Origin of the sequence: Staphylococcus pasteuri, from assembly GCF_030547725.1 — a bacterium.
GTDB classification, from domain to species: domain Bacteria; phylum Bacillota; class Bacilli; order Staphylococcales; family Staphylococcaceae; genus Staphylococcus; species Staphylococcus pasteuri.
The window spans coordinates 1-112,774 of record NZ_JAUOQO010000002.1; the positions used below are offsets into that span (position 1 = coordinate 1).

The 112,774-nt window shown below is 31.7% G+C and carries 148 protein-coding genes, 1 tRNA gene, 1 other RNA gene and 2 pseudogenes; 35 read left to right on the forward strand and 117 right to left on the reverse strand.

Going from position 1 to position 112,774, the window contains the following annotated elements:
- Positions 1–120: 120 nt before the first annotated feature.
- A complete protein-coding gene (gcvH, locus tag Q4528_RS01915; RefSeq protein WP_017637479.1) occupies positions 121–501 on the reverse strand; it encodes a glycine cleavage system protein GcvH in 381 nt (126 codons plus the stop codon).
- Positions 502–675: 174 nt separating this feature from the next.
- Positions 676–1,029, reverse strand: coding sequence for an arsenate reductase family protein (locus Q4528_RS01920; RefSeq protein WP_017637480.1), 354 nt, complete (start codon positions 1,027–1,029; stop codon positions 676–678).
- Between the two features lie 141 nt (positions 1,030–1,170).
- Here Q4528_RS01920 and Q4528_RS01925 point away from each other — a divergent pair, with 141 nt between their 5' ends.
- Complete coding sequence (locus Q4528_RS01925; protein ID WP_017637481.1) at positions 1,171–1,494, forward strand: thioredoxin family protein; 324 nt, start codon at positions 1,171–1,173, stop codon at positions 1,492–1,494.
- A 108-nt stretch (positions 1,495–1,602) separates the two neighbouring features.
- Here Q4528_RS01925 and Q4528_RS01930 read toward each other — a convergent pair whose 3' ends face one another.
- Positions 1,603–2,142: a nitroreductase family protein gene (locus Q4528_RS01930; protein WP_017637482.1), complete on the reverse strand. Its 540-nt coding sequence runs from the start codon at positions 2,140–2,142 to the stop codon at positions 1,603–1,605.
- A 79-nt stretch (positions 2,143–2,221) separates the two neighbouring features.
- Positions 2,222–2,938, reverse strand: a complete 717-nt coding sequence (aroD, locus tag Q4528_RS01935) for a type I 3-dehydroquinate dehydratase (RefSeq protein WP_017637483.1) — start codon at positions 2,936–2,938, stop codon at positions 2,222–2,224.
- 183 nt (positions 2,939–3,121) lie between these two features.
- Between aroD and Q4528_RS01940 the strand changes: the two genes are divergently transcribed.
- The gene (locus tag Q4528_RS01940; RefSeq protein WP_017637484.1) at positions 3,122–3,544 is read left to right on the forward strand and encodes an organic hydroperoxide resistance protein; all 423 of its coding nucleotides are present in this window, start codon (positions 3,122–3,124) and stop codon (positions 3,542–3,544) included.
- Positions 3,545–3,827: 283 nt separating this feature from the next.
- Positions 3,828–4,319, forward strand: a complete 492-nt coding sequence (locus Q4528_RS01945; protein WP_017637485.1) for a GNAT family N-acetyltransferase — start codon at positions 3,828–3,830, stop codon at positions 4,317–4,319.
- A 159-nt stretch (positions 4,320–4,478) separates the two neighbouring features.
- Here the strand turns inward: Q4528_RS01945 and Q4528_RS01950 are convergent, their stop codons facing one another.
- On the reverse strand, positions 4,479–5,066 hold the full coding sequence (locus tag Q4528_RS01950) for a histidine phosphatase family protein (RefSeq protein WP_017637486.1): 588 nt from the start codon (positions 5,064–5,066) through the stop codon (positions 4,479–4,481).
- Between the two features lie 171 nt (positions 5,067–5,237).
- On the opposite strand from Q4528_RS01950, the gene Q4528_RS01955 reads away from it, so the two are divergent.
- Entirely contained in the window at positions 5,238–5,462 is a 225-nt protein-coding gene (locus tag Q4528_RS01955) for a hypothetical protein (RefSeq protein ID WP_017637487.1), read from the forward strand.
- Here Q4528_RS01955 and Q4528_RS01960 read toward each other — a convergent pair whose 3' ends face one another.
- A complete protein-coding gene (locus Q4528_RS01960; RefSeq protein WP_029055617.1) occupies positions 5,463–5,666 on the reverse strand; it encodes a sterile alpha motif-like domain-containing protein in 204 nt (67 codons plus the stop codon).
- A gap of 298 nt (positions 5,667–5,964) precedes the next feature.
- Here Q4528_RS01960 and tsaA point away from each other — a divergent pair, with 298 nt between their 5' ends.
- From tsaA to lnsA, 3 genes and pseudogenes are all read left to right on the forward strand, one after another.
- Entirely contained in the window at positions 5,965–6,222 is a 258-nt protein-coding gene (gene tsaA, locus Q4528_RS01965; RefSeq protein WP_072291797.1) for a type II toxin-antitoxin system antitoxin TsaA, read from the forward strand.
- An 18-nt stretch (positions 6,223–6,240) separates the two neighbouring features.
- Complete coding sequence (gene tsaT, locus Q4528_RS01970; protein WP_029055618.1) at positions 6,241–6,426, forward strand: type II toxin-antitoxin system toxin TsaT; 186 nt, start codon at positions 6,241–6,243, stop codon at positions 6,424–6,426.
- A 141-nt stretch (positions 6,427–6,567) separates the two neighbouring features.
- A pseudogene (gene lnsA / locus Q4528_RS01975) lies at positions 6,568–7,103 on the forward strand (lipoprotein N-acylation protein LnsA).
- 59 nt (positions 7,104–7,162) lie between these two features.
- Here lnsA and Q4528_RS01980 read toward each other — a convergent pair.
- Positions 7,163–7,396 carry a hypothetical protein gene (locus Q4528_RS01980; protein WP_017637826.1) on the reverse strand — a complete coding sequence of 78 codons (234 nt, stop codon included), beginning with the start codon at positions 7,394–7,396 and terminating at the stop codon, positions 7,163–7,165.
- A 238-nt stretch (positions 7,397–7,634) separates the two neighbouring features.
- On the opposite strand from Q4528_RS01980, the gene Q4528_RS01985 reads away from it, so the two are divergent.
- The 5 genes from Q4528_RS01985 (at position 7,635) to Q4528_RS02005 (ending at position 10,220) form a co-directional block, all read left to right on the forward strand.
- The gene (locus Q4528_RS01985) at positions 7,635–8,384 is read left to right on the forward strand and encodes a poly-gamma-glutamate hydrolase family protein (protein WP_303520349.1); all 750 of its coding nucleotides are present in this window, start codon (positions 7,635–7,637) and stop codon (positions 8,382–8,384) included.
- Between the two features lie 88 nt (positions 8,385–8,472).
- Positions 8,473–8,757: a hypothetical protein gene (locus tag Q4528_RS01990; RefSeq protein WP_046466485.1), complete on the forward strand. Its 285-nt coding sequence runs from the start codon at positions 8,473–8,475 to the stop codon at positions 8,755–8,757.
- 76 nt (positions 8,758–8,833) lie between these two features.
- Entirely contained in the window at positions 8,834–9,049 is a 216-nt protein-coding gene (locus tag Q4528_RS01995; protein WP_017637829.1) for a hypothetical protein, read from the forward strand.
- Between the two features lie 482 nt (positions 9,050–9,531).
- On the forward strand, positions 9,532–9,765 hold the full coding sequence (locus Q4528_RS02000) for a hypothetical protein (protein ID WP_017637830.1): 234 nt from the start codon (positions 9,532–9,534) through the stop codon (positions 9,763–9,765).
- Between the two features lie 221 nt (positions 9,766–9,986).
- Positions 9,987–10,220, forward strand: a complete 234-nt coding sequence (locus Q4528_RS02005; protein ID WP_029056555.1) for a hypothetical protein — start codon at positions 9,987–9,989, stop codon at positions 10,218–10,220.
- Between the two features lie 218 nt (positions 10,221–10,438).
- Here Q4528_RS02005 and Q4528_RS02010 read toward each other — a convergent pair whose 3' ends face one another.
- The 4 genes from Q4528_RS02010 to Q4528_RS02025 all read right to left on the reverse strand — a co-directional run bounded on the left by Q4528_RS02010 (position 10,439) and on the right by Q4528_RS02025 (position 13,777).
- Positions 10,439–10,639 (reverse strand): cold-shock protein, encoded by a 201-nt coding sequence (locus tag Q4528_RS02010; RefSeq protein ID WP_002450876.1) that lies wholly within the window; start codon positions 10,637–10,639, stop codon positions 10,439–10,441.
- Between the two features lie 258 nt (positions 10,640–10,897).
- The gene (locus tag Q4528_RS02015) at positions 10,898–11,650 is read right to left on the reverse strand and encodes an amidohydrolase family protein (protein ID WP_046466484.1); all 753 of its coding nucleotides are present in this window, start codon (positions 11,648–11,650) and stop codon (positions 10,898–10,900) included.
- A 118-nt stretch (positions 11,651–11,768) separates the two neighbouring features.
- Entirely contained in the window at positions 11,769–13,133 is a 1,365-nt protein-coding gene (locus Q4528_RS02020; RefSeq protein WP_303520361.1) for an MFS transporter, read from the reverse strand.
- Between the two features lie 20 nt (positions 13,134–13,153).
- Positions 13,154–13,777: a cysteine hydrolase family protein gene (locus tag Q4528_RS02025; protein WP_335682212.1), complete on the reverse strand. Its 624-nt coding sequence runs from the start codon at positions 13,775–13,777 to the stop codon at positions 13,154–13,156.
- A gap of 273 nt (positions 13,778–14,050) precedes the next feature.
- Between Q4528_RS02025 and Q4528_RS02030 the strand changes: the two are divergent.
- The 4 genes and pseudogenes from Q4528_RS02030 (at position 14,051) to Q4528_RS02045 (ending at position 17,314) form a co-directional block, all read left to right on the forward strand.
- Positions 14,051–15,092, forward strand: a pseudogene (locus tag Q4528_RS02030) (DUF4352 domain-containing protein).
- A 370-nt stretch (positions 15,093–15,462) separates the two neighbouring features.
- Positions 15,463–15,744: a hypothetical protein gene (locus Q4528_RS02035; RefSeq protein ID WP_052728878.1), complete on the forward strand. Its 282-nt coding sequence runs from the start codon at positions 15,463–15,465 to the stop codon at positions 15,742–15,744.
- Between the two features lie 309 nt (positions 15,745–16,053).
- A complete protein-coding gene (locus Q4528_RS02040; protein WP_046466479.1) occupies positions 16,054–16,509 on the forward strand; it encodes a DUF6978 family protein in 456 nt (151 codons plus the stop codon).
- A 13-nt stretch (positions 16,510–16,522) separates the two neighbouring features.
- Positions 16,523–17,314: a DUF1829 domain-containing protein gene (locus Q4528_RS02045; RefSeq protein WP_046466478.1), complete on the forward strand. Its 792-nt coding sequence runs from the start codon at positions 16,523–16,525 to the stop codon at positions 17,312–17,314.
- 41 nt (positions 17,315–17,355) lie between these two features.
- Here Q4528_RS02045 and Q4528_RS02050 read toward each other — a convergent pair whose 3' ends face one another.
- Complete coding sequence (locus tag Q4528_RS02050) at positions 17,356–18,585, reverse strand: Fic family protein (protein WP_303520363.1); 1,230 nt, start codon at positions 18,583–18,585, stop codon at positions 17,356–17,358.
- A 353-nt stretch (positions 18,586–18,938) separates the two neighbouring features.
- On the opposite strand from Q4528_RS02050, the gene Q4528_RS02055 reads away from it, so the two are divergent.
- Positions 18,939–19,778, forward strand: a complete 840-nt coding sequence (locus Q4528_RS02055) for a DegV family protein (protein ID WP_046466476.1) — start codon at positions 18,939–18,941, stop codon at positions 19,776–19,778.
- 342 nt (positions 19,779–20,120) lie between these two features.
- On the opposite strand, the gene Q4528_RS02060 is transcribed toward Q4528_RS02055, so the two are convergent.
- Together Q4528_RS02060 and Q4528_RS02065 are read right to left on the reverse strand one after the other, a co-directional pair.
- Positions 20,121–20,558 carry a GNAT family N-acetyltransferase gene (locus tag Q4528_RS02060; RefSeq protein ID WP_029056549.1) on the reverse strand — a complete coding sequence of 146 codons (438 nt, stop codon included), beginning with the start codon at positions 20,556–20,558 and terminating at the stop codon, positions 20,121–20,123.
- A 19-nt stretch (positions 20,559–20,577) separates the two neighbouring features.
- Positions 20,578–20,748, reverse strand: coding sequence for a VraH family peptide resistance protein (locus tag Q4528_RS02065; protein ID WP_046466475.1), 171 nt, complete (start codon positions 20,746–20,748; stop codon positions 20,578–20,580).
- A gap of 446 nt (positions 20,749–21,194) precedes the next feature.
- Between Q4528_RS02065 and Q4528_RS02070 the strand changes: the two genes are divergently transcribed.
- A complete protein-coding gene (locus tag Q4528_RS02070) occupies positions 21,195–21,794 on the forward strand; it encodes a hypothetical protein (protein WP_046466473.1) in 600 nt (199 codons plus the stop codon).
- A gap of 431 nt (positions 21,795–22,225) precedes the next feature.
- On the opposite strand, the gene fosB is transcribed toward Q4528_RS02070, so the two are convergent.
- A complete protein-coding gene (gene fosB, locus Q4528_RS02075; RefSeq protein ID WP_303520366.1) occupies positions 22,226–22,645 on the reverse strand; it encodes a FosB/FosD family fosfomycin resistance bacillithiol transferase in 420 nt (139 codons plus the stop codon).
- A gap of 30 nt (positions 22,646–22,675) precedes the next feature.
- On the reverse strand, positions 22,676–23,083 hold the full coding sequence (locus tag Q4528_RS02080; protein ID WP_303520367.1) for a YjdF family protein: 408 nt from the start codon (positions 23,081–23,083) through the stop codon (positions 22,676–22,678).
- 680 nt (positions 23,084–23,763) lie between these two features.
- On the opposite strand from Q4528_RS02080, the gene Q4528_RS02085 reads away from it, so the two are divergent.
- Entirely contained in the window at positions 23,764–24,393 is a 630-nt protein-coding gene (locus tag Q4528_RS02085; RefSeq protein ID WP_303520368.1) for a LysE family translocator, read from the forward strand.
- A 954-nt stretch (positions 24,394–25,347) separates the two neighbouring features.
- On the opposite strand, the gene Q4528_RS02090 is transcribed toward Q4528_RS02085, so the two are convergent.
- The 15 genes from Q4528_RS02090 to Q4528_RS02160 form a co-directional block, all read right to left on the reverse strand.
- Entirely contained in the window at positions 25,348–26,019 is a 672-nt protein-coding gene (locus Q4528_RS02090; protein ID WP_303520369.1) for an NYN domain-containing protein, read from the reverse strand.
- A 164-nt stretch (positions 26,020–26,183) separates the two neighbouring features.
- Positions 26,184–26,750, reverse strand: a complete 567-nt coding sequence (locus Q4528_RS02095; RefSeq protein WP_303520370.1) for a terminase small subunit — start codon at positions 26,748–26,750, stop codon at positions 26,184–26,186.
- A 4-nt stretch (positions 26,751–26,754) separates the two neighbouring features.
- Complete coding sequence (locus tag Q4528_RS02100; protein ID WP_107541062.1) at positions 26,755–27,096, reverse strand: helix-turn-helix domain-containing protein; 342 nt, start codon at positions 27,094–27,096, stop codon at positions 26,755–26,757.
- 2 nt (positions 27,097–27,098) lie between these two features.
- Positions 27,099–27,557 carry an encapsidation protein CP3 gene (locus Q4528_RS02105; protein ID WP_145506152.1) on the reverse strand — a complete coding sequence of 153 codons (459 nt, stop codon included), beginning with the start codon at positions 27,555–27,557 and terminating at the stop codon, positions 27,099–27,101.
- 61 nt (positions 27,558–27,618) lie between these two features.
- The gene (locus Q4528_RS02110; protein ID WP_303520373.1) at positions 27,619–28,269 is read right to left on the reverse strand and encodes a hypothetical protein; all 651 of its coding nucleotides are present in this window, start codon (positions 28,267–28,269) and stop codon (positions 27,619–27,621) included.
- Between the two features lie 29 nt (positions 28,270–28,298).
- Positions 28,299–28,640: a pathogenicity island protein gene (locus Q4528_RS02115; RefSeq protein WP_107536192.1), complete on the reverse strand. Its 342-nt coding sequence runs from the start codon at positions 28,638–28,640 to the stop codon at positions 28,299–28,301.
- Between the two features lie 409 nt (positions 28,641–29,049).
- Positions 29,050–29,691 carry a pathogenicity island protein gene (locus tag Q4528_RS02120; protein WP_303520375.1) on the reverse strand — a complete coding sequence of 214 codons (642 nt, stop codon included), beginning with the start codon at positions 29,689–29,691 and terminating at the stop codon, positions 29,050–29,052.
- A 1-nt stretch (position 29,692) separates the two neighbouring features.
- Positions 29,693–30,055: a pathogenicity island protein gene (locus Q4528_RS02125; RefSeq protein ID WP_126510276.1), complete on the reverse strand. Its 363-nt coding sequence runs from the start codon at positions 30,053–30,055 to the stop codon at positions 29,693–29,695.
- A 270-nt stretch (positions 30,056–30,325) separates the two neighbouring features.
- Positions 30,326–31,813, reverse strand: coding sequence for a virulence-associated E family protein (locus Q4528_RS02130; protein WP_303520379.1), 1,488 nt, complete (start codon positions 31,811–31,813; stop codon positions 30,326–30,328).
- Between the two features lie 12 nt (positions 31,814–31,825).
- On the reverse strand, positions 31,826–32,695 hold the full coding sequence (locus tag Q4528_RS02135) for a primase alpha helix C-terminal domain-containing protein (protein ID WP_126510273.1): 870 nt from the start codon (positions 32,693–32,695) through the stop codon (positions 31,826–31,828).
- A 90-nt stretch (positions 32,696–32,785) separates the two neighbouring features.
- Positions 32,786–33,091, reverse strand: coding sequence for a type II toxin-antitoxin system toxin TscT (tscT, locus tag Q4528_RS02140; protein ID WP_207024208.1), 306 nt, complete (start codon positions 33,089–33,091; stop codon positions 32,786–32,788).
- Positions 33,091–33,453 carry a pathogenicity island protein gene (locus Q4528_RS02145; RefSeq protein WP_303520384.1) on the reverse strand — a complete coding sequence of 121 codons (363 nt, stop codon included), beginning with the start codon at positions 33,451–33,453 and terminating at the stop codon, positions 33,091–33,093. Before Q4528_RS02145 ends, tscT begins: the two co-directional genes overlap by 1 nt.
- A gap of 1 nt (position 33,454) precedes the next feature.
- Complete coding sequence (tscA, locus tag Q4528_RS02150) at positions 33,455–33,667, reverse strand: type II toxin-antitoxin system antitoxin TscA (RefSeq protein ID WP_303520386.1); 213 nt, start codon at positions 33,665–33,667, stop codon at positions 33,455–33,457.
- Position 33,668: 1 nt separating this feature from the next.
- Positions 33,669–33,803: a hypothetical protein gene (locus Q4528_RS02155; RefSeq protein WP_303520388.1), complete on the reverse strand. Its 135-nt coding sequence runs from the start codon at positions 33,801–33,803 to the stop codon at positions 33,669–33,671.
- 12 nt (positions 33,804–33,815) lie between these two features.
- On the reverse strand, positions 33,816–34,034 hold the full coding sequence (locus tag Q4528_RS02160; protein WP_234746132.1) for a helix-turn-helix transcriptional regulator: 219 nt from the start codon (positions 34,032–34,034) through the stop codon (positions 33,816–33,818).
- A 187-nt stretch (positions 34,035–34,221) separates the two neighbouring features.
- On the opposite strand from Q4528_RS02160, the gene Q4528_RS02165 reads away from it, so the two are divergent.
- Genes Q4528_RS02165 through Q4528_RS02175 form a run of 3 tightly spaced genes read left to right on the forward strand, consistent with a single transcriptional unit; the run spans position 34,222 to position 36,949 of the window.
- Positions 34,222–35,151, forward strand: a complete 930-nt coding sequence (locus Q4528_RS02165) for a helix-turn-helix domain-containing protein (RefSeq protein ID WP_303520391.1) — start codon at positions 34,222–34,224, stop codon at positions 35,149–35,151.
- The gene (locus Q4528_RS02170; protein ID WP_303520556.1) at positions 35,141–36,250 is read left to right on the forward strand and encodes a site-specific integrase; all 1,110 of its coding nucleotides are present in this window, start codon (positions 35,141–35,143) and stop codon (positions 36,248–36,250) included. The genes Q4528_RS02165 and Q4528_RS02170 overlap by 11 nt, the downstream gene beginning before the upstream one ends.
- Before the next feature lie 12 nt (positions 36,251–36,262).
- Positions 36,263–36,949, forward strand: coding sequence for a hypothetical protein (locus tag Q4528_RS02175; protein ID WP_260223794.1), 687 nt, complete (start codon positions 36,263–36,265; stop codon positions 36,947–36,949).
- A gap of 89 nt (positions 36,950–37,038) precedes the next feature.
- Here Q4528_RS02175 and ssrA read toward each other — a convergent pair.
- The 12 genes from ssrA to Q4528_RS02235 form a co-directional block, all read right to left on the reverse strand.
- Positions 37,039–37,400, reverse strand: a transfer-messenger RNA (tmRNA) gene (gene ssrA, locus Q4528_RS02180).
- 178 nt (positions 37,401–37,578) lie between these two features.
- Entirely contained in the window at positions 37,579–38,043 is a 465-nt protein-coding gene (gene smpB / locus Q4528_RS02185; RefSeq protein WP_017636860.1) for an SsrA-binding protein SmpB, read from the reverse strand.
- Positions 38,044–38,064: 21 nt separating this feature from the next.
- The gene (rnr, locus tag Q4528_RS02190; protein ID WP_046466472.1) at positions 38,065–40,440 is read right to left on the reverse strand and encodes a ribonuclease R; all 2,376 of its coding nucleotides are present in this window, start codon (positions 40,438–40,440) and stop codon (positions 38,065–38,067) included.
- A gap of 34 nt (positions 40,441–40,474) precedes the next feature.
- The gene (locus Q4528_RS02195; protein WP_017636862.1) at positions 40,475–41,215 is read right to left on the reverse strand and encodes an alpha/beta hydrolase; all 741 of its coding nucleotides are present in this window, start codon (positions 41,213–41,215) and stop codon (positions 40,475–40,477) included.
- 173 nt (positions 41,216–41,388) lie between these two features.
- Complete coding sequence (gene secG, locus Q4528_RS02200) at positions 41,389–41,622, reverse strand: preprotein translocase subunit SecG (RefSeq protein ID WP_017636863.1); 234 nt, start codon at positions 41,620–41,622, stop codon at positions 41,389–41,391.
- 68 nt (positions 41,623–41,690) lie between these two features.
- The gene (locus Q4528_RS02205) at positions 41,691–42,149 is read right to left on the reverse strand and encodes a hypothetical protein (RefSeq protein WP_017636864.1); all 459 of its coding nucleotides are present in this window, start codon (positions 42,147–42,149) and stop codon (positions 41,691–41,693) included.
- 217 nt (positions 42,150–42,366) lie between these two features.
- A complete protein-coding gene (eno, locus tag Q4528_RS02210) occupies positions 42,367–43,671 on the reverse strand; it encodes a surface-displayed alpha-enolase (protein WP_017636865.1) in 1,305 nt (434 codons plus the stop codon).
- A gap of 140 nt (positions 43,672–43,811) precedes the next feature.
- Entirely contained in the window at positions 43,812–45,329 is a 1,518-nt protein-coding gene (gpmI, locus tag Q4528_RS02215; protein ID WP_029056543.1) for a 2,3-bisphosphoglycerate-independent phosphoglycerate mutase, read from the reverse strand.
- Positions 45,330–45,331: 2 nt separating this feature from the next.
- The gene (gene tpiA / locus Q4528_RS02220; protein WP_017636867.1) at positions 45,332–46,093 is read right to left on the reverse strand and encodes a triose-phosphate isomerase; all 762 of its coding nucleotides are present in this window, start codon (positions 46,091–46,093) and stop codon (positions 45,332–45,334) included.
- A 104-nt stretch (positions 46,094–46,197) separates the two neighbouring features.
- The gene (locus Q4528_RS02225) at positions 46,198–47,388 is read right to left on the reverse strand and encodes a phosphoglycerate kinase (RefSeq protein WP_029056542.1); all 1,191 of its coding nucleotides are present in this window, start codon (positions 47,386–47,388) and stop codon (positions 46,198–46,200) included.
- A gap of 134 nt (positions 47,389–47,522) precedes the next feature.
- Positions 47,523–48,530 carry a type I glyceraldehyde-3-phosphate dehydrogenase gene (gap, locus tag Q4528_RS02230; RefSeq protein ID WP_017636869.1) on the reverse strand — a complete coding sequence of 336 codons (1,008 nt, stop codon included), beginning with the start codon at positions 48,528–48,530 and terminating at the stop codon, positions 47,523–47,525.
- A gap of 51 nt (positions 48,531–48,581) precedes the next feature.
- Positions 48,582–49,595, reverse strand: coding sequence for a sugar-binding transcriptional regulator (locus Q4528_RS02235; protein WP_029056541.1), 1,014 nt, complete (start codon positions 49,593–49,595; stop codon positions 48,582–48,584).
- A 431-nt stretch (positions 49,596–50,026) separates the two neighbouring features.
- Between Q4528_RS02235 and Q4528_RS02240 the strand changes: the two genes are divergently transcribed.
- A complete protein-coding gene (locus Q4528_RS02240) occupies positions 50,027–50,248 on the forward strand; it encodes a hypothetical protein (RefSeq protein WP_017636871.1) in 222 nt (73 codons plus the stop codon).
- A 107-nt stretch (positions 50,249–50,355) separates the two neighbouring features.
- Here Q4528_RS02240 and Q4528_RS02245 read toward each other — a convergent pair whose 3' ends face one another.
- Positions 50,356–51,042, reverse strand: coding sequence for a DUF4887 domain-containing protein (locus tag Q4528_RS02245; RefSeq protein WP_017636872.1), 687 nt, complete (start codon positions 51,040–51,042; stop codon positions 50,356–50,358).
- Between the two features lie 776 nt (positions 51,043–51,818).
- Between Q4528_RS02245 and Q4528_RS02250 the strand changes: the two genes are divergently transcribed.
- Both Q4528_RS02250 and Q4528_RS02255 read left to right on the forward strand, forming a co-directional pair.
- Entirely contained in the window at positions 51,819–52,718 is a 900-nt protein-coding gene (locus Q4528_RS02250; protein ID WP_046466469.1) for a TIGR01777 family oxidoreductase, read from the forward strand.
- Between the two features lie 16 nt (positions 52,719–52,734).
- Complete coding sequence (locus tag Q4528_RS02255; RefSeq protein ID WP_029056537.1) at positions 52,735–52,953, forward strand: hypothetical protein; 219 nt, start codon at positions 52,735–52,737, stop codon at positions 52,951–52,953.
- A 125-nt stretch (positions 52,954–53,078) separates the two neighbouring features.
- Here the strand turns inward: Q4528_RS02255 and clpP are convergent, their stop codons facing one another.
- On the reverse strand, positions 53,079–53,669 hold the full coding sequence (gene clpP, locus Q4528_RS02260) for an ATP-dependent Clp endopeptidase proteolytic subunit ClpP (RefSeq protein WP_017636876.1): 591 nt from the start codon (positions 53,667–53,669) through the stop codon (positions 53,079–53,081).
- Positions 53,670–53,858: 189 nt separating this feature from the next.
- Between clpP and Q4528_RS02265 the strand changes: the two genes are divergently transcribed.
- Positions 53,859–53,930: transfer RNA gene (locus Q4528_RS02265), tRNA-Arg, on the forward strand.
- 1,290 nt (positions 53,931–55,220) lie between these two features.
- On the opposite strand, the gene Q4528_RS16800 is transcribed toward Q4528_RS02265, so the two are convergent.
- The 54 genes from Q4528_RS16800 to Q4528_RS02540 form a co-directional block, all read right to left on the reverse strand.
- Positions 55,221–56,633, reverse strand: a complete 1,413-nt coding sequence (locus tag Q4528_RS16800) for an N-acetylmuramoyl-L-alanine amidase (RefSeq protein WP_072291796.1) — start codon at positions 56,631–56,633, stop codon at positions 55,221–55,223.
- Positions 56,634–56,644: 11 nt separating this feature from the next.
- Positions 56,645–56,896: a phage holin gene (locus tag Q4528_RS02280; RefSeq protein ID WP_072291795.1), complete on the reverse strand. Its 252-nt coding sequence runs from the start codon at positions 56,894–56,896 to the stop codon at positions 56,645–56,647.
- Positions 56,897–56,946: 50 nt separating this feature from the next.
- Positions 56,947–57,348 (reverse strand): hypothetical protein, encoded by a 402-nt coding sequence (locus tag Q4528_RS02285; RefSeq protein ID WP_072291794.1) that lies wholly within the window; start codon positions 57,346–57,348, stop codon positions 56,947–56,949.
- Positions 57,332–57,751 (reverse strand): hypothetical protein, encoded by a 420-nt coding sequence (locus Q4528_RS02290; protein ID WP_072291793.1) that lies wholly within the window; start codon positions 57,749–57,751, stop codon positions 57,332–57,334. The genes Q4528_RS02285 and Q4528_RS02290 overlap by 17 nt, the downstream gene beginning before the upstream one ends.
- A 10-nt stretch (positions 57,752–57,761) precedes the next feature.
- Positions 57,762–58,043: a hypothetical protein gene (locus Q4528_RS02295; protein ID WP_072291792.1), complete on the reverse strand. Its 282-nt coding sequence runs from the start codon at positions 58,041–58,043 to the stop codon at positions 57,762–57,764.
- Between the two features lie 43 nt (positions 58,044–58,086).
- Positions 58,087–58,239 (reverse strand): hypothetical protein, encoded by a 153-nt coding sequence (locus tag Q4528_RS02300; RefSeq protein WP_096807831.1) that lies wholly within the window; start codon positions 58,237–58,239, stop codon positions 58,087–58,089.
- Positions 58,229–62,119 (reverse strand): phage tail spike protein, encoded by a 3,891-nt coding sequence (locus Q4528_RS02305; protein WP_072291791.1) that lies wholly within the window; start codon positions 62,117–62,119, stop codon positions 58,229–58,231. The genes Q4528_RS02300 and Q4528_RS02305 overlap by 11 nt, the downstream gene beginning before the upstream one ends.
- A 12-nt stretch (positions 62,120–62,131) precedes the next feature.
- Positions 62,132–63,622, reverse strand: coding sequence for a phage distal tail protein (locus tag Q4528_RS02310; RefSeq protein WP_072291790.1), 1,491 nt, complete (start codon positions 63,620–63,622; stop codon positions 62,132–62,134).
- A gap of 3 nt (positions 63,623–63,625) precedes the next feature.
- Positions 63,626–69,463, reverse strand: coding sequence for a peptidoglycan DD-metalloendopeptidase family protein (locus Q4528_RS02315; protein ID WP_303520400.1), 5,838 nt, complete (start codon positions 69,461–69,463; stop codon positions 63,626–63,628).
- Between the two features lie 40 nt (positions 69,464–69,503).
- Entirely contained in the window at positions 69,504–69,743 is a 240-nt protein-coding gene (locus tag Q4528_RS02320) for a UPF0158 family protein (RefSeq protein WP_201454198.1), read from the reverse strand.
- Positions 69,740–70,057 carry a phage tail assembly chaperone G gene (gene gpG / locus Q4528_RS02325; protein ID WP_029056527.1) on the reverse strand — a complete coding sequence of 106 codons (318 nt, stop codon included), beginning with the start codon at positions 70,055–70,057 and terminating at the stop codon, positions 69,740–69,742. Before gpG ends, Q4528_RS02320 begins: the two co-directional genes overlap by 4 nt.
- A 99-nt stretch (positions 70,058–70,156) precedes the next feature.
- Complete coding sequence (locus Q4528_RS02330) at positions 70,157–70,846, reverse strand: major tail protein (protein WP_072291788.1); 690 nt, start codon at positions 70,844–70,846, stop codon at positions 70,157–70,159.
- A gap of 64 nt (positions 70,847–70,910) precedes the next feature.
- On the reverse strand, positions 70,911–71,315 hold the full coding sequence (locus Q4528_RS02335; protein ID WP_072291787.1) for a hypothetical protein: 405 nt from the start codon (positions 71,313–71,315) through the stop codon (positions 70,911–70,913).
- The gene (locus Q4528_RS02340; protein ID WP_072291786.1) at positions 71,316–71,711 is read right to left on the reverse strand and encodes a hypothetical protein; all 396 of its coding nucleotides are present in this window, start codon (positions 71,709–71,711) and stop codon (positions 71,316–71,318) included.
- Entirely contained in the window at positions 71,708–72,061 is a 354-nt protein-coding gene (locus Q4528_RS02345) for a phage head-tail adapter protein (RefSeq protein ID WP_237450951.1), read from the reverse strand. Before Q4528_RS02345 ends, Q4528_RS02340 begins: the two co-directional genes overlap by 4 nt.
- Positions 72,042–72,311 carry a hypothetical protein gene (locus Q4528_RS02350; RefSeq protein ID WP_303520404.1) on the reverse strand — a complete coding sequence of 90 codons (270 nt, stop codon included), beginning with the start codon at positions 72,309–72,311 and terminating at the stop codon, positions 72,042–72,044. The genes Q4528_RS02345 and Q4528_RS02350 overlap by 20 nt, the downstream gene beginning before the upstream one ends.
- Positions 72,312–72,334: 23 nt before the next feature.
- The gene (locus Q4528_RS02355; RefSeq protein WP_177244129.1) at positions 72,335–72,505 is read right to left on the reverse strand and encodes a hypothetical protein; all 171 of its coding nucleotides are present in this window, start codon (positions 72,503–72,505) and stop codon (positions 72,335–72,337) included.
- 12 nt (positions 72,506–72,517) lie between these two features.
- Positions 72,518–73,738 (reverse strand): phage major capsid protein, encoded by a 1,221-nt coding sequence (locus Q4528_RS02360; RefSeq protein WP_072291784.1) that lies wholly within the window; start codon positions 73,736–73,738, stop codon positions 72,518–72,520.
- A gap of 17 nt (positions 73,739–73,755) precedes the next feature.
- Positions 73,756–74,526 (reverse strand): head maturation protease, ClpP-related, encoded by a 771-nt coding sequence (locus tag Q4528_RS02365; protein WP_072291783.1) that lies wholly within the window; start codon positions 74,524–74,526, stop codon positions 73,756–73,758.
- The gene (locus tag Q4528_RS02370; RefSeq protein ID WP_029056521.1) at positions 74,516–75,679 is read right to left on the reverse strand and encodes a phage portal protein; all 1,164 of its coding nucleotides are present in this window, start codon (positions 75,677–75,679) and stop codon (positions 74,516–74,518) included. Before Q4528_RS02370 ends, Q4528_RS02365 begins: the two co-directional genes overlap by 11 nt.
- Positions 75,680–75,690: 11 nt before the next feature.
- Entirely contained in the window at positions 75,691–77,343 is a 1,653-nt protein-coding gene (locus tag Q4528_RS02375) for a terminase TerL endonuclease subunit (protein ID WP_303520408.1), read from the reverse strand.
- Positions 77,340–77,705 carry a hypothetical protein gene (locus Q4528_RS02380; protein ID WP_072291780.1) on the reverse strand — a complete coding sequence of 122 codons (366 nt, stop codon included), beginning with the start codon at positions 77,703–77,705 and terminating at the stop codon, positions 77,340–77,342. Before Q4528_RS02380 ends, Q4528_RS02375 begins: the two co-directional genes overlap by 4 nt.
- Before the next feature lie 137 nt (positions 77,706–77,842).
- Positions 77,843–78,307 (reverse strand): NUMOD4 domain-containing protein, encoded by a 465-nt coding sequence (locus tag Q4528_RS02385; protein WP_029056519.1) that lies wholly within the window; start codon positions 78,305–78,307, stop codon positions 77,843–77,845.
- The gene (locus Q4528_RS02390; protein ID WP_096807833.1) at positions 78,301–78,612 is read right to left on the reverse strand and encodes an HNH endonuclease; all 312 of its coding nucleotides are present in this window, start codon (positions 78,610–78,612) and stop codon (positions 78,301–78,303) included. Before Q4528_RS02390 ends, Q4528_RS02385 begins: the two co-directional genes overlap by 7 nt.
- Before the next feature lie 214 nt (positions 78,613–78,826).
- A complete protein-coding gene (locus Q4528_RS02395) occupies positions 78,827–79,240 on the reverse strand; it encodes a hypothetical protein (protein WP_029056517.1) in 414 nt (137 codons plus the stop codon).
- Positions 79,241–79,348: 108 nt separating this feature from the next.
- Entirely contained in the window at positions 79,349–79,723 is a 375-nt protein-coding gene (locus Q4528_RS02400) for an SA1788 family PVL leukocidin-associated protein (RefSeq protein WP_017636903.1), read from the reverse strand.
- Between the two features lie 85 nt (positions 79,724–79,808).
- Positions 79,809–80,012, reverse strand: coding sequence for a DUF1514 family protein (locus Q4528_RS02405; protein WP_017636904.1), 204 nt, complete (start codon positions 80,010–80,012; stop codon positions 79,809–79,811).
- On the reverse strand, positions 80,012–80,185 hold the full coding sequence (rinB, locus tag Q4528_RS02410) for a transcriptional activator RinB (RefSeq protein WP_141768793.1): 174 nt from the start codon (positions 80,183–80,185) through the stop codon (positions 80,012–80,014). The genes Q4528_RS02405 and rinB overlap by 1 nt, the downstream gene beginning before the upstream one ends.
- A complete protein-coding gene (locus Q4528_RS02415; RefSeq protein ID WP_072291779.1) occupies positions 80,178–80,477 on the reverse strand; it encodes a hypothetical protein in 300 nt (99 codons plus the stop codon). Before Q4528_RS02415 ends, rinB begins: the two co-directional genes overlap by 8 nt.
- Positions 80,470–80,622 (reverse strand): DUF1381 domain-containing protein, encoded by a 153-nt coding sequence (locus Q4528_RS02420; protein ID WP_072291778.1) that lies wholly within the window; start codon positions 80,620–80,622, stop codon positions 80,470–80,472. The genes Q4528_RS02415 and Q4528_RS02420 overlap by 8 nt, the downstream gene beginning before the upstream one ends.
- Positions 80,622–81,023: a DUF7448 domain-containing protein gene (locus Q4528_RS02425; protein ID WP_072291777.1), complete on the reverse strand. Its 402-nt coding sequence runs from the start codon at positions 81,021–81,023 to the stop codon at positions 80,622–80,624. The genes Q4528_RS02420 and Q4528_RS02425 overlap by 1 nt, the downstream gene beginning before the upstream one ends.
- Before the next feature lie 265 nt (positions 81,024–81,288).
- Positions 81,289–81,489, reverse strand: coding sequence for a hypothetical protein (locus Q4528_RS02430; protein WP_072291775.1), 201 nt, complete (start codon positions 81,487–81,489; stop codon positions 81,289–81,291).
- 36 nt (positions 81,490–81,525) lie between these two features.
- Positions 81,526–81,846 (reverse strand): MazG-like family protein, encoded by a 321-nt coding sequence (locus Q4528_RS02435; RefSeq protein ID WP_072291774.1) that lies wholly within the window; start codon positions 81,844–81,846, stop codon positions 81,526–81,528.
- Positions 81,846–82,031: a hypothetical protein gene (locus Q4528_RS02440; RefSeq protein WP_072291773.1), complete on the reverse strand. Its 186-nt coding sequence runs from the start codon at positions 82,029–82,031 to the stop codon at positions 81,846–81,848. The genes Q4528_RS02435 and Q4528_RS02440 overlap by 1 nt, the downstream gene beginning before the upstream one ends.
- Complete coding sequence (locus tag Q4528_RS02445) at positions 82,018–82,302, reverse strand: DUF1024 family protein (RefSeq protein ID WP_072291772.1); 285 nt, start codon at positions 82,300–82,302, stop codon at positions 82,018–82,020. Before Q4528_RS02445 ends, Q4528_RS02440 begins: the two co-directional genes overlap by 14 nt.
- Entirely contained in the window at positions 82,302–82,520 is a 219-nt protein-coding gene (locus tag Q4528_RS02450) for a hypothetical protein (protein WP_096807834.1), read from the reverse strand. The genes Q4528_RS02445 and Q4528_RS02450 overlap by 1 nt, the downstream gene beginning before the upstream one ends.
- Positions 82,521–82,531: 11 nt before the next feature.
- Positions 82,532–82,765: an SAV1978 family virulence-associated passenger protein gene (locus tag Q4528_RS02455; protein ID WP_072291770.1), complete on the reverse strand. Its 234-nt coding sequence runs from the start codon at positions 82,763–82,765 to the stop codon at positions 82,532–82,534.
- Positions 82,762–82,962 carry a hypothetical protein gene (locus Q4528_RS02460; protein WP_072291769.1) on the reverse strand — a complete coding sequence of 67 codons (201 nt, stop codon included), beginning with the start codon at positions 82,960–82,962 and terminating at the stop codon, positions 82,762–82,764. The genes Q4528_RS02455 and Q4528_RS02460 overlap by 4 nt, the downstream gene beginning before the upstream one ends.
- Positions 82,959–83,177: a hypothetical protein gene (locus Q4528_RS02465; protein WP_072291768.1), complete on the reverse strand. Its 219-nt coding sequence runs from the start codon at positions 83,175–83,177 to the stop codon at positions 82,959–82,961. The genes Q4528_RS02460 and Q4528_RS02465 overlap by 4 nt, the downstream gene beginning before the upstream one ends.
- The gene (locus tag Q4528_RS02470; RefSeq protein WP_072291767.1) at positions 83,161–83,616 is read right to left on the reverse strand and encodes a DUF3310 domain-containing protein; all 456 of its coding nucleotides are present in this window, start codon (positions 83,614–83,616) and stop codon (positions 83,161–83,163) included. Before Q4528_RS02470 ends, Q4528_RS02465 begins: the two co-directional genes overlap by 17 nt.
- Before the next feature lie 4 nt (positions 83,617–83,620).
- Positions 83,621–84,019 carry a hypothetical protein gene (locus tag Q4528_RS02475; RefSeq protein ID WP_072291766.1) on the reverse strand — a complete coding sequence of 133 codons (399 nt, stop codon included), beginning with the start codon at positions 84,017–84,019 and terminating at the stop codon, positions 83,621–83,623.
- Between the two features lie 12 nt (positions 84,020–84,031).
- A complete protein-coding gene (locus Q4528_RS02480; RefSeq protein WP_177244128.1) occupies positions 84,032–84,190 on the reverse strand; it encodes a hypothetical protein in 159 nt (52 codons plus the stop codon).
- Complete coding sequence (locus Q4528_RS02485) at positions 84,191–84,598, reverse strand: RusA family crossover junction endodeoxyribonuclease (protein WP_072291765.1); 408 nt, start codon at positions 84,596–84,598, stop codon at positions 84,191–84,193.
- A 9-nt stretch (positions 84,599–84,607) separates the two neighbouring features.
- Positions 84,608–84,835 (reverse strand): DUF3269 family protein, encoded by a 228-nt coding sequence (locus Q4528_RS02490; protein ID WP_072291764.1) that lies wholly within the window; start codon positions 84,833–84,835, stop codon positions 84,608–84,610.
- Positions 84,804–85,034, reverse strand: coding sequence for a hypothetical protein (locus Q4528_RS02495; protein ID WP_072291763.1), 231 nt, complete (start codon positions 85,032–85,034; stop codon positions 84,804–84,806). Before Q4528_RS02495 ends, Q4528_RS02490 begins: the two co-directional genes overlap by 32 nt.
- Positions 85,031–86,266, reverse strand: a complete 1,236-nt coding sequence (locus Q4528_RS02500; protein ID WP_303520413.1) for a DnaB helicase C-terminal domain-containing protein — start codon at positions 86,264–86,266, stop codon at positions 85,031–85,033. The genes Q4528_RS02495 and Q4528_RS02500 overlap by 4 nt, the downstream gene beginning before the upstream one ends.
- A complete protein-coding gene (locus Q4528_RS02505) occupies positions 86,259–86,618 on the reverse strand; it encodes a replicative helicase loader/inhibitor (RefSeq protein WP_232515352.1) in 360 nt (119 codons plus the stop codon). The genes Q4528_RS02500 and Q4528_RS02505 overlap by 8 nt, the downstream gene beginning before the upstream one ends.
- A 9-nt stretch (positions 86,619–86,627) precedes the next feature.
- Positions 86,628–87,293, reverse strand: a complete 666-nt coding sequence (locus Q4528_RS02510; protein ID WP_237450950.1) for a conserved phage C-terminal domain-containing protein — start codon at positions 87,291–87,293, stop codon at positions 86,628–86,630.
- Positions 87,294–87,339: 46 nt separating this feature from the next.
- A complete protein-coding gene (locus Q4528_RS02515; RefSeq protein WP_303520414.1) occupies positions 87,340–88,017 on the reverse strand; it encodes a putative HNHc nuclease in 678 nt (225 codons plus the stop codon).
- 11 nt (positions 88,018–88,028) lie between these two features.
- Entirely contained in the window at positions 88,029–88,442 is a 414-nt protein-coding gene (locus Q4528_RS02520) for a single-stranded DNA-binding protein (protein ID WP_072291906.1), read from the reverse strand.
- The gene (locus tag Q4528_RS02525) at positions 88,435–89,064 is read right to left on the reverse strand and encodes a Sak single strand annealing protein (protein ID WP_072291905.1); all 630 of its coding nucleotides are present in this window, start codon (positions 89,062–89,064) and stop codon (positions 88,435–88,437) included. Before Q4528_RS02525 ends, Q4528_RS02520 begins: the two co-directional genes overlap by 8 nt.
- Positions 89,057–89,284, reverse strand: a complete 228-nt coding sequence (locus Q4528_RS02530) for a DUF2483 family protein (protein WP_072291904.1) — start codon at positions 89,282–89,284, stop codon at positions 89,057–89,059. Before Q4528_RS02530 ends, Q4528_RS02525 begins: the two co-directional genes overlap by 8 nt.
- Positions 89,256–89,483 (reverse strand): hypothetical protein, encoded by a 228-nt coding sequence (locus tag Q4528_RS02535; RefSeq protein WP_072291903.1) that lies wholly within the window; start codon positions 89,481–89,483, stop codon positions 89,256–89,258. The genes Q4528_RS02530 and Q4528_RS02535 overlap by 29 nt, the downstream gene beginning before the upstream one ends.
- Before the next feature lie 82 nt (positions 89,484–89,565).
- Entirely contained in the window at positions 89,566–89,736 is a 171-nt protein-coding gene (locus tag Q4528_RS02540) for a DUF1270 family protein (RefSeq protein WP_177244156.1), read from the reverse strand.
- A gap of 100 nt (positions 89,737–89,836) precedes the next feature.
- On the opposite strand from Q4528_RS02540, the gene Q4528_RS02545 reads away from it, so the two are divergent.
- Complete coding sequence (locus Q4528_RS02545) at positions 89,837–90,316, forward strand: DUF2321 domain-containing protein (RefSeq protein WP_157772506.1); 480 nt, start codon at positions 89,837–89,839, stop codon at positions 90,314–90,316.
- Here Q4528_RS02545 and Q4528_RS02550 read toward each other — a convergent pair.
- A complete protein-coding gene (locus Q4528_RS02550) occupies positions 90,309–90,554 on the reverse strand; it encodes a hypothetical protein (RefSeq protein ID WP_072291901.1) in 246 nt (81 codons plus the stop codon). The two genes, Q4528_RS02545 and Q4528_RS02550, sit on opposite strands and share 8 nt — an antisense overlap.
- A gap of 2 nt (positions 90,555–90,556) precedes the next feature.
- On the reverse strand, positions 90,557–90,874 hold the full coding sequence (locus tag Q4528_RS02555) for a DUF771 domain-containing protein (protein WP_017636932.1): 318 nt from the start codon (positions 90,872–90,874) through the stop codon (positions 90,557–90,559).
- Between the two features lie 58 nt (positions 90,875–90,932).
- Here Q4528_RS02555 and Q4528_RS02560 point away from each other — a divergent pair, with 58 nt between their 5' ends.
- Entirely contained in the window at positions 90,933–91,055 is a 123-nt protein-coding gene (locus Q4528_RS02560) for a hypothetical protein (RefSeq protein WP_017636933.1), read from the forward strand.
- On the opposite strand, the gene Q4528_RS02565 is transcribed toward Q4528_RS02560, so the two are convergent.
- The 4 genes from Q4528_RS02565 to Q4528_RS02580 form a co-directional block, all read right to left on the reverse strand.
- Entirely contained in the window at positions 91,045–91,278 is a 234-nt protein-coding gene (locus Q4528_RS02565) for a hypothetical protein (RefSeq protein ID WP_017636934.1), read from the reverse strand. The genes Q4528_RS02560 and Q4528_RS02565 overlap by 11 nt on opposite strands.
- A gap of 289 nt (positions 91,279–91,567) precedes the next feature.
- Entirely contained in the window at positions 91,568–91,786 is a 219-nt protein-coding gene (tscA, locus tag Q4528_RS02570) for a type II toxin-antitoxin system antitoxin TscA (RefSeq protein WP_017636936.1), read from the reverse strand.
- An 11-nt stretch (positions 91,787–91,797) separates the two neighbouring features.
- Positions 91,798–92,589, reverse strand: a complete 792-nt coding sequence (locus Q4528_RS02575; RefSeq protein ID WP_017636937.1) for a phage antirepressor Ant — start codon at positions 92,587–92,589, stop codon at positions 91,798–91,800.
- Entirely contained in the window at positions 92,589–92,783 is a 195-nt protein-coding gene (locus tag Q4528_RS02580) for a helix-turn-helix domain-containing protein (RefSeq protein WP_009382133.1), read from the reverse strand. The genes Q4528_RS02575 and Q4528_RS02580 overlap by 1 nt, the downstream gene beginning before the upstream one ends.
- Positions 92,784–93,046: 263 nt before the next feature.
- On the opposite strand from Q4528_RS02580, the gene Q4528_RS02585 reads away from it, so the two are divergent.
- The 7 genes from Q4528_RS02585 to Q4528_RS02615 all read left to right on the forward strand — a co-directional run bounded on the left by Q4528_RS02585 (position 93,047) and on the right by Q4528_RS02615 (position 98,227).
- Positions 93,047–93,385: a helix-turn-helix domain-containing protein gene (locus Q4528_RS02585; RefSeq protein ID WP_017636938.1), complete on the forward strand. Its 339-nt coding sequence runs from the start codon at positions 93,047–93,049 to the stop codon at positions 93,383–93,385.
- A 13-nt stretch (positions 93,386–93,398) separates the two neighbouring features.
- Positions 93,399–94,070, forward strand: a complete 672-nt coding sequence (locus tag Q4528_RS02590) for an ImmA/IrrE family metallo-endopeptidase (RefSeq protein WP_303520418.1) — start codon at positions 93,399–93,401, stop codon at positions 94,068–94,070.
- A gap of 760 nt (positions 94,071–94,830) precedes the next feature.
- Positions 94,831–95,232, forward strand: a complete 402-nt coding sequence (locus tag Q4528_RS02595; protein WP_017636942.1) for a sporulation protein — start codon at positions 94,831–94,833, stop codon at positions 95,230–95,232.
- A complete protein-coding gene (locus Q4528_RS02600) occupies positions 95,207–95,692 on the forward strand; it encodes a hypothetical protein (RefSeq protein WP_029056498.1) in 486 nt (161 codons plus the stop codon). Before Q4528_RS02595 ends, Q4528_RS02600 begins: the two co-directional genes overlap by 26 nt.
- 173 nt (positions 95,693–95,865) lie before the next feature.
- On the forward strand, positions 95,866–96,126 hold the full coding sequence (locus Q4528_RS02605) for a transcriptional regulator (RefSeq protein ID WP_017636944.1): 261 nt from the start codon (positions 95,866–95,868) through the stop codon (positions 96,124–96,126).
- Positions 96,127–96,699: 573 nt separating this feature from the next.
- A complete protein-coding gene (locus tag Q4528_RS02610; protein WP_017636946.1) occupies positions 96,700–96,867 on the forward strand; it encodes a hypothetical protein in 168 nt (55 codons plus the stop codon).
- Between the two features lie 322 nt (positions 96,868–97,189).
- Entirely contained in the window at positions 97,190–98,227 is a 1,038-nt protein-coding gene (locus Q4528_RS02615) for a tyrosine-type recombinase/integrase (RefSeq protein WP_017636947.1), read from the forward strand.
- Between the two features lie 134 nt (positions 98,228–98,361).
- Here Q4528_RS02615 and whiA read toward each other — a convergent pair whose 3' ends face one another.
- The 12 genes from whiA to Q4528_RS02675 all read right to left on the reverse strand — a co-directional run bounded on the left by whiA (position 98,362) and on the right by Q4528_RS02675 (position 112,588).
- The gene (whiA, locus tag Q4528_RS02620; RefSeq protein WP_017636948.1) at positions 98,362–99,306 is read right to left on the reverse strand and encodes a DNA-binding protein WhiA; all 945 of its coding nucleotides are present in this window, start codon (positions 99,304–99,306) and stop codon (positions 98,362–98,364) included.
- 152 nt (positions 99,307–99,458) lie between these two features.
- Positions 99,459–100,454, reverse strand: coding sequence for a gluconeogenesis morphogenetic factor MgfK (gene mgfK / locus Q4528_RS02625; RefSeq protein ID WP_046466468.1), 996 nt, complete (start codon positions 100,452–100,454; stop codon positions 99,459–99,461).
- A complete protein-coding gene (gene rapZ / locus Q4528_RS02630) occupies positions 100,451–101,362 on the reverse strand; it encodes an RNase adapter RapZ (RefSeq protein WP_017636950.1) in 912 nt (303 codons plus the stop codon). Before rapZ ends, mgfK begins: the two co-directional genes overlap by 4 nt.
- A 175-nt stretch (positions 101,363–101,537) precedes the next feature.
- A complete protein-coding gene (trxB, locus tag Q4528_RS02635) occupies positions 101,538–102,479 on the reverse strand; it encodes a thioredoxin-disulfide reductase (protein ID WP_029056494.1) in 942 nt (313 codons plus the stop codon).
- 64 nt (positions 102,480–102,543) lie between these two features.
- Entirely contained in the window at positions 102,544–103,983 is a 1,440-nt protein-coding gene (locus Q4528_RS02640; protein WP_303520429.1) for a tetratricopeptide repeat protein, read from the reverse strand.
- Between the two features lie 18 nt (positions 103,984–104,001).
- Positions 104,002–104,484 carry an acyltransferase gene (locus Q4528_RS02645; RefSeq protein ID WP_017638170.1) on the reverse strand — a complete coding sequence of 161 codons (483 nt, stop codon included), beginning with the start codon at positions 104,482–104,484 and terminating at the stop codon, positions 104,002–104,004.
- 7 nt (positions 104,485–104,491) lie between these two features.
- On the reverse strand, positions 104,492–105,328 hold the full coding sequence (lgt, locus tag Q4528_RS02650; RefSeq protein WP_303520431.1) for a prolipoprotein diacylglyceryl transferase: 837 nt from the start codon (positions 105,326–105,328) through the stop codon (positions 104,492–104,494).
- Positions 105,329–105,335: 7 nt separating this feature from the next.
- On the reverse strand, positions 105,336–106,268 hold the full coding sequence (gene hprK / locus Q4528_RS02655; protein ID WP_017638172.1) for an HPr(Ser) kinase/phosphatase: 933 nt from the start codon (positions 106,266–106,268) through the stop codon (positions 105,336–105,338).
- A 272-nt stretch (positions 106,269–106,540) separates the two neighbouring features.
- Positions 106,541–109,381, reverse strand: a complete 2,841-nt coding sequence (gene uvrA / locus Q4528_RS02660) for an excinuclease ABC subunit UvrA (protein WP_303520432.1) — start codon at positions 109,379–109,381, stop codon at positions 106,541–106,543.
- Between the two features lie 7 nt (positions 109,382–109,388).
- Positions 109,389–111,374: an excinuclease ABC subunit UvrB gene (uvrB, locus tag Q4528_RS02665; RefSeq protein WP_029056489.1), complete on the reverse strand. Its 1,986-nt coding sequence runs from the start codon at positions 111,372–111,374 to the stop codon at positions 109,389–109,391.
- 339 nt (positions 111,375–111,713) lie between these two features.
- Entirely contained in the window at positions 111,714–111,941 is a 228-nt protein-coding gene (locus Q4528_RS02670; protein ID WP_017638175.1) for a CsbA family protein, read from the reverse strand.
- A 5-nt stretch (positions 111,942–111,946) separates the two neighbouring features.
- Entirely contained in the window at positions 111,947–112,588 is a 642-nt protein-coding gene (locus Q4528_RS02675) for a YfbR-like 5'-deoxynucleotidase (RefSeq protein WP_017638176.1), read from the reverse strand.
- Positions 112,589–112,774: the final 186 nt, after the last annotated feature.

The following is a 112,774-nucleotide window of genomic DNA, read 5'->3' on the forward strand; positions in this document are numbered from 1 at the left end:
GATTTTTCTTTTTTCGGTTCGCACTAGCTTTTGCTAGTGCATAAGTTCCACTAATCTAATTGAAAATTAGAAGTGGAACTAAAAAAACTCCTTGATACGAGATCGAGGAGTTCATTGTTATTATTCACCAATCATTTCTGAGTATTGGTCTGCTGATAATAATTCATCAAGTTGACTTTCGTCGCTGATTTCAACTTTAACCATCCATGCTTTTTCGTATGGTGATTCATTTACAAATTCAGGACTGTCTTCTAATTCTTCATTTACTTCTAATACTTTACCATTAATTGGAGCGTATAATTCAGATACAGTTTTCACAGATTCAACACTACCGAAAGTGTCGCCTTCATTTAATTCATCATCAGTTTCAGGTAATTCAACGAATACGATATCGCCTAATTCATTTTGTGCATATTCAGTAATACCGATTGTTGCAACGTTTCCTTCAACTTTAACCCATTCATGTTCTTTAGAGTATTTAAATTCGTTTGGTACTGCCACGATAAATCCCCTCCTAATTTTTAAGTACATTTTAATGATGCCATACCCACTATTATCAATCAACTATTATATAAAAATTTTAAACCTTTTAAAATTCGGCTTTAAATATGTAATTAATATTTTTTAGTCTTTGATAATTATGAATGTTCACTTTCTATAAACTTCAAAAAAGTGTTACAACCAAGTGTTTTTATATTCTTCTTCTTTAAAACCTAATGTGATTTTATTTCCAGATATAGCTAATGGACGTTTAACTAACATACCGTCTGATGAAAGTAATTCAAAACGTTCATCATCTGTTAGGTCGTCTAATTTATTTTTTAAATCTAATTCACGGTATTTAGCACCATGTGTATTAAATAATTTTTTAGTATCAACACCTGTTTTTTCAACAATTTCTTTAAACTCGTTTTTTGTAGGTGTATGTTGAACGATATCGATTGGTTCATAACTAACACCATACTCATCTAAGAATTTTGCTGCTTTTTTACAAGTAGTACAATTTGCATATTGATAAAATTTAATCATAGAGTTTTGCCTCCTTTGTCTCTTATCACAAATATATCATGTTATTTTATAAAACGCTCTACTTTTTAAGCTTATTTTTTTATTTAAGAAATTTCATCCGTTATAATAAATTTACTAATTAAATGAAAAGGGGCTTTTGTAATGGAAAGTATTAATACTACAGAACAATTTAATAACACAGTTCAAAATGACAAACCTGTCATCGTTAAATTCGAAGCTGGTTGGTGTCCAGATTGTAAAGCTATGGATATGTGGATTGACCCAATCGTCGAAAAATATAAAGATTATGATTGGTATACAGTTAACCGTGATGAATTAGAAGACGTTACTGCTGAAAATGACGTAATGGGAATTCCAAGTATTTTAGTATTTAAAAATGGTGATAAATTAGCACATTTACATTCAGCTAATGCTAAATCACCAGAACAAGTTGAATCATTTTTAGACGAAACATTTAGCAAATAATATTAAAAGGTCGAGATACAAGTAAAGAAATTTGAGTACCATTCAATGGCTTATTTCTTATTTGTTACCTCGACCTTATTTAATATCTTTCATTTTGTGATTAATTATTTAGTATTCTGAGATAAGATGTCTATTCTTACGTTTGGCTTTTGTCATTGGCTCTTCTAAATCAGTTAAATATAAGAAACCTGCTAAAATTTCATCATCTTCAATGTTTAAAGCTTTTCGTATTTTAGGTTCAAAAATATATGCTGGAGATTTCCAACATGAACCTATACCTGCTTCATATAATAACAACATTAAATTTTGCGCGAATGCGCCAAATGCAAAGTAATTTTCTCTATTTTGACGTTGTCTTGGATCAGCTTTTAAAACTAATACTAACATGCCACCTAGTTTAGTAACTTTATCATAATGATCTGCTCGCTTTTCAGGACTATCTGGAAAAGCAAATCGTGTAATATCTTCGCTCATATTTCCTAATCTATCTTTAGCAACATGGACAACTCTCCATGGTTCTCTCATGCCATGGTTAGGAGCATCTGTAGCTTTTTCAATAGCTTCATATAAAGCTTTATCATCAATTGTCATATCGTGCTTAAACTTTTTAACACTTCTTCTATTCGAGATTGCTTCTTGTAGTTCCAATCCTATCGCTCCCTTTATTATTTCGTTGATAATCTTTATCAATTATAAGACACAATCTACTATTGTTCAAACCTTCTAATCATTTCTCATAAAAGTCAATTTGCTTTTTTAATTCTTCGACATGAATTTGACCAGGTGCTTGGGGTTCACCTAAACATCCATAAGATACTACACCACCAAAAACACCTTGTGCCGTGCGACTAATGACCCCTATTTTAGACATCGAAATTCCAATCACTTTTTGATTTAATGTATTAGCTGATTCATTCATTGCTTCTAATAAATGCAATACATCTTTTATATCATGGGGCATAACTGCTAGCTTTATATAATTCGAGTTAAATTGACTCATTTTATAATAAGTGAATTTCATTTCTTCAAACGTAGGTGTTTCATCAAAATTGTGATGTGATAATACTACTTCTAATCCTTTTTGTTGAGCTAAATTGATTAAATTTAAATAATCATCTTTATTCTTTTGCTCATCCCATTCAATATCTAACATATTATATCCGTCTGTATTAATTAGATGTTCTATCACATTCAGATATTCGGATTCATTCACATTACGTTTACCACCTTGAGAAGCAGATCGAAATGTAATTAAAATTTTAAAATCAAACGTTAACTGATTTAATTCTTCAATGACTTGATTGAGTCTATCTAATTTATCCCACTGATCTACTCTAAGCTCTATAATATCAATACTATCTTGATAGAACTCTATGTCTTTAAATAAATCATCTGCTATCGTGTTTTCAGGTGCAATCGTAACAGCTATATTTACATTTGACATACTATCCCTCTTTCCTGTCTCTATTTAAACTATATACGTGTATATTTTCTTTTATTTTAAACTAAAATATACATTACTACCAATCGCCTTTATTGAATCAATAGCCAAAAAATTATTATGAATGATTGAACTAAAAATTTACGGGTACACTTTATATATATGATTAATTAGGAGGTAATAATTATGGCAGTTCAATATGAAACTAAAGCGACAAACGTAGGTGGACGTAAAGGACACGTTCAAACTGACGATAAAGCAATCAATGTAGATGTATTACCACCACAACAAGCGGACGGAAATGCTACTAATCCTGAACAATTATTCGCAGCAGGATATGCTTCATGTTTTAATGGTGCATTTGATTTAATTTTAAAACAAAACAAAGTTAGAGATGCTGAACCAGAAGTAACTTTAACAGTACGTCTTGAAGATGATCCAGACGCTGAAAGTCCAAAATTAAGCGTAGATATCGATGCTAAAGTGAAAAATGTATTATCTCAAGAAGACGCTGAAAAATATTTACAAGATGCACATGACTTCTGTCCATACTCTAAAGCAACTAGAGGAAACATTGATGTTAAATTAAATGTTGAAGTTGTTGACTAAGTTATAAATACAATATTATATATTTATATGACCCATTCTCTATTGAATGGGTCTCTTTTTTTGTTCACATAATTACCTCATATTTCCGACCTTTAAAATCGAGTTTCTGTTATAATGTATATGAAGAGTTATTATATACATACAATTAAATATATATTTTAACTATTTTTTCAAAAACGTTTTTGCTTATTCTTAAATAATCATTGATTATTTTTATTAAATATTTTAATATGTATTTACCCAGCAACGACACACAATTAATGATTTGAATTAGGAGGTCACTATGAACAACATCCGTTTATTAACTCTAGATGATTTAGAAATTTACAAATCACTATTATCAGGGGAACATCATACTTATTCGTGGGATCGTTATTATTTAGACCACGTTTCTGATGACATTTTGACAAAACTTTTATCTTCCGAATTCCCTTTCATCAATGTATATGGTGCCTTTGAAAATGACGTTCTAGTAGCTACTGCAACCTTAAGTCAAATGAGACAAGTAGGTAAACAACATAAAGCTGTCATCAACAATAACTTTGTTAAAGATAATGATGAAGTGATAAATCGTGAATTAATCAATTATATTATTGAAATTGCTAGCCAGAAAGATTTAGAAACCATTCTCACTTCTGTCACTTCAAATAATATTAGTGCAAAAGTATTCTTCACTTCTCTAGGTTTTGAAAATCTAGGTTTCGAGAAAAATGCTACTAAAATCGGTGAAGATTATTTTGATGAACATTGGTTAACTTATAATTTAAAAAATTAAGTTATTATCATATTTAAGTTAGACAAAAAATGGATTAAGATTACATCCAAAGTAATTTTATATATTTCATTAACATCTGACCTCTAATTCAATTTAACGATAAAGCTAATATAATGATAAAAGCTCAACCTTGTATTTATAGCAAGGTTGAGCTTTCTTTTACATAGGGTCAATTAATTCTATGAAAGTAAATTTCCCTTTGTCGTAACTAAATTTTAGTATATTACAATTTCCAATATTAAATGTACTACCCTCTTCATAGCCTAAGCAGTATCTAATAAATAAACCAATTGTACTTCCATGGCTTACAGCTAGTGTTGTATGACGACTATAATTTTCCATAATATCAGTTAATGTTTCTACCATTCTATTTTCTACATCTTCACGTGATTCTCCCCCAAAAGGTACAACATAATCACCGTAAAGCGTTTTAGGTTGTTTAATTTGTTTAAGTAATTCAATACTTTCGCCTTCAAACAAACCAAAACGCCACTCTTTTAATCCTTTTGAGCGAATATATCTATTTTGATGGTTTGGTACTGCATTTTCTAGAGTATCACACGCTCTTTCTTGAGAAGAAGAAAACAAACTATCAAATTCAATTTGATTATGTTCAAAATATCGAGCTGCAGCTTTTGCTTGTTCTACACCTAATAATGTTAAAGGCGAATCACTAGCGCCCTGAATTTTGCCTTTTAAATTAAAAACTGTTTGTCCGTGTCTCATTAAATATAAAGTTTTTGCCATATTTCCACCTCTATTACTTATATAAAGCTCATAACTAACATTAAATCATTAGACATAGTAATAGTAAATCAACAAATCAATGAAAAATAATATAAACAGATGATTAATATATTGTCTTAGTGGGTATAACTTAACACTAAGTTTACATTTGTTAAAGGAGTGTTAATCAATATGGAATCTCATGATCACAGTTATGTGAATCCGAATAATGTAACACTTGAATGGGAATGCTTTGTTGTAAGTAAAAGCGATATGTTATTAGATGGCGTACCAAATGAGTTAATCAATACTTGGTTAGACAAAGATATTATAAAGCCATTTAGTGTTAAAAATAATGATATTAATTTTAGAACAAAAGATGTATGGTATGCGTTGAATCAACAAAATTGGTACTAACTAAGTTAGTTGATATAAACTAATGGCTCTATTGGCACTTTCAATGAGTTGAGAATCATCATAATTCGATAAAACATAAGTACGAATTACAAACTTATTCTTTTCATTTTTTGGGAATTTATGATCTTTATTGATGTAATTAGCTAAATTTCCAAACGGTGTATCGTCATTTATAAAACCTATTATAAAATCATAAAATGTCATCACAATATTCCCCTCATATTTTATCTTTATTTAAGTTGTAATTAATCTTATCAGAAAACTCGAGATTGTAAATGTGCAAAGTGTAAATTTTGCACATTTTTATTGTATTTTTTTAAATTTATTCACAATTTTATTTACTTATTCAAAAAAATGGGATGTTCGCTTAAAATGTCGTTTCTTTTTATTCACAATTTATAGCTATATACTTCTATTTAATTATTTACCAAGTGATAATAAATGATATGATATACATAAGGATTTTTTTACTAAAGAAGCATTTTCCAGAGGTGAATCACCTATGAAATTATATTTTCTACACGTAATTAATATTTTATTAACGATATTGTTTGTAATTTTTAATATCGTCATTACAAATAACACCAACCTAGATGACACCTTATGGTTAGTGCCCGGATTAATAGTATGTGGTTTGATTATTATTATAAGCTTATTTATAGCTATTTCTAATAAGGATTTATTAAGTGAAATTCTCTTTTTTATTAATATCATTCTTACCCTATATTACATTTATCCAATTTTTTACGATTTTCTTTAAAAGATGGGAGGTTAAAAAATGAGCTTACATTTCACTATTCTTTTTTGGTTATCAATTATATTTTTAATTGCAGGTACAATCGTTCTTGTTACTATGCTTAAAACTAAAAAAGAATCTAAAAAAGAATCTTATCTTGGCTTCACAATTGTATTCTTTATATTTGGTTTAGCCATGTTAATTTATACATTAATATTCGGTTTGTAACACATCACAAATACGTTCAGTTGCTTTAGTAGCTGAACGTTTTATTTTAATACTTATATTTATGCTTCTTACATTATTTAAAGGAGTTTTTGATAATTGCGTAAAATTTTATTATACATATTAATAACTATTATGTTCTTTATGATAAGTACTTGTATATTCCCTCCCAACCATTTAAACGCAGAGTCACAGGAACATACATATTCAGCATCTAATAAAGATTTCCAATTACAACCTGGAGATATCATTATTACGAAAGGACCAGTTTTATATGGTTTTTTTGGTCATTCTAGTATTGCCATTGATCATAATACTGTTTTACAAATTGAAGGACCTGGTGATAAACCAATCACAGAATCATTTGAATCATCAAAACACGATTTGGAGAAGGCCAAGATGACTGGATTAAAATTTATCGCTGCGTAAAACCAGGAGCTGGTAAAAAGGCCGCACAGTGGACAAAAGAAAACTATGAAAATACAGACAATAGATATTTAGTGACTTTAAACTTAAAAAGTAAACGATTTACATACTGTACTAAAATTATCTACCAAGCATATAAGGAAGGCGTAAGCAAAAATGCTGTAAGCGACCATGGATTATATATTATTTCACCTTATGCATTGAAAGATAATTTCACAAATGAATATCGTTTAAAACTTGTCAAAACTTATTAAACGCCCTACTTCATATAAGTCATATTTAATATGAATAGTAAGGCGTTTTTTAAATTTAATTATACTTCTTTAAAATAATTGATGTACTGATCGTTCTTATCTAATAGATCAAGGTAACTAATCGCATTAAACGGAATGATTCTTGTGCTATTTTTCATAGGATAAATAATAACTTCGTGTTCATAATCAACATGGATATCACTTTCTAAAATAATACGTTTATTCCCAAAAATTACCCCTACTGCTTTAAAACCATCGTCATTTAAATATTTTCTTAATAATTCTTTATCCATATTATCACATCCCTTTAATTACATTTTACCAAAGTAATATTAAGGAATTGTTAATTTGTAATATTTAAAGTGATTTTCTACTTTTTTTATTTATACTCACCTTTTCAATCTAACCAAAACTTTTCATTTATTACTTATAATATTTTAAATTAATATACTAAATAAAAGGAAAATGCTTGTTGATAGTATTAATAAATTGATATGATTTATAGATAAAAAACACCTTTTAGGAGAATATATGAAAAAGTCTACAAGTCTGTATACAAAATTATATTATTTTTCACTTCTATTAATTGTTATCGCCATCATCATTGTGGCTTTAATTTTTTATAATACAAGAAAAAATATGAATCAATCAAATGACCGATATAATAATTTTCAAGAACTTAAAACAAATACCAAAGAAAATAAAGATTGGCGTGTTATTACAAAAAATCGTAATCACCATGATATTTTAGTAACAGCAATTCATGGCGGAGGTATTGAACCTGGCACGACTGAACTTGCTCGTCGTATTTCAAATATTGGAAAATATGATTTTTACACTTTTGAAGGTTTACGCTCCAATAACAATGACCAACTTCACATTACATCTACCAATTACGATGAACCAAAGTTGCGTAATATGCTTAAAACAACGAAAAAAACTATTTCAATTCATGGTTTTTCAGGTGACGATCCTATTGTCTTTGTCGGAGGTAAAGATAAAAAAATGTCAAAATCAATTGCTAAATCGCTACGTCGAAAAGGCTTTTCCGTTAAAGAAAGCCCAACAGAAATTGATGCTAAATCATCAAAAAACTTTGTTAATGATAACGAAAGCGACTCAGGGGTGCAGTTGGAACTAACTACGCGATTGAGAAAACAATTTTTTAAAGGACGCCAATTTAATCAAAAAATCCGCTCAAATCCAGATAATTATACGAAAACATTCTATAAATTTGCTAAAGCTGTACAAGAAGGTGTGAAAAATACTCAAAAGTCATAGTTTTGTCAGTAATTACTCTAATAAATTGTTTTGCAATTTAAAAATAAAGGGTAATACATATGTAATGTGAATTAGGGAGGAAAGTAAGATGGACGAATTAACTAAAGAACAAAAATATACCGTTGCTACATTTTACAAATTATATATGGAAAGATCTAATGAAGGTCAATCAGAACAAGAAGCGAATGATTTCAAAGATTCTGTTACTACACAAGATGACTATTTTTGTGATCGTGAGTACGATGACTTTTTAGAAAATTTGAAAGTACTGATTAATAATGATTATATTAACGGTGATATTGAAGATGACAAAGTTAATCATATTAAATTAACTACTAAAGCATTTACAGAAATTGAAAAAAGCTTTGGTTAGAAATGATGAGCAATACCTTAAAACATTCCCCTTATATAGGCATGAATGTATTTAGCGCTTGGGAGGATTATTAATTATGGAAGATTGGAAAATCAATAATCATTCAAATCGTCACTTTGCTATACAACGTAATGCTAATGAAATTTCAATAGTTGAACCACAAAACAATGGAAGTTTTAAAATACTTGCTGAACTAGACATTCAAAATAATAATTCAGAAGTATTCGATGATGATTTATATATTTCTTTTGATGCAAATAATAAAGAATTAAATATCTTTGATAGATTATAACTTTTCAAAACCTTATGCTACTAGAGGGTGTCATTTAAAATACTTGATATAGCGAATTATAAAGTATTTCAGCATTAAATGTTTTAAACTATTATATTTTTCATAACTAAAATTCTTGTTTATTTATTTTTCTTTCAACTATAAAAATAATTTAACTTAAACTTTAATTTTCATTTGCTAATTATCAATATAATAAAGTGGTAAAAAACTTAACTTTGTGGTACTCTAAATTTGTTAAACTTTGTGAGTGTTTAACATTACTTCTTGTTAGCGTCAGCTTAACTTTAATTTTCGTCATTATTAAAGTTAATGTTGGCGCTTTTTTAATATCACCTCTTTTCACTTTCAACAACTTTTCTTTTTAAATTACTTTTACTTATTAATATTAATAAAAATATTCACAATTTTTAAAAAGAAATAGATGTAAAATAACATTTATATGTAGTAAACTTAAGATAATGACATATCTTAGGAGAGATAGAATGAAAAAAGTATTTTGGTTGATCTTATCTAGCTTTTTAGTTTTAGGTGCTTGTAGTCATAGTAGTGACGATTCAAAACAAAATGACAGTAAATCAACGCAAAAAGATTCTAAGAGTAATGACAATAAAACTGTCAAAAAAGTAAAAAATAGTGCTAAAAAGAAAGACAATCCTAAGTCACAAGATGACAAAGGAAATAAAGAACGTGTTGACGGCGACAAAGCCAATAAGTAATTAATAATGATGAACAGCTTAGATGTATCTTACATTTAAGCTGTTTTTTCAAACAGTTAAGCAATATTCAACAAAATTTCGCTCAATTATATTAAACTCTATTTAATATCAAATTTGCAAACTGATAGATAGACAATTGATATTTTGCGTTAACCATGTTGCAACATCTTATTGATAACATTTTTATTTATATACATATCAAATGAAAGGATGTGTGAAACATGAAAAACACAAAATTTAATGAAGAAGAATTAGAAACAATCAAACAATTTTATAATTCAAGAAGACGTTCTGTTTGTTGTTCAAACCCAAAACTAACATTCTTAGAAGATATCGTTCATATTCCAACAGCTGGAAATGAAACAAACGATCTTGAAGGTTTTGCTACTGTTTGTGAGAACTGTGGTCAAACTAAAGTGTTTAATTTAAATGTAATGCAAAACGCAAAATTTTAGTATCAATGTCTATTAGACAGTATTAATTTTTGATAGATTTATGTTTTATATACTATATATTATATTGATATTGCACTTACGGATTCATATTGAATCTGTAGTGCTTTTTTTATGTATAAAATATTTAGAAATCTGTTTCTTATCTATTTCATTTATCAAAATAAACTAAATTTAAGCATAAAAAAAAGCAACCCATTAAGGTTGCTTTGAAAATGTTATTACATTTTTACGACATTAGCTGCTTGTTCTCCACGATCGCCTTCAACGATGTCGAATTCAACTTTTTGTCCTTCTTCTAATGATTTATATCCTTCTTCAGCGATTGCTGAGAAATGTACGAATACGTCGCTTCCATCTTCTCTTTCGATGAAACCAAAACCTTTTTCTGAATTAAACCATTTAACTGTACCGTTATTCATATCGAATACCTCCGCGTGCTTTTGCACATAATATTTGTAACAAATCCATAAATCAAAGGGAGAATATTCTTAATAATAACTCGCAATTAACTTCACGTACTTGATTACTTAAGTACTACTATACGCTATATTTGAGAAAAGTAAACCCTTTTAGCCATATTCTTTCAAATTTATTATAATTAACAAAATAAAATTTTTAACTTTTATTGAAATCACCTTTGAAATAGCTATTAAATGTAATTATCATAAAAATATAGATTAGTTGTCTTGAATTCTATACCACTTCATAGCATTTTTATAAAATATCTTTTCACATTCTGTCTCATCAAAGTGTTGCTCTATTATTTTAATATCGTCTTTAGTAAATCTTTGAGGCGCTCTTGTAGATGGTAAGTCAGTACCAAACATCAAAGCATTAGGATTTAGTTGATATATTTCTTTCAATGTTTTTGCAATGTCTAAATTGCCTCTACTAAACCCTGTAGCTTTAACTCGAACATTTCTATCTACTAATTCTAATAAATCAGATAATCCTTCTTGCGATAAACCTAAATGATCAATAGATACTGCAGGTAATTTTTTAATTGTAGTTGAGATTTCAGGTAAATTTTTCGAATCTATATATAATTCAGTATGCCATCCAACTACTTCATATACTCTTTTAGCCAAATATTCTAGTTTAGATAAATCTTCAGAACCACCACGTTTTACATTGAACCTTAAACCTCTGACGCCACAGTTATTCAACATTATTAATTCATCATCTTTTACAGTATAAGGAAGTTGTGTAACACCTACAAACTTACCATCTAATTTGTCTAGAGCATCAATTAAATAGTTTTGATCATATCCTTGAAATGACCCAGACACAATCGCACCACCTAATATATCTAATTCTTTTACATCTTTTTGATAATCCTCAATACCGTATGATGGTGGTAAGTAACCATTATTTTCTTTTATTTCAAAATCATAGTTGATAATATGCAAATGCGAATCAAACATTTTCATATCAATGTCCCCTTTGTTTAATGATTATTGTTATAAATATTTTCAAATTCATTTTAACTTTTTCTAATGTTAATACCAATATGCAATAGATATAATGTTTTTTTAACATAACTATTGGTTACTTTTCTGATAAAGTTTTACCACCTGTCATTGTTAGCAATAAAATAGCAATAGCTATAATTGTTGCTGCAAAACCAAGTTCATGCACTGCTGTAGTTAAATCAGAACCTTTAAATAATATTCCAATCAGTGTTGAAGAAACAATTGCACCTAAATATCCTGCAGTTCTTAATAAACCAGAAGACATTCCTATCATTGATTTTGGAGTTTGATGATATAGCGCATTTTGATTTGCAAGATTTAATAATCCTTGTGGCAATCCAAATATGGCTGATAAGAAAATTAAATAATAAATTGATGTGTCACTTGAAATCATTTGAAATCCTATCATTGTGATTAAAGCACCAATTGTTCCAATATATAACTTAGTTCTTATATTTAATCGTGGGCCCATTAACTGAGCAGAAAAGATACCCACAATAAACTGTGGTAACATCATCATTCCTGAATGCATGGGTGATAAACCTTTCACCTCTTCTAACCACTGCACATAACCATATAGCACACTGTAAGAAATAAGCATTGATAAAAAAGTACGTAGATACGTATTATTCATCGATATATTATGACTCAAAATTTTCAAATCTATAAATGGTTTAGCCGATTTTAATTCATAAAAAATAAATGCGATTAAACTTATAAACCCAATTAAAAATAAATACCAATATGATGGTTTGGCTTCTATAAAGAAAATCATCCAAGAACTTAAACTTATCGAAAATAATATAATTCCTACAAAATCAACTCGTTTTTTTAATAACTGTAATTTATATTTAGTGGCTGTCTTAGGAAAATATAAATAACCAAAGATAAATGCCAAGATAGACATTGGTAAATTAACTATAAAAATGGATTGCCATCCACCATTAGCGACTAAAATTCCACCTAAAGTCGGTCCTATAACTGCAATAACTTGATTGCTAATAGATAGAATTGTCAATATTTTACTCGGACTATCTTCACCTGTACGTTCAGCTTCATAATTAATTAAATACATTGCTGAAGGGTATCCGGCACATGTCCCAATACCTATTAAAAATCTGGCTAAAATTAATCCATAAAACGACGGTGTCAATAATGCAATCATACTTGCTAATCCAACTAAACTCGTGGCAAATAAAAATAAACCCCTTGGACCAAAAATATCAATTAACTTTCCTATTACCGGTTGACCAATACTTGTAGCCAAATATAAAGACGACACAAGCCAAGCAGTTTGATAGAACGGCACACCAAATGCTTGAGCAATTGGGACAAGCGCTACAGCCAACATTGAAGAATTAATTGGATTTAAAATCGAACCTAAAATCATAGGTGTATATAATTTTTTATTAAAAGTATTGCTAATAGCTTTTTTCGACATAAATGTCACCCTTGACTATTCTATTGTTTTTGCCAGTCTGCAACTGTTAATACATCTCCATATCTAGTTAAAATCTGATTTGTTAAAAATTCGTGCGTCTCAGAGGATCTATCAGCCATTGCATCTTGTAAAAATGTTAGTTTAAAATCTTTATCAAATGCTTCTACTCCTGTTGATAGGACAACGCCGCTTGTGGCTATACCCGTTAAAACTAAGTGATCAATTTGTAAACTTCTTAACAATACTTCTAAATTACTACCAGTAAATGCGCTAATTCGTTGTTTAGTAACTAATAAGTCATCATCATCCATATGAAGCTCATCTATAATTTGAGTCGATTTATCCTTAACTGTCATTGGTTGTCCACTTTCTTTGATTCTACTAAACATCTTGTTATTAGATGAAATTTCCATAAAATTTTTCGAAAAAGCAACTCTTACAAAGATAATGGGTAGTTCCATTTGTCTAGCTGTAGTAATTGCTTCATTTGTTTTATCAATTAAATCTTTTGTATCAGATAATGAGCTAATAATCCCATTTTGCATATCCATCACTAATAACGCTTTATTATCATTCATATTTATACCTACTTCCAATTTAGTTTTTACATTCAAAAATCGTACCATATCAAGGTTCTTATTCATAATGATTGGTTTATCAATAATTCATTGGATAAAGTTTATATTTTTATTTAATGATTATTTATTTAACAATCTTTAACCACAAGAATAAAGTTAAAATCACGCTAAACTATATTTTATTTTTAATTTTTAGTTGTATGACAATTTGTTTTGAAAATAACTTTTATAAATTTCATTTTAATTATCATTATTGATAACATAATATGATTACTCATTAGCCTGGCACCACAGTATTATTAATATATATGTAAATTACATTTAAAGGAGATATGTTTAATGGAAGAAAACTTTAATGAGGAACAACAAAGGGAAACAATGGGAGCAATTTCAAGAATTTCAAAGACAACAAGCCAAACAAGAACAAGCAAAATCTAATCAATCTAATACTAAGAAATGGTGGCTTTGGGGCTGTAGCGGCTGTTTAGTGTTTTTTATCTTATTTATTATTGGCATTATAGCCCTATCCATGATTTTTAATGGTGGTATCAAAGATAATTTCAGAAGTCATTCTAATGGTACTAAAAACTATAAAATCGGAGATACGATCAAAAATGGAGATTTAGAAGTAAAAGTTAAATCTGTTGAAAATACAACATCAGTTGGCCCGTCTATCGCACCTACAAATGCTAAAGACACTTATGTCGTAGCAGACGTTTCTGTAAAAAATAAAGGCAACAAATCATTAACTATCGACACCCAAATGTTTAAACTTAAATCTGGTAATAAATCATTTGATGCCGATGCTACTGGATCTCTATCTGCTAACCAAAGTGATGATGGCAGTGTTACAAACTCATTCTTTTTAGAACAAATTAATCCCGATAGTACTGCAGAAGGAAAAATTGTATTCGATGTTTCTGAAAAAGTAGCAAATACTAAAGATAAAAAATTAGAAATTACATCAAGCTTGTTTAGCGTAAAAAGTATTACTGTAGATTTATCTGATGCTAAAACTTCTAATAAAGATGATGACGAATCAGATAGTGATGATAGTGAATCCTCTACTGACACAAGTTCAAGTGGTTCAACAACACCATCTAATAATGAAAGTACATCTTCTTCAAGTTCAAATGCATCAAATAATTCGAGCCATAGTACTAATAGTAATGGTAATAGTAGTTCAAGTAACAATTCTAGCAATGATTCACAAGCTGAAAAAGCAGACAAATCACCAACTACTACACCAAAAGAAAGTGAACCACAAGAAACGAAGCCAGAAGTAACTAACAATGATAATGCCGCTAAACCAGCTGAAAGTACATCATCAAGTAGCACATCTTCAAATTCATCAAGTGATAGCAGTAATGCAGAAAAATAGAAATTAGATATATATATAATTAATAATTATACGGGAGTTTATACAAATGAAAATCAAATTATTATGAACAATTTTATTATCATCTGCTCTAATATTAACAGCGTGTGGGCAAAATGATGATAATTCTAAAAAGACAGACGATAAAAAGTCAGAAAGTAAATCTGACAAAAAATCCAATGATTCTAAAAAAGATAAAAAATCAGAAGATAAGAAGAAAAAAGAAAAAGAAAATAACAAACAATCTAACGAAGATAATCAACAAACTGCACAAAATAATGGACAAAATACTAATACACAACAAAGTACAGAACAACAAAATCAGCAGAATATAAATAATCAAAAACAAGAAAAGCCTGGAACTGATGCTGGTTTGATTAACCCTAAAGATGTTAGTGACGAATCTCAATCTAATGATGATCAATCAACAACAAAAGATGTTAATTCAGAAATTAATGCTGCACAAACGGAAGATGAATACTATAATGCATTACGCAAAAAATATCATGGCGGTCTTTCATCAGCCGAATTACAAACTAAAACTGCAATCGAAAAAGGGTATTACGATGGCAATAATGCGGATCAAGTTTATCAAAAGATTCAAAATGAAGAACAAAAAATCCAAAACGGCGAGTATGACCAATATAAAAATTAATTAAGTATTATTTCTTAACAACAACTGCATTATTATTTTAATTGCTACTAAATCTATTTTGTTTTCATTTTAGATTTAGTAGTTTTTTTATCCACTTAAGATCCTAACCCTCCCTCTAAATGCACTTTATTTATATTATAACTAGATTTTTCCGCCATACATTTCGAGATTTATAGTTAAAAAAATAATTTTAATTCACCATTCTAAAAGTGTAACTTATACATAAAAAATGTATAATATAATTTATATCTCTTTTATCAATAGCAATAATTTATAGAAGAAATAAATTTTATAATAAGGAGAACAATATTGAACAAATTTGATTTAAACGATTTGGATGACGGACAAGTTAAAGAACTAATAAATGAATTAAAATATACAGACTCTTATATAAATGAAAGTGAATTAAAGACATTAATTGCTACAAAAATTAAACAAAGACAAAAAGTAATAAGTTTTAAATTAGGGGTAAAATACATTGTTATTATAAATAGAGGTAATGTAGAAATTGATAGGTTTTCTATTTCTATAATTTTTGAAGAAACCTACCATACTTTAGTTAGAATTGATATTAGAGGTGGCATTCATTTTAATCCAGATGGATCATCAGCTCCAAATAGCCATATTCATATTTATAATAATGCATATGAGAAAAAAGATAGATTTGCTTATGAAATCAATTTAAAAGATTTTCCAATTCTTAATGATATATACAGTGTTTATAAATCATTTTTAGCTTATAATAATATTAGTGAAACAAAATAAAGGAGGGATAAGTATGACTATATTAGACGCAGAGAAGTTAAAAAATGAATATTTAGATTGGTATAAACAAGAATTAACCTTTTCTAATCTCAGTAAGAATATAGTAAGAATAGACTTTCCCTTTAAAGATAGTTCGTTAGATAATTTAATTATATACGCATTATATAATCAAATTGATGACATTATTACACTAACTGATGATGGATATACAATATTTGGTCTAGAAAATAATGGCATCTTTATAAATCAATCAAAAAAACGTAAGAATATGTTTGAAGAACACCTTGCTGCATATGGTATTAAATTCAATGATAAAACAGGTGAAATTTATATAAAAACTAATTTCGCAAATTTTAATAAATCCAAACATAATCTATTGCAATGTTTAATTTTCATCAATGATATGTATGGTCTTTCAAAACCAAAAGTCCAAAATATATTTTCTGATGATGTAGCTACCAAACTAGATGAACATAATATTTCATATGGTAGAGATTTACCTATTGTGGGTTCAAGCGGTGTAGTTCATAATTTTGATTTTTTTATTAGTGCTAAAAAAAATCAAAAAGAAAAGTTTATTAATGCCATATCAAACCCTAACAATGCGATGATTATAAAATCTAAATTAACAGATGTTATACAAGCTAAAAAAATTAAAAGACAGCGTCCTAATGAATTTATATTCATTTTAAATGATAGAAACAAAGAGATTAATATTCAAAATAAAACTTTTCTTCAAGAAAATGATATTAATACGATTGAATATAGTAACATAGAAAATCAAATAAAGTTACTAACTTTATAAAAATAAGGGTAGATTAATACCCTTATTTTTAGTTAGATTAGTTATCCCCTCATCAAATCACTTATAAATTCATCTTTAACTTCATATACTGTTGGTCTTTGCTTAACTTTATGTAATTTATCTTCATGTTTCTTGATAATACTATCTAATTTCTTTCGTCCAAAAGGCAAGAATTCAACTAATTCTCGAAGACTAATTCTTGTATATTCATTACCAAATACTTTATCTTGGAGCAATATAAACAACACATTTTTTTCATGCTCTTTCAAGTTTAAATTCTCTAGTCTTCCATACAACGTTTCAATCATCGCAATATTTTCTTTAAATTGTTCAATTGCAGTTTTTTGACCCTCAATGATTAAATCCAACATGACATCTATAAAGTAAGTCATTTCTCCTTTATTAAGAAAATGAGAAGTACTAGCAAATGCTTTATCGTATTTATTTTTATTTCTATTCACAGCATAAGAAAAAGTTAATGCAGTAACATGTTCTAAATTATCTTTCAAAAGTTTTGCTATAATATAACGTCCTAATCTTCCATTACCATCATAAAAAGGATGTAAATACTCAAACATAAAATGACTAGCTAATATTTTCAGAAGTACTGGTGCTTCATAGTGACTAATAAAATTTAACATTTTATTTAAAAAATCAACAATTTCATATTCAGAATACTCATTTCTATGTACCCATTTTTCTTTAGAAGTATCACGAACTCCTACACCTTGTTTTCTAAACATTAACCCATCTGGTAAATCTTCATCTGCTATTTCGTTAGATAACAATAAATCATAAGCCTTTCTAAAATCAGATATTTCATTTAATGTAAAATCTTCATCACTAAGTAATAAACTATATTGATAAACTAATCCTCTAAATCTTTTATTACTTTTTAAATTATTATTATTTAACGCATCTGCTAATTCTTTTTTAGTACTCCTTACATTTTCTTTTTCATTTGTACTTTGCATTTCGTTAATTAGTAACTTTTTTAGATATGAAGTTGTAGCGACTATTGGTTGGCTGTTAATCAATTTATTAATTTCACTTGAATTGATCAATATTTTTTCCGCTTTAATAATTATGGTTTTAGTTGGACAAAAAAATAAAGGGAACATCATACATTTAATTTGTGTCTGCTTTCTAATTGGATTTATTTCAATATCTGTGACATAAGTAGTGAAATTATTTAATCGTTGTTGGTACTCTTTTTCAAAGTTTTGTTCATCACTCATGTGAAAAATTGTTTTTAACGTTTTATAAGTCATCTATGAAATCACCTCTTATTCTCCTTTTCTTCCATTTTGGCGTTTAAGCATATTTAATGTGTATTATTATACTATAAAATTATTAAATTAAGAAATTAAAAATAAACTTTATATTTTAGTATTAGTGCTTCTTCTTATTACATAATTCAAAATATCTAGTGATACTATATCTTTGATGTGACGCAAAAATGTTTCATTGAATGTATTAGTGACATAGTGATACGAATAATTTATAGATTATTTTAAATAATGACCATTGCGTTTTACTTAATTTAATTGAATATAATATAACTTTTAGGGTACATAGTATAATAATTAAATAAATTTTGCATTTTTAGGGGGGGGGAGATCATTTGAATAAAATTGCATTTATTACTGACAGTTCATCTGGTATCGGTTTACATGAGTATTCAGATGTCTACGTAGTACCTATGGGAACAAGAATTAATAATAAAGATTATACAGATATGGTTGATATTAGCTCACAAGAATTTTTTGAATTATTAAAGCAATATGAAAATGGCGCAACTACATTTCAACCTACACCACAATCATTTATAGATACTTATCAAAAAGTCATCGATGATGGTTATACTCACGTTATAGCTATTCATGCAACGAGTGCATTAACTGGTGCGTGTGAACAATCAAAATCTGTAAGCCGTGATTTTGATATTGAATCAACTATTATAGATTCTATGACTGGAGATTACCCGCTCCGAAGAATGGTTGAAGAAGGTATCAAAGCCAAAAATAATAATGAAAGTTATCAAGCCATTATTGATAAAGTGAACGATTTACAAAACGCTTCCACTTTAATTTTTTATCCTAAAAATTTAAATCAGGTTAAAAATAGTGGCCGTTTAAGTCGTTCAAAAGCACTTATTGCGGGAATTCTCAACATACAAATTATTATTGAATTTCAAAAAGGAAAAATTGTATTAGCCGATAAATTACGTACTAAAAAGAAAGCCTTTAATTATTTAATTAATAAACTAAAAGATGAAATTACAAGAGATAATCCATCAAAAGTTGGTGTTTCATACACAGGAGAACACGAAACTGCTGATTCAATTATTAATTTTTTAAATGAGAAATTTCCAAATAAAATTATAGAAAAAAATCCATTTATAAATGTTGGAGCAGTTCATACAGGATATGGCACAGTTGCAATAGGATGGATCAATGTATAAAATTTAAAGACACTCTAATAAAGGGTGTCTTTTTTACGTGTTGAGGCATATCGATGATAACAATAACGAAAAGCCCACAACCACATGGGTTGCAGGCTTACAAAGCAGAAAATAGAATTCCAATAAAATATTTATGATTATCTTTTACAATAACTGTTATAACAAAACGTATATACTGTATTGCATAATGTATCCAATTAGATGTTAATTATCGTTCTTTTTCTTAAATAATTTCTTAACATCATCAAATAATGAACTACTACCTAACCAATTTGAAACAGTTTCCATTGTGAAATTTATGATCTTACCTAATAATTCCATATGTTCGTCCTCCATACATATTTAATTAGATAACTTAAGATGTAAAATAGGATAATCTCTACCTTGTCCATCCTGTTCAGATTCATCGTATTTTATAAATCCATTCTTCTTATAAAATTGAATAGCATTTTCATTATCTTTGTTCACATCAACGAATTGTATTTTCTTGTCTTTAATAAGCGTCTGTACAATTTGTGTACCATAACCTTTATTAAAATATTGAGGGTCTATAAATAACATTTCTAAATTTTGATCATTCGTTCCCGAAAAACCTATCAATTCAATGTCATCCCACCACAAATATCCTTCTACATATTTAAAGTAAGTTGGAATTTCATGTTTTAATGCTATTCTATCTTCATCTTTAAGAAAATCATGTGTTTCTATTACTGATCTTTCCCAAATTTCTAAAGCCTTATCATAATCTTTTTCATTTAATTTAGTTTTCTTTAATATCATAATATTCTCCTAAGTTAACTCAATCAAAATCATCAGCCATTAAAAATAAATATGCGATAACACCGATAGGAACTCCTAATATGGGTGTAGTAAATATACTTCCTAAAAATATAAATAAAGCTAAAAATATTATATCTTCAATATTCCACTTTTTGTTTAATAAATAGTTCCATATTTGTTTTAAGCTCATATAATATAGTCCTTTCAAAAAATTCTATTACAGAATAACAAAAGCTATGACTAATAAAATGATAGAGATAATTAACGTTATAGTTCCTATAGGTGAATACTTATTAACCATTTTTTCGTATTCATGATCAGCCGCATTTCTTTTCTTTAGATTTCTAATTTTAATCAAAAGATAAAATGTTTCAAATAGCGAAATAATCAGTAATATAGATAGTAAAATAATCATATAATTCTCCTTTTTTACCTACTATACATATATCATATTTTAATGTTTTGTAAACATAGCAACTAAGTGTAAAAGCAATCATTTTTAAATATACTTTTAATTCTAGATATATTTTTTACAATAACAAAACATTATAGCTATCAATAAACTATAGTTAATATTAATAATTAAAATTTAAATGTATTATTAAATTAAATTGTATATTAAGGAGCCAAATCGAAATGAAATTCAAATTATTAGGAACGGCAATATTATCATCAGCGTTAGTTTTAACTGCATGTGGTCAAAGTGAAGACCATTCTAAAAAGGACGATGACAAAAAATCTGAAAGTAAATCAGATAAGAAATCAAACGATCCAAAGAAAAATAAAGATAAAAAGTCAGAGGAGAATAAAAAGAAAGACAATAACAAGGACAAACAACAATCAAGTAAAGATAATCAGCAAAATGAACAGTCTAATGAACAAAATAACGAACAACAAACACAACAAAACAATACACAGAATAATTCAAATCAGAACAATCAACAAGCTCAACAGCCTCAACAACAAACTGCTCAAAACCAACAAGCAAATACTCAACAAAACAATGGCGCCTTAAATCAAGAACAAATGGAAGCTAATGCCAAAGTTGCTAAACAAAATGGTTATACAGGCATACCAAATGGTGATGTTGGTGGTGTTCCTAGTTCAAATAAACCTTTGAGCGAGCAAGAAATACAAAGTGAAATAGATAAAAAAGCCAACACTGAAGAAGGAGCAGAAGTAATTAGACGTTTAGGAGAACAAGGAATTAAAGTTGAGCCTCCAGGTGCTGAATAGTTAATCAAGAGGAAGTTTATAATAGTTATTAATACAAAAAATGTTATCCTTGGTATCATTACATGAACATTTACTAGATTAACCATATAGTGACAAAGTATATAAACGATGAGTACAATTGTACTCTAGTACTAAAAAAGAAATAATTGAATATTTATAAGTCACTACCTACTTAAATTGGTAGTGTCTTTTTTTGTGTTGTGGCACATCTGTGGCAATAAAAACAAAAAGCCCACAACCACATGGGTTGCAGGCTTAATAATGGAGACGGCGGGAGTTCATTATAGCGTTTATCTATTCGTGTAAGATACGCTATAAACATTGTCATATCAACATTTAAATTGTCTAATCAGTTGTGTGTAAAATGTTAAAATTGAAAAAACAAAAGAAATTTGTGCACTCATAAAAATTGGATACAAACTATTATTTACCTATTCATAAAATTTTATATGAGACTTTTCATCTTTGTAATAATTCATTCTATCTTGCAATGAACCTGTGTGTAATTCTAATTTATGACCGTCTGGGTCAGTGAAATATATTGATTTTTTATCTCTGACATCTCTTGGGCGTCCCTCTAATATATTTACATGGTTTTGTTTTAGCCAGTCATACCATTCATCAAAATCATTCTCCTTGATTGAGAAAGCCATATGAGTATATGAGTAATGAATTTCATTTCTTGGTATTTCACTTTCTTCGTTTAAAGCTAACCACAATCCACCTATAGTAAAGTAAGCTGTTTTGTCGCTTTCAAGTAATATTTTAGCTTTCAGTATATTTTTATAGAATTCAATAGACTTTTTTATATCTGATACAGAATAAGTAACGTGATTTACGGCTTGAATCATATAATAACTCCTATTTATAAATTTAAAATATTAATGTCCTTTATGCTTTTCTTTAGCTTTATTTTTCTTGATTTGCCTTTTTCGCTCTTTAGTGAAATCTTTTTTCGCCTTACTTCTCTTCTTGGATAGTTTTTTATTCAGCTCTTGTTCTTCTTTTATAGCTATTTGAGCTTTAGTAAAATCTTTGGGCATTTTTTGTTCTTTCGCTACCTGTCGTTGCAATCTTTTAGGGTTAACTTTTCTTTTTTTCTTTTTAGTTGTAACGCTTGTTTTAGTTTTTTCGATTATTGATAATAAATAAGTTTCAATAAAATAAAAAATTTCTTCATCATCTGGTTCTGTACCAAAGGTGAATTTTGCAAATTTAGATTTACTCCCTGCTTTGTATTCAACTAAACCAACATAGAATTGTCCGTCGTGAAATACAGATAGCTCCATGCTATCCCTCCTCTTATTTATTCAGAAATGATGGACGACCTGAGGAGGAAGGTTACTGACAGATATTATTTTCTGCATTGGGACTACCAACCCAATTGTGTTTTTACATTTCTACTTATAGTTTAAAATAAATCACAAAAATTTCAATAGAATGATCAACAACTTATTTAGAGTTTAAAGCTTAAAACTCATTTATAGTTAATAATCTATACTAATATAAATTATTTTATTCATATAGTTAATTGGTGATTTCGTATTTCACTACCTCACATTTTACATTAACTTACAGTCTATTACACAAACTCATTCCCCACTGCAACACAGGACGTTTCTCAGCATCTTAAAATGCAAAAAACGCCACTTAATGAGTGACGCTTGAAACGAATTATTTAAATTGTCCGTGTGCTAACTATTTAATTTGCCCTTATCATCAAAATTATGCCCTTTTTTTGCCCTTTCTTAAGCAATATTAAATATAATAATCTAATGCAACTTTTATATTAATCAATTCAAACATTTCGTAATTCTAATTTCAAGTACATTAAAACCTATAAACCTGTTGCAACAATTGACTTTTTTTAAAGGAGTCATGAAAATAAATAACTTCAATATAAATTGTTTTCTTTTTTTAATGTTATAATGTAATATGTATATAATTTATTTTACAAGGGGATGACAACATGTTTGATATTATATCATTTCAAGTTTTCTTACTTACTGCAATTATCATTTGTGTAACTCCGGGTATTGATACTATGTTTATTTTAAGTCGTAGTATTTCTCAGGGACGTAGTGCTGGTGTCTTCTCTGTTTTGGGAGTCTCTTCCGGTTCATTAATACATACAGTATTAGCAGCTGTAGGACTTTCAGCACTGTTAAAAACTTCAGTTTTACTTTTTACCGTTGTTAAAACAATTGGTGCAATATATCTTATTTATTTAGGAATACAGATGCTTATAAATAAAGGAACTCGTTTAGATATTGTAGAAGTCTCTGAAATATCCAATAGAAAATTGTTTACTCAGGGAATGATCACTAATGTAACTAATCCAAAAGTTGCTTTATTTTACATTTCTTTTGTTCCACAATTTATCTCATCGACAAATCATTACGGACCAATTCCATTCATTATTCTTGGAGTTATTTTCACTTTAATTGGCACAATTTGGGATTTAATAACTGTAATTTTTTCAAGTGCTTTAACTTCCAAACTTAGAAATAATAAGTTAGTAGAACCCATTTTAAATAAAATAACAGGTATAATATTTATAATTTTAGGCATTAGCTTATTTAATACTAAAGCTCACTAACAAACCAACATATTATGACTTTCTTAAAAATAAGAAAGTCTTTTTTTCTTTCTAAAATTAAAACCTTAAGATCACCAGTCAAATTATTTATTCAAATTATAATTTCAAGTTCTATTCACTTATCTCATTACTCAATTAAATTAAATCCAAACACTGGTTCTAGCTACTTAAACTCATTTACTCACTGCAACACAGGTCGTTTCTCAGTGCAATTTTAATGTATTTTTTATATCTCTTATTGTTAAGGCATGTTTATATATAAATTCCAATATTGAACAAATCAAATACCCGACCAATGGAATTGATATTATGTTAAATTCGTATACAGCATCCAACTGACTTCCTTTATTGAATCCAACATTTATTATTGCAACTACTAAAGTGGTAAACAGAGTAAGTATTGAATATGTATCTTTAAATAACTTTATGTAACTATCATCACTTTTATTTTTACAGAAAAAATTCCAGTTAACAAAGATTAAAATGATAATGCCTAAGATAAATAATATTGATATATTATTATACCAAAAAAATGGATTATGCAATTTCAGATTAATAGTTAATATTATAGACAGCGGTATATCTAATAACAAAAAGAATAAAATAACAACAAAAGTAAAAGAAAATAATGCTAAAAAGTATATTTCATACTTCTTTTTATTGCATTTTATAACCTTATTTATAATAAATAAATTTATTACCATTAAAGTCAATGGAACAATATTAGTGAAATATATACTTGACTGATAAGCTATTCCATTTACAACTAGTAATGCAAGCAATATTATACTTAAAATACTTACATTTATATTCAAAGCCCTTAAAATAATTAATCACCTTTTCATCTATATATAATATTTATTATACATGTTAACTATATACTTTTACACAAAAAAACCGTACCAATTAAGATACGGTTAAAGTTAAAAAGATCTATATTTAACTAGTATTATTCTAATTAAATTTAAACTTATCATCACAAGTACGTCTACCATCTATATGCAATGAAAGGCTATCTCTAATATCAGAACCTAAAGAATCTAACACAAAATCAATTCCTTCTGTTCTTGCTAATTTAGCAGCAGGCACAAAATCACTATCGCCAGCTATTAAAATAATTTTATCTACTTGTTGTTTAAATGCTAATGAAGCAATGTCTAAACCTATTTTCATATCAACACCTTTTTGTTTCAATGATAAGGTGAAGTCTTTTTCTTCCAAATCGTTTAGCTCAACACTTTCATTCAGTAATTTTTTTGTACTAGAGTATTTTAGATTATATTCAACTGAAGATTCACTTAATTCTCCTAATCTTAATGCAACTTTTCTCTTTTTACTTATTTCTTTGAAAAAATCTTCTGTCCATTTTTTAGTATCACTTTGGGCAAAATTCACATTCCTTTTTAAAAAAGGGTGATAAACTTGTTTATCAATTGGAGGACAATCATAGTAAAAAATTCTATATAATTTATTATGTATTTCTTCTTTAAAATGTGTATCCTTTAAGTGTCTATTACAATATCTATATAATTCATTAGCTCTTTCTTTCGCCGTAACCTTACCATAAACTTTTGCACTTCTTTTTCTATAATACCCACCATCTACTAAAATGGCTACTCTTTCCATTTCATCACTCCTTTATATGACAAAAAAACCCATGATTTCGAAAGCCCCATATGGTGGGGTTCCTACTCTCATGGGTGGATTTACTAAATTATCTATGACTAAATATTATCACTATCAAACTAATTTTTCAATAATTTTCTGCATTTCAAAAAAAATAATATTCTTTACTCCTCAAATCTACCTATATCATCAATATGAAACTCTGCATTTGGATATTGCTTTTCCAATTCTTTTAAATCTCGCTCATTCTCTTCATCGTCTTGACCGATACTATCTATAAATATTGGTGTCGCCACATTCATATCTACTTTATCAGTAAATATACTGTGATACCTACCGAGCAAATCACGAGCTTTCAAACGATCACTTGGCTTAATTGGTACTTCTACTGTTTCCACATGCTCATTGTATACAAGATTCATACGTCCTGTATCTGGGTTGCGCTCAAATGAGCTTTTCTTAACCACAACTTCCTTAGTTTCAGTTTCATCACCAACAGCTGATTTTGTAAGTAAATATAACGTTTCTTTTGCAGTTAAAATTGTATCGTCTATAATCTCATCTTTCTTGCTTTGAATATAGTCTTTTACTTTCTCATTGCGCAGTAGTCTGCTACCTGTTACGTGTGCACTATTTGAGCTATAACCGGCATTTATAGCGCTTTGAGTAACATTAAGTGTCTTCATATACTCATTCACAAAACGCTCTTGTTTAGGCGTTAATTTGTCCATTGAATCACTCCTTATTTTCTATAACTTTATTTAGTAAACCATCAAATAATTGTTGGACTCTGGATTGGGTAATTTCTAGTATTTGAGCTATATCATTAAATGTGCGTCCATTACATAGCAACATAAAAATATTGTATTCTCTAAAATCTGCAATACGATCAACCAGGATATCTAGGTCATTCATAAATATATGTTCATCTGCATTAATTGTTTGATATGAATATTCTTCTACATCATCATTTAACGTAAAGAAATCATTAACTGATACATACTTATAATCATCATCCACATTATTATGGTAGTTTAATATAAAGTCTTTCAGTGTCTCTTTATCACCAACAAACATAATCACACCACCATTGTCTGTTGTGGCTCACTAGCCTTTGTTAAAGGCGTATCATGGCTAATGTTGTATAAATCTACCTGCAAACGTTCAATGAGCTCATGCGTCTTGATACGTCCATGCGATTGCATGTATCTAACCACTTTTTGTTGTTCTTCTTTGGTATAGGTATTGAGCACCTGCTTTAATAAATATAATCGTATTGCTGAATCATCTTTAAAGCGTTTCAAATTAGCTTTTGTTTCACTAATCCAAATCACGAGCTTATCAACTGGATAAGATACAGAAATAATACCCATAATCTGGTCACATGTTGTAATGGAAGTACTTAAATGATACATCTCATCTATATGTGACTGTGCCGTTTTGATTTTAGAATTAATGTATTTAGGATTATATTTTGTTAATAACTCATATTCAGATATCTTTGATTGTTGATATGATTCATTAGTATGTTCCTGCACGATAATACCCCCAATAATATAGAATGAGCCTACCCAATTAAGGATAGGCGCTAGTTAGTTTTTATTTTGTCACACTTTTGATTGCATCAGCATATCGGTCATTAATCGTTTTGAAATCCACTGAACCATATTCATTTTCTGTTACAACCACACCACTGTTATCCATTCCCGTTTGATTAATTACGTTATAGTTATATTCAAGTTGAGCAAATTCATCATTACGCTCTGGATATAGAACATTTTGTTTCAATGTTTCAAAACTCATGGCTACTTTATTTTTTTCACTTTCAGTAAATCGCTTATTGATGACATCTTGGAGTAACTTCAATTCATATACCGTCGTATTAGTAGCATCAGCATTTACAATCATTGCGATAACTTCAGTGTTATCAATTAAATCAATTTTAGCTGATAGATCTTGGCGCTTTAACATTTCTGATTGAGGATTGTTATAATCCTGTTGCGCTTGTTCAGTTAATGTATCTAGTTTATTTTTGATATCTTCCATCTTATTTATAGCAAACTGTTTAAAACTTTCAGTTAACGCCTCAACTTTTGGTTGTTGTTGCTTATCAATGACATCTGGACGATAGCCCTGTCTATACATTGTCTTAGTTTCAGTAAGTAGATCGTCTAAATCTCCTAATAGATTTCTATATTTCCTATCATCAAAGAATACACCCCATGTATTTTGCTTGGTTGTTGTCGTCATACTCTTATACCTCTTTCTTTTCAAATTTTTTATACTTTTATTTCTTCTAACGCTTTTAAGCGTGTCTGTGCGCCTAATACTTGGCGTTTAACACTATAGATAGCTTGTTGCTTATCTTCTTCACTTTTAATGATGTAGTAGCCTCTAGCATCTTTCTTATAGCTATAACCTACTGGATATTGATAGTTAATAATTAAGCTAGTAATAACTTGTGTAAGCCATCTATCATTGGCTTTATTTAGGGGATAACCCAGTTGATTCAATATCTTAGTCTTAGTTACATACTTTTCATTTGAGTTCTGAATAATATCATAAACTCTTAAATATTCGGTTGGTGGTTGAGCTACCTGTTTTTCTATCGTTTTTATCATGTCAAAACCTCTTATATATTAGTATTTGTTGTCCCCTAATTTTCAATGATTCTTACACATGATTTCTTTCGCTCTGAACTTTTTCTCCTTATCTCTATTATACTAAATTTACACTTAAAACGCAAACTTACGTTCTCTATTTTACTGATTTTAATTATTTCTTATCATTCAACTTAAACATTGATATAACAATATTTATAATGACATTCATATACTTTCACAAACTCTCTAATAAGAACAAACGTTCTATTTAAGAGTGTAGTTTTGCCCCTTATGAATTTTTGAATACTTAGCTTTTTTTAGTTTTTAATCAAAGCCTAAATTTGAACTCTGCTATTTTTTCATACCTTCATAAAACCTTTCCTAATTTTATATAGGAGCCACACAACATATATGACCCCTCTTAACACTACTTATTTAAACTATAATAAGTTGCTTTCAATTCACTTAACTTACGCTCTAACGCTTTGTAATCCTCTTGTGTAGCGTTCTCATCTTGCACAAATTCAGTTACCAACTTCAATCCCTCAACTAATTCTGTTGCTGGTTCATTAATCCCTGTTGCTAACTGGTACAACATTTCTATATTACCTATCACATAAGCATTACTAGACTGAATGCCCTCAAGTTCTTCTACGCCAAAATCTTTTTCCATATACTCGAACATATCAGTATTATTACTTTCTGCGAATGTTTCCAATCCATACATAAAATAATCATTATCAAACATAAAACTAGCTATCATATCGCTTATAGTGTCATGTGTACCATCTGGTATTTCATAACCTGCATAATGCCCCTCAATACTTCTTATAAGCCCTTCAGTGTGCTTAGGAGACGCTAATTCAAACGCTTTTCTAACATTACAATCTTTGATGTAGATATGACCGTACAAATTACCTTCCATGACCACATACACCATATCAAACGGATCGTTATATATTTTGAATCCAAACGGTGTCTTTCTACTACTATCCAATAATCCCGTGTAGTATCTTAATAACGTGCCTGCTCTTGTTTCAAACTGATTCGGTATAATTTCAATGTTCATATTAGACGCACTCCATTTCTTTCTTACAAATATTAAATGCAACAGGCAACCAATGATCTGTTTTAATATATTTAGACTTCACTATTGGTAAGTCCAACCCTTTACCATCAACTAGATAAATAATTGGTGGACAAATATCCATCTCAATTAATCCATCTCGTTTAAGTTCGGCAATTATATTAAACGCTTCTTGGTTCCATCCAATCCAAAACACTATATTTGGATGTTGGCCACTTGTATATGCCCCATCACCTTTATAATTAAAGTTATTTTCTTCAAATACATTTTCTATTTCTACAAAAGTAGTTCCATCGTGTGTTTCTATATATTCTAAAATTTTTGATTTTAATTCATTCTTATTCATTTTATTCCTCCTAAAATTGTATAGGTGTCCTAACGTCCTATTATTAGTAAGTTGCAGGACGCATTTAGTACACTTGTTATTGCTATTCTCCCAATGTATTAAGGTTCTTTGTCCCGTTGTCCCACCGGTTTAGGTCTACACTTATATATTTTTTGAGTTCTTGGTATATATATTTTATAAAACTTTAACTTAAAGTTAGCAGGACACAGGGACACTTGTAGCATGGCACTTACTGTCACAATAGCTTGAATGTGTCCTACAACTGTCCCATTATTGTCCCGTTGTCCCTTTATTGTTATTTTCATTTTTTAAATCTCGATAATAAGAGGACAAATCAATGTGAAAACCATATTGTCTACCTATACCTTCACCGAATCTATACCGCGACTTACTTTGCCCACAATATCTTGTGTTTCTTAATGCTTTATCAATCTTTCTTAAATGATGTTGTTGTGGTTGGTCATCTCGTTTCATCATCACTTTCCAAATTTCCATACTACATACTTTGTCACGCCATACATAAGCACCTGGTTTTGTGTTTGGTAACTCAATTAATTTTCCATCACCATATAATTTAATGTAATCTTGGTCTATAACATCGTGAGCAGATATTCTTTTTTCTTCTAATGTTCTATACCAATAGTCAGATGAAATAGGACGCTCAAGAAATTCTTCAATTTCACCGACTAAAGCATCTTTTTCAGAATGTTCTTCTTGTACTTTCAATGCAGTTTCGCTAGCTTCTTTATCTAATAACAATGCTTTATCCGTTGGATCATCATCAAAATAAACTTTAGCTTCAGCAAACATTTGTTGAACAATGTCTTGTGTTAAATCGTCAAACGGACTTTTAGTTGCTTTATTTTTATCTGTCGTAATAGGAAAGAAACGACGGTTACCTGTTTGGTCTTTTAGAAATTCATAATTATTTGTAGTCCCTATAAACACACATTGGCGTGGATGTCGCTCAATACGTTTACCGTATGAAGCTCTATAAATATCTACAATCGCACTAATGAAACTTTTAATATCTTCAATAGTAGACTTTTGAAATGCTGCGAGCTCTTCTATCTCACACAACCAGGAACCTTGTATTTTTTTATAGGACTCATCACCTTTAAATGTTTTTAAACTTTGGTTATACCAATGACCACCTAACTTACTTACTGTCGTAGACTTGCCATCACCTTGCCCGCCATATAAAATAATCATGGAATCGTATTTGATACCAGGATGATAAATTCTAGCAACCGCACCCATCATCCATTTTTTAGTCACTTCACGATTATAGTGATTATCTTCTGCACCTAAATAATCAATAAATAATGTTTCGATTCGCTTATTGCCGTCCCATGTTTTAGATTCAATCATGGACTTAATAGGATGAAATTTATTATGATAAGCTTCTTTTTCAATGACACTATCCATAATGTCACGACTAAATTGCACATTATAATATCTATCTATATGAGAAATGACATGAGTTGTATCAATATCAGCCCAATAATAATTATTGTCATCTTTGGTACGCCAATATGGTAGACGTTTTAGTTTAGTAATTTTTTCAAAGGAATCGTATTGTACTAACTCTTTTAAACTCTCATCATTTTCCATTATTAACTCTGCGTTTGCAGTGGTCTTTTTAAGGGCTTGTGTTGTGGCTGATCGTCTTAATTTACTGCGCCAATCATCACTATTGGCCAAACAATTATTTTCATCAATCAACTCAAATACTTCTTCTTTGGTTACATCTTCCAAATAAAAACCTCCTTACTTATTCTTACTATCTTTCTTCAAAATGCTTTTGAATGTACGATTAACTTCCTTTTGTTCAATTGGTGGCCTGCAGGTCATCGCCCATGCACTTACCAATCCGTAAACAAGATTAGCGTCCACATAACGACGTAATAGGTACCCTGTTAAAGAAGCCAATGTTTGGTTGCGTTCACCTTCACCTACACCAAATGCAATTTCGCGCCAATATGAACTATTACGTTTATGAAAATGATTTGAATAATCCACAGTTATTGGCGCATTTTTAACAACCATCTTGTTTAACTCTTCTTTTTTTATTGCTGGCGCATCGTTATATTTAAAGATGTAAAATGAATCGTTGGATTTCTTTACTGGTAACGCCATCGCTCTACTAGGTTGAAAGCTCCCCTCATCTACCCTATGACCTATCTTGCTTACTAACACTTTTGTATACTTACGGTAATCATCTGCATTGACACGCTCATTTAATGGCACATACAAGCGTATTCTAGGGCTTTCTGTTTGATGATTAAACGTAGTATGCCAAAACCATGCAACGCCTTTTAAAGTGTCTGTAATTGCATCATGCAGTGGTCTCAAATTGGGTATATCATCATAATCCAACACTAGGACATCACGATAAATCACATTGTCATTGTTACGGTATTTCTGATATTCATTTCCATTCTCGTCAGTACCATCGTTCATATCACCATATACAGCGACACCACGAGCATATTTGTCAGTATTATTTTGTGGTATGGATAACCTATTAATTAACTCACTCCATTTGGGTTGCGAAAAATTTTTAAATGAACGAGAATCTAGATTGTTATACCAAACCACTGATACTTGGGTATCATGTTCTAGCTTAATTTTGTTCAATTTCTTCACCTCTAATGAAACAACAGAGCAATGATGTTATAATAAAAATGTGTAATTTCTTAATTACTCTGTTGTTAGATTATTAATTTTCTATGCGTTATCTGATTCTGTCGGCAAACTTACATCAGATGACGCTTTTTCTATTTCATGAAACTTTTCAAGAATTTCATCAAACTGTTGTAAATAAAGACGTAGTAGGTCAATCATCTGATCATCATGAATACGTCTTTCATGATAAGAAATCCCTTCTCTGATTAACTCATCTTTATTTAATATATGACTTGTTTTATAAGGATAATATTCATCCAAATGCCAACCATGATTATCCTTTAAATCTTCAAATCTATCTTTCAATACTTCCAAATCACTAAATAAATTTCTAATTTCCATTTTCATTATTCTATGTCCTCCAACTTCCCAATAAAACTCGTCATTTCTTCGATTGCTAGTTTTAATTCTTCAACATCATCTTTAGTAATAAAATAGCGAATATTAGAATCTTCATAATTAATAGGAAAGTCGATCAAAATATTTGAAGATTTTACAAACTCTTTATAATTTCTGTAATCATCTAATACTTTTGTAATTTCACTTTTACTTAAATTTGGATATTCATTTTTTATAATTGATACATCTCTGTTATGACGTTTTAGTAATAATTTAGATATTTTTCTATTTTGCTTTTTATTATTCACTATGTGTTCATAATTCAATTTATTTTCAATATTTTTGTATTCCTGTTTAGTTAATTTATTCATCTTATTCATTCTCCTCATTGATATTAAAATTTTTCTCTAACTCTTGGACTGCCCATTTCATTATTAATTCAAGGTGTTTCTCTCGACTAATTTCTGAAACTACTTCTTGACCATCTTTAAATTCAGTATGCTCATAAGTTTCAAATTGATTATAAACGCTTGTTTTAAGTTGATACGCAATGTGTTTTAATACTTCAAGTTGTTCTTGTTCCATTTTACTCAACCTCCAAAAATAGTCCGTATGCTGTTGCTAAAATAAAAATTCCGAATGCTATAAAAATATCTGCAACTAATGCCACCGATAAAGTTATAAACGAAATCGTTCCAATGTACGTAAGATAGTTTTTCACTTCATTACCTCCTTATGAATTTACTTTGATTGATGAACTGAATAATTCATCGATTGGAATATCATACATTTCTGAAAGAATTTGGCACTCATTTAAATTAAAAATTGCTTTGCCACTTTCCTTTAACTGGTAACGTTGTGGACTTATACCAAGTTTGCTAGCCACTTTCTTTTGAGTATCTCCATGCTCTTTTCTAGTGATGTATAACATTGGATATGCTAATTTTGTCATCTTCTTCCTCCTTAGAACTTTTTAGAACTTAATTTCAAAAATTATATAAGTTCTTTTTTTGAACTTTTTAGAACTTACAAATTGATGTTATCACGAAATTAATATTATAGCAACAAAAACATTGAACTTTTTAGAACTTTACTTTAAAATTAGCATTAATAACTTTACTTTATAAGGAGATAATTTTATGTATGATAAAAAAGCAATCGGTCAAAGAATTAAAAATATCCGATTAAAACACGGTCAAACTCAGGAAGAATTTGGCAAAGTTTTTTCTGCAAGTAAAGGAAATGTTGCTACATGGGAAAAAGGCTTATCTTTACCCAATAAAGAAAGATTAAGTATGATAAGTAAATACGGCGACATTAATGTAACGCAACTGTTATACAATTCAAATGACGATAACTCAGAATTAGAAGAAAAAATTTTTAATGATATGCTAAAAAAATATCCTAAAGAAAGCCATATAGGTAAAGCTTTACGTTTTCCAGATTATCAAAAAAGAAAAGAATTAATGCAAGCAGGTATAAATCGAACTTTATCAGTTCCTTTATTAAAAAATAAATTTCATACTCCCGAATTAATACTTGAAAGTTCAACATATTTATTCATTACAGATGAATTTCTCAATTATTATATAAACAATTATAAATCAAATAGTAATATATTAAAATTTTTAGAACGTGGTTTAGAAGATTTACAAAGTACAGTCTATGATTATGACTTCCTTGACTTCCATTATGAATTACAAAATATTTTCAATGATATAACTTTACTTTTTTCTAGCAGAGATAAAAGTGTAGATATAAGTTTGTTGAATTATCTTGAAACATTACTAGATAAAACAATAAATGAAATTAAAGAATTACAAATAAAATATCCCGATAATAAAAAAAGCGAAGAAATAATAGCAATTGCTATACCTAATAAACAACCTAAATTCAAATCAGAATATTCTTTTGATATTGATATTGGTAAAACTAAAGATGAAAAAATAGATAAAATCAATGATGAATTATCAACTATTATTAAAAATCTTATAAAAAATGAACCATCTTTAAAGAGTTATTTAAAAGAAAATTCTTCAGAAAATATAGGTGATTACGATAGAACATAACTTAAACCTATCCCACAACATATATAAAGACGCTAAACGTGGTACTTACTATTTTCGTATCACATACTATGACAAGACAAATACACGTAAGTACATAACACGCAAAGGCTTTGCACAACGTAAGGACGCAGTAAAGCAATGCAATAAGATGATGGATGAGCTTGAGGGTATTGGAGAAGAAATTAAAAAACTCCCTTTCGATAAGCTAGTAGACGAATATATAGATTGGTATTCTGCACGTCGTAAGTCATCTAGTGTAAAAGCATTAAAGACACATACAAATAACCATTTGATACCTTATTTTAAGTCTATGGACGTGTTCAATATGACTACACAAGATGTTATGAAGTTTCAGAATAAGAAGTTAAAAGAGGGACATTCTGGAGATTACTTAAAGAAGATGCATGTATATTTAGTATCGTTACTAAACCATGCCATGAAATTTTATGATCTTAAGCAAAATGTAGCATCTCTTGTAGGCAATTTTGAAATAGAATCACAGAAACGTTTAAATTATTGGACACTAGAACAATTCAACCAATTCTATGATGCATTAGCTACACAGCAACAAAAGTTATTCTTCAAGCTACTGTTTTACTCTGGAGCACGTAAGGGAGAAATTAGAGCCCTCACATGGCGTGATATTAACTACGATGATGATTTCATACATATAAACAAAACAGACTATCACGGTGAAGTGACAGCCCCTAAAACAAAAGCAGCCATACGTGATATATACTTGCCTGCTCATATGATGAATGACATAAAAGAATATTTAAAATGGTACAAAGAAACCAACATATTTAAAGATGATTACGTATTATTCGGTACATTCTTCAAAGCTTACAGTGAATCAACTATAGATCGTTGGTTTACCACTGCATTAAAAACATTAGATAAACAACTACCAGACGGTCAGACATTCCCTAGAATTGTAATTCATGAGTTAAGACATAGCCATGCATCTATGCTAGTCAATCATGGTGCAAGTATCATGGTAATAGCTCAAAGACTAGGACATGCTGATAGCAATGAAGTTTATAATAGATACGGACATTTGTACCCTAGTACACAAAAAGAAATAGTTAAATACTTGTAAGGAGTTGTATAAATGAACGAGTTAGGTCAAACAATTATTGAGAATTACAATACATTTGCACCCAAAAATATGGTTTTAGAGTGGTTAAAAATTATATTAACTCCTTTATCTACTTTAATAATTGGCATTTTTACTATAGCTTTTACTATTAAAAATTTAAGAAAATCACTTTTAGATAATTTAGACGATAAATCTGAATGGAGAAAAAAGCTATTAGAATTAGCAGGAAAAGGAGAAATTAGAAAAGAAGATGTACATACTTTAAGGTCATTTGTAAGATTTAAAAAACATGATATTGATGATAAAAAAGAGCTGTCAAAATTCCAAAAAACAACAAACATGATTATAAATTACTGTGAATTTCTAAATCAAAAATATTATTCGGAAGATATTAACTTCAATAACACACCAACCGATAAAGAACAAGAAATGGTAAGAATTTTTGCAAGATATTTATTGGCTGACCATTGGGAAGTTTTACAATTATCAAATGCAGAACAGTACAAATACAATTGCAAAAAAGGTTATCCAAATGATAAATATAATTTCATACAAAAGTTTAATATAATAATTATAAATATCCTTTTCTGTAAAAGTATAGATAACAAGGTACAGTCTTGGATAGAAAAAGAATGTGAATTATATAAATTCACCGAATATAGATATAAAGAAATCATACCACCTAAACCACCTAATTAAGGTGGTTTTTTTATGTACTGTGCACTATCTGTGCACTTTTTGTGCACTCAAAAACAAAAAGCCCACAACCACATGGGTTGCAGGCTATATAATGGAGACGGCGGGATTTGAACCCGCGTCCAGAGATCCTGATACAAATTTTTCTACGTGTGTAGTTTATCATTGAGTTTCGCATAATGAGAGGTGATAAACAACCAACATTATGCTAGTTTGATTAAGTTTCATCTAAACAGACTTCAAACGGCAGTGTTTAGCATATCCTATTAAGGTTGAATCGCGTTAACAGCACATAGGAAATGCTGTTAGGCGATGCAGAGTGCTATTACGCAGCTACTGCGAAATTATTGTTTGATTTGCCAGTTATTATAAACTGAGTGTGTTAGTGACGGAGACAACCCTCCGACACGCTTAATAAGCTCTGGGGACCCCTGTCGAATCCATAAACGTCCCCGTAATAAAAAGTGTACTTTGTAGAATTTAAACTCATCCTTCAGTCCATAACATCTCGACCTCAAACAACATCAAGTCATTCAAGTCGCGAACCAAATTTATGAACTAAAATCAATGCGCTTTTCTAACAAAGCACTTATTAATATATCAAATGTAGCCCGTGTAAGCAATAGTATTGCTTAATAACGGGCTTTTACAGCTCGATCCATATCACGTTTAACTGCTTTTTCTTTTAAAGCTTGTCGTTTGTCATATTTTTTCTTACCGCGAGCAATGCCTAGTAATACTTTACATTGACCATGCTTCAAATATAATTTTAACGGAATGATAGAATAACCAATTTCACGTGTACGGTCACCTAATTTTAAAATTTCACGCTTATGCAATAGCAACTTACGAGAACGTAATGGATCATGATTGAAACGGTTACCTTCTTCATAAGGTGCAATATGCATATTATTTAAATAGATTTCGCCACGTTTAACTTGAGCATAACTATCTTTTAAATTAGCACTACCTCTACGTATAGATTTAATTTCTGTACCTTGTAACACTATACCCGCTTCAATCGTATCTTCAATATTATAATCATGTCTTGCTTTGCGATTTTCAGCTAGTGTGCCCGGTGATTTTTTCTTAGCCATTCTGTCTCACCTCTTTGCTGCTTATTTTTTCTTTTTACGTGATTTTTTCTTTACACTTTTGTCTTTGTAAAATGGTTTATGCTTTGTATTTCCTTTTTTATCTTGTTGACGCGCATTTTTACCTTTACGTTGTTTACGTTTATTCTTACCGTTACCTTTATCATCAGTTTTTGATTTATCTAATGATTTACCACGTGTCTTCGCTTGGATTGTTTTACCACGTGCTGGTCTTTGACTTCTATCATTTTTAGGTAATGGCATACCAACGATTTGGAAATCAATCATGCGTTCATCTACATCAACATGAGTGACTTTTACTTTAACAGCATCACCAATACGGAATACTTTAGCTTGACGTTCACCAATTAAAGCCATTTGTCGTTCATCAAAACGATAATAATCATCTGTCATATTAGACATATGAACCATACCTTCAATCGTGTTTGGTAATTCTACAAACATGCCGAAGTTAGCTACTGAACTAATGATACCCTCAAATTCTTCACCAATATGTTGTACCATGTATTCAGATTTTTTCAGATCATCTGTATCACGTTCTGCTTCGATAGCACGACGTTCACGTTGAGACGTATGCTCTGCAAGTTCTGGAAGTTTATCTTCCCATTTGCGTTGTTCTTTCTTATCCATTGAATGTTCAATTAGATACTTACGAATTAAACGGTGAACAGTTAAATCCGGATAACGACGAATTGGTGATGTGAAATGAGTATAGTACTCTGCTGATAAACCAAAGTGACCTAAGTTCACATCATCATAATGTGCTTGTTGCATAGAACGAAGCATCATTGTAGAAATAACCATTTGTTCTGGACGACCTTCAACTTCTTCTTGAATACTTTGAAGCGTTGTTGGATGGATGTCTTCTCCAGTACCTTTAATCATAATGCCAAAGTTCGTAATAAAGTCAAAGAACTGTCTTAATCGGTCTGATTTAGGTTGTTCATGGACACGATATATAAATGGTACTTCCAACTTGTTAAAGTGCTCAGCAACTGTTTCATTAGCTGCTAACATGAATGATTCTATTAGTCGTTCACCTTCACCACGTTCACGAATTTGAACGTCAGTTGGAATACCTTCATTATTAACTAAAACTTTGGCTTCGCTAATATCAAAGTCTATTTCTCCACGACGTCTACGCATATTTACTAAACGGTTAGATAAATCTTGAGCTAAATCTAACATTTCAGTAATTTCACTGTACTGACGACGTACATCTGGATTTTGATCAGTGATGATTTGATTGACCGCATCATAAGTCATTCTGTAATTAGAATGGATAACACTGTCGAAAATTTCATGATTGACTACTTCACCACGAGCGTTGATTTCCATACGACAACTTAGCGTTAAACGATCAACTTCTGGATTTAAAGAACAAATACCGTTACTTAATCTATGCGGTATCATTGGAATGACTCTGTCTACTAAGTACACACTTGTTGCTCTGTCATATGCTTCTTTATCTAATGCAGAATCTTCCGTCACATAATAACTGACATCTGCAATACTTACAGTAAGTTCAGTATTACCGTTTTTTAACTTTTTAACACTGATAGCATCGTCTAAATCTTTAGCATCTGCACCATCAATTGTAATAGTTAATTCATCTCTTAAATCATGACGACCTTCTATTTCTGAAGGTTTAATTTCTTCTGGAACATTTTCAGCTTCTTTAAGTACATTGTCAGGAAATTCTATTTCTATACCATGTTGATAAATGATTGATAGAATATCTACACCTGGATCATTTTTATGACCTAAGATAGCTGAAATATGTCCTTCTGGATTATCTGTACCATCTGCATATTTTGTAATTTGGACTAATACTTTATGTCCATCTACTGCTCCTAAACTTTGACCTTTAGGAATAAAAATATCTTGCATGATACGTTTATCATCTGGAATCACAAAACCAAAATGTTTCGCTTCACTATAAGTTCCTACGACTTGAGTGACAGAATGTTTTTCAATAGATTTTACTTCACCTTCTGTTTTACCTTTAAAGTCGCCTCTACCTTTATGAACTTCTACGATAACTGTATCGCCATCTAATGCTCTATTAATTTTTGTTGGTGGAATAAAGATGTCATCTACACCTTCTTCTTCCGGTCTAAGAAAAGCAAATCCTTTTTTATTCTGGCTTAATGTTCCTCTTACCAATTTTGAATTTGTTTTATTAGATTGCTTTCTTTGATATCTATCTGTCTTAGTACGTTCTATTAAACCAGTTTGCTCTAGTTCAACAAGCACCTTTATTAAATCTCTGAATGAGTCGGCACTATTTAAACCTAATGCATCTTGAAAATCTGATACTGACATGGGTTCATAATCAGGTTGTTTAATCATTTCTTCGATGGATTGTTTTAAATTCATTATGCCCCTCCTTTCTATCTATCTTGTTTATTTTTTATTCTGACCAATCTAATGATTCTAAAAAATCGTATATATCTTCAAAGACTTGTTCTTTTTCTTTATCAATCGTAATCACATGTCCTGAATTCGCATACCATTTGATATCTTTATCATCAGATTCTACAGTTTCATATATATAATTTGCTGACTGAGGATCAATCATTTTATCTTGTTCTGCTTGGACAACAAATATTGGGTCCATCACTTCATCAACTTGATTTTTGACACCTTTCATCGTAGCACTTAATTCTTCAAGTGTTTCTGTAGGATGAAAATGTTCCATTTCATAATCAATCGTTGCTTGGTCTTTACCCTCATATTTCTTAAAATTTCTAGCGTATTCTAAAAATCCTTCATAAATCGTGCTTGATGATTTATCATCCATTGGCGCACACATTGTTATAATACCCTTAACATCTCTGTTTAAGCTTAATTTTAATGCAAAAACACCACCTAATGATAAACCAGCAACTGCTATTTCGTCATATCCTTGGTCTACTAAATATTCATATCCATCTAAAACATCTTTAAACCATACATAAGGACTCGATTTCAAAATTTCTTCTGGTGGCGCAGCATGTCCTTCATATTGTGGCGCATAAGACGTATAGCCTTTTTTCTGTAAGAAACGACCTAATTGTCTTACATCTGAAGAATTACCAGTAAAACCATGTAATAACAATACTGCACGTTTACCTTCTTCAAAAAAGAAAGGCTTAGGTAGTTTGATTTGCATAATGTTCATCCCTCTTCCAAAAATTTATAAGATTTATTTAAATATGAGTTTTAAATTACATTAAGTATTATTTTGAACTCTAAGTGTATTATTTGAACTTCATTGCTTTTTATATCATTTATTTTGCAAGTTTAATTATAAATAAAAAAGCCCGACATGAACATCGTCGGACCTTATATACCAAGATAACTTATGCCAATCATAAGTAAAAAGAATATTACAGATAAAATTATTGTTAATCTATGCAAGAATAAATCGACGCCACGTTGTTTTTGTTTACCAAATAACTGTTCTGCGCCGCCACTGATAGCACCTGAAAGTCCATTACTTTTTCCTTCTTGGAGTAATACAACAGTCACTAATGCAATACAATCTATTATTAATAACACGATGAAAAATGTATGCATAAAAATTGTCCTCCATTCATTATATACGAAACGAATTATAACACATCTTCGTATTAATTATCAATCTTCTATCGATTGAATGTACTTTTGCGTTTAATTGAAACGATTAACATATAAGCAGCTAAAATAAGTGATCCAATTACTACAATTAAAATTGGAAATGCAGCAATGACATTTTTAGCTTCTAATATACCTTGTACGACCATATATAGGTTAACAAGAGTGAAAAATGCATTAGAAATATAAACAGCAAACATAAACCACCATAAGTAAGGATGGCGATTCCAATAAGCAATAACGCCTGCTAAGTATGCTAATAAATACATAATACCATCAAATCTAAAACTATTTAATACTTGATTCACAGAGTGTGTTGTTGTCTTCTGACCTGCTAATGATAATAGTGATTTTACAGTCGTTGTATCTAACACGAAAAAGTTATGAATGATTAACAGGATAAAAAATATAAGTGAACTGATAGCAATTACATTACCTGTAACAACTTCTCGTCTCGTAGTTTCAGCCATTTTAGTTCTCCTTTTGAAATTGAATACTTCTATTATTATACCAGTTTCAATGTATAAGTTAAATCATGCTAATTTAAATGACATTCTAATATTAAATGTATTTTTAAATATAAAAAACCCGTTACAGCCTCAACTCTGTAACGGGTTATCATCTAGGATGCGCTTCCTAGATATTTAGCGTGAACTTTATTGCGTGAACTCAACATTTAAGTCAAACTTATTTGTCTAAATTGTAGAATGATTTGATTCCATCAAATTTAGCTGTTTCATATAATTCATCTTCAATACGTAATAATTGATTGTATTTAGCAATACGGTCAGTTCTTGATAATGAACCAGTTTTGATTTGACCAGCATTAGTTGCTACAGCAATATCAGAGATTGTAGTATCTTCTGTTTCACCTGAACGGTGAGAAACTACTGCAGTGTAACCAGCTTTTTGAGCCATTTCGATAGCATCAAATGTTTCAGTTAATGTACCGATTTGGTTAACTTTAATTAAGATTGAGTTACCGATACCTTGTTCGATACCTTTATTTAGAATTTCAGTGTTAGTTACGAATAAATCGTCACCTACTAATTGTACTTTATCGCCGATACGATCTGTAAGTTGTTTCCAACCGTCCCAGTCGTTTTCGTCCATACCATCTTCAATTGTGATGATTGGATATTTGTTAATTAATTGTTCTAAGTAGTCAACTTGTTCAGCTGCACTACGTTTAGCACCATGTTCACCTTCGAATTTAGTGTAGTCATATACGCCATCTTCGTAGAATTCTGATGAAGCACAGTCAAATCCTAAGAATACTTCTTCGCCTGGTTTATATCCAGCAGCTTCAATAGCTTGAATGATAGTTTCTACAGCATCTTCTGTACCTTCAAATTTAGGAGCGAAACCACCTTCGTCACCTACTGCAGTTTCTAATCCACGTTTACTTAAAATTGATTTTAAGTTGTGGAAGATTTCAGCGCCCCAACGTAATGATTCTTTAAATGATTCAGCACCTACTGGTAAAATCATGAATTCTTGGAATGCGATTGGTGCATCTGAGTGTGAACCACCATTAACGATGTTCATCATAGGTACTGGTAATTGTTTACCATTAAATCCGCCTAAATATTTGTATAAAGGTTGACCTAATAAGTCAGCAGCTGCTCTAGCTACAGCGATTGATACACCTAAAATAGCGTTAGCACCTAATTTACCTTTATTTGAAGTACCGTCTAATTGAATCATCATTTTGTCGATAGATACTTGATCTAATACTGAAAATTCACCTTCAACGATTTCTGGTGCGATAATTTCATTTACGTTTTCAACAGCTTTAGTAACACCTTTACCTAAGTAACGTGATTTATCACCGTCACGTAATTCTACTGCTTCGTGTTCACCTGTAGAAGCACCTGATGGTACTAATGCACGGCCGAAAGCACCACTTTCAGTTAATACTTCTACCTCAACTGTTGGGTTACCACGTGAGTCTAAGACTTCGCGAGCGTAAACATCTGTAATAATTGGCATGTTTAATTTCTCCTTTAAATATATGATTTAAAGCTATTATAGCTTTATTTATTTGATTAATAAAATAATAATACATGTCGTTAATGAAAAGTTAACAAATAAGGAGTGTTTGCCCCTTATTTGTAACAACTTTCCTAACATTAATGATTAATTAAAGATTCTCCAGTCATATCTTCTGGTTGTTGAACATTTAATAAATCTAATAATGTTGGAGCTAAATCTCCTAAACGTCCTGTTTCTCTTAATGTTACGCCTTCTTTAGTAACAATAACTGGAACTGGGTTAGTTGTATGAGTTGTCATAGGTTGATCATCATCTGTTAGGACTTGGTCAGAGTTGCCATGGTCTGCAGTGATAATCGCATGACCACCCATATCGATAATTTTATCTACAACTTCACCTAAACATTCGTCAACTGCTTCAATCGCTTTGATTGTTGGTTCTAACATACCACTGTGACCAACCATATCAGGATTAGCAAAGTTTAATAAGATTAAATCTAAATCACCTTTGTCTAATTCTTCTAATAAAGCATCTTTGACTTCATATGCACTCATTTCTGGTTTCAAGTCATAAGTTGCAACTTTAGGTGAATCAATTAGTCGTCTACGTTCACCTTCGAATTCAGCATTACGACCCCCACTCATGAAATAAGTAACATGTGGGAATTTTTCAGTTTCAGCTATACGTAATTGTTTAAGATTATTATCTTGAGCTACTTCACCGATAGTATTTTTAAGGTCTACTTTTTCAAATACAACTTCTGCATCAACGTCATCATTGTATTTTGTGAATGTAGCATAGAATAAATCATTCACACGTTCTACTTTGAAACCTTCGAATGCTTTATTAGTGAATATTTCAGATAGTTGAGCTGCTCTATCAGGACGGAAGTTATAGAAAATAACTGCATCTCCGTCATTAACACCTTCATTTTGTCCTTCAACGATAAATGGCTCAACAAATTCGTCAGTTAAGTCTTTAGCATAGTTCGCTTCTACACCTTCTTTAGCTGTAGAGAACGTTGGACCTTCAAAATTACGAATGGCATTATAAGCTTTTTGCTCACGATCCCAACGTTTGTCACGGTCCATTGCATAATAACGACCTGAAACAGAAGCGAATTGACCAACACCTAACTCTTTAAATTTAGCTTCAGCGTCTTCGATATATTTAATTGCAGATTTTTGATCAACGTCACGTCCATCTAAAAATGCATGTACATATACTTTTTCAAGACCTTGTTTTTTAGCTAATTCTAAAATAGCGAACAAGTGTTGATAATGACTGTGAACACCGCCATCAGAAAGTAAACCAAAAACATGTAATGCTGAGTTATTATCTTTAACATGTTTAACTGCGTTGTTTAACACATCATTTTCAAAGAAATCTCCATCTTCGATTGATTTGTTAATACGAGTTAAACTTTGATAAACAACACGTCCAGCACCGATGTTCATATGACCTACTTCTGAGTTACCCATTTGGCCTTCAGGAAGACCTACATCTAAACCACTAGCTTCGATTTGTGTAGTTGGATATTTACTATAATAACGATCGAAATTAGGTTTATTAGCTAATTTCACAGCGTTACCGTGTTCACTTTCACGATTTGCAAAACCATCTAAAATGATTAGGGCAGTTGGTTGTTTTGCCATAATTATTTTGCACCTTCTAACAATTGTTCAAAATCTTCTACTTTTAATGAAGCGCCGCCTACTAATGCGCCATCGATGTCTGATTGAGCCATGTATTCTTTAATGTTGTTAGGTTTAACACTACCACCATATTGAATACGAGTTGCATCAGCTACATCTTGACTTGAAACGTCTGCAAGTGTTTTACGTACGTGTGCACACATTTCATTAGCATCTTCAGATGTAGATGATTTTCCTGTACCGATAGCCCAAATTGGTTCATATGCGATAACAACTTGTTTAAGTTGTTCGTCTGATAAACCTTCAACAGCTTTCTTAACTTGGTTACCTACAACTTCATTTGCTTTTCCACTTTCACGTTCTTCATCTGATTCACCAACACAAATGATTGGTGTCATACCATGATTGAAGATAGCATGTGCTTTTTTGTTAACTTCTTCGTCAGTTTCGTGGAATAAATCACGACGTTCAGAGTGTCCGATAACAACATATTTTACGCCTAAATCAGCTAATGCTACAGGAGATGTTTCACCTGTGAAAGCACCATTATCTTCAAAATATGCATTTTGAGCACCGATTTGTAAGCCTTTAGCTTTACCATCTTTCACTGCTGTAATTAATGCGTCTAATTGGATTGTTGGTGCACAAATTACTGATTCAACTTCTTTTGGATCAGGTAATGTTGATAATTCGTTAACGAAATCTTTAGCTTCTTGAACTGTTTTGTTCATTTTCCAGTTACCTGCGATAATTGGTGTTCTCATTCATTACACTCCTTAATAATTTAATGTTTATTAAAATTCTTAAAATGTCTTTCGTGTTTTATTTTCCCAAATATATTCGAGAAAAACACAGAGTTACATTTATATTATTTATCATTGATTGCTTTAATACCTGGTAATTCTTTACCTTCTAGGTATTCTAATGATGCACCGCCACCTGTAGAGATGTGAGAGAAGTCATCTTCGAATCCAAGTGAGATTGCTGCAGCTGCAGAATCACCACCACCGATAATTGTTACAGCATCTTGTAAGTTAGCGATTGATTTACATACACCAATAGTACCTTTAGCAAAATTACTAAATTCGAATACACCCATAGGTCCATTCCATACTACTGTATGCGCACCTTGTAATTCTTTGTTGAATAATTCAACTGTTTTAGGACCAATATCCATTGATTCTTGATCTTTTGGAATTTCATCAATTGATACTTCAGTAATTTCTGCATCATTTGAAAATTCTTTAGCTACTTTAGCATCAATAGGTAATACGATTTGGTCTCCATTGCTTTCTAATAATTCTTTAGCAAAGTCAATTTTATCTTCTTCTAATAGAGATAAACCAATTTCTTTACCTTGTGCTTTAAGGAAAGTATAAGCCATTCCACCACCGATAAGAATTTTATCAGCAATATTTAATAAGTTTTTGATTACACCAATTTTATCAGATACTTTAGCACCACCAAGGATTGCTACTACTGGTTTGTGTGGATCATTAACTACGCCACCGATGAATTTAATTTCTTTTTCCATTAAGAAACCTGCTGCAGTTTCTAAATGAGTAGAAATACCTACGTTAGAAGCATGTTCACGGTGAGCAGTACCGAAAGCATCATTGACAAATACGTCACCTAATGAAGCCCAATATTTACCTAATTCTGGGTCATTTTTAGATTCTTTTTTACCATCTAAATCTTCAAAACGAGTGTTTTGTACTAATAAAACATCGCCAGCTTTTAAATCTTTAATTGAAGATTCTAATTTTTCTCCACGAGTTTCAGGTACGAATACTACGTCTTTGTTTAATTTTTTAGATAAATCATCAGCAACAGGTTTTAAAGTTAATGATTCTTTGTCGCTTTCTTCTTTCACTTTACCTAAGTGTGAAAATAATACTACTTTACCACCTTGTTCGATGATGTATTTGATTGTTGGTAATGCTTGAACAATACGGTTGTCGTTTGTAATTTCACCATCTTTTAAAGGTACGTTAAAGTCAGCACGAACTAATACCGTTTTGTCTTTAAGTTCTAAATCAGAAACTATTTTTTTAGCCATTTTCATTTCCTCCTTTAATTAGGAAAACATATATTAAAAAATAAGCGGAGAAGCGTTTGTGCTCCCCGCTTACTCATAAGCTTTATTATAAATTTTAACAGTTAAGAGCACTAGTTAAATTAACTATGCTTTAATTATTTAGATAACTCAGCTAATTTGTTTAAAGTACGTACTAATTGAGAAGTGTAAGACATTTCATTGTCATACCAAGCAGCTACTTTAACTAATTGACGATCGCCAACTGACATTACACGAGTTTGAGTTGCATCGAATAATGAACCGTAAGTCATACCTACAACGTCAGAAGAAACGATTTCATCTTCAGTGTAACCGAATGATTCGTCAGAAGCTTGTTTCATAGCTTTGTTAACGTCTTCTACTGATACGTCTTTTTCTAATACTACTGTTAATTCAGTTAATGAACCAGTTGCAACTGGAACACGTTGTGCACCACCGTCTAATTTTCCGTCGATTTCAGGAATAACTTTACCGATTGCTTTTGCAGCACCAGTTGAGTTAGGGATGATGTTTTCTGCTGCAGCACGAGCACGACGTTTGTCGCCTTTTCTGTGTGGAGCATCTTGAGTATTTTGGTCACCAGTGTATGCGTGGATAGTTGTCATTAAACCTTCGACTAAACCAAATTCATCATTTAATACTTTAGCTACTGGAGCTAATGAGTTTGTAGTACATGAAGCACCAGAAACTACTGTTTCAGAACCGTCTAATTCTTGGTGGTTAGTGTTGTAAACGATTGTTTTTAAATCGCCTGTAGCTGGAGCTGAGATTAATACTTTTTTAGCACCTGCGTCAACGTGAGCTTGTGCTTTATCTTTATCAGTATAGAAACCAGTACATTCTAATACTACGTCGATATCTAAGTCTTTCCAAGGTAATTTGCTTGCATCTGGTTCGTCGAATGATTTAACTTCTTTACCGTTAACGCGGAATCCACCGTCGATAACTTCTACTTCACCAGTGAAACGTCCTTGCATAGTATCATATTTTAATAAATGAGCTAACATATCGTCATCAGTTAAGTCGTTTACTGCTACTACTTCTAAACCTTCAACGTCTTGAATTCTTCTAAATGCTAAACGACCAATTCTTCCAAAACCATTAATTGCTACTTTTACTGCCATTATAATGGCCTCCTTTAAAATGATATTTAAAAAGCTTTGAACTTTTTATTCCTAATTTAATATTACTTTCGCCGCAGCTTCGTCAGTGATTAACACTGTATTCTCAGGTGCAATTGAAAGATAAGCTTTAATTGCTTCTCCTTTAGATTGACCACCTGCTACTGCAAATATAAAGTCTTTGGACTCAAGATCTTCTAATTGTAATCCAATCGTTTTCACTTTATGAACTACATTGCCTTGAGCATCAAAATAATATCCAAATGCTTCACCTACGGCGTGGTGATGTTGAAGTTTTTCTATCACATCTGTATGTGATTGTCGTCGATACGCCATCTTCAGCGCATCACCGATACCGTGTATGGTTACATTTGCTTGTTTTATTTTATCGAGTGTGTGACTAACTGAAGGTTCTAACATTAATGTATTATATGTAGATTCGCTTACGTTATCTGGTACATACAATGTTGTGTAGTAACCACCTGCTTGTTGCGCCATGCTTGATGCGATAGTGTTTGCTTGATAAACCATGTTCTCACCAAGTCCGCCTCTAGCAGGTACAAAGAATACATTAAATGGTAATAAATGAATGGATTCACTTACATAAGCCATTGTAGAACCACCTGTTACAGAAACAATTGCATCTTCATACAATATGCTTTCTAATAACTGACCAGCTTGTCTCCCCATTTCTCTCTTAACTGTTTGTTTCTCGTCAGAATCACCAGGGACAACATGTACTTCTTTTATGTTGTACTTTTCTTTAATAGCTATTGCCATTTTATGGTCATCTGAATAGTGGTTGAAGTAGTCATTCAATTGTTTGATTACTTCTTTACCCTTTTCAGTGATTTCCATACCTGTTGATTTAACATTGATTAGTTCTTGTTTTTTTAATAAATCTGTTTCAGAACGTAGAACTCTTTCCGTCAAATCCATATGTTCACTTAAGCTGCGTCGTCCAACTGGCTCATTTTGAGAAATAGTAGTTAAGATTGAAAAACGACGATACATCTTTTCGACCAAATCTGGAATAAGTTGTTGTTGAGTTTCGATCAAATCTTTCACTACTCGTTCCTCCTCAATATATTTCTAAAGGATGAGTCAATTTTGTTGAATCATAGAGGGTTGACGTTTAAAGTCCCACGTGGGACAAAATCTAACCTCTTTACAATTGCAATAGTACTATTATGCAAATTAAAATGCAAGTAAATCCGCTCAAAATTTTCCAAATATTGTGTAAAGCGATTTCATTCGTTGTACCTACAGTTACGTGAATTTAATCACTTGGTTACAATAATTTATCTTTTTTTGAAAGTTTGTTATGTCATTCAGTGAATTTACTTTAATAAACAATATATTTATAATATTACCCTTTATATTGTGTACTAACCATTCGGTGATATTCTACGATATTCGACATTCATTTCTATTTCTAACACTTTAATTTATAATCTAATTAAATCAATTTCTAAACTAGGAAGAAGGCTTGTTCCATAATGAACAATAATGAAGAAAATAATGTTGAGGTCATCGACCCAACTGACCCTCGTTATAAAGATGAAGAACATTTTCATCAAAATATACAAGATGACTCTAAAAAAAGATATCAAACATATTCATATGGATGTACACACACAGGTTGTGGTTGCACAATGGGTTGTGGTACTTTAATGTTTATTTCTTTCATTATTACAATGATAATTTATTGGCTATTTTAATAAGTTTGGTAATTTTCATAATAGAATTTGTTAATAGAAAAAAACCGATTAAGTCATAGAGTTGTTTACATATAGTAAATGCTCTACATACTTAATCGGCTTTTTATTTAATCGTCTGATTCACTTTTAGATGAACTGCTTTGACTTTGTGAACTTTGAGAATTACTAGATTGTTGTGTGTTACTACGTTGCGTATTATTGCTTGAATTATTACTCTGTGATGATTGTTGTGTGCTAGGTTTAGCTTGAGTACTTTGTTTCTCCTGAGTACTTGGCTTTTCTTGGGTACTTGGTTTTTCCTGAGTACTTGGCTTTTCTTCAGTACTTTGTTTCTCTTGCGTACTTGGCTTCTCTTCTGTACTTTGTTTTTCTTGTGTGCTTTGTTTTTCTTTTGTTTTATTATCTACTTTTGATTTTTGTTGCGTTTTTTGCTGTTGCGTTCTTTGTTGAGTTGAAGGTTGTTGTGTTGTTTGTTGACGTGTATTTTGTTGAGTTTGCTGAGTTTGTTGAGTCTGTTGTTGAGTATTTTGATTTTCTTTAGACTTATCGTCAGAAGATTTTTCTTTTTTATCTTTATCGTCTTTGTCTTTTTTGTCTTTTTTGTCTTTCTGCTCTTGCTTTGTCTCGTTATTAAGGCGCTCATTTGCTTTTTTAGAATGATCTACAAATGAAAATATAGCAAATGCTAGTCCAAATAATAGTAATAAAACAATAATAATACTTATTATTTTAGCGATTCCGCTCATACCTTTTTTGCCTCGATTTTCATAATCATTAAAATCTTGCTTTGACATATTCTCCCTCACTTTAAACATGGAATATTCTATAATATTAAATAAATCTTTATCTTAAGTTGATGAATTGATTCAATCGTTAAAAACATAAGTTAAAATGTTCATTAAGTTTAGCAAATAAATTTATACTTAAACTTATCTTACTTATGATAACATCATAATGAATAAGAAACATCAATTTTAACCATTTTAATATAAATTTAATAAGAACGGTTTGTGATAATAATGAAGAAAATACTTGATGATTCACTGGAATTTGATAAAGAAGAAAAACAAAAAATAACATTAAAAAAGATGCTCATATCAAATGATAATAATCAAAATCATGTTCCTAAACTACGTGAAAGCTTTTTTTATATCATTATCCTGTTGCTATTATTTAGCTTTATATGGATTTTTAATTAGTAATTTCAAAATGTCTTTTTATATTGCATAATATATTTTTCGTTTTTAAGTTAATTTCTGTAAAAAGATGTAATTATCATTTAGAATAGGATTGAAGGTAAAAAAGACCCATACGCTGCTCGCATGGGCCACTACTAAAGGGAGTCAAAATTTACCTTCGCTAGTATATTATGGGGTATACTCATACTAATTAAGAGATGTTTAATTAATTTCCGAAGGTACAAATTTATTATAACTTAACACAAAAATTTTTAAATACGATTATAAAAAAGTCTTTGACATATTGTTGGCTAAAAAATGGATAAATTTTGAATAACTAGAATCACTACTAAGTAATTTATGAATTACAATTTTCAAGTTGAGGTGAAATAATGAAAAATTATTTAATAACTGGTGGAACGGGTATGGTTGGTTCGCATTTAGTAAACGAAATTAAAAAGTCAAATGCCCATATAACAATTTTAACTAGACATGATGAACAATCTAATGATACTAAGGTTTCTTATGTAAATTGGGCTAAAGAAGGTTGGGAAAATAACGTTCCAGATATAGATATTGTCATTAACTTAGCAGGCGCTACACTTAATAAACGATGGACTGAAGATTATAAACAGACTTTGATGTTAAGTAGAATTCAATCTACTCAAGCACTAGTTGATTTGTTTAAAGAAAGAACACATAAACCAGAAGTATTATTTAACGCGAGTGCAATGGGTTATTACCCTCCTGACTATCATCATAGTTATACTGAATTATTTAAAACGCTACCTTTCGACTTTTTATCAGATATCGTCTATCAATGGGAAAGATTTGCTCAACAATTTGAATCCTTTGGAACTAGAGTTGTATTAGGTCGATTTGGTATGATTTTATCTAATGATGGTGGCGCACTTCAAACTATGAAATTACCCTATCAATTCTATGTAGGCGGTAAACTTGGTTCTGGATATCAATGGTATTCCTGGATTCATATCGATGATTTAACACGTGCTATTCTATTTACTATTGGTAATGAAAAAGCATATGGACCATTTAATTTAACTGCCCCTATTCCTGAACGTCAAAATCTATTTGGCTATACATTAGGTCGAGCTATGCACAAACCTCATGAAACATGGGTGCCAAGTTTTGCTATGAGATTAGTTTTAGGTGAAATGTCAACTGTAGTATTAGATACACAAAAGGTATTACCAAATAAACTACAAGCACTAGGTTTTAATTTCATGTATAATAATCTTAAAAGTGCACTTGATGATTTAGTTAATAAATAAGATAAGAGGTACATCTATGAAGAACTCTCAAAACAATCGATTAACATACATTTTACTCATTATAGCAGGCGTTATTTGTTTAATTAACGGCGTACTTGCGTTTGACCATTCGATTATTATGATATCACTCTCTTTACTTTTTATGATTATAGGTATAGGTGTTTTATATTTTTCAATTCGTGGATTGAAAAATGAAATAAAGAAACCCAACAACAAAGCACGTTATAATAAATAAAAATGACACTCAATCAAAGTCGCACTTTGATTGAGTATTTTTTAATTAAAAAAGGTGTCAGAACAATTGAATTTGTCCTGACACCTTTTAGAATATCATTTGTTAAAAAGTTATTGTGTAATGAATTATTGTTTACCTTCTGGTTCCATTACTTCATCAACTAAACCATATTCTTTAGCTTCTTCTGCAGTTAAGAAGTTATCACGATCTGTATCTTGTTGAATTTTTTCAATAGATTGACCAGTTCTTTCAGCTAAAATACGGTTTAATTTTTCACGTGTTTTTAAGATATGGTTAGCAGCGATTTCAATTTCAGTTGCTTGACCTTGTGCGCCACCTAATGGTTGGTGAATCATTACTTCAGCGTTAGGTAAAGCAAAACGTTTACCTTTAGCACCTGCAGCTAATAGGAATGAACCCATTGATGCAGCCATACCAATACAAATAGTTTGTACATCTGGTTTGATGTGTTGGATTGTATCATAAATCGCAAAACCAGCTGTTACACTACCACCTGGTGAATTGATATATAAGTAAATATCTTTCTCTGAGTCTTGTGCTTGTAAGAATAATAATTGTGACACGATAGAGTTTGCTACATTATCATCAATTTGTGATCCTAACATAATAATTCGGTCTTTTAATAAACGTGAATAAATATCATACGCACGTTCACCGCGGTTTGTTGTTTCAATAACTGTAGGAATTAAATTCATTTATATTTCCTCCTTGTAATAACTGTTAATCCTAATTTTAAACTAAAAGTCAAAAATGGTCAAAAATAAAGCTCTTTAGCTTAACTTGTTCATTGACGTTAAGTTAAATACTTTTGTACACTAGAAATAACTATTTTTGATTGTACTTATTTTAATTGATTTAGTACAGAAATAAGCTTTATATCTTTACCCCTCGTAGTGTAATGGATAACACATAAGATTCCGGTTCTTAGAATAGGGGTTCGATTCCCTTCGAGGGGGCTAATAACGAAAAATTAAACACTTTTTGAAAATAAGAATCCTATAATGACGGGGTTCTTATTATTTTGTCGTCTAATAAGACACTATATAAAACAGATTTTTAGGGACTTTTCAGGGACCCAAGTTCCAAATAAAAAAACCACACCCAAAAAGGGTATGGTTAAAATAAATTAAACAGAAGATCTATTGTGAGAGATGGAGTATTGAAGCTCCAAAAATAATTATAACATATTGAGAATAAAAAAACATTTATAATTTAACTAGAAATAGAATATAGTAATCTAAAATTAATACATATAATTGAATATAAAAAAAGAGCAGTCCCTTGGACTGCATCTTTAAACGAACAGAATTTTATGAGAACACTTTAAAGTCGAACACTACAATTACATTGGAATGTTCAAATATTAATATACACGATATTTTTACTTTTGACAATACATTATAAAAATACTGTTTTTGGTAATTAATTCGCAAAATAAAATACTCGCACCTTAAAGGCTACGAGTATTTCGTAAATTTTGCATTACTAAAATGCATGGAAAATAACACTCAGTGACATGCTTGAGTTTTACAAAGGGATTATCGTAAGGCTAAGTTCTTTGCATGTAAAAAAATAATAACATAAAAAAAGAGATAATTAAAACAATTATCTCTTTAATGCAAAGTATATGAGGTTATACATGCACATTATATAATACAACAATTAATAATATAATGCAAAAAAACAACACGAAGTATATTAGTTGGTTGTTTATACAGTTATATATCTAAAGAAAATACTATTCCAATATATCACACAATATTTTTTATGTACACATTAAATTTATGTATAAAAAATAAGGCGGTCTATTGACCACCTTAAATGCAAATTGAAATAATCCCTACACTCATTATAGCTTATTTTTGAATAAGTACAATAAAAAAGGTAGCCTTTCGGGCTACCCAGCATAAAGAAAAGATAATAATCGTTTAAAATGGTGATTTTATGCGTGTGGATAATTGGGGAATTATACCACAAATTAAATGTATCACTTATTTAACATTAAAGAAACCCTAAATGTTTTTTGATTGTCATTTTTTCGATTACATTCATAAAAAAACCACGCTCATAAAGAACGTGGCTAGTAGAATATAGTACCGTCTGTGTGTGACGTTATCGTTAAGTGTATTATAACATAAAAAATAGGGCAGTCGCTAGGACTACCCTTGATTGAAAGAAAAAGTGCGTATTTTTATTGGAGTTCTTTGTGATTATATTAATCAAAACTCTTCGTTTATGTTAACATATTATTTCCACTTAATGGAACCCCAATACTTCTCATTTTTAATTTTTTCTTGTTTGTCTGTTATTTTACATAACGCACAATAGAAGTATCCTGAAGATGGATTAGTAGGATATTTGAATTTTGCCCACCAATAGCCATCTTTTTTTGTAATACTAACGAAGTCTACCCATTGATTAGATAACAACCAATCTGAACTTGGTACGACAGAACCTTTCAAGCTTGGACTACGTCTTACTTTGATTGTTGTATTAGTAGTAAATCTACCTTTCCAATTCCATGTGATCTGTTTTTCTTTCTTTTTCTCTTTCGATTTCTTGAGTAATTTAGATTCTGTTTTCTTGTTGCTAAATTTAGGACGTATAAACCACATTTGCGTGTCATATTCGTGTTTACGAAGTGTGACCGTTTCCCAACCGGTTCCATTATTGATTGGTCCACTTGTCCAACCGCCGCCAAAATAGTTTTGTTCAAGTACAACGATGTAGTCGAGTGTTGCCTCAACGACCCAAGCAACATGACCCCAACCATTGCCCATTTGATCTCCCCAAACGACTAAATCGCCTGGTTTAGCTAAAAAGCTAGGTGTATTTTTGAATACTGTAGCCTCATTTTTAAACTTATCTTTATTATAAGTATTAAAAGGAATGTCTTTCGCTCCATTACCTTTAAGTCCATGACCAAATAACTTATCCCAACCTACGTTTGCGTAATCGAAACATTGAAAAGCTGCGTACAAGTCATAATCGTATTGCTTACCTTCTGTAGATTTTAACCATTTTACGAATTCATCACGTGTAAATGATGTCGCACCTTTTTCTACTTTCACTGGTGCAGCTTTGACTTTTACGTTTTGTTTGTAGTATTTAGCTATTAATTTATCGAGATTTGATGTATTTCTGCCATAACCAGACGCTTCTAATGCATTTCCTGGGTCTTGTTTATCTGCTTGAATATCTTGATGTCCTGGCATTCTAGTTTTGTAATCAATATGCCAATACTCTGCAAGATATGCTAATACTCTAGCACCATTGTCTAACGCTTTTCTACTACGTTCTCTATCACTGAAATAACATATTTCAACACCTATCGCTACATCGTTAGCGTCTTTGTTGTACCAAATGTTATCTGTAGGCGCGTCATAAAGCACGTGCCAAGCTTTCTCTGTCGTCGGTATACAAATGATACATTCTTTATCATCAACGAATATATGCGCGCTAGCTACACTGTTCCAAGGTATATTATAAGTATTCTCATAATAAGTCACATTCGATTGCGCAGTTGTGTTGATATTACCTGTATCATGCGCAACGATGAACTGAGGTTTACCACCGTCCATTGTTTCACCATAACGTCGTGTACCTTTAGTTAATAATTGGTATCTTACTTTAACGCCTTTCCAATTCTCTGTAGCCATTAATAACACTCCTATTTTAAATTATTTTCTTTTAAGTATTCTTCTTGTGCTTTTGAATGCGAGTGAATCACATACGTATTTTTATAGACACCGTATACCGCAATTACAAAAGGCACTATTGACGTAGCGAAATTTTGCCATGCGTCTAACTTTTCGGGCATTAAAAAAGGAACTTCTATACCACTCGCTTTTAATGCAAGGTATAAAGCACCTAACATACCACCAAATAAGCCAATATATTGTTTTAATTTATCTGAAGTCATTTGATTATCTCCTTTTGAGTAAAATAAAAAGCCGACGTAACACGCCTACTTTACTTAAATAATATAGGTGCTAACCCAACTGCTGCAGTGAGTAAACTAAACACACCACCTACAATTGCAGTTGCTATACCTACATTAAATGTTTGCTTTTTACTTATAATTTGACCAAAGTTTTCTAATTGATCGTCATGACCTTTAACTTTGTATTTTAGTTCGTTAAACTCTGTACCAAAAGTACTTATTGTATCGCTAATTTTTTCTAAATGACTTTCTTGTTTTTTCTGTGATTCATAGGTTTGTTGCTGTATTAAGGTTTGCTTATCCACTTTATTATTCAAACTATTAATTGCCTCAGTTTGTTTCCTATCATTCTCATTAATACGTTCATAAATTTTACCTGTATTACGCTCCCACTCGTGACGCAACACATATTTTTCATCGTTTTCGGACAACGCCAATCACTCCAAGCATAGCAATCATAATGTTAAGCACTGCAAGTGTGGAAAATTGCAGTGGTGTCAGCCAATTAATAGCGTGGAATATACTTGCTGATGTCATTAAAAAGTAAAACAAACCATTTCCTGCACCGCCAATCAAAATTAAATAATTGAATGTATTATTAATTTGATGCTTAGGTAAGAAAAAAGGAGCGATAATTAGCATTAAGCTAAAAACCATACCTAAAATGCCCCATATCCATATAGGCATAATATCGTGAAGCGCTATATAGAATTGTGAGTCATCTAGTACGTCTTCTTGTTCTTTTGTCCAAAAGAAACCTCTTTCGAACATGAGTAGTCCAACACCCATATAAAGAATAACTTTATGGATATAATCAAAGTATGTTTTTTTCATAAATTCACTCCTATTCTGTGTCAGTATAACTAATGTCAACAACTTGTTTAGCTACTTTAATAGTCAACAATTCTTTTGCTATACCAAATTCATAATTTAGTTCATTCAAACTGTTTAGACGTTGAGCGAGCTTTTCTGCTTTCTCTTGTTCGTCAATCTTATATGCTGCAGATGTGTTAGTGCTTGGGAAGAATTGCCCACGATAATCAATACTGAGTGCATTTTCTACACCTTCACTGTCTACTTGTACCAAAATATAATTTTCTTTTTTGTTTACTACTTCATTTGCCATAACTGATTCCTCCTAAATTTGTGTATAAAAATAGTGCTAAGGATTACTCTTCCTCAGCACTTTGTTTTGGTTGGTTTTGTTCTTGTATGATTGCTTTAAGCATTGCGTTTTCTTTAGTTAGATTTGCAATTTCCTGTGTAAGATAATTAATTGTAAGTTGTGGATTAGCTTGTAATCCTTGATTGTTATTTTCCATTGATTTGTTCCTCCAAGTTTTGTACTTTTTCATTTAATTGTTGTATAGCTTTTATTGAATAAGATAGCATTTCATTAGTATTCACGCCATTTCCTATAACAAATTCCTCAGGCGTATTATAGCCGTCGCCTATAATAGGACCATGATGAGTTGTTTTATCTAAATCTTCCTTATATTTATAACTATATAAATCGAGATTATTCACAAGAATACTTAATGCATCGAAATTCCAATATTCTATGTCTTCTTTATATTCAACTCTTGACGCTTTTATAAAGTCACTTGCTTCAATAGGTCTGTACCCAATATTGCCTCCGTTATATAACAAGTTATTTGTTACTCTTAATTTATCAGTCGAAACACCAATATAGAGATTACCACTTAACGTTCTGATTGACCCCGCACGTATCTCGTTTGCAGCAAGTCCTTGATAATTTGGGTTGCCATTGTTATAACCTGAACGATCAGTTATACGTAATTCTCCACCATTATTTACCAAGCCATATAAATTTGTGCCTTTAGCCCACCAATCGCCTAAGAAATTACGAGCATAAAAGTCACCAGTACCGATATTACCGTCTTTGTCAGTTGCATATACATAGTTAGATTTTGGTGACTTATCAAAACGTATACCTGAACCAAAATCATAAGGGCTGTTGTTCGTACCAGTAATTAAACCATACGATAAAACCCCATCAGTATCGGCTCCAGTATCATTGTTTTTAACCCAAAATCTAAATTCATTTGTACCAGTTCTATTGTCTTTCATCGGTCTGATATAGACTGAGCTTGTTTGACTTTCTATGTTAACAGTTAAGTTTGAATCTAAAATAACACGACTGTTATCACTCGCTAATGCAACTGCACCGTATGTTGAATGTAATGTCACACCACGAGACGTTTCATTGTATCGTTGCGAATGGAACTCTAAAGTACCAGCTGTTTCATCTCCTGCACCTGCAAGCATAGTAGAAAGGCCTTTTTCCGTTAAATACAAGTTATAGCCTGTCGTGGTATTAGATACTTGTATAGTACCTTTATTCATACCTAATTTCAGTTTTGCAGTATCTGTGATGTTTGCCCACGTACGAGTGAATGAGCCATAAGATAATATAGAAGTATTACGAATATCTATATATTCAGAGTTGTTTCCACCTCGAATACCTAAATTATTTACATTGATATCTAATCCTTCTTTAGATAGGTTTAATCGGTTTACAACTTCATCTTTACCAACTTTATTATTTAAAGTTTGAGTAACCACATTAAAGTCTTTGTTAACTGTGATATCTACTCTATCGCCTTTTAACTTAATACCATCTTTACCAATATTCATTAACTGGATTGCACCATTTTCGTCATAAGTAAATGTCATACCAGTAGCAACATTGTTCGTGAAGTCAGATATGACTTTAGATAAAGTTTTCTTACTAGAGTTAAATTCTTCTTTAGTTGCGCGTTGTTGTATATCTTTACCGTTTTGACTGATAGAAGTATTCATATTGGTAAGTTTGGTATCTGTTTCTTCCGGTGCTATATCATAATCAGTTGGAATAGTACCTTTTTCAAATTTAATTTTTGCATTTCTGATATCATCTAACGTCATATCTGTGTTATCAGAATATCTGAATAACATTTTAATTTTCTCTACACCAGTATCGAAATTGTAATTTAATGTGTCCGATAGCGTTGAAAAACCACTACTTTTAATTAATGCATTATTCACATCATACTGATAAATAGACATCTGTAGCGTTTTATTAGCTATAGGTTTGTTGATTTTCATAATATAATTATCAAGCGCTGTTACTGGTATATAATTAATATTTCTTATTCTTGTTGTGGATGACCCAGCAGGCGCACCTGTAGATGAAACATAAGTACCAAATTCTAAATTGTCATTTGCTAAATAGTTTCTTCCACCTACTTTTAAATTACGATACTCACTCAAACTCACTTTATCACTTATCTGATTACTCAACTGTTTACGTTCAGAATCTGCACTATCCAACCGTGTTACAATACCATTCTTATCCGTTTGGTAATCAACACTTTTAACGTAAGACTTTAATTGTTCTGCCGTGTCATCGTGTGAGGCTTGTACGGCTTTTGCTATAACATCAGGTGTACCAATCATATTGTTATTACTATCTACCGTTAAACCAAACTTACTTGCCACTTTATTCAATGCATCATTAAATTTCTGATCAGTATATTGTGATTGAAGTAATTGCAATCGTTTATCTGCAGAAATCTTCGCATTTTGTAACGCTTTATATAAATCTTGTAACTTTTGTCTATACGTTCCAAATTGGACTTGTATATCAATTAAAGCTCCAATTGTGGCAGTATCAGACGTTATTGCATTTAAGCCAGTTTGAATACTTTGGAATATATTATCTACATTATTTAATTCAGTTTGTAGTTTCTCTTTTAAATCTGTATCGACTAAATATTCACTGTTTAAAACCGAGTATGTTTCGTCCATTAACTTACTATGTTGTATAGCTAAATTTTCAAATGCATTTTTAATGCTATCGTATAATGCTTTTTCTCTTGTTACACCACCGATTTTTTCTACATCATCAACGGTTTCATTTAACCATTCACCATTCCAATATCTTCTTAATACCGCAACATTAGGATTGCTTGTATCGTACCAAAGCATGTCATTAACTGGATTATCTGGTGGCGTATCTTGCTTAAAAATTTTACGTTCATAATATTCTAATTGACCTGACACAACATCATTCACAATAGTATTGATATTCGATACATTGTCATTCAACTTTTTGCTTATATCAGCAAGTTTTTTATTGAATATATCTCTTAAGTTATTTTCTTCATATTCGACTACGTTACCAAATTTATAGCTACTTTCCTCTGTGAGTAAATCATAATCAACACCAATGACTTCTGCCTCTATATAAAGTGGTGGTCTGAAATCTCTATCCTTAATACGTACTGTGTCATGTAGCGAAACGACCATTTCTGGATAATATCGATGAATATCTGTTGAAGTAATATCATAACTGATTGCCGATTTATTACGTTTATTCAGTTCTGTTTTAGCGAGTGTGGTTAAACGCTCATCAGTCATATTACTATCGTCTGATTCAGGCTCATACACACTCCATAGATAACGCCCAGGCAATCCAAACTGTGCCTGAGCGTCGTCATCTGTAAGTATTTTTTCTAGTCTTTGTCCAGTGTCGTTTTCAGGACCAATCGCATATAATGCAGTCCGTACTTCTGACATATCAACGGTACGCGTCATACCTGTTAAGTCTTTACCTTTAGTAATCTCTTTACCTTTAAATAAGCTAACGGGTTTCTTAAGTGTTACATATCTATGCTCAACTGTATGTGAGCCAAGTTCTATTGAATAATCTGCTACCATATTATACGTTGTGCATAACATGTTGATAACTTCATACGGCGTTGAATAAGATGTCCATGATGTTGTTCTCATACCACCATGTTCAGTGTCATCTGACATTTCCCAACCAGTATTACGTAGCGTTTCATTTAAGGCTTGATACGTGCTATACGAACTATATTTCCCAGGTTTAATTGGACGTGATTTATCGATATCTTCTAAATATGATGCATTACTTTCTACATCAGTCGTTCCGTCAAAGTTATCCACAACATGAGAAATAATAAACTCACGATAAATACCATTATTATCTTGTGCAATCAATCGATTACGTTCACGTAAATTTTCGGCACGATCATTCAACATTGTGAAATCAAACGTTTCTGATTTTTCTTCGGCGTTAGTACTCATCACTGCATTTAATAACACGCCATCATCACGACTAATATAATCTATAATTTTGTCGTTAAAATCTAAAATATGGATACCTGTATGTTTCAATTCGTCACCTCCTTATAAATATCTATCTTGCCAATAAACGGTAGTATCAAAAGTTTTTTCTGGATAGATGATACATTCGTTATAACCACTATTGATATTAAAAAAATCACTACCAAACGTTTTTAAATCAAGTGATGGATCTTCATTAATCGTCACAGTTTTATCTTGTGTATTAATGTTAATCACATCACCTTTTTTAATTATCATGTCACGTGCTTTAGGCGGTTTAGGTAATTTCTCATGAGTGTAACTACCTAAAATATATGTTGGCATATGATAATTCGTACCGTTTTTTGCAGTATAAACACTTACGGCCGCGATAGGACGTTGATAAAATTTACCACTGTCTTCCCATTGTTTTTCATTTACATCAACTGGAATAACACGTTTAGGGTATTCGAGCTCTTTATATTTCCATGTTTTGATTTTAAAGGTTGTACCTACACGTTCTAATCGCATGTATATAACGATGTCATCCCATTTATAAAACATAGGAGAGTTCGTATATTCGTATATCTTTTTCTGTTGACCTAACTGGTCAAATAATGTAATTACAATACTACCAATCGCTTGGCTTGCTCTAGCATTTCGGTAGCCGATACTTGCAATTAGGCGATTATCTGTATCGTATAAGTATTGAGCAAAATGTGTAGAACCTTTATTTTTTTGATTCACATGAATTTTACAAGTGGAAACAAAATCTTGTGCAGACTTACCAAAACTATGCTTATACTCTGCGCCATTCCAACCTGATGTAGCCGTAATTGTTTCTTGTTTCAACATAAACGAATCATTCGAACTGCTTAACATCATTCCACCACCAGTTGTCCCACCAGTATAACCATCTATATTAGTGCTTGCTGTTTGCTTAGTCCAACCCGTAAAAGCACGCATTTCGTTATCCCAAAGCGTTGGCGTGTAATCTTCTACTGTTTTATCTAAGTCATCATCGCCAATCATGAAATAATCTTCATCGTTTTTAGTGATCATATAATAACTAGCATTCTGTAATGCAGTAGCTTGTACAATAACTGGACTATCTGCTGTACCTGTACTAACCACACTAACTTGGTCTGAGATAGCCGTGTTCTTTGTACCTTCAACTGCATATTTGTAAGGGTCTGCTAATACAACGTTAATCTTGAATGACCAAAAACCAATACGGTCTTTGTCTAATTCGATGGGTCCTTCTATATATGCATTCCAATACCAATCTTGAGATGTGAACTGTAACTTAACTGGGTCATCATAATTGAAAAATCGTACGACTTCATTTAATACATCGTCTAACTTTTTCATACCGCCATGTGATAAATAATCATTACGTATGATAAGAGGTAATTCAAAACGATATTCTTTTAAATTTCTACTTTTTACAATGCTTCCTGGTCTCCCAGCTATTTCTTCACTTTCAATAGCAAAATTAAAAGAGGGTATTTCAAACCCTCTTTCGACAATCAACCATGGAAGTGTTTTATCATTTACTTTTATTGTATCAAGCATTATCTAACCTCCCACTGGTTTAAAATTTGCTTTTCTTGATTTCTGTCTTTCGTATTTATCTATACCTTTAAAAATTTGTTTTTCGTTTGCAAACTGATCAATGACAGGTTCAAAATCTTTATCTGCAATGTCTTGATTGCTACGTGCAAGTTGCATCAATAGTGAAATCTGTTGTTGTTGTCCCTCAATCATCTTAAGCAACAATTCAGTATCGTTGTTATTAGTTGATACACTCTTACCACTGAATGCACTAGGACGTTTATTACCTTTTGATTTAGAACCTTGAATGTCTTTAGCAGCAAGTGCTAGTAATTTCATAGCGTCAGTACGACGGTTTGGATCAGTTGGTATTACCCACTCTGGGTATCCACCTTCTGCGATGTTGTACCAACCGGAATTTTTGATTAAGCCTCCTGTAGCAAATCTACGATGTCCACTAGGCCCCCAACCTGAACGTCCATAAGGTAAATCTCTACGCCAATTTGAGTTATTGAAGAATGCTAATAATTGATCGTAACCATTTTTAATATTTTTATGACCTCTTACTGCATAACTTCTGAATGTACTAGGCACATATTGAAGTAATCCTTGTGCAGGTGTACCACGTAAGTTGTTTATATCACCAATATTACCTTGAGTAACACCTGCATTACCATTTGACTCACGTTGAATTTGAGCGATGATACCATTCAATTCTCTTCCTGAAAGGTTTACTTTCATGCGTTTAGCGGCACGTCGAATATCACCTCTCCATTTGGAAGCAGCCTTATTTTGACCTCCACCGCCACCACCATTATGTTTTTTCAACCAACTTGTAGGGTCAAATGCTACACCGTTTCGTTGCATTTCATAGTGTAAATGAAGTCCAGTGGAACTACCTGCACCTGCTCCATCTTCGCCAGGATTACCACCAGAAATACCCAAATAGGTACCTGGTCGCACTTTTTTAGTTCCATTAAACGCTAGTTTATGTAGATGTCCATAAATAGATTTTAAACTACCGTTCGTTATTTCTACGTGGTTTCCAAAACCACCACTCCAACCTCTAAAGGTTTTAGCTGTACCTGACATCGTTGAGTAGACTTTGTCATGTTTATAGTTAATATCTAAACCGTGATGCGGTCGAGGGAATGGATACCCAGCTTTTGCGGCTTCAGCAGCAGTTCTTGCAAATCCAAAGTTGATACCTTTGGATAAGTCAATGTAACCACCGTCGCCCCCACCACTATCTTCTAGCCATTCTCCAATTTTTTTAGTAGCAGCTTCTTTAAGTTTTTTAAACATACCAGTCATCATATTGTATGGTAGTTCGGCGGCCTTACTTATACCGAAACTATCCTTACTAATACCAAAACCTTGAAGGACTTTATTAAGTAATTTCCCTGGATGTTCTATGTAGTCCAACACATCACCAACAGATTTTTTAAGCCAGTCTTTACCTTTACCTGCAGTTTCTAGTGTTTTATCTACAATAGCTTTTCCGCTTTTAACAACCTTACCTGTGATCGCACTGGCTTGTTTACCAACGTTTCCTGCAGTTTTTTTAGCATTTCCTATAACATCACCAACTACATTTTCTCCATGCTTATGTTTTTTAGGTTTTTTACCTCCACCAAGCAAATTGAAACCTGTACCATTTGCAAAACGTGGTAATGTCCCAGTGGAGAATTGATGATTATTTTTTAATAGAGAGTGTGTCTGTTTACCATTTAATACTGAACTACCTTTAGGTAAATAAGTTGTAGTATCTCGATTAGGTGTGATTGCAGTTTTCCCGTTAGGATAGCGAATCATTTCATGACGGAAACCACCTGGACCATTTCCTCGACCTTTATCTCCAACTGTAGCAAGAGTATCTCTGTTTATTTTGCCGTTAGTTACAACATTTTGTGTATGAGTTGAAGTCGTACCAGTGTGAAGTTTAATCGATGGTATTTTAGGCATACTTAATTTTTTACCTACCCAGTTAACACCACTGATCAATTTATTTAATCCACCTTTTACTCCGCTGACCATACCGCCAATATGACCTTTGATTCTACCAATCAATGTTTTTAATCCACTGGCCATATTTCTGAATGTATTTCTAACACTGCTCCATAAACTTTTTGCAAGACCAGTAACAGAGTTTTTTATACCTTTCCATTTAGAAATCGTATCACTTTTCACTCTACTGAATGTGCTACTTGTACCGCTTTTTAAACGGTTCCATGTATTTTTTACGCCACTCCAAAGATTTTTAGCGTAATTCACCACAGAATTTTTGATATTTTTCCAAGTCTTAGTAAGCCAGCCACGTAGTTTACCAAAGATTGCTTTAGTGATATTCCATGTTGATGTAAAGTTGCGTTTAACTCCGTTATATAAACTTTTAGCAAAACTAACCACTTTGTTTTTAATATAACTCCATACTTTAACAGAGAAATTTTTAATATTATTAAATACACGTTTCACAAAGTTCCATGTACCTGTAAACGCACGTTTTACACCATTATAAAGGCCTTTAGCTAAAGCAATAACCTTATTCTTAATATAAGTCCATACTTTGACTGTAAAGTTTCGAATACCAGTAAATATCTTTTTAACTATACCTGATAAACTTGTGAAAGCTCTTTTTACACCTGCACCTAAAGCTTTTGCTAATGCAACGACTTTATTCTTAATGTAATTCCACGCTGCTATAATCCAACTTCTTAAAGCGCCAATGATTTTACGAACACCATTTGAAAGTGCTCTAATTGCTCCAATCACACTGTTTTTTATAGCATTCCATACACGTATAGAAACGCTTTTTATAACGTTCCAAGCGCTTGTAACAAATGCTTTTAAACCACCAATAATGGCTTTTGCTCCTGCAATGAAAGCACGAATGATAGCCAATACACTGTTCTTAATAGAGTTCCATATTGCTATTGAAACAGTTTTAATTGCATTCCATACCGCAGTAATTACGGCTTTCCACATTGCAAAGGACGCTTTCATCATAGTGAACCAAACTCTAATAATCGCCATTACACCATTTTTTATGGCATTCCAAATAGCAATTGATACATACTTAATACCGTTCCACACTGCAGTGATGACTGTCTTCCACATACCGAAATAAATTTTAACGGCAGTAAGCCAACCTTGAATTATTAACATGACCGCAGTCTTGATACCAGTCCATGCGAGAATTGCGCCCATTTTAATAGCATTCCATACTGCAGTGATAACTAGTTTTAATGATTGAATTGGATGTAGTACGGCTATTTTAATAGCATTCCATGCTAATGTGGCTGATGTTTTCATTAATCCCCATATAACCATCGATGCCGTTTTAATTCCATTCCAAATACCGATGATGTAAGGTTTAAGGAATCCAAACACAGATATAGCAGTATTTTTTATGGCATTCCAAGCAGAGATAACGAAATTACGAAAAGTTTCATTGTTTTTCCATAGATATATAATACCTGCGACTAAAGCACTAATAGCAGTAATAACTATACCGATTGGACCTGTCATAAACCTAATAGCTAGACCCAAACCTCGAGTAGTTAATGCTGCCATTTTTGTAGCAATAGAATATTTACCTGTCATTATGGTTGCTAACGAAGTGTTTCTAGCATTTAATATTTGTGCTAATGCAAGAGCTCGTGTAACACCTGTCCAAATAGCCATCGAAGTTTTAGTTACATTTACTATAGCATTATATGCACCTGTTACCAACGATGCGCCACCAACTACTGTTCTATATACTCCCCACATTGGTAGAATTGCAGCTAATGCACCACCGACGGCTGTTAAGACACCTGTCATTAGTCCCATTGTATTGTTAGCCGTAGCACCTTTAGCGATAAACCCTGTCAATGCAGTAGTTATTCTTAACATTACTGCGCCAACTGGTGCCATACCTTTAATTAATCCTACAATAATAGATCCAATATTTTTAAGCAATTGCCAAACAACTGGACCATTCGACTCTAAGTATTTTAAGAAGTTTTTAAAACCTTCTGTGTTTTTTAAGTTCGCCGCCCAATCTTTAAACGATTGTGTCACACCTTGCATGCCTACTAGCACATTATGTGAATGACCACTAAAAGCACTAAATAAACTGATAATTCCACTAAACACATTACCAAAAATTTGACCAACAATTGGCAAGTTCGTTTTAGTGTATTGAATGAATTGAGCTATACCTTTATCTGTACTTGTGCTATTTGCCCAAGCATTAAATTTATTAGCTAGACTTTCAATACCTTTACCTGTCCATGTAAATAATGGTCCAAACTGTGTAAACATGTGGGTGATACCATCTCCCACTTTCATTGCTGCATTTAATAAGTTTTGGAATATCGGCGGACCTATATTATTAATGAGTTTGAATGCATTGTTTGCATTATTAGATGAGTTAACCCAATCACGCATTCTAGCAGATGCTTGAGCTATTTGACTTGTGGTTTTTGAAATGAATGGTGTAAGTCTTGTTAACGCAATCTTAGCGATATTAATACCATTAGCCATAGTATTAAAGATATCTGCTTGATTAGCTTGCACTAAACCTTTCCATTGATTTTGCAAACTATTTAAAACTGACTGGTAATTTCTAACTTCTGCAGTTGCTCTCAATTCACCATCTTCAAGCATTTTCAACGCAGTTGTAGCTTGGCCACTAAATGCAGTTATTGCACCTAGCGCAACACCATAAGCACAACCAAGCCCAATAGCACCACCTGCAGCAGCAGTTGCAGCGCCACCAATACCAGACAACGCACTTACGGCACTTCCCGCTATTGGAATGATGGTACTAATATTTGATATTAAACCACCAAAGCCTATACCATTCACAACATAACCGACGTTTCTAAAGCTATTACCTATTTTATTTATTTTAGCGTTTACTTCTTCCCAACGTTGACTCATAGCTGTTAATGCAGGTCCCATGCCAAAGAATTTCGTTTGTTCTCTATGAAATTCTCGCATTTCTGATGTAGTTTCATCTATTCTATTTTGTAGAACATTGTAAGCCATTGCTTGTTGATAAACTTCTTTTTCAGCTCTGTCTAATTTCACGGGTAGTTGACCAACTTCACGATTTAAACTAGCGTAAGATCGTTCTGCTGCGTTAGCTTCTTTCTTAGCTGTATCCATTGCAGATTTTGCACTTGCCATCGCTTGTTGATTTGCTTTACTAAAATTTTGTAATTCATTCTTAGCGTTGGCCGTTGCTATTTTAGACTCATTTAAATCATGTTTAGCACTATCTACAGATTTTGAAAGACTTACATATTGTGTTTTAGCTTTAGTTAACTGATTGCCTAATGCCGTTAGCTCTTGTTTGCTTGCTTTACCTGACTTACTTAATTCATTGAATTCATTTTGCAAATTGTCGACAGAACTTTTAGCATTTTTCATTTTGGCACTTAATGCTGTAACAGTATTTTGCATTTCTTTCTGTGATACTTGAGCAGACTGAACATTTGCTTTATGTTCTTTCAACTCATTGTTCAACTTGTCATAAGAATCAGCTAAGGTCTCATAACTTTTTTTAGCTTTTTGAGCGTTACGTGCTGATTCTTCAAGCTTATCTGACATGGTTTCTTGTGCACGTCTTAACTGATCTAACTTCTTCTGTGCTTGTTCACTCGCTCTACCTTGTTGAGTAAGTGTTTTGTTAAGTCCTTCAATTTCAGTTTCGTATTTTTCTACTGATTTTTCGGCTTTATCGAAACTTGAAAGGTTCTTTTTCATTTCTGCATCAGTAGTTTGTAACTTACGCTTTAAATTGGCCATACCGCGATCAATATCTGATGTATCTAGGCCTAAATCAATCGTAAAACCTTTAATTTCATCTGCCATTCAACTCACTCTCCTTTCTTTAGAAATAAAAAAAGAGAGCCTAGCTTGAAGCTCTAGGGTCTTTACCTGTTATAGCTCCAATTAGGCTCTCGTTTTTACCAACTTTCTTCGTTTTAGATTTCTTCTTATTATTCATAATGCGAAGTAACTGATAAATATCTGTGTTGTCAATCTCAGGCATTTTCCAACCATTTTCCATCAACTCTTTATAAAGCGTATCAAGATATTCTGATTGTTTTTCATAAGTGAAATCTTCGGGCTTTAAACGAGAGTCATCTATTTCGTTGTCTTTCCCTCGTCACCTAAGATACCGCCTAATTGTTCCATTGCAACCGTGATAACTTCACGTGCATCAATTCCATCTTCAAACTCTTCTGCAGTGAATTGACCATCATATAAGTCATTTGCAATAAAGCTATATAATTTGTCTAGTAAGTTATCGTCAAATTCGCCGCCATCTTGTTCTAATTTTTGGAATTCTTTACCTAAATTGAAACCTTTACGTGCAACACTACCTTTAATAAATGCAGGTGCATGATATTTTTTCACTTCTCCATTTTCATCGTATAATTCAATAAATTTTTTAACTGCCATAATTTATATTCTCCTTTTCATCGGGTTTTCTTTTAGACCGAATAATTAGTTTTTATTTTTGTATACAAAAATAGACGACCGAAGTCGTCTATAAATCAATTATGCTGTTGGTTCAGTTGCTTCTGCATCTGTAGTAGATTCACTTGCAGTACTATCAGAAAATGTTGATGTACTTAAAGGTTCAGCTGTTGTTTGAACCGTATCAAACGTTTTACCGAAGATTGAATTGAAAATCGTGTCACGACCTTCAGTTTTGCCTTGGTCATCGTAAGCCATAACCACTGCTAACTCTTCATCGAATCCATCAACTTTACGTTCCATGAATTGACCTTCGATTTCATCTGAACCGAATTCAACACCATCTTCTTTAGTTTGTCCTTCTTTGTTTGGTCGTGTGAATACACCTTTTGATAATCCAAACCACTCTTGAGAGCCATCTTCCATTGTACGTGGGATAGCTACGGCTGTATAAGTAATACCAGTTGATTTACCAAAGCCATAAACTGATTTATTTGTTTCGTGTTCAATTAATCCTAATAAGTCTTTTTGAACATCAATTGGTAACTTATGGAAAGTTAAAGATAATTGTGTTTCACCTGCTGATTTTGCAATTTCAGCAACCTTGTTAGAACCATAAGCTTTTTCTAATTCTTCACCAAATTCAATAGAAAGCTCTTGAACATAATCAACTTCTTTAATACCTGAAGTTTTAACTGTTCCATCACTTTCTTCTTGTAATACTGCATAGTACATTTTTCCTAAACCTGTAGCGGCATTATATCTACCCATTTAAATATCCTCCTTAAATTTTTGCATTAAAATAGCCCTTCGTTTCTCACGAAAGGCTAATCAATTAAATATTTTTATCTATATGTCTTAAACCATCTATCGTATAAGGATTTCCACGGTAGCGTCGTGCATCCATATACAGTTTTAAATCTGTGTCATATTCATCAGTTTCATCCACTTGTTTAAATCCTATTGACCATAAGGTTTGACGGATCTCTTCTTGTAGAAGTTTAACCACATCATAATTAGGACCACGAACATCAATTTGATATAGATATTCGGTTGTTAAATTATTATCACTTGCGTAGGTTTCGGGTTGTGGGGAGACAAGAGGGTCAATCAATATATAATGATTCGACCTATCTGCCGTCTCGTCATATGTGTAAGCTCGAATTCGACCTGTACAATGTTGAGCAATTGTTGCGTTGTTCAATAGATATTTTTTTAAAGTTTTCAACATATCAAACATTTACAAGTCTCCTTCCAATGATTGCTTTATAATTTCTCTGAATGGTCGTTCAGTCATAAACATTGTTCTAGCAATTGCACCTTTACCTCTTGGGTTTGGGTTTTTAATTGTTCCCCATTCGTTTAAATGTATAATCGCATAGCGGTTCATTGAACCATGCCAGTGAACTTTAACCATTCTTGTTTTCCCGTGAACATAATAAGGGTCAGTAACTGAAACTTCATGAATACTTGCTCCTGTATCACGGAACACTTCAAAATTCGCTTTCAACACATTTACAAAGTATTTAGAGCCTTTGTTCAATGCTTTATCTTGAGCTTTAAGCATTTGGGCTTCTCCGTACTTTTCGCCAATCTGCCTAAGCATTTGGTGAACACCTTTAACGTCTACGCTCATTCTGAAATCTTCCCAATAATCTTAATGTTCCTATGGTTATCTGTATCATCAAAGACTTGTTGAATATTGTATTTTTTATTCCTATATTGCGGTAGTTGAATTTCAAAATACATATCATCAGTAATTTCTATATTAATAGGATGATACGTAACCATAGTTAAACTAGCTTGATTGTTCGTCATGTCCAAATCTTTCTTTGATGGTTGATAAACATTAGCAAAACACTTAAAAACGACCTCTTCCACAGTTTCACCAGGAAAAAAGTCGTCTGTCGGTGTTGCTTTATAAAATGCAACTGGCGTTCTCATGTCGCCACCAGTCACAAATTCATTACGTTGTAGTGCCATCATCTGACACCTCCATGTTCATGATTTGGAATTGAACAATACTAGATAAAAAATTATTGTGGAATTCCTCTAGTTTATCGTTGAATACATATCTTGTACGTTCATAAACTAATTCACGACCTAATGAGCATTGTTCCATATCGAAGTCCCCACATTTTGCTTTAATATCTTCATAAGACATCCCTAAATCGTTTTTAATACGATCATCTTCGATATCATAAAAAATTCTATTACGATTTTTGAATTCTTCCACATGCGTATCAGTAATCATTTAAATCACTTCGATTCTCTAACTCGTTCTAAGAAAGGTCCTTTAAAACCATTCGCAGACAAAGTTTTTTCAACTTCATCTGCACGTTTCACTGTCATTTCTACTTTGTCTCCTGCTTTAAGAGACTTTGCTAATTGCTTATCGTTGTAGTTTTTTAACACTTTATAATTGGCCATTATATACACCTCCTATGCTGTCGGCTCAGTTGCTGCAGCGTCAGTTGATGTAGGCGCGCCGAATGAACTGAAATCAACATCATATACAAATGAAGTTTTGTTATCATCGGGTTCTGCATATAAGAACTGTTTCGCCGTATACAAGTCCATATCTTCTAATGCTAATGTTTGGTCGAACTCACGAACGATTACTTCACTACCAGCATAGAAGTTATAACGTGTTTTATCGAATGCTACTGCTTTACCTTGAGGTACAAATTCAGATTGCTCGAACGTCACGTTAAATGGTACCGGACTTACAAATTGGCCATTGTGTAATTGCATGAATGCAATACCAGTGTAGATATAGTCTGCAGGGTTTAACGCAATAACAACGTTATTTAATACGCTAGCACCTTTAGAACGTTTAACATTACCGTCTTTATCATAGTATTCTTTAATTGATAAGTTTTTGATAATGTTACCAATTTCTTTAATTGATGTTTCTGCATCAGCTAATGTTAATGTTCCTGCAGAAGTTTTTTCTGATACCGCACCGTTTGTACGATTAATTTCATTCATTAATCCTACTGGTTGGTTTTTAGCAGCACCTAAACCTTGAATAGCAGTTTTTTCAATTGCTACTGCGAAAGCTTCTTTGATTTGTGCACGTACATAACGGTCAACCCATTGCACACCTGCATCTTTTAAATCTTTTGGTACTACAACAAATGCAGTTGCTTTACCTAATGTAACGTCTTGTTCAAAGAATGAAGCCTCTAGTTGACCTTTAATTTCTGAGAACACTGGACCCCAAACAACTTGACCTTCTGGCACTGAACGAATCACACGTGCACGTAATCCAGCACGTTGAATTGTGATATGTTTCAATAATGGGTGTTCAGTTTCAATATCTTCAAAGATACGATCAACAACTGTTTCAGGTAATAATTCTCCATCTTTCCAGTTAGTATCAGTATTTACATGGTCTTCTGAAACTAATGCGTTGTAGAATTTCTTTTCTTCGTTAGTTAAACGGTTAACATTACGCGCATTTAATACTGCGTTGTCACCTTGTTCTTGTTTCATGTCTTTACGAATAGCGTTTGCTAATTCTTCAGAATAAGCATTCATATATTCTGTGTATTTTTCTTTCACTTCTTCATCAGAAGCTTTAGAACTCATATTCGAAAACTCTTTTAATAATTGTTGAGAGTTTTGAAACTCTTCTCGATTTTCTAAGTCAATTGCCATAATTAAATTCTCCTTTATTATTTAATATTCATATTGAATAAACGTGCAAAACTGTTTTCTGCAGGTTTACTTTCCGTTTGTTTATTCGGTTCGTCTGAACCTTTGTCATTACCTTTTTTAACTTCAGCTAAAATTTCTTCTAATTTGTCCATTACATCTTCAACAGTGATATCATTTGTTTCTTTTGGTTGTTGATTAGGATCTTCGTTATGGTATCTAGCCATGAATTTGTCACCTCCCAAGATTGTTGATGTGGTTGCAGCTGCAACTCTTGAGTTCTCAGTAATATTGTCGATTAAACCTAATTTTTTAGCCTCTTTAGCAGTTAGCCATGTTTCTTCATCCATATAGTCTTGAAGAATCGCATGGTCTATGTCAGGGTTTTTATCGACATAACTGTTAAATACAACACTGTTAATGCGTTCTAAATCTTCCGCTTGCTTTTTAAAACTTCTTGAATCACCTTCACCAATCGTCCAAGCATTATGTACCATTAACATGGCGTTACCCGGCATATTAATGGTGTCGCCTGCCATTGCAATCACAGAAGCAATACTTGCAGCAAGGCCATCAACATTAACTGTGATGTGAGCATCAAAACGTTTTAACATGTTGTAAATCGTTACACCACTGAAAACATCGCCACCATTACTATTAATATTCACAATGACTTCATCAACATCTCCCATAGCTTTTAATTGATCACGCACATATTGTGGACTAATTGTCATACCTTCAATTGTTGCGCTATCAATCAATCCGTAGATGTCGATTTCGTTATTCGCCATTTATATCACCTCCTTCATTACCTGTAGATTCTTCATCTACAGTTTGATAGTTTTTAGTGATAATAAACTTCTGCATATCTTCACTTCCGATAGGCTCAAAACCTGTAAGCACTCGAATTTCATCTCTATTGAAAGAACCACTTGCAATGAGTTTGTCTACTGCTTCACTCACTTCAAGTGGTCCTTTTTGGTCGATACTTATAGCTTTAATTCTTTTACCTTCTTTATATCCTCGTTCGCTAAACAATTTAGCATTCAATTCATCGGTTATTTTTTCAATAATCGGTTTGATACAGAACTTCATATAATTATCAGTCATTGCTTCTATATCTGCCGTATCTCCATTAATCAATCCAACTGGTATTCCTAAGTTTCTAGCAACATAACTTAGTAACTGGTTAGGTACTTTAGCCATATCATCGATTTGTGATGTGTTTTTTGTATTACTAGATGTATGTTCTTCATACTTATAACCTTTTTGAACTGGAACAATAGCTATGTCATTATTTTCAAATGCTTTATATGCATTATTAATAAATCTCTGCATGTCCTCATTGCTTGCATTGGTTAATGGTGTATTAGCCTCCATTCCTAAGGTAGCTCTAATTTGGTTACTCATTAAATTAGACTTAATCATTCGACCAAAGATATCACCATAATCATTAAACAAGCCATATAACATATTTGTAATTGCTTCATTGTTGTATTCAAGGTATATCACTTCACTCATTCTAAATGAACGTTCAAACTCGAACTCACGTACTATGACGTGGTCAAATATATCATCATAGAGTGCGTATTCCTCTCTCACAAAGTCATCTGCAATAACTAAATCCTTTGAATCAGTAACAACAATTAACACTTCATTATCATAAATCAACTTTCGTATTACCTTTTGCCAAAATGTTGCAGCACTTTCATCAGTATTTGGCCTAACATTCAATTTATAGTGCGTTGTCGAAGATGTATCTTTACTTTCACTATCAATAATTTCAAATTTAGTTTGACTAATTGTTCTAGCTATATGATTTATACACGTATCTAATGCCCACTTTTTTATGTAAGCTTTGTGTGACGTCTCATGTAACAATTCAAAATCATAACTAAATTCGATTGCTTCATTCCTGCCCATAATTCTGTCGAATATACTCAAAATCCCACCTCCTAAAAGCTAATATCTGCCATGATAAACGGTTGATCATACTCTAATATCTCATCTGCACGATAAAGTGCGTGTAACATGGCATGGAAACCATCAGTTTTACGTCTAACTTCATCTTTTTTGATGTATTTCTTACTACCATCTGGCTGCATTTTGACTGCCACATTGTTTGTGAACCATCTCATCAATGGATTGTCCCCAAAGGTAATTTGTTTCTTAGCAAACATGGTGTCAATTCTAGGTGCGAGCAAACCATGTATAGCAGTTGGATTTTTAATCACTTCTAATGGAATCCCTGCCTCTTCAAATGGTCGTCTAACAATATCTGTTCTGAAGTTATCTGATATGACTTTCGTTAAATTGTATTTACTTTGTTGTTGTAAAAACCAATTAACAATGTATGAAATATCAATGACGTCATCATCAACGATTGTTAATAAACCATCATCTGCCCATTGCTCAATCGGAGGCTCAAGATGTATTGTTTCTAAAAATTCACGTCTGATAAACGAATGTGTTAACCAGTAATACTCGTCATTATCTCTAAACAATAAGCCCACACTGGCAAAATCTCGAACTAACGCGTAGTCGAGACCTCCAATGCAGGCTTTATTTTCGAGATTAGGTAAAGGTTTATTCGTAGCTTTGATTTCTTCCCATGGCGCAACAACTTTTTCTTCATCGACTTCAGGTAAGTTCATACGTTTTGTCATGAATTCTGGTTTATTTGAGCGATTGATATGCAAAACATTATATTCTTCTTTAATTTTTCTTTTTAAATTCTTTGCATATCCTGTTAATGGTGGGTGTAGCATTGGGTTAGCTTTTTCCCACATCGTTTCATCATCAACTTCTTTAGGATCATCAAGTTTACAATAAAATGGGAAAATCCTATCTTCTGTATTCTTGCCTTCCAACACTTCTAAGATTCTATCTTTCATGTCATCCATAAAGCCTTCACGGACAAAACCGTCAGTTGAAATGTAAAACGTTCTGTCATGCAGCACTTTTCCTAAACCACCACGTTTGACGTTTACCATATCCGCTGTTTCATAAATAGCAATTTCATCAAAGATTACACAACCTTCACGACCACCATCTTTAGTTTTAGTATTAGAAGTGTTATATCTAATAATTGAACCAGTAGAACGGTTTTTAATTTCCGTTTTACTTACTTCATAAGGTGCTTTAGGTCGTTCTCCTGTTTTATTGCGCTTATTTTCTAATAAAACGTCGTATATCTCATTGAATGATGTTTTTGCTTGTTCTTCGCTGTTCGCAACTATTGAAATATCGTATTTTTTAATACCATGTATTGGTGTAGTAAAGAAATCACTTATTGCACTTATAAAACCATTCTTACCTGCACCTCTGCCCATAAATAAAGCGAATTCTGTGAAGTATGGGGTATCTAACTCTTCATCCATTAACAATAAAAAAGCAATGATGAATTTCTGAAACGGTTGTACTGGAAAGTACCATTTATTGATAAATTTGATACACTTATCTATCTTTTCATCATCAAAGTAGATATTATCTTTCACTAAAACATGATTTTCTAAATAGTTAATCAGATCAATACGTTCTTGATTTAAAATGATTTTACCGTCACACCATTGTTGAATGTATTCATCTACATATTTGTTACGAATCATACATAATCATCTACTGGTTCATCAGTTTCAACTGGTTTAGCATCTTTAGGTAATAAATCGGTTAATTGTTTCATCACACGTTGATAAGATTGGTCACGTGTATTGTACAAACGAGCAATTGGTCGTTCACGCTCATAGGCAGGTACATTTTGAGATTGTTGGAACATGTCGTATTCGCCATTCTCTTGAATATCTTCCCACATATAGTTCAACATCACTCGCATACGTGCTGCTTGAATGATAAGACCTTGAACTACATTCTGTTTTTCTTGTGGGATATCTTTGAAGATGGCATGTAACCTTTTTTCTTCTTTATCGACTAACTTTTCACGTTCTTTGCGTTGTTTTGCAGTTAATTGCATTTAATTCACTCCTTTCTATTTTATTGGGCGGGGTTAGGGTTACATATGAAAGAATTATGAAAACTTGCAAAATCGAGCCCTCACGCCGTTCTCCCTGAAATAAAATTTTGTTCATTTGTTTTAATGGGGGGCGGTAATTATACATGTTCTAAATAATCTTTATAAGTTCTTTTAGTTCTTATTTGATATAAAGTACTTCTTGAAATATTAAATCGATTACAAACTTCTTTTATATTTTTATTACTTCGATAATAGTTGTAAATATTAATAACTTTTTCTTTTGATAAAGGTCTGAAATTAATATTTTCCTTCAAAGCATGATTATTATTTTCTTCACCTGTAACCCACTCTAAGTTTTCTACATTGTTGTTAAATTTATTTCCATCAATATGATTAACTTCTTCTTTATTTAGTGGATTATCAATAAAATAAAGAGCAACGAGTCTGTGAACTCGATGCCCTTTTCCATTGAAAGAAACTCTTTTATATCTACCATCATGTATCCATTGTGCCAATATTCTATTGGTATGTTTGTTACGAACGTTACCTTTACTTGATACTTGGTAATTTGTTTCGCCTACATCCTTCCACACTTCTACCATCTTTCATCTCTCCATTTAATTTCTTTTGGTTTGAATTGATTTCCACCATATTGAAATCGTTGATGTCTTTTGTTGTGACAAGCTCGGCACAACGTTCTTAAATTATCAGGTTCCAATTTCAAATCCGGCCTATCCTGTAACTCTTCTATGTGATCTATTTCAAGCTTATCTGTCGTTACTCTACCTTCTTCACGACACCAAGTGCATTCGTAATTATCGCGCTTTAAAACTTGTTGTCTAACATCTTCCCAAGATTTACTATTGTAGAATCGTTTACGTTCTTTGTATTCATTGTAATCTTCCATAGTTAAACCTCTTATATAACAAAGAAAGACACACCACTATGTGATGTGCCTCATGTATTCGTATCGTATGACTCTAGTATAATGTTATTGATATGACTAATGCACACATGGTTCGATTGGTTCGATGTGTTCGATTGGTTCGATTAATCATATGTGGTACGCACTTTTAGTGTACCTCTTAATCATATAAGGATACTACCTTTTGTACGACCCTTTAATCATAGTAACCTTGTTGTGCATCCATGTATACATTGACTATCTCATTAACACATCCATAGAATGTAGACTTGCTCTTTATCTCCATGAGTTCCATGATAGTCTTATGCTTGATACCTATCTTAATCAATTGTAGTATGTGATAGTTCATATCATCTGTTACATATTCCTCGTACTTATCAATGAACTGTAGCTTGTTGAGTAGCTTTACATTACGTCGATAATCTCTATTCCTATCTAACACTTTGACTAATACCTTATCACCTGTACCACCTTTAGCTTTAGGCATTACTGCTTCTATACCATACTGTGCAGTAGATGTACTATCTGCATCATATACCTGTGCTTCAATAATATTACGCATCCACTTATAATTGTCTATCATGTTTCTTACTTCGTCACGTGTATACATCTACTACCTCCGTTACCTACATTTAGTACCAGGTACTAATAATAGTATAAATTATAAAGGTACTAGAGTAAATTAGTACCTTTACCTTAAATATATATATAATTAATTTTAAACTCTTTGCATTCTTCCATAGCAATCCTTTTTCAGTTTGACAAAAGAATTGTTATCCATTTGACTTTGTACATACTCTGAACGCCCATGTAATTGTCTTACTTTATATAGCCATGGTTTCTTTAGAGTATTTCGTGTGTCGTTACTTTTATCATTTTTATTAGCAATTTCTAAATTTTTTAAAGATTTATACTCAGCATATTGAGTACGGCTCATACCTTTAGGTACGTTAAACACTTCTTCTTCAGTCCAATTATCCCTTATTCTGTTACTAACAATACCATGATCTAAAGCATTATCTTGCATCTTTTGTAGTTCCAAGTTAGTTAGCTCTCTTTTTTCATTTTTAACTTTAATGGTAGTCTTTAACATTTAAAACATCTCCAGATTGTTTGTATAGTGTTTTTCATTTTATATCAAATCATAGTATTGAGCTACCCTACTTTTTAAAAAATTATTAATTTTTATTAAACTTGTTAGCTACCTTTTCCATTTCCTCTTGTAACTCTCTAATCCCTTCTTCACCATTATCTTTAACAAAACGAGTAAATAAGTATACGTTAGTGTATCTCAAACCGTTGTTTTCATTACGTAACATACCATTATTTCCAACAAGGAATAATATAATAACTGCAAGTATGATTGATATGATTATCCACATTAGTTACTCACCTCATCGTTTAAATGGATATGATCATGTTGGTTAAAGTCTTGTGGTGGTTTATCAACTTCATCTTCTCTATATCTGTAATGTTCAATTACTGCATTAGTCAAATACTTACCTAGCTCATACATTGCTAATGTGAATAATAGTTTTAGAATGTGTTTAATCATTGTTTGCCTCCAATAAATTTATAATTCGATCTAGCTTTTTAGCGTTATTATCAGTCTTGTTGAAAACTCTATTTAATTTGGCGTCAATTTGAAAGTTATTGTTTTCATCAGCGTCTAACGTTCCTAATTCTGCTAATGCTAACACTGAATTTTCATCAGTCATTCCATATTTTCTAAATATATCCAACATTGCTTTTGTTTGAGGATTACTCTCATACATCTTTTTATTGAAGTTAAATAACATATCATTTTTGAATAAATCTTCTAAATCTTTGTTTGGATCATTACTCATTGTCTGCCTCCTCATATTTTTTCAACGCCTCTTCCTTACTCTCTGCCTCAACCACCGTAAATGTTTGATTATCTCTCGACTGTGTAACGTGGTTGTGTTTGCGTCCTGTTGAATCTGTGAATGTTGTGATTAAATATTGTGTCATTAATGTTCTACCACTGGATAATGAACGTCTTTAATTTTTAATGAGCAAACACTGTAATAAAAGTCACCATTACCTGCATCCGCATAACATTCACCTTGTGCAATCGGATTTTGATTATGATACAGAACTACAGTAGCAAGACTTTCACTTTCTTCATATGGATAATCCTCAAATTGAGGACGTGTAATTTCGTCTTCTATTTTCACGTTAGTAATAACTGCGTCTAGCTTTACATTCGTCCATGTTCCCCCAGCTTGTGCACAGCAGTCTTGTTCACTTTCAACTATTTCAATTACTGTTCCATCATCTAGCGTTAATGTTTCATCGGTCCAAGCAGTTACTTTTTTATATAATATTTGTTCTTTTATTTCTTCAAAGTTTTTGTAATTAATACCGTACATTCCCACTCACTCCTTACTAACCATTTTAATTTTCTCTATAAAAATAAATGCTAATATCACAATATAGGCAGAAGTCATATGATATTTTTCTGCAAACGCAACAGTAATCAAAAGAATGATAAACATTATTAGTTTATATATATTCAATTTGAAATCATTCTTTTTATCAGTTTCCAAATACTTATCGAATACAAAACTGAAAATCCCATATGACAATCCTCCCAAAACTATAATGAATATATGATTCACTTCCCCAGCACCTCGCTTAATCTTTCTTCTTAAATTTCAAAGTCACTACATCTCTAAAATGTTCATTTCGTGTATGTGTTTCCGAAAGTTTATATTTAGTAACCATTTCAATAACTTCATAATCTATAAGATTCAAATGAGAAATGTGTATATTAGTTTCATCTTTGCCCTCAAATAATCTTCTCAATATTTTGATTGTTGGGTGTTCAAAATTCACTTCCCCAGCACCTCCCGAATTTTAGTCAGAATATCTTTATCTTTCGATGTCTTCTGATTTGATGAAGCTCCCGTCTTTTGACATGACTCCTGTTCTGTCTTTAATCTCTCCATAAGCTTGTTCTAAACACTCCCGTAACGTCATATTATTTTGTTGTGCCAATATCACTAAAGTAACAACAACGTCTCCTATACCGTCTCTAAGAGCGTCTGTGTTGTCTCTGCATAGTGCAGCAGCAACCTCACCCATTTCTTCGCTTGATTTAGCATACTGTGTAAAGCTATTACCTTTATCAAGTCCTTTATCGATACTCCATTGTTCTACTGCTTTTACTAATTGATCTAATTGATTAGTCATTAATTTTCCTCCTGGTATTTAATTAAAATGTATGATCGTTCTCTATTGTTTGCGTTCTCAAAATGATTAACTGAATAACCTAACACTTGTGTATTTGGATATTTCAATAGGTGATGTTCTAATTGTTCTGTTGCTGGTCTGTTATCGTCGTCATCAAAATCTCTGAACTCTTTAATTTTCCACATCACTACCACGCTCCAATATCAAAATTTCTCTTTCAATTTCTTTATATTCTTTTAATAGAATTTCGATATTTTCTATTTGTTTAGTATCTAACGTGTATCGTTGTCTCACTTTTAATACACTTATTTTTTCTGCTATGAAATTTAAAATTGTTTCATAATTACTTACCTTCTCATAAACCTTGCTTATCTCACTCAACAACTCATCTGTATCATTGCCATTAAATGCCCCTGCACTAATAACAGCTTGTTCAATCTGTTCACGGTTAGTCATCACTCTTCACGCTCCATAAAGATGTTATTGTTCAATTCCATTCCGACATCAACCTTTTTACTGCCTTTACCGAATTCTTTTTTTAAATCTTCCTCTACACTCTTACAGTAGTTGTCCCATGCCTTTGCTTTTTTCTCTGCTTCTCCAATACGCTCACGCAACGTCTTAATATCCTCTAACATTGCGTCGTAGCTTTCTTGTGATAATGTTACTGGCATTCCACTCACTCCTAAAATAAAATTAATTGCTTATCTTTTTCCAAACTTAATCCGTACTGCTTAATGTGCTCGTTAAACTCCTGCTCACTGTTAAACGTCAACTTGATACCTGACCACTTCGTCTTGTGATGACCGTGTAGGTAATACACACCATTCACTATGTGCATATGCGCCACTCTTTTATCATCTTGATACAAGTAACGTTTAGTGCCAAAGTATTGATTGAGGAATGCTTTTTTACTCATCTCATACACTCCCTATTACTTTTGATGTGTTCTCCTTTTACTTTCATTGTGACTTTGCTTCCAACCACCTTAACCACAAAACCTTGCACGCCTTTCTTACGTAACTCACTTTGTATCTGAGTTGGTGTCTTACCTGCAGTATCGTATTTATAACGTTGGTTGATCGTTGAGGATAGTTCTAATGTGTTAGTTGTCATTGTGCTGCCTCTCTTTCGACTTCTTCGATAGGTACCTTAACTGCTATTGTGTAGCCACCCTTTTCGTCAGCTCGCTTAACATATCTATCTAACGCAAGACGATTAATACTTTCAGGTTGTACCTTTAAAAATTTTGCGCACTCTTCACGTGTTCCGTGTGTTAACATTTCATCGTCGTGATATATGACAAAATCGTATCTAGCTTTGTTCGGCATCGTTTTTCTCTAACTTTTCTATTAATCTACCTGCATAGTCATACGCTTTTTTGATATCTTCTTTTTCATTGTCTTTTCTGCCACTACGCACAGGGTATTTAATCATATTGCCCTTCATATAGCCTTTGAATTCTTCAAATGAAAGTTGTTGATATAAGAATTCGATCACGTCTATCCCGTCACTACCTTGATAATGTTTCGGTGTACGATTAGATACATCTATTGATTCATCTAACTTCTGTGTAAATGGTAAGTCCACAACAACAAAATCGTCATTATCAGTTAGTCTGTAGGTTTGTCCATTATGCATAATCAAGTCGGTGAAATCCTCACCAGTCACTAAATTTTTGCAACGTTGAGTATACTTACCATATTGCGACTGTCCATTATATCCTATGAACTGCACCCAATCGTTAGACTTTAAGTCTTTAATTTTCATATCTCTATCCCCTTTGCACTCTGCCGTAGCAGTCTGTTTTAATTTTCGCGGTTAAATTCTTTGCAACTAGATTCTCAAAATACTTACTACGCACTCTATGTTTATCTAACAAAGCTTTTCGTTCCATATCTTTCTGACGCGCTTTTACTTTTCTTCGTTGTTCGGTTAACATGTCTTGTTCATGCTGCGCTTTATATTTATTCGCTAATGCTTTCTCTCTGTTATATTCATCTCTAGTCATTCCTAACGCTGCGTCAACGGCGTCTTCCAAATTCCAACCTAACGCTATTCTTGAGCGAACGTTTTTTCTTTCTAATTTGTTGGTTTCCATTTTTTTCAAATGTCTTTCGTTTATTTCATAAACTCTACCGTCAACTATCATCTTGTCTGGTTTCTTGTTCATTTACTCCACCCTCTAAAATTCTTGTATAGATACATCAGTTATTCTGTGATAGTCCTGAAAAATGTCTGTCGGACTATCTTGAATATCTTTGATTAATTGTTCTCTGTTATTTGTTTCTTCTTGTATAATCACTTTGATTGTGACTTCTGCATTTACTGTTTCTTCTGGCATTTAATCCACTTCCTTTATGACCATGACGATTTTCGATTCTTCGCCATACATCTTAAAACTATCTATATGCACAACTTGGTTATCATCGTTCCAAATATGCTCATTTGCAGCGTCCAATACTGTTTTGATCAAGTTATCTACATCTGGTTTAGTTCTCTTATATGTGCCTATCGCGATTAACTTTTGTTTCTTAGACCAGCTTTTAGGTGGCTCAAAGTAAAAGTACAATGACACTTTCAACTTCTTATCTGTTAATAGTTTTGGCATTTGCTCCTGTATATACGTCTTATGCTTTGTATATGACGTTGGCATGTATGTTTGAACAAATCTGCCTGTATTACGAAAGCGTGGACGTGGCGAACCGATAGGTTTCTTGTATGTCTCGTTAAATTTAATTTCTATTTCCATGTGCCACCTCTATAAAAATTCAAATAAGTTTGCTTGTAGTCCTAATTCTTTTTCGTATTTAAGGTCATGCACGCCCTTAAAACGTTTTAGCTCACTATCTGTCATAATTTTCTTGTCGTCGCTAAAATGAGCGCCTGTAAGCGAGTAAACCTCATTTACATCATCTTCATACTTGATGACCTTAATGTCTTCTGTGCCATCTTCTCTATATAGGTAATACCTTTCGATAATTCCCATCTTTATCCCTCCATTTTGTCTCATTCATGATTAGCTCCTGGACGTCTTCATATTCATCAAACGGGGATATTGTTCCATTTCCTAGCAATCTTTTGACTGCCCAGCCCGATTCGATAATTGTTTTAGCTATGAATGGGTCGTTTTGATAATCTTCTCGGTACATAACGCCTAGTAATTTTTGATATTCAACTACTTTCATGTGAAAAACCTCTGCGTTTTCTTGTAGTATTCAAATTCAATTACACCGGTTTCACCGTCTTTATTTTTAGCGATGTTACATTCAACAATGGATTTACCCGAAATATCTTCATCATCTCGGTTGTAATAATCATCACGGTATAACAACATAGCTAAACTTGCGTCTGCCTCAATACCGCCTGCCTCTTTCATGTCTGAAAGCATTGGTCGTTTGTCGTTTCTCGTTTCTACACCACGACTTAACTGAGATAACAAGACAATGATTGCACCAGTTTCGTTAGCTATTATCTTTAAATCGCGTGAAATTTTCTCGATACCGTTACGACGATCTAACTTGCTATCCGTTTGCATGAGTTGTAGGTAATCGATGAATATAACTTGTTGCACATCTTTATTTTTCATCGCTTGTTTACGTACATCGTGTGTCGTGATATTGCTTTTGTCGTGAATATCTATATCAAGTTTGAGTATTTTATCTGTTGCAGTAGTCAATCGTGTTAACTCATCGGGGTCAAGGTCTTTAATCTCCTTGATACGAGTTAACTCGATACCAGTTTCAGTCGATAACATACGTTTTAATACAGACACGCCAGTTGTTTCTAAACTAAAGAATGACGTTTTATATCCTTGAGACGCTATATTAAGCAACATATTAAGCGCAAAACCTGTTTTTCCTACTGACGGTCTCGCAGCAACTACAATCAACTGTGTAGGCTCTAAACCACCTATTTTGTAGTCCATTAACTTGTAACCTGTGTTGATTTGTTGTTTAGGTTCTTCGCTATATAGTTCTTCGACAAAATGGTCTACAATTTTCTTTGTTCCACTATCATCAGTAGCACTAATCAAACTGACCTTTTGTAGTTTGTTAAGCATCTCATCGAAGTTGTGCATGCTTGGTTCAGAATTGAATTCTTCTAGTACATTTTGTGTTTGATCTATTTGATAAAGGTTTAATAAATCTTGCTGATATCTTTCAAAAAATCCGTAACCTATAAATTTTGAGTTATATAATTTTGATATTGTCTCGAAATCAAGAAACGATTTATCTTTGGTAGTCTTTAGATAAATTTCGTTGTGGTCGACCTTGCCTACATCAAACACATACTCTATAAATGACTTCATACCATGATGAGTGAACATTTCAGGTTTAACTCGTAACTTTTCTACAAGTTCTGGTTTTTGAAGTAAGCTAGCGACGATGGTACTTTCAATTTCTTGTCGTTCATTCATCGTTACTCACCTCAAACTCATTCAACTTCTTTCTGAAGTCATCCAGTATCTTTTTACGACGTGCTACATATTCCGGGTCATTCTTCATTCTCCAACGATGTTTCGCAGTCTTTTCATCAACTGGTTCTTCTTTAACTGTCTTAGGTTGTTTTTTTAATATATGTGGTAATTTAGGAGGATACGTATTACCATCTTTGATGTAACGTTTAGCCATTTGTAACGACGGTTCATAATCTCCGTCTTCTACTAGAAAATTAATCCATGTTTTAGCTTTACTTTCACTTTTGTTAAACCCCATATCATATACATCTTCTAATAGTTTCAATATGGCCGCTGCCTCTTTTGTAGTCATTGGCAATTGCTATCCCTCCTTTATTAATTTGTCTAAAAAGTTTTCTTCGTCTTCTTTTTGTTTAATGGTTTGGTTCAAGTATTTATCAAAGTTACTTTTTCTAAATAACGTTGATGGCTGTAAATAATCTTTCATAGAATCAACATTGATCCATTCACTTACTTTGTTATCTATCACTTTTAAGAAATCTTCTTTTGAGTATCCCTCATTAAATCTAGCTTTGATTAGTTCTTGATTTGCTTTAGCTCTAAAATTAAATTTCTTGCCTGTATATCTATTTAGATATTCAATAATCTCTTTGTATGTGAAGTGGTCGACTCTATTATTGTTATTCTTAATACTGTTATTCTTAATACTGTTATTCTTAGTACCTACGTTTTCTACCGGTAAGTTTCTTTCCGGTAAGTTTTGTACCGGTACAAAATGACTTGATACGGAATTGTGGTTAATGGTATATATATTCTTACTAAAACCGTTGTCTGTTCTTTCTCTATCAACAAAAAGATATCCGTTATCTTCTAACTGCTTTCTATATTTTTGAAATCGTTTTTCACTTATTTTAAGTTCGTGGCATATTAGACTAACGCTAGGAAATGCTGTTTCATTAGATCCAGCATACGATGATAAATAGCTATATAATGCCTTCGCCTCTATATCAAGGTTTGTATCTTTCATAACGTTTTTAAAAACTAAACCGTATCCGGTCAGATTGCTTTTTAATTTATTTGCCATTCTTTTCTCCTTTCAACATTCGGTTGAGCTTTTCGTCCACATCGACCCAACTGTCATGTAATTTGTATTTCTCGTTGAAACTGTCTATACCTATTTGATGCTGTTCTCTGTGGTGACTTGGGCATAGCGCTAATACTTGATTGCCTATATGATTAATCTTGCGTCTGTTACGTCCTCGTCCTACTGCGTGATAATGTACAAGTTCAGCATTTGATTTTTGGCATATCACACAATGTCTATTCACTGTCGACCAATAAAGATAAGATCTATCATTCTTAAGTAAGTCGCTCGTTTTATAGCTAAGAGGTATATCGTTATAAAACATCCAGTCCAACGTTACTTCTATAACTTGGCTTGCTTGTGTACGTGTGCAATCACTTAATGAAATACCCTTATCGTAGCCATAAAGGACACAAACGTAATCCATGAACAAATACCTCATATAGTCTCTAGGTTGTCCTGTGTGAGCCTCTATATCGTTACAGAGTGCAAATATCTTTCTGCGTTGTTTATCTGTGATTTTGAACGGGTCTACGACCTGCACATCAACTTCTACTTCTAAACCGTTATCGAGTAGTAATGTTTCTTTGTTTCCTAGCTCCACACCCTCGATGACAACGGTTGTCGTGCCGTCATCTTGAGTGATGTAATTTTTAATTTGAGCCATCCAATCAGTCCTTAAAACGGTAACGGATCATTAGAGATATCTGCACCATTACCAAAAGGATTATTACCACTTTGAGCTTGACCATTTTGTTGTTGTGGTTGGTTATTAGATTGGTTATTACCTTTGCTATCCATGAATTCTATTCTGTTAGCATTTACTCTTACTACTGAACGGTTATTGCCCTCTTTGTCAGTGAAACGATCTTGTTTGAGCGTTCCCTCAACTCCAATTTTGCTACCTTTACCACAATAGTTATTGAGTAGTTCAGCAGTTCTGCCAAACGCTACTACATCGAAAAATGAAGTGTCATCTTTCTTAAATGGATTATCTACTGCCATTGAAAAGTTAGTGACTTGTGTTTGTCCTGCTTGTTTAAGTTCCAAATCTTTTGTTATCCGTCCTGTGATTACTACAATGTTAGTCATTTGAATTCTCCTCTTTATCTAATTGTTTTAGTCCTGCCTCTAATTTTTGATGTGCTATTGCAATTTCTTTTTGATTTACTTTGTTTATGTTACTAATGCCTAGCCAACGCATTGTTTTATCAAGTGTTGCGTCTCTACCTTTTTCTTGTGATAAGGTTACAAATTGATTAATTTTATCCTCTAACTCAGTAATTGCATTGTCGCTTGCACTTGGTACTTCTTCACCGTTATAGATATAAAGACCTAATCCGTGAAGTGCTGCAGCTTTCACGAAACAACGCTTTTGAGCTTTGTTTATATCAAATGTTGTTGCGTTACCTTTAGGTAGTGACTTATTTTTGAAGTCCAATACTGGTAACCACTCTGTTTCAGTCTGACCTTTAACAGTCACTGACACTTGTACAAAATAACCCTCTGGTGTAGCTAAATATGGTACAAAATAGTTTTCTAAAGGTATATCTGGGTGTGGGAATTCATGTGTTTTAACTGTGTAATTGCTATCTATTTTCTTTAATTCTTGATGTGCATAAGACCACGCAAGATAAGTTAAACCGTTTTTCTTTTCTACATGATCGTTTACATCCTTACTGTTTAATTGATTGAATAATGTTTGTTCAGTCATACTCAACCTCCTCATATTCAGTTGTTTCTTTAACGATTTTCTTAATAGCTTTGTGTTTAGTCATGTCAATTACTGTGTTATCCATACCATCGAAGTCTTTAGCGTCTCGTCTATTAGTTGAGTATTTGATATCTGGAAAGTTTTCACTAGGGCGATTAGTAATATATAGTTCGTCGTCAATGTCTTTACGTTTAATGAGATAAGTCACTGTCTCTTTCATCTGCACACTCCCCGTTCGAAATTTGAAACATTCTTTTATAAATTTCTCCTAAATCTTTATACATATTGATTTCAGATTGCATAATTCGTCGTTGACGCTCTAATTCTTCATCACGTTCAGCTAGTTGAGATTTAAGTCGCCATTCGTTTTGCCATGCAATTTTGAGTAGCCTTAATAGTTTTTCTTCCGTTTTATTCATAGTTGACTACCTCCGTTTATTTTGATTTAATTAAGTTGTATATTTTGTAAATCTTGCGTTTTTGACTGTTTGCTAATTGCCGTTAGCATTCAGTCTTTTTTATTTGAAAAAACTCATATTCGAAAAACACAAATGCAGCGATACTGATTAACATTACGATTCCTAATGCAGTTGTGAAGTAGATACCTGCAAATGTGAGTGCTAGTGAAAATGTGAACCATGTGAGTAATGCGATTAAGAATGATTTATTCATTGGTAGTCCTCCTTTATCTGTATACTTGTATATCTCTTTTACAATTAAGTTTTGCTCCATATTTTCGTGCTATAATCCTTTTATCTAATGTGAAAGGATGGTGAGAAATGTGAGTGGTTATTATAAAAACGCTACAATTTGTTTAAATGGTCATGTTGCATCTTCAATCGACTCTAATTACAGAAAATTTTGCAAAGAATGCGGTCAACCTACTGTATCAACCTGCCAACACTGCGATACCAATATTCAAGGTAATTACTATATTTCTGGATTTTTTGGTGGAACTGATTATGAATTACCGTATTATTGTCATAATTGTGGTTCGGCATACCCTTGGACTGAAAAGCTATTAGAAAATGCTATAGAATTAGTTTCTTTAGATGATGATTTGCCTGTTGAACATAAGAAAATCATTAAAAATGCAATCCCTGATTTGATAATCGAATCATCTACAACGCCTGTAGCACAGGCAAAGTACAAAAAATATGTTTCAAATGCTGCTGACTACGTTCAAGAAGGTCTTAAGAATCTTCTAGTAGATGTGGTTAGTGAATCTGTTAAAAAATCTATTTTTAATTAAATTCATATCTACAGAACGGACAAAATTTTGCTGTTTTCAATGTGTGTCGATTACATTTAGGACATAGTTTTGCGGTTCTTTCTGACAGTCCGAAATTTGTCACCGATACTTCAGTTTGACCATTGCCATAGCCCTTAGAAAATTTATATTTGTGAATTTTTTCTCCCTTAGCATTCCTAACTTCCTCTACCAAAAGTGCTGTTAGGAGTGCTATTTTAATGAGTTGTAGTTTGTTCATATTTATCTCCCCTTTCTGTGTATTTCTTCGAAATGTTCATCAATGAATTTATTCATCTTTCTTGCGTTGAATCTCCAACGATTTAAACTTTCATCTGGATAATGTGCGATTCCTTGTTGTTTAAGTAATTTTTCAAATTTAGGATTGAATAATAATCTGTCTTTGATAGTGTCATCAGATGACATTTTCAATTTGCGTTTTAACTCTTTTAAGTCCCAAACTGGATCAAGTGAGTAATTTAACAATTCATCATATTCATCTTTTGCGATGAGTACATGTGTGTCGGGAATTGGGACGGTTACGCTAAGTGTTTGCGTCATCTTAGGTGCTCCTTTCGTGTATAATGTTGTTATCCCTTTGTGAAGGGAGGTGTTGCCTATGGCTAAGGATCATATGACCATCGAGACATCTTGTCCTAATTGTGGTAAACGTATGAAAATTACAACCAAGAAGAAACACAATAAATGTCCAAGATGTAAACTTGATTTTGTTAGAAAGTAGTCTCGAATGGTATACCTTCATCAATTAATTCATCAATCGTGTTTTTAGATTTTTCTAATTCTCTAATAGCTTTGTTTATTTTTAATTTTTTAATTTCTAAATCTTTTCCGTTAATGTTTAATTGATGAATAAGTTTAGGTCTTTTTCTATCAAGCACCTTTTTAGTAACTATTGCAGTAGTTGCTATTAAGAGTGCTTTTTTGATTAGATTTAAATATTTCATTCCATTTCCTCCTTTAAATTGTTTGTTCGATTGTTTGGTATAATCACCGTTGGTAGAAAAGCTTTCTGGAAAACGACTTTTAAAGTCTTAATCCCTTCTATAACAGGAGTATTTGGAATGCTTCTAGCACTATTAAAATTATTAGTAAGTAATTAAAGAAGTTTAGTTTTCTGTTAATATCAACTATTTCCCAACCAGTAATCTTGATGTGGTTGTCACTACATCGAGATTTTTTATTTTCTTCTCGCATTCCATTCACTCCTTTAAGTTGTTTGTTCGATTGTGGGTATTAATCATTTTTGGGTTCTGGTAATAGTTCGAAGTGTTTTTCTAATTCTTGTGCTGCCCAACGCATTACTTCTTCTAAGTGTTGTTCTCTGCTTACTTCTATTGTTTCTATCTTGCCTGCTTCTTCTATAGTGTGTTCGTATGTTTCTGATTCATCGTTACTATCCATTTGTAAGTAATAATGAACAATCGTAAGTATGTTTCTTTGTTCTGGTGTCATCATGATTCCTCCTATATTTCAATCGCAGATGGTCTAACATCTTTGATGAATTGAATTATTAGGTCTACGTCTTTACGTTTGATGTGGTTGTTAGGTGCGTTACCTTTCATACCAAGATTTTTTTTAGACTTAACTAATAATTTAGATTTAACTTTTCCTAATTGATGACGATACTCTTCTTTAGCTTTCCTGTTTGCTAATGCTTGTTCATATACATCTCCGATTAGGAATTCATCTATCGTTACTTGAATACCAGCTTTACCTAGAATTTGTTCAGCTTTAGACTTGATAGCAAATTTGATAGCGTCAATGTCTTGTGGCGTTACATATTCGCCTTCGAATTTTTCGTTTAATTCTTCTAATTTCTGATTACTTACTTTTCCTGTTGAAATTAAGTAATCGAGTTTGTCACTAACTAATTGTTCAATAAGTTGGTTCATATCATCTAATGAAGTAATTCCGTATGCACTCGCTAACTCATTATGTTGTCTTTCTACTTTGATGAAGTAACCTCTGATTTTTCTTCCAATTTCACTACGTTGTATCATTGAAATTTCTTTCGCCATGTCTAGTGTCATGATGTGGTCGAGTTGTTCATAAGTACGTAGTCTTTTTTGACTTTGTACTTTTACACTTTGAATGATATAGTCGATATTTTCTTCAAAACCGTATGCAATCATCCGTTCCATCCATTTATCATATTGAGTTCCGATTTCTAATCCTTTGTGTAATTCACGACCACTTACTGCAACTGTTCCATCTTCATTACGTTTTAAATTGAATAGCTGTTGAATTTCATTCATTAACTTTTCACCTCTTCTTTGATTTCTAAGATTTTCGCAATTCGTTTCTTTTGTTCAAATGCATCTCTACGTCCACGTAAGATATCTGATAAGTAAGCACTTGAAATACCTAACATATCTGCTAGTTGCTTATTCGTGATGTTACGTTTAAGTAATTCCATTCTTACTTTCATGCCGAATTCTGTTGTTGCCATGATTACACCTCCATTAACTTTTTTACTAAGCATATAAATTATCCATTGAATTAAAATAACTTTTGTGCTAATATTTAAGCATAGCTTAATAAACCTATAACAACGCAATTAAGCACTGTTAAATCGGTTGCTGTCACTCGTTCCCTAACGAATATTTGTTATTTGTTTAATGGCTAAATTTAAAGCTTAAATACAGTATAATAACTTATATGCTATTTGTAAAACTAAAATAACAAATAAGTTAACTGTGATAGGAGAATTTTATGAATTTAGTACAAAGAATACGCAACTTATGTAACTCACAAAGCTTGACTTTTGCTGAATTAGAGAGGATTTTAGGTTTTTCTAACGGACAAATAAGAAGATGGAAAAAAACTAAACCAGGAATTGATAAAATTCAAAAAGTAGCCGACTACTTCGACGTATCTGTTGACTACTTATTAGGAAGAGAAAAAGATGAATACGCTGGCGAGCAAGAAGATGAAGAAATTCGTATTATGCATCGTGGCGTAAAAAACATGACTAAAGAAGATAGAGAAAAAGCATTAAAAATGTTTGAAACTTTCTTCGATAATTGGGACGAATACACTAAAGACAAATAAAGGGGATTTTATTTTGCATTTTGTATATCAAAATTCATTTTTAAAAGCAGCACGAGCTGTAAGTGCATTAATTGAAACTAATTATATAGATAGATTCCCTTTACCTATTAAAGAAATAATAGAGAATGATAGTAATGTGGAATTATTTACGTTTGAAGATTTTTGTAATATGACTGGATACACTTTAAATGAATTACAAACATACGGTGGTTTTGATGAGGCTTTTCATATTAAAAAGGGAAATAAATTCGCCATTATTTATAACGACAATATATATAATAGAAGATTACGTTTTACTCTAGCTCATGAATATGGTCACTATATCATGGAACATGATGGTATGAGCTACGAGAAAACACCTATATTCCAAGATTCTCAACGTACTCATTTAGAGGAATATGAAGCTAACTCGTTTGCCTCATGCCTCCTATTCCCTCTTAATGTTAGATACAAATATCGTAATGTATTGAGTGTAGGTGATGCGGCAGATCTATTCAAAATTAGTTATCAAGCTGCAAAAGTTGCATTAGATATCTTTGATGAACACATGGACAGTGGATTAGAATATCATATTTCAATGTTTGAACATAGGCACATGGAAACTTATATGTCATTTCTTGAAGAAATGTTAGGAGAGCAGTTGGCAGAATATAATCACATAATGAGAACTGAATACGGTTATTAAAACTCACTACGGTAATTACTCTATTACGTTTGAGCCGTTGAAAGTGTACAAATTGCATAGAGTTGATTAACTCTGTCCTACTGACGCTATAATATAAATTTATAAAGGAGAAATATAATGAAAATAATTAATTATCAAGTTAAACTGAGGAAAATTTTTTATACCGTGAGAACTAACAGAGGTAATGTTTTTAGGAAGTCACGTCCTAAAAAGGAAAGTATTATAAAAACACGCAGAAAATTACAAAAATACGCCAGAGAAATTGATAAAAAAAGACAGTAAGTCCAAAGGAGGCGTAGATGATGACATTCGTTATTGAATGCCTATTAATTTTACTAATTGTAAATGTTATTTTGTTAATCATCAATATTTATAAACTTATAAAAGCGAACGAACAAATTTCTAAAAAAGCTTATACCATGTGGACGGTATTAACTATAGTTTTTATCTCTATTATCGTGATAATACTATATAATTTTATTTTTTTATAATTATATAATTCACATTTAGTTACTGCATATGATCAAGATGAAATAAACTTAATCTAAGGGGATGAATACATTGATCTATGTGATTATCGGTTTGTTTTTAATTAGTATTTTTTTATTTATTTTCAGTTTCTTTTTATCGCAGACGGAAGGGCTTACCTATAAAAGGACTTGCAGGACTATAGCCTTAGCTTTTTTGTTATTAGGTTTCTTTTCTTTCATAGGTCACTTGGTTATTTTATTATCTGAATAGATTTAAAGGAGGAAATATCATGTTCGAAAATTTATTAACTTCTATAGGTATTAATTCTCTTAAAGTAGACACTTTAGTCAAATCTGAATACATTTCACCTAACGATTCATTGTCAGGAATAATAAACTTATATGGTGGAAATACAACTCAAATTGTTAATAAAATTGAACTATCTTTAATAGAAAGGTATGACAACCCTGATGAACGCAGTCAGATACCTGTATTAGAAAACGAATTAGAAACCCTTATTTTACACAAAAACATAAATATTAATAAAGAGGAACAAAGAAGTGAAGAATTTAAATTCAATCTTCCTGAAGTTAGTTTTAAAAGAAATCAAGATTATTTAATTTTAAAAACACGAGTATACATTGCAAATTCTGTAGATGCTTACGATGAAGATAAGATATTTTTTAAATAAAGGTGATAATAAGAAGTCTGAAAGCAAATCAAACAAGAAACCTAATGATTCAAAGAAAGATAAAAAAGCAGATAGCAAAGAAAAATCAAACGACACTTTTAGCGACGATAAACAACAAGCTAGTTCAGATGATAGTTATAATGATACTGCTAACAATGAATCTGAAAGCACATCTAAAAACGACAATGGCAAAGCACAAGACAACAACGGTAATAATGAACGCACAGAAGGTAAACAAGCTCAAGTAACACAACAAAATAATCAGCAACAAAGTAACAACAATCAAAATCCACAAAACAATAAAGGTTATATGACACAAGCTGAAATTGATGAATGGAATAGAGCAAAACCTACTACGCATAACGAGTCACAAATGGAACAAGTGCCACAAAACCATTCTGGTGGTCACCCATCAGCGTTTGGTAAAAGTGATGTTCCAGTGGGTACACAAAAAAACTGATTCAAATGGAGATACTTATATAGACGCAACAGGCAAATAATTTATTGGGTACTTAGTACCCTTTTATTTTACTCTATTACGTTTGAGCCGTTAAGAGTATATGAACTACATCAAATTGATTAACAGCGTCCTAGCGGCGCTTTAATATAAATATAATAAAGGAGAAATATAAGATGAACACTTTATATAATTTACGTAAAAAGAATAATTTAGAAATCGATGAATTAACAAACAAACTCAATAAAATTTACGGTACTGATTATGAACCACATCATTTATGGGAGTGGGAAAATCATCAAAAAGACCCTAAAATGAAGGACGCACTAATTCTTGCTGATTTCTTTAATTCTTCATACGAAGAATTCTTAGATAGTAAAATGAGACAAAGATACAAAGAATTATATGATGTTGAAATAAGAGGGATTAATAAGTAAAGATAATGTAATGCTTCCAAAGGAAGTTGAGGGATGGAGAAAGAAAACTTGAAAGAGCGTTTATTACTTAAATGTCAAGAAGCATTTATCATGGGGATAGATAACATTAAAAAAGCAAATAAAAAAAAGATAACCCCAGGGTCATAGGAATTCTCAGCTTACGCCTACCCCCATTCGGGGACCCAGAGCTAATCCTTCTCGAGTTATCTTAAATATATTATAAGTTACATTGATTACTATTTCAAGAATAAATAACCGGGTAGTTCACCTACCCCTATTATTTATTCTGTATCTAGTGATGGTTTTATATATAAACAAAAGTAATTCAGTATAGCAGTATAGTTTCGAGGTGTAGAAATGACTCTAGTTATAAATTGGCTTTTTATTTTATGTGGTATATGTATACTATTATTTGTATACAATGCATATATGTTTCTTAAAATAAAAATGGGAATTTTAAAAAGAACTTACGCTATATGGACTATATTATATGCATTGTGCATCTTTATTATTGCAATTATGCTTTATGACTTTTTGTACTAAATTAAGATTCTATTGGTAAGGAGACTAATTTTGAAAATTTTAAATTGTAAAATAAAATTAAGTGAAGTAATTTATGAAGTACAAACAAATAAAAATAAATATTTTAAATACGCTTTACCTAAAAATATTTCTAATTATAAAGTACGAAAAGTGCTTAAAAATGTCGAAAGTAAATTAGATCATAACTCAAATAATTGATACATTAAAGAGATGTAAATCACAACAACGACAAAATCAACAACAGCTAATATTTCTTATGTGAGAAAGGACTATTTCTTATTATGTTTTATTTCCTTTTTAGTACTATAATCATAATCGTTATGTTGTTTTTACATTCTTTTTATCTAATTCTACGTATTCAAGAAAAGAAAATGACAATAAAAGGGTATTTAATATACATATTAATTTATTTTGTAATTCTAATAATATTATTACTTATTTTTAAAGGTTTAATTTGAGAATATTTTAAAAGGGTAATATACTTACCCTTATTATTTTTACCTTTTTGAGGAGAGATAGTATGCAAACACGACGTTATGATGGTGAAAAGTGGCAATATGAGTTTAAATATGAAGGTAAACGATATCGCAAAAAAGGTTTTAGGACAAAACGAGAGGCAAATTCTGCAGGAATGGATAAACTTAATGAGTTGCGAAATGGCTTTAATACAGACCACAATATTACATTAAAAGCATACTTTGAGAACTGGATTAAAACATATAAACAACCAGTTGTTAATGAAAACACTTATCGTCATTATCGTTTTACTTTAAAGCATATTCAGGATCATAAAATTGGTAACACGGAATTATCAAAAATTAACAAACAAGTCTATCAAAAGTTTATAAATGACTTTTCTAAAGAACACGCTAAAGAAACGATAAGAAAAACAAACGGTGCTATTCGTTCTGCTTTAGAAGACGCAGTTTATGATGGGTTAATACACAAAAATCCAACTTACAAAGTGAATTATAAAGCTGGCAATCCGACTAAGCCAGAAAAAGAAAAATATATATCTTTAAACGATTATGAAAAGTTAAAAGCATATTTAAAAACTATAAATAGTAGATCAGCATTAGCTTTATTTATCATGATTTGTACTGGTTGTCGAATCAGCGGTGTTAGATATATGAAATTAGAATATATAAACCAGTTGAAAAATCAAATATATATTAACGAACATAAAACAGATACTTCTCCTAGATATGTAAGTGTAGCCAAATCAGATATGAAACATATTTTAGATATGATAAATAATTTAATCATCAGTTATGATGGTTACATTTTTAAAGATACTGGTAGTATTATTACTGTGAATGCAATAAACAAAACATTAAAAAAAGCATGTGAAGTAAATGAAATACCTATCATTACATCACATGCTATTAGACATACACATTGTTCATATTTATTAGCCAAAGGTATTTCTATTTACTATATTTCAAAACGGTTAGGTCATAAAAATATAGCAATTACTACATCTGTTTACTCACATTTATTAGAAGAAAAATACAGTGAAGAAGAAACAAAAACGACTAATATTTTAGAAAAGATGTAGTTTAGGGACTCTGTAGGGACTTCAAATGCTTTAATCACCATAGTTATAGCATTTATAAATCTCCTTCGAGGGGGCTAAAATAAGCAACTATTATATATTTACAAAAAAGAATCCCACGTTAATGGGGTTCTTTTTTACAATTCTATTTTCTCACCATTTCGAATTTTGTCAGCTAATTCATTTAATTTTCTTAAACGATGGTTCATACCTGATTTTGATATGGGGCCAGTTGATATCATTTCCCCTAATTCCTTTAAGGAAATTTCTTGGTGCTCAACTCTTAACTTGGCAACCTCTCTTAATCGATCTGGTAAATTATCTAAACCTATTTCTTGATCTATTAATTGAATGCTTTCAACCTGTTTCATTGCAGCGCTTACTGTTTTATTTAAATTTGCTGTTTCACAATTCACTAATCGGTTTACTGAATTTCTCATATCACGGACGATTCTTACATCTTCAAATTTCAACAGTGCTTGGTAGCCACCAATTAAACTAAGGAAGTCGGAAATTTTTTCTGCTTCTTTTAAATAAACAATGCTACCTTTTTTACGCTCAAGATGTTTCGCATTTAATTCGTAACTATTCATCAACTTCGTTAAACCTTCAGAATGATTTTCAAATTGAGAAAATATTTCTAAATGGTATGATGACGTTTCTGGGTTATTGACTGATCCACCCGCTAAAAATGCGCCACGTAAATAACTACGTCTCATTTCATCGTCTTGAATCATATCTGGATCTATTTCATGTGTAAATACACCGTTTTTTAATATACCTAGCTCATCAAGAATTTCTCTTGCTCGCATTTTTGTACGACAAATATAAATATTATTTTTCTTTAATTTCATTTTTTTACGTACTAATATTTCTACTTCTACATTAAAAATACGTTTGATTAGGGAATATATCCTTCTTGCGGTAGTTGCATTCTCAGTTTGAACATTAATCACAAACTGTTGATTGGATAGACTTAATGCCCCATTCATACGAATTAATGCACTGAGCTCTGCTTTTGCATTAGCTTCATCTACATCTATACGAGTTAATTCATTTTTCATATCTGATGCAAAGCTCATAGAACATTCATTCCTTTCTAACATTGCCCTTTTGATTTATGTGATAATAACTACATTTTTTAATTTTATTTCAAAATGGATTAAATGTCTCATCTCAATTTTTTATCTTTCAATAAAAAATCAAGTTTCATCTGTATCCAATAACTAAAATATTATTTACGATTATCATTTGGATCAAATTGAATTGTACTAATAAGATCTAATGCTTTTTCATAAATTAATGTTGATAACACTTTTGTATTATGTCTTACAAAATGTTCATCAGATATTTCGACTAGATTTGAAGCCGTAATGACTTCTATTCCATCTTGCTTTAATTCTTCAACATTTACATCAACAGGATCAGAATTTTTCTCTTTATATTTTCTTAAAACATTCTCATTGAATTGATCGGTACAGCAAATAACATAATCTACAAATGATTGACCTGTTTGGCGATGCAATGCATTAATATGTTCTTTCACGGTATAGCCGTCTGTTTCACCAGGTTGAGTCATAACATTAGCTACATATAATTTAGGTGCAGATGAATTAATTAAGGCTTTAGAAATCCCTTTGACACAAAGATTAGAAATAACACTCGTGTATAGTGATCCAGGACCTAATACAATCAAGTCAGCTTCTTCTAACGCTTCAACCGCTTCTTCCATAGGTTCTACATCATCTGGCTCTAAAAAGACTTTTTCTATTTTTTCTTGTTTCTTCGGAATTTTTGATTCGCCATATACGATTTCACCATTTTCCATAATAGCATTTAACTGAACGCTTGTATTGGTAGATGGAATTACTTTACCTTTAATATTTAAAACTTTACTTAGTTCTCTAATAGCATGTCCAAAGTCATTAGTAATATTTGTCATCCCCGCAATTAATAAATTTCCTAAAGAATGACCACTAATTTGATTTTCTTCAAATCTATATTGGAATAATTGAGTTAGTACAGACTCCGAGTCGCTCAGTGCAGCAATCACATTTCTTATATCCCCAGGTGCTGGAATATCCATTTCATTACGAATTTTACCCGTACTTCCACCATCATCAGCAACAGTAACTATGGCAGTAATATCTATAGGAAACTCTCTTAGACCCCTTGCCAATACAGATAAACCAGTCCCTCCGCCAATTAAAACTACTTTCATTCTTCTCATTGTTGTTCTCCACTTTCAATATGTGCATCTCTATGATGAACATATACTTTATAATCGAAAACGTCGTTAAGATATTCTCCTAAACGTTTAGTTAATGCTACTGAGCGATGTTGACCTCCAGTACAGCCAATTGCTATGACTAACTGTGACTTGCCTTCTTTTTTATAACCAGGAATCATAAATTTCAATAAGTCAGTTAATTTATCAAAGAAGATTTCGGTTTCTTTCCATTTCATAACGTACGTATAAACTTCTTCATCCATGCCTGTTAATGGACGTAGTTCTTCAACATAGTATGGGTTTGGTAAAAATCGAACATCAAATACTAAATCTGCATCCATTTGTATACCGTGTTTAAAACCAAAGCTAGTGACGTTTATTGTAAATGTTTCAAAGTTTTCATCTTCATAGTAATTAACTACTCTAGCTTTTAATTCTTTAGGTTTAAGTTGACTTGTGTCTATGACATAATTTGCAATACTTCTAATTCTTGAAAGATGTTGACGTTCTTCATTAATAGCATCAATAAGTGAACGTTGTCCCTTTTCATTTAAAGGATGTGCTCTTCTAGATTCTTTATATCTTGAAATTAATTTTTCAGTTGTTGCTTCTAAAAACATGACGTCTACAATAACGTCATTTCTACTTTTAATTAAATCAATTTCCTTAACCAATGATTTAAACAGTTCTTTACCTCTTAAGTCTATTGCAATAGCCACTTTTTGTAATGATGGATTACCTTGTTCCATCAATTCAACAAATTTAGGTAATAGTACGGGTGGTAAGTTATCTACACAAAAATAACCTATATCTTCTAGACTTTGAATCACTAAAGATTTTCCTGCACCAGATAATCCAGTGACAACAAGTAATTCACTTTTCCCAATTTCTTTTTCAGAATTTACCATTTTATCGGTTCACCGCCAGTTCAGTTGATATTCATATATTAATAGGTTCATCATACCACACTCATTTTCACAAAGGAATGTAATCAATACTTATAAAAAAGCTAGAACAACAAATGGATTATCATTGTTATAATCCTCCTATTGCTCTAGCTTTATTTCTTGTTATAAACGATATTTAAGCTTCTAATTTATCTTTAATACTTTCAATATAATCAGCCGCACTTTGTGCCGCAATACTACCATCACCTGTTGCTGTTACAATTTGACGTAAACCTTTATCTCTTACGTCGCCTGCAGCATAGATACCAGGTACATCTGTACTCATATCAGCTTGAGTTACAATATAACCATTTTCATTTGTAATACCTAAATCAGTGAATGGTGCAGTTAATGGTTTCATACCAATATAAATAAATACGCCATCTGCATCGTATGTTACTTCTGAACCATCTTTAGTTGACTCTAAAGTTACTGATCCTACTTTGCCATCTTTGTCATTTATTGTTTTTAATGTATGGCTCCAAATAAAATCAACTTTATCATTTTTAAATGCACGATCTTGTAAAATACTTTGTGCGCGTAATTCGTCTCTTCTGTGGACAATCGTCACTTTATCAGCAAATTTTGTTAAGAATGTACCTTCTTCAACTGCTGAGTCACCACCGCCGATAACAAATAAACGTTTATTTTTGAAGAATGCACCATCACATACTGCACAATAACTTACGCCACGTCCGCCTAATTCTTGTTCACCTGGTACGCCTATTTTTTTATATTCAGCACCAGTTGAAATAATAACTGCATGTGCAGTAATTTCTTTGTTTCCTAAATTAACTACTTTATAGTCGCCTTTATCTTCTATTGATTTAATATCACCATATTGATAAGTAGCGCCAAATTTTTTCGCATGTTCAAACATTTTTGTAGATAAATCTGGTCCAGTAATCATTTCAAATCCTGGAAAGTTTTCTACCTCTTCTGTATTTGCCATTTGGCCACCTGGCATACCACGTTCAATCATAACAGTGTTTAAATTTGCACGTGATGCATAAACTGCAGCCGTCATACCAGCAGGGCCTGCACCTATAATTGCTACATCAAAATCTACTTCAGTCATTTACTTGCCCTCCTACTTAATAATCATTAAACGCATTATATATCAAAATAAGTATTTCATAAATTTATATGCTCAGAATATAAGTTATCGTTTTATCAAGTTTATAATTACTAATATCAAACCATTCTTTTATTTGCTTTTTAGTCAATTTTTGGTTGGTATGTTGATAATACAAATATAAGAACGCACCTAAATATCTATCTAATTCTGTTAAATCAGCTTGATCTGCAATAATTGATTCAGCTTGATCTATCCATTGAACAAATAAAGATGTATCATTTCTAAATTCATCAAATTGATATAATTTGACCATGCCACGATGTATGAAATCTAATTTATTTAGTGTCAAACCTTGAACTAAGTATGTTAAATATAGTTTCTCATAATCATTCATCGTTTCTAATACGGCCCAAATTTCTTCTGTAATCATTATTTCTTTACCATTCAATTGATTCAACAAGAATATACCATATAATCTATAATGACTATCGTCGTCCATTAATAAAGGTAAAATACGTTGATCAAATACATGTTTACTTTCTTCAATTACCCATGGTGGAAAACCTACATCAACTTTAGAAATTTGTAATAACTTGTTCCAAAATTGAATACTTTCATCTTTATTTCCTAGGTAATAATAATTGTAGCTTAAGGCATTAAACATTTGAATAGAAGCAAATTTCCCTTTTTTATATAAAGGAAGCAATAATTTTTGAGAAGCATGATATTGTTTCAAATAACTTAAGACAATACCTAATTTAAAACTTTCATCGTCATTCATTGGCATGACTTTGTTTAAAATATTTAAGTAACGCTTATATTTATCCATATCATTTGTATTGTAAAGTAGTAACGTATAATGACACAGTGCATGAACATCTGAATTATCTTCATTTAGTAACTCTTCAAACATGTCCTTTGCTATATCATATTCGCCTAAATATAAATAACACATCGCTAATAAATTTTTTATCACTCGATGATTTTGAATATCTTCATCTTGATTTAAAATATAAGTTCTCGCTTCTTCTAAACGTCCCTGTGAAAATAAAAATTGAAATAATAGTTGTACTGCAAATAGTTGTGCTTCGATTTCTATTTGATGTTCGTTTGAATACGACACATCGAATGTTTGTTCAAGCTCATCTCGGAAATCTTGATCATCTGTAATTAATACATAATTAATACCAAACAAGAATGCCTTGTTTGGTTCATTTAATTCAATGTTTAACTGACTCAACTCATAAAAACTATCTGCCTTACGTCTATCATTTATAATATTTTCATAAAATACCTTTTCAGCTTGGCTTCCAAAACCTAGTTTTAGTAAACATTGAGCATAGTTTAATTGAATATCAAAATCCTCAGGTGACAATTCTAGCACTTTACCGTAATAATCGACTGCTTTTTTATAATCTTGTTGCTTCCACTTCTGATTAGCCATTTTACGATAAAACGGTTCATCAAAAGCCATTGAAATAATTTTATTGTTTTTATCTGCCAAAGATTGTCACCTCCATCTTTAATTTATTTTTATAGGATTACCAATCGCATATGCGCAATCTGGCACATCTTTTGAGACAACTGTTCCTGCACCAATGGTGACATGACTTCCAATAGTTACTCCAGGAAGTATTGTCACATTAGCACCTATTAATGTATTATGACCTATTTGAACTTTACCATATTTAAATTCATCCACTAAAATTTCGTGCGTTAATATTGTAGTATTATAACCAATCACACTATTGTTGCCAACAGTTATTAATTCGGGATAAAACAAATCTGGTACTACTTTATATGCGAATACAGTTTGTTTGCCAATATTCATTTTTAAATACTTACGATAGATAACATTTTTTAATTTTAAATTTGGCATTACTCGACAAATTTCAATTATTAATGTTTGTTTAAACACTTTTGGAAAACGTATTAGTCGATATATTTGCCATAATGGATTAATCGATGATTTTTGATATCTATCATGTGTTTGGAGTTTTCTCATTGAAAATCTACACCTTTTGCTTTGGCCAACTTAATGGACCAGCATTTTTATAAACAGGTGGTTGAAATTTATATCGTCTATAAATAATTAAAATAATACTAATAATGATAAGTATAACCGATACTAATTGTGCCACTCTTATATGACTTGTCAACATCAAGCTGTCTGTTCTAAGTCCTTCAACAAAGAAACGACCTATTGAATACCAAATTAGATATAAGAAGAATGTTTCTCCTAGTTTCAAATGCTTTCTAATCGAAATTAATAAGATAAATCCTAACACATCCCATACTGATTCGTATAAAAATGTTGGATGATAATAATGACCATCAATATACATATTATTAATAATAAATCGAGGTATATGAAGTTGTTCCAAGAATGTTTTAGATACTATACCGCCGTGTGCTTCATGGTTCATGAAATTGCCCCATCGTCCAATACCTTGAGCTAAAATAATACTCGGTGCGACAATGTCTCCAATTTGGAATGGGTTTATATTTTTTAATTTACATACGATAACTCCTGTAATAAAGCCACCTATTAATCCTCCATGGATAGCTATACCGCCATGCCATATTTTAGGTATTTCTCCTGGATTTTGCATGTAATATGGCCATTGGAATATTACAAAATATATACGAGCTACAATAAAACCAAATATGGCACAATAAAAGATAACATCTACTAATGTGTCTTTATGTAGACCAACTCTCTTCAAAGCTTCTTGTGCTACAAAATACCCTATTAAGATACCACAAGCAATTATAATTCCATACCATCGTATTTGTAATGGACCTAGGTGAAATGCGACAGGATCAATATAACTCAAAGTTAAATCCATAAACTAATTACTCCTCACTTTTATGACTGTTACGAACAATTTCATCATTAAGTCGTTCGCTAAATTCTTCTGCTGTATTTATTCCCATAATATTTAAACGATAGTTCATAGCAGCAACTTCAATAATAACTGCAACGTTTCGTCCAGGTCTTACAGGAATTGTTTTTTTCGTGATTTCAGTATCTAAAATACGTAAAGTCTCTTCGTTTAAGCCGACTCTATCGTATAACTTTTCTTTATCCCAGTTTTCTAAATTAATATTTAAACGGATTTGTTTTTCAGTTAAAATTGAGCCCGCCCCAAATAATGTCATCACATTAATGATTCCTAAACCACGTATTTCTAATAAATGTTCTATTAATTTTGGTGGTTTACCTATTAATTCATCTTTAGTAATTTCTCTTATCTCAACATTGTCATCAGCAACTAATCTATGTCCTCTTTTAACTAATTCTAATGCTGTTTCACTTTTACCGATACCAGAGTCACCAGTTATGAGAACACCTACACCATAAACATCAACTAGTACGCCATGTAATGATGTTGTTTTTGCTAGTTCATGTTCTAAAAATGTAGTTAATCTACTCATTAAACTTGTCGTTGCATCTTTAGCAACAATAAGTGGTGTATTTAATTCTTTTGCTGATTCAACTAATTCTTCAGGAGGCTCTAATCCTCTTGTTACTATAATTGCAGGTGTATCTGGTCGACATAATTTTCTCATTCTTCCTTGACGTTCATCATCTGGAAGTAAATTATAAAATGATAACTCAGTCGTACCTAATAATTGTATTCTGTCTGAAGCGTAATGTGAGAAGTAACCAGCCATTTCTAAACCAGGTCTAGAGATATCTGTGTTTTTAATTGGTTTATTTAATCCTTCTTCCCCAGCTATTAATTCTAATTTTAATAATTCAACTAATCTTTCAGTTGTTAACATGTGTTCACCTCTATTTGAAATGTTACTACAATTTCGCTTTCTTTAATCATATCAAAAATCAAACTACTTTCTATATCAAAAAGTTACGCTTATTTAATATTTAGAAAATACGCTCTATAAATTAAGCCTTATTGAATACTTTATTATGTATATTGTTTTTGAAAAATGTGTATTCTTTTTAATTTGGATGATAAATATCTACATTTAAAAAAGATGATTCCAGTATACTCTGAAATCACCTTAATATAAATTATAACATCATTCTTTTATGATTAATCTTTATTTCTATCTCTTTCTAATACAGTTTTTAAATATTGTCCTGTATAAGAGTTTTCTACATTCGCAATGTCTTCAGGCGTACCAGTAGCAACGATCGTTCCACCACCATCGCCACCTTCTGGGCCTAAATCAATAATATGATCTGCAGTTTTAATGACATCTAAGTTATGTTCAATAATCACAACAGTATCACCATTTTCAACAAGACGATTTAATACCTTTAATAATCTGCTAATATCATCTACATGTAAACCAGTTGTTGGTTCGTCTAAAATGTAAATGGAACGTCCTGTAGAGCGTTTATGCAATTCTGATGCGAGTTTAACACGTTGTGCTTCCCCACCAGATAAAGTTGTTGCTTGCTGTCCTAATGTGACATATCCTAAACCAACATCTACTAATGTCTGTAGTTTACGTTTAATCTTAGGTATATTTTCAAAGAAATGAGTTGCATCTTCAGCAGTCATTTCTAAAACATCAGCAATATTTTTACCTTTATATGTGACTTCAAGTGTTTCTCTATTATATCGTTTACCGTCACATACCTCACAAGGAACATAAACATCTGGTAAGAAATGCATTTCTATTTTAATAATACCGTCGCCTTTACAAGCTTCACAACGTCCGCCTTTAACATTAAAACTAAAACGACCTTTTTGATAGCCACGTATTTTAGCTTCATTGGTTTGAGCAAAAACATCTCTTATATCATCAAACACGCCTGTATAAGTTGCTGGATTTGAACGTGGTGTTCTACCAATCGGTGATTGATCAATATCGATGATTTTATCTAATTGATCTATGCCTTTAATAGAATCATATTCTCCAGGTTTCACTTTAGATTTATTAATTTTTTGTGCTAGAGATTTATATAACATTTCATTGACTAATGAACTTTTACCTGAACCTGATACACCTGTCACTACAGTCATTACTGATAGAGGGAAATCAACATCTACATTTTTTAAGTTATTGCTTTTAGCACCTTTAATACTAATTTTCTTTTTCGTAACTTCCCGACGATATTCAGGTACATCAATTTTCTTCTTACCACTTAAATATTGTCCAGTTAATGAGTTTTTATCTTTCATCACTTGTTTTGGTGTACCTTGTGCAACAATTTCACCACCGTGACTACCAGCACCTGGACCTACATCCACTAAATAATCTGCAGAACGCATCGTATCATCATCATGTTCTACAACAATCAATGTATTGCCTAAATCCCGCATTTCTTTAAGTGTGTTAATTAGACGATCATTATCACGCTGATGTAAACCTATTGAAGGTTCGTCTAAAACATAAAGTACACCTGTTAAACGAGACCCAATTTGTGTTGCTAATCGAATTCGTTGTGCTTCACCACCAGATAATGTTCCAGAAGCACGGTTTAATGTAAGGTATTCAAGCCCAACATTATTTAAGAAAGCTAGACGTGAAATAATTTCCTTAAGAATTTGATTTGCTATTGCTTGGTCTTGTTCTGATAGTTCAATGTTTTGATAATATTTCAATGCTTCTTTAATCGAATCTTGAACAACTTCGCCTATATTATATCCACCAACATAAACAGACAATGCTTCTTTACTTAAACGCTTGCCATGACAAGTCTCACAAGGTAACTCGGTCATGTATCTACTCATCATTTCACGAGTATATTCTGATGGTGATTCATGATATCGACGATCAATATTATTAAGAACACCTTCAAAGACCATTTTTCTTTTACGTTTGCCACCACCAAATCGTTGGTTAAAGGTAAACTCTATTTCTTTATCGCCTGAGCCATGCATTAATATATTTTTCTGTCTGTCGGTAAGTTTTTTATAAGGTTTATCCATATTAATTTTATAAACTTCACAGACACGTTTTAGTAAAGTTGGATAAAAATCTGAACTTGTTGGCTCCCAAGGTTCAATGGCACCTTCGTTTAGTGTTTTGTTTGGGTCAGGTATAACTAAATCCATATCGACTGTTAATCTTTGACCTAACCCATCACAAGTAGGACAAGCACCAAATGGGCTGTTAAAACTAAACATTCGTGGTTCTAATTCGCCAATTGAGAATCCACAAATAGGACATGCATGATTTTCAGAGAACTTTAGGTCTTCTCCATCAATTACATCAACTGTTAAACTTCCTTCAGATAATTCAAGTGCTGTTTCTATAGAATCTGCTAGTCTTGTTTCAATTCCTTCTTTAATTACTAGTCTATCAACAACAACTTCTATAGTATGGTTTTTGTTTTTATCTAAATCTGGCACTTCATTAACATCAACAATTTCTCCGTCTACTCGTAAACGTACATAACCTTTTTTGCCAATATCTTCGATTAGCTTTTCATGACTTCCTTTACGATGTGAAACCACAGGAGCTAACAATTGAATTTTTGTTCGCGTTTCTAATTCTAATATTCTATCTACCATTTGTTGAACAGTCTGTGACTCTATTTCAATATTATGGTTTGGACAATAAGGTTTACCCACTCGAGCATATAATAATCTGATATAATCGTAAATTTCAGTTACGGTTGCAACTGTAGATCGTGGGTTCTTACTTGTTGTCTTTTGATCAATGGAAATAGCCGGTGATAATCCTTCAATAGTATCTACATCTGGTTTATCCATTTGACCTAAAAATTGTCGTGCGTATGCACTTAATGATTCTACATATCTTCTTTGGCCTTCTGCATAAATAGTGTCAAAGGCTAATGAAGACTTACCTGAACCTGAAATACCTGTCATTACAATTAATTTGTCTTTAGGTAATTCAATATCGACACCTTTTAAATTATGCGCTCTTGCACCTTTCACTACTATGGATGGTTCTCTCATTTAATTGTCACCCTTCTGATTTTAATTCAAATAACATATCTCTCAGTTCTGTTGCTTTTTCAAAGTCCAAATCTTTAGCTGCTTTTTTCATTTCTTTTTCTATATTTTCTATCGTTTTTTGTCGTTCTTTTTTAGTCATTTTCTTAGGTAGTTCAGTTTGTTTATTTTCATTTGTTTCGTCATTTTCAACAGTAGCACTAATAACGTCATGAATTTTCTTATTAATTGTTTTAGGCGTAATACCATATTTTTCGTTATGCGCTGTTTGTATTTCACGACGTCTTTGTGTTTCATCAATGGCGTATCTCATTGAATCTGTAATTTTATCAGCATACATAATTACTTCGCCTCGATCATTACGTGCTGCTCGTCCAATTGTTTGAATTAATGAGCGATTAGAACGTAAAAATCCTTCTTTATCCGCGTCTAAAATGACTACTAAAGAAACTTCAGGAATATCTATACCCTCTCTTAGTAAATTAATACCAACGATGGCATCATATGTACCCATTCTTAAATCTCGAATAATTTCTATTCTTTCAAGCGTTTTAATTTCTGAATGAAGATAATTTACTTTAATACCCGCTTCTTTCATATAGGTAGTTAAGTCCTCACTCATTTTTTTCGTCAACGTTGTAACAAGTACTCTTTCATTCTTATCAATTCTATCTTGAATTTCACTTAACAAATCATCAATTTGGTTTTCTGTTGGACGTACATCAATTTTCGGATCTAGTAATCCTGTAGGTCTAATAATTTGTTCGACCATTTCATCAGTATGTTCTAGTTCGTATGGTCCTGGCGTTGCTGATACATATACTAATTGATTTGTTTTTTCTTCAAATTCTTCAAATTTTAGTGGTCTGTTATCTAAAGCACTTGGCAATCTGAAACCATGATCAACTAAAACTTGTTTACGCGCTCTGTCACCATTATACATCCCTCTAACCTGAGGCAATGTTACGTGAGATTCATCGATCATAATTAACCAATCATCACCAAAGTAATCTAATAATGTATAAGGTGTAGAACCTAATGGTCGTAATGTTAAATGAACTGAATAGTTTTCGATACCTGAACAGAAGCCCATTTCCCGCATCATTTCTAAATCATAATTTGTACGTTGTTCTAATCTTTGGGCTTCAAGTAATTTATTTTCATCTCTTAATTCTTTTAATCGTTCTTCCAATTCTTTTTCAATACGTTCGATTGCTACTTTCATTTTTTCTTCACGAGTAACGAAGTGAGATGCTGGGAATATAGCAAAATGCTCACGTTCTCTAATAACTTCGCCAGTTAAATAGTTAACCTCTCTAATTCGATCTACTTCATCTCCGAAAAATTCCACTCGAATACACATTTCTTCTCTAGATGCTGGGAAAATTTCTACCACATCACCGCGGACTCTAAATGTACCCCTTTGGAAATCTATATCATTTCTAGTATATTGTACATCTACTAATTTTCTTAGTAATTCGCTGCGTTCCATTTCCATACCAACGCGGACGCTAACAACTAAATCTTTATATTCTTCTGGGTTACCTAAACCATAAATACAACTTACACTAGCAATGATGATAACATCGTCTCTCTCAAACAATGCACTTGTCGCAGAGTGTCTTAATTGATCAATTTCATCATTAATAGAAGCATCTTTTTCTATAAAAGTATCCGTAGATGGTACATATGCTTCAGGTTGATAGTAATCATAATAACTAACGAAATATTCCACTCTATTTTCAGGGAAAAATTCTTTGAATTCACTATATAATTGGCCAGCTAATGTTTTGTTATGTGCGATTATCAATGTAGGTTTACCAACTTGTTGAATCACATTACTCATTGTAAATGTTTTACCCGTACCAGTTGCACCAAGTAATGTTTGATGTCTTTTACCTTCTTCAACACCCTTTACAATTTTCTTTATAGCTTCAGGTTGGTCACCTTGTGGATCAAACTCTGAATTTAATTTGAATGGATAATGTTCGACCATTACGACATACGCCTCCTAAGTTGTTTGCATCTAAAATCTATTACTTATTATTAATTGAGTATCTTTGAAAGAGTGTTACTCCTACTATACGAATTTATTAATCTATTTCCCTTATTATTTATTAGTCATGCATCAGTCTGTTCTTATAAGTATACATGGGATTATTTATTCATAATTTATTATCTATTTTAACAAATTTTCACCACGAAATACAAACATTTGTTCGCTAAAATTTTTATATTATATGATAAACAAAAAACAAACATAGTTAACGAACTATGCTTGCTTTCTAAACTAATATTTATTTATCATGATGGTTAATTCAGTGTATTGTTTCTGTTATTCTTCTCTTTTGTGAAATTCTAATTGATCTATGATTAAATATCCGGCTAGCAATGATACAACATCTATAAAGATAATCCATTCATTGTGGAAAAAACCTTTATAAATTGACGTAGCTATTAATATTAAAGTTACGGAAGTACCAATCCATTTATTTTTAGTAACTACACTAAAGAGAACGATTAATATACAAGGAAAAAATGCAGCACATGCATACCAAATCATTTATTTCACCTGTTTCTTTTATTAAGTATTGTCATTGTCGTTTCACGTAATTCAGTTCTTGGGATAAAGTTTTCAGTTAACATTTCAGGAATTACATTATCAATAAAATCTTGAACAGAAGCTAAATGATCGAATTGCATAATCGTTTCTAAACTCATTTCATATATTTCGAAAAATAATGGTTCGGGATTACGTTTTTGTATTTCTCCAAACGTTTCATAAAGTAAATCAATTTTATCTGCTACAGCTAGTATTTGACCTTCTATAGAGTCATCTTTACCTTCTTGTAGTCTCAACCTATAAATATCACGATATTGAGAAGGAATTTCCTCCTCGATAAAGTTCTCTACCATTTCTTCTTCAACTTGAGAAAAAAGCATTTTCAACTCTCTACTAGCATATTTTACAGGGGTCTTGATATCTCCAGTAAACACTTCTGCAAAATCATGGTTCAAAGCTTTTTCATACAAACTTTTCCAGTCAATGACATTACCATTATATTCTTCTACAGTACCTAAATATTGTGCTATTTTAGTTACTTTAAATGAATGCGCAGCTACGTTATGTTCAAAATATTTAAATTTGCCAGGCAACCTAATAAGCTTTTCCAAATCAGATAATCTTTTATAATATTGATGAATGCCCATTGTGTGATGCCTCCTTTATATTTAATCATAGATGAAGACTTATTTTTTATTATACCAATCATCGTTATGATTAAAAGTAATATCCTAATATCGTTTTCAAAACCTTCACTTAGTACACAAAATATTGATAAAAAATGAGCAGCAATACAATAATTTTAAATCATTGTATTACTGCTATTTTAATCC

Bases quoted from the DNA above. Each gene is read 5' to 3' on its own strand.
- Q4528_RS01920 (WP_017637480.1), bottom strand. From the start codon at position 1,029: ATGATTAAATTTTATCAATATGCAAATTGTACTACTTGTAAAAAAGCA.
- Q4528_RS01925 (WP_017637481.1), top strand. From the start codon at position 1,171: ATGGAAAGTATTAATACTACAGAACAATTTAATAACACAGTTCAAAAT.
- aroD (WP_017637483.1), bottom strand. From the start codon at position 2,938: ATGTCAAATGTAAATATAGCTGTTACGATTGCACCTGAAAACACGATA.
- Q4528_RS01940 (WP_017637484.1), top strand. From the start codon at position 3,122: ATGGCAGTTCAATATGAAACTAAAGCGACAAACGTAGGTGGACGTAAA.
- Q4528_RS01945 (WP_017637485.1), top strand. From the start codon at position 3,828: ATGAACAACATCCGTTTATTAACTCTAGATGATTTAGAAATTTACAAA.
- Q4528_RS01950 (WP_017637486.1), bottom strand. From the start codon at position 5,066: ATGGCAAAAACTTTATATTTAATGAGACACGGACAAACAGTTTTTAAT.
- Q4528_RS01955 (WP_017637487.1), top strand. From the start codon at position 5,238: ATGGAATCTCATGATCACAGTTATGTGAATCCGAATAATGTAACACTT.
- Q4528_RS01960 (WP_029055617.1), bottom strand. From the start codon at position 5,666: ATGACATTTTATGATTTTATAATAGGTTTTATAAATGACGATACACCG.
- tsaA (WP_072291797.1), top strand. From the start codon at position 5,965: ATGAAATTATATTTTCTACACGTAATTAATATTTTATTAACGATATTG.
- tsaT (WP_029055618.1), top strand. From the start codon at position 6,241: ATGAGCTTACATTTCACTATTCTTTTTTGGTTATCAATTATATTTTTA.
- Q4528_RS01980 (WP_017637826.1), bottom strand. From the start codon at position 7,396: ATGGATAAAGAATTATTAAGAAAATATTTAAATGACGATGGTTTTAAA.
- Q4528_RS01985 (WP_303520349.1), top strand. From the start codon at position 7,635: ATGAAAAAGTCTACAAGTCTGTATACAAAATTATATTATTTTTCACTT.
- Q4528_RS01990 (WP_046466485.1), top strand. From the start codon at position 8,473: ATGGACGAATTAACTAAAGAACAAAAATATACCGTTGCTACATTTTAC.
- Q4528_RS01995 (WP_017637829.1), top strand. From the start codon at position 8,834: ATGGAAGATTGGAAAATCAATAATCATTCAAATCGTCACTTTGCTATA.
- Q4528_RS02000 (WP_017637830.1), top strand. From the start codon at position 9,532: ATGAAAAAAGTATTTTGGTTGATCTTATCTAGCTTTTTAGTTTTAGGT.
- Q4528_RS02005 (WP_029056555.1), top strand. From the start codon at position 9,987: ATGAAAAACACAAAATTTAATGAAGAAGAATTAGAAACAATCAAACAA.
- Q4528_RS02010 (WP_002450876.1), bottom strand. From the start codon at position 10,639: ATGAATAACGGTACAGTTAAATGGTTTAATTCAGAAAAAGGTTTTGGT.
- Q4528_RS02015 (WP_046466484.1), bottom strand. From the start codon at position 11,650: ATGAAAATGTTTGATTCGCATTTGCATATTATCAACTATGATTTTGAA.
- Q4528_RS02020 (WP_303520361.1), bottom strand. From the start codon at position 13,133: ATGTCGAAAAAAGCTATTAGCAATACTTTTAATAAAAAATTATATACA.
- Q4528_RS02025 (WP_335682212.1), bottom strand. From the start codon at position 13,777: ATGAATAAGAACCTTGATATGGTACGATTTTTGAATGTAAAAACTAAA.
- Q4528_RS02045 (WP_046466478.1), top strand. From the start codon at position 16,523: ATGACTATATTAGACGCAGAGAAGTTAAAAAATGAATATTTAGATTGG.
- Q4528_RS02050 (WP_303520363.1), bottom strand. From the start codon at position 18,585: ATGACTTATAAAACGTTAAAAACAATTTTTCACATGAGTGATGAACAA.
- Q4528_RS02060 (WP_029056549.1), bottom strand. From the start codon at position 20,558: ATGATATTAAAGAAAACTAAATTAAATGAAAAAGATTATGATAAGGCT.
- Q4528_RS02065 (WP_046466475.1), bottom strand. From the start codon at position 20,748: ATGAGCTTAAAACAAATATGGAACTATTTATTAAACAAAAAGTGGAAT.
- Q4528_RS02070 (WP_046466473.1), top strand. From the start codon at position 21,195: ATGAAATTCAAATTATTAGGAACGGCAATATTATCATCAGCGTTAGTT.
- fosB (WP_303520366.1), bottom strand. From the start codon at position 22,645: ATGATTCAAGCCGTAAATCACGTTACTTATTCTGTATCAGATATAAAA.
- Q4528_RS02080 (WP_303520367.1), bottom strand. From the start codon at position 23,083: ATGGAGCTATCTGTATTTCACGACGGACAATTCTATGTTGGTTTAGTT.
- Q4528_RS02085 (WP_303520368.1), top strand. From the start codon at position 23,764: ATGTTTGATATTATATCATTTCAAGTTTTCTTACTTACTGCAATTATC.
- Q4528_RS02090 (WP_303520369.1), bottom strand. From the start codon at position 26,019: ATGGAAAGAGTAGCCATTTTAGTAGATGGTGGGTATTATAGAAAAAGA.
- Q4528_RS02095 (WP_303520370.1), bottom strand. From the start codon at position 26,750: ATGGACAAATTAACGCCTAAACAAGAGCGTTTTGTGAATGAGTATATG.
- Q4528_RS02100 (WP_107541062.1), bottom strand. From the start codon at position 27,096: ATGTTTGTTGGTGATAAAGAGACACTGAAAGACTTTATATTAAACTAC.
- Q4528_RS02110 (WP_303520373.1), bottom strand. From the start codon at position 28,269: ATGACGACAACAACCAAGCAAAATACATGGGGTGTATTCTTTGATGAT.
- Q4528_RS02115 (WP_107536192.1), bottom strand. From the start codon at position 28,640: ATGATAAAAACGATAGAAAAACAGGTAGCTCAACCACCAACCGAATAT.
- Q4528_RS02120 (WP_303520375.1), bottom strand. From the start codon at position 29,691: ATGAACATTGAAATTATACCGAATCAGTTTGAAACAAGAGCAGGCACG.
- Q4528_RS02125 (WP_126510276.1), bottom strand. From the start codon at position 30,055: ATGAATAAGAATGAATTAAAATCAAAAATTTTAGAATATATAGAAACA.
- tscT (WP_207024208.1), bottom strand. From the start codon at position 33,091: ATGAAAATGGAAATTAGAAATTTATTTAGTGATTTGGAAGTATTGAAA.
- Q4528_RS02145 (WP_303520384.1), bottom strand. From the start codon at position 33,453: ATGAATAAATTAACTAAACAGGAATACAAAAATATTGAAAATAAATTG.
- tscA (WP_303520386.1), bottom strand. From the start codon at position 33,667: ATGGAACAAGAACAACTTGAAGTATTAAAACACATTGCGTATCAACTT.
- Q4528_RS02160 (WP_234746132.1), bottom strand. From the start codon at position 34,034: ATGACAAAATTAGCATATCCAATGTTATACATCACTAGAAAAGAGCAT.
- Q4528_RS02165 (WP_303520391.1), top strand. From the start codon at position 34,222: ATGTATGATAAAAAAGCAATCGGTCAAAGAATTAAAAATATCCGATTA.
- Q4528_RS02175 (WP_260223794.1), top strand. From the start codon at position 36,263: ATGAACGAGTTAGGTCAAACAATTATTGAGAATTACAATACATTTGCA.
- smpB (WP_017636860.1), bottom strand. From the start codon at position 38,043: ATGGCTAAGAAAAAATCACCGGGCACACTAGCTGAAAATCGCAAAGCA.
- rnr (WP_046466472.1), bottom strand. From the start codon at position 40,440: ATGAATTTAAAACAATCCATCGAAGAAATGATTAAACAACCTGATTAT.
- Q4528_RS02195 (WP_017636862.1), bottom strand. From the start codon at position 41,215: ATGCAAATCAAACTACCTAAGCCTTTCTTTTTTGAAGAAGGTAAACGT.
- secG (WP_017636863.1), bottom strand. From the start codon at position 41,622: ATGCATACATTTTTCATCGTGTTATTAATAATAGATTGTATTGCATTA.
- Q4528_RS02205 (WP_017636864.1), bottom strand. From the start codon at position 42,149: ATGGCTGAAACTACGAGACGAGAAGTTGTTACAGGTAATGTAATTGCT.
- eno (WP_017636865.1), bottom strand. From the start codon at position 43,671: ATGCCAATTATTACAGATGTTTACGCTCGCGAAGTCTTAGACTCACGT.
- gpmI (WP_029056543.1), bottom strand. From the start codon at position 45,329: ATGGCAAAACAACCAACTGCCCTAATCATTTTAGATGGTTTTGCAAAT.
- tpiA (WP_017636867.1), bottom strand. From the start codon at position 46,093: ATGAGAACACCAATTATCGCAGGTAACTGGAAAATGAACAAAACAGTT.
- Q4528_RS02225 (WP_029056542.1), bottom strand. From the start codon at position 47,388: ATGGCTAAAAAAATAGTTTCTGATTTAGAACTTAAAGACAAAACGGTA.
- gap (WP_017636869.1), bottom strand. From the start codon at position 48,530: ATGGCAGTAAAAGTAGCAATTAATGGTTTTGGAAGAATTGGTCGTTTA.
- Q4528_RS02240 (WP_017636871.1), top strand. From the start codon at position 50,027: ATGAACAATAATGAAGAAAATAATGTTGAGGTCATCGACCCAACTGAC.
- Q4528_RS02245 (WP_017636872.1), bottom strand. From the start codon at position 51,042: ATGTCAAAGCAAGATTTTAATGATTATGAAAATCGAGGCAAAAAAGGT.
- Q4528_RS02250 (WP_046466469.1), top strand. From the start codon at position 51,819: ATGAAAAATTATTTAATAACTGGTGGAACGGGTATGGTTGGTTCGCAT.
- Q4528_RS02255 (WP_029056537.1), top strand. From the start codon at position 52,735: ATGAAGAACTCTCAAAACAATCGATTAACATACATTTTACTCATTATA.
- clpP (WP_017636876.1), bottom strand. From the start codon at position 53,669: ATGAATTTAATTCCTACAGTTATTGAAACAACAAACCGCGGTGAACGT.
- Q4528_RS16800 (WP_072291796.1), bottom strand. From the start codon at position 56,633: ATGGCTACAGAGAATTGGAAAGGCGTTAAAGTAAGATACCAATTATTA.
- Q4528_RS02280 (WP_072291795.1), bottom strand. From the start codon at position 56,896: ATGACTTCAGATAAATTAAAACAATATATTGGCTTATTTGGTGGTATG.
- Q4528_RS02290 (WP_072291793.1), bottom strand. From the start codon at position 57,751: ATGAAAAAAACATACTTTGATTATATCCATAAAGTTATTCTTTATATG.
- Q4528_RS02295 (WP_072291792.1), bottom strand. From the start codon at position 58,043: ATGGCAAATGAAGTAGTAAACAAAAAAGAAAATTATATTTTGGTACAA.
- Q4528_RS02300 (WP_096807831.1), bottom strand. From the start codon at position 58,239: ATGGAAAATAACAATCAAGGATTACAAGCTAATCCACAACTTACAATT.
- Q4528_RS02310 (WP_072291790.1), bottom strand. From the start codon at position 63,622: ATGCTTGATACAATAAAAGTAAATGATAAAACACTTCCATGGTTGATT.
- Q4528_RS02315 (WP_303520400.1), bottom strand. From the start codon at position 69,463: ATGGCAGATGAAATTAAAGGTTTTACGATTGATTTAGGCCTAGATACA.
- gpG (WP_029056527.1), bottom strand. From the start codon at position 70,057: ATGGCAGTTAAAAAATTTATTGAATTATACGATGAAAATGGAGAAGTG.
- Q4528_RS02330 (WP_072291788.1), bottom strand. From the start codon at position 70,846: ATGGGTAGATATAATGCCGCTACAGGTTTAGGAAAAATGTACTATGCA.
- Q4528_RS02335 (WP_072291787.1), bottom strand. From the start codon at position 71,315: ATGTTTGATATGTTGAAAACTTTAAAAAAATATCTATTGAACAACGCA.
- Q4528_RS02340 (WP_072291786.1), bottom strand. From the start codon at position 71,711: ATGAGCGTAGACGTTAAAGGTGTTCACCAAATGCTTAGGCAGATTGGC.
- Q4528_RS02345 (WP_237450951.1), bottom strand. From the start codon at position 72,061: ATGATGGCACTACAACGTAATGAATTTGTGACTGGTGGCGACATGAGA.
- Q4528_RS02355 (WP_177244129.1), bottom strand. From the start codon at position 72,505: ATGGCCAATTATAAAGTGTTAAAAAACTACAACGATAAGCAATTAGCA.
- Q4528_RS02360 (WP_072291784.1), bottom strand. From the start codon at position 73,738: ATGGCAATTGACTTAGAAAATCGAGAAGAGTTTCAAAACTCTCAACAA.
- Q4528_RS02365 (WP_072291783.1), bottom strand. From the start codon at position 74,526: ATGGCGAATAACGAAATCGACATCTACGGATTGATTGATAGCGCAACA.
- Q4528_RS02375 (WP_303520408.1), bottom strand. From the start codon at position 77,343: ATGATTCGTAACAAATATGTAGATGAATACATTCAACAATGGTGTGAC.
- Q4528_RS02380 (WP_072291780.1), bottom strand. From the start codon at position 77,705: ATGCAATTAACTGCAAAACAACGCAAAGAACGTGAAAAGTTAGTCGAT.
- Q4528_RS02385 (WP_029056519.1), bottom strand. From the start codon at position 78,307: ATGGTAGAAGTGTGGAAGGATGTAGGCGAAACAAATTACCAAGTATCA.
- Q4528_RS02390 (WP_096807833.1), bottom strand. From the start codon at position 78,612: ATGGAAGATTACAATGAATACAAAGAACGTAAACGATTCTACAATAGT.
- Q4528_RS02395 (WP_029056517.1), bottom strand. From the start codon at position 79,240: ATGTATACACGTGACGAAGTAAGAAACATGATAGACAATTATAAGTGG.
- Q4528_RS02400 (WP_017636903.1), bottom strand. From the start codon at position 79,723: ATGTTAAAGACTACCATTAAAGTTAAAAATGAAAAAAGAGAGCTAACT.
- Q4528_RS02405 (WP_017636904.1), bottom strand. From the start codon at position 80,012: ATGTGGATAATCATATCAATCATACTTGCAGTTATTATATTATTCCTT.
- rinB (WP_141768793.1), bottom strand. From the start codon at position 80,185: ATGATTAAACACATTCTAAAACTATTATTCACATTAGCAATGTATGAG.
- Q4528_RS02415 (WP_072291779.1), bottom strand. From the start codon at position 80,477: ATGAGTAATGATCCAAACAAAGATTTAGAAGATTTATTCAAAAATGAT.
- Q4528_RS02420 (WP_072291778.1), bottom strand. From the start codon at position 80,622: ATGACACAATATTTAATCACAACATTCACAGATTCAACAGGACGCAAA.
- Q4528_RS02425 (WP_072291777.1), bottom strand. From the start codon at position 81,023: ATGTACGGTATTAATTACAAAAACTTTGAAGAAATAAAAGAACAAATA.
- Q4528_RS02435 (WP_072291774.1), bottom strand. From the start codon at position 81,846: ATGACTAATCAATTAGATCAATTAGTAAAAGCAGTAGAACAATGGAGT.
- Q4528_RS02440 (WP_072291773.1), bottom strand. From the start codon at position 82,031: ATGTGGAAAATTAAAGAGTTCAGAGATTTTGATGACGACGATAACAGA.
- Q4528_RS02445 (WP_072291772.1), bottom strand. From the start codon at position 82,302: ATGACTAACCGTGAACAGATTGAACAAGCTGTTATTAGTGCAGGGGCA.
- Q4528_RS02450 (WP_096807834.1), bottom strand. From the start codon at position 82,520: ATGCCAGTAACATTATCACAAGAAAGCTACGACGCAATGTTAGAGGAT.
- Q4528_RS02455 (WP_072291770.1), bottom strand. From the start codon at position 82,765: ATGAGTAAAAAAGCATTCCTCAATCAATACTTTGGCACTAAACGTTAC.
- Q4528_RS02460 (WP_072291769.1), bottom strand. From the start codon at position 82,962: ATGACAACTAACACATTAGAACTATCCTCAACGATCAACCAACGTTAT.
- Q4528_RS02465 (WP_072291768.1), bottom strand. From the start codon at position 83,177: ATGCCGAACAAAGCTAGATACGATTTTGTCATATATCACGACGATGAA.
- Q4528_RS02470 (WP_072291767.1), bottom strand. From the start codon at position 83,616: ATGAAAATTAAAGACTTAAAGTCTAACGATTGGGTGCAGTTCATAGGA.
- Q4528_RS02475 (WP_072291766.1), bottom strand. From the start codon at position 84,019: ATGAACAAGAAACCAGACAAGATGATAGTTGACGGTAGAGTTTATGAA.
- Q4528_RS02480 (WP_177244128.1), bottom strand. From the start codon at position 84,190: ATGCCAGAAGAAACAGTAAATGCAGAAGTCACAATCAAAGTGATTATA.
- Q4528_RS02485 (WP_072291765.1), bottom strand. From the start codon at position 84,598: ATGGAAATAGAAATTAAATTTAACGAGACATACAAGAAACCTATCGGT.
- Q4528_RS02490 (WP_072291764.1), bottom strand. From the start codon at position 84,835: ATGGGAATTATCGAAAGGTATTACCTATATAGAGAAGATGGCACAGAA.
- Q4528_RS02495 (WP_072291763.1), bottom strand. From the start codon at position 85,034: ATGAAAGTAGTTGAATATCAAAAATTACTAGGCGTTATGTACCGAGAA.
- Q4528_RS02500 (WP_303520413.1), bottom strand. From the start codon at position 86,266: ATGAATGAACGACAAGAAATTGAAAGTACCATCGTCGCTAGCTTACTT.
- Q4528_RS02505 (WP_232515352.1), bottom strand. From the start codon at position 86,618: ATGACTACAAAAGAGGCAGCGGCCATATTGAAACTATTAGAAGATGTA.
- Q4528_RS02510 (WP_237450950.1), bottom strand. From the start codon at position 87,293: ATGAAAGATACAAACCTTGATATAGAGGCGAAGGCATTATATAGCTAT.
- Q4528_RS02515 (WP_303520414.1), bottom strand. From the start codon at position 88,017: ATGGCTCAAATTAAAAATTACATCACTCAAGATGACGGCACGACAACC.
- Q4528_RS02520 (WP_072291906.1), bottom strand. From the start codon at position 88,442: ATGACTAACATTGTAGTAATCACAGGACGGATAACAAAAGATTTGGAA.
- Q4528_RS02525 (WP_072291905.1), bottom strand. From the start codon at position 89,064: ATGACTGAACAAACATTATTCAATCAATTAAACAGTAAGGATGTAAAC.
- Q4528_RS02530 (WP_072291904.1), bottom strand. From the start codon at position 89,284: ATGAAAGAGACAGTGACTTATCTCATTAAACGTAAAGACATTGACGAC.
- Q4528_RS02535 (WP_072291903.1), bottom strand. From the start codon at position 89,483: ATGAATAAAACGGAAGAAAAACTATTAAGGCTACTCAAAATTGCATGG.
- Q4528_RS02540 (WP_177244156.1), bottom strand. From the start codon at position 89,736: ATGAATAAATCATTCTTAATCGCATTACTCACATGGTTCACATTTTCA.
- Q4528_RS02550 (WP_072291901.1), bottom strand. From the start codon at position 90,554: ATGAACAAACTACAACTCATTAAAATAGCACTCCTAACAGCACTTTTG.
- Q4528_RS02555 (WP_017636932.1), bottom strand. From the start codon at position 90,874: ATGACGCAAACACTTAGCGTAACCGTCCCAATTCCCGACACACATGTA.
- Q4528_RS02560 (WP_017636933.1), top strand. From the start codon at position 90,933: ATGGCTAAGGATCATATGACCATCGAGACATCTTGTCCTAATTGTGGT.
- Q4528_RS02565 (WP_017636934.1), bottom strand. From the start codon at position 91,278: ATGAAATATTTAAATCTAATCAAAAAAGCACTCTTAATAGCAACTACT.
- tscA (WP_017636936.1), bottom strand. From the start codon at position 91,786: ATGACACCAGAACAAAGAAACATACTTACGATTGTTCATTATTACTTA.
- Q4528_RS02575 (WP_017636937.1), bottom strand. From the start codon at position 92,589: ATGAATGAAATTCAACAGCTATTCAATTTAAAACGTAATGAAGATGGA.
- Q4528_RS02580 (WP_009382133.1), bottom strand. From the start codon at position 92,783: ATGGCAACAACAGAATTCGGCATGAAAGTAAGAATGGAATTACTTAAA.
- Q4528_RS02585 (WP_017636938.1), top strand. From the start codon at position 93,047: ATGAATTTAGTACAAAGAATACGCAACTTATGTAACTCACAAAGCTTG.
- Q4528_RS02595 (WP_017636942.1), top strand. From the start codon at position 94,831: ATGTTCGAAAATTTATTAACTTCTATAGGTATTAATTCTCTTAAAGTA.
- Q4528_RS02600 (WP_029056498.1), top strand. From the start codon at position 95,207: ATGAAGATAAGATATTTTTTAAATAAAGGTGATAATAAGAAGTCTGAA.
- Q4528_RS02605 (WP_017636944.1), top strand. From the start codon at position 95,866: ATGAACACTTTATATAATTTACGTAAAAAGAATAATTTAGAAATCGAT.
- Q4528_RS02615 (WP_017636947.1), top strand. From the start codon at position 97,190: ATGCAAACACGACGTTATGATGGTGAAAAGTGGCAATATGAGTTTAAA.
- whiA (WP_017636948.1), bottom strand. From the start codon at position 99,306: ATGAGCTTTGCATCAGATATGAAAAATGAATTAACTCGTATAGATGTA.
- mgfK (WP_046466468.1), bottom strand. From the start codon at position 100,454: ATGAGAAGAATGAAAGTAGTTTTAATTGGCGGAGGGACTGGTTTATCT.
- rapZ (WP_017636950.1), bottom strand. From the start codon at position 101,362: ATGGTAAATTCTGAAAAAGAAATTGGGAAAAGTGAATTACTTGTTGTC.
- trxB (WP_029056494.1), bottom strand. From the start codon at position 102,479: ATGACTGAAGTAGATTTTGATGTAGCAATTATAGGTGCAGGCCCTGCT.
- Q4528_RS02645 (WP_017638170.1), bottom strand. From the start codon at position 104,484: ATGAGAAAACTCCAAACACATGATAGATATCAAAAATCATCGATTAAT.
- lgt (WP_303520431.1), bottom strand. From the start codon at position 105,328: ATGGATTTAACTTTGAGTTATATTGATCCTGTCGCATTTCACCTAGGT.
- hprK (WP_017638172.1), bottom strand. From the start codon at position 106,268: ATGTTAACAACTGAAAGATTAGTTGAATTATTAAAATTAGAATTAATA.
- uvrA (WP_303520432.1), bottom strand. From the start codon at position 109,381: ATGAGAGAACCATCCATAGTAGTGAAAGGTGCAAGAGCGCATAATTTA.
- uvrB (WP_029056489.1), bottom strand. From the start codon at position 111,374: ATGGTCGAACATTATCCATTCAAATTAAATTCAGAGTTTGATCCACAA.
- Q4528_RS02670 (WP_017638175.1), bottom strand. From the start codon at position 111,941: ATGATTTGGTATGCATGTGCTGCATTTTTTCCTTGTATATTAATCGTT.
- Q4528_RS02675 (WP_017638176.1), bottom strand. From the start codon at position 112,588: ATGGGCATTCATCAATATTATAAAAGATTATCTGATTTGGAAAAGCTT.